Annotated in this window: 109 protein-coding genes and 1 tRNA gene (2 of these 110 cut by a window edge); 75 read left to right on the forward strand and 35 right to left on the reverse strand. The window is 48.0% G+C overall.

What is annotated here, in order from left to right:
* Positions 1 to 498: the 5' portion of a 2-thiouracil desulfurase family protein gene (locus EHS89_RS05840; protein ID WP_244937337.1), read on the reverse strand. The gene continues 15 nt to the left of window position 1, outside the view; 498 of the gene's 513 nt are visible here — the first part of the coding sequence; the start codon lies at positions 496 to 498; the stop codon falls past the left edge of the window.
* A gap of 318 nt (positions 499 to 816) precedes the next feature.
* Between EHS89_RS05840 and EHS89_RS05845 the strand changes: the two genes are divergently transcribed.
* From EHS89_RS05845 to EHS89_RS05865, 5 genes are all read left to right on the forward strand, one after another.
* On the forward strand, positions 817 to 1974 hold the full coding sequence (locus tag EHS89_RS05845) for an acyl-CoA dehydrogenase family protein (protein WP_124925188.1): 1158 nt from the start codon (positions 817 to 819) through the stop codon (positions 1972 to 1974).
* A gap of 10 nt (positions 1975 to 1984) precedes the next feature.
* Complete coding sequence (locus EHS89_RS05850; RefSeq protein WP_124925189.1) at positions 1985 to 3124, forward strand: CaiB/BaiF CoA transferase family protein; 1140 nt, start codon at positions 1985 to 1987, stop codon at positions 3122 to 3124.
* 117 nt (positions 3125 to 3241) lie between these two features.
* Positions 3242 to 4900, forward strand: a complete 1659-nt coding sequence (locus EHS89_RS05855; protein WP_124925190.1) for an AMP-binding protein — start codon at positions 3242 to 3244, stop codon at positions 4898 to 4900.
* Positions 4901 to 4905: 5 nt separating this feature from the next.
* Positions 4906 to 5364 carry a PaaI family thioesterase gene (locus EHS89_RS05860; protein WP_124925191.1) on the forward strand — a complete coding sequence of 153 codons (459 nt, stop codon included), beginning with the start codon at positions 4906 to 4908 and terminating at the stop codon, positions 5362 to 5364.
* Between the two features lie 35 nt (positions 5365 to 5399).
* Positions 5400 to 5825 (forward strand): PaaI family thioesterase, encoded by a 426-nt coding sequence (locus EHS89_RS05865; protein WP_124925192.1) that lies wholly within the window; start codon positions 5400 to 5402, stop codon positions 5823 to 5825.
* A 124-nt stretch (positions 5826 to 5949) separates the two neighbouring features.
* Here EHS89_RS05865 and EHS89_RS05870 read toward each other — a convergent pair whose 3' ends face one another.
* Entirely contained in the window at positions 5950 to 6561 is a 612-nt protein-coding gene (locus EHS89_RS05870) for a response regulator transcription factor (protein ID WP_124925193.1), read from the reverse strand.
* A gap of 3 nt (positions 6562 to 6564) precedes the next feature.
* A complete protein-coding gene (locus EHS89_RS05875; protein ID WP_124925194.1) occupies positions 6565 to 8079 on the reverse strand; it encodes a PAS domain-containing sensor histidine kinase in 1515 nt (504 codons plus the stop codon).
* A gap of 239 nt (positions 8080 to 8318) precedes the next feature.
* Between EHS89_RS05875 and EHS89_RS05880 the strand changes: the two genes are divergently transcribed.
* Together EHS89_RS05880 and EHS89_RS05885 are read left to right on the forward strand one after the other, a co-directional pair.
* Positions 8319 to 9947: an acyl-CoA synthetase gene (locus tag EHS89_RS05880; protein ID WP_124925195.1), complete on the forward strand. Its 1629-nt coding sequence runs from the start codon at positions 8319 to 8321 to the stop codon at positions 9945 to 9947.
* Between the two features lie 132 nt (positions 9948 to 10079).
* Positions 10080 to 10412: a PBPRA1643 family SWIM/SEC-C metal-binding motif protein gene (locus EHS89_RS05885; protein ID WP_124925196.1), complete on the forward strand. Its 333-nt coding sequence runs from the start codon at positions 10080 to 10082 to the stop codon at positions 10410 to 10412.
* A 25-nt stretch (positions 10413 to 10437) separates the two neighbouring features.
* On the opposite strand, the gene EHS89_RS05890 is transcribed toward EHS89_RS05885, so the two are convergent.
* Entirely contained in the window at positions 10438 to 11868 is a 1431-nt protein-coding gene (locus tag EHS89_RS05890; RefSeq protein ID WP_229753636.1) for a M48 family metalloprotease, read from the reverse strand.
* A 90-nt stretch (positions 11869 to 11958) separates the two neighbouring features.
* Here EHS89_RS05890 and EHS89_RS05895 point away from each other — a divergent pair, with 90 nt between their 5' ends.
* Positions 11959 to 12195 (forward strand): sulfurtransferase TusA family protein, encoded by a 237-nt coding sequence (locus EHS89_RS05895; protein ID WP_124925197.1) that lies wholly within the window; start codon positions 11959 to 11961, stop codon positions 12193 to 12195.
* A gap of 14 nt (positions 12196 to 12209) precedes the next feature.
* The gene (locus tag EHS89_RS05900; protein WP_188885257.1) at positions 12210 to 13289 is read left to right on the forward strand and encodes an AI-2E family transporter; all 1080 of its coding nucleotides are present in this window, start codon (positions 12210 to 12212) and stop codon (positions 13287 to 13289) included.
* A 93-nt stretch (positions 13290 to 13382) separates the two neighbouring features.
* On the opposite strand, the gene EHS89_RS05905 is transcribed toward EHS89_RS05900, so the two are convergent.
* Positions 13383 to 13850, reverse strand: coding sequence for a peroxiredoxin (locus EHS89_RS05905; RefSeq protein WP_124925198.1), 468 nt, complete (start codon positions 13848 to 13850; stop codon positions 13383 to 13385).
* A gap of 240 nt (positions 13851 to 14090) precedes the next feature.
* Between EHS89_RS05905 and dapA the strand changes: the two genes are divergently transcribed.
* The 3 genes from dapA to EHS89_RS05920 all read left to right on the forward strand — a co-directional run bounded on the left by dapA (position 14091) and on the right by EHS89_RS05920 (position 17411).
* Positions 14091 to 14966 (forward strand): 4-hydroxy-tetrahydrodipicolinate synthase, encoded by an 876-nt coding sequence (gene dapA / locus EHS89_RS05910; RefSeq protein ID WP_124925199.1) that lies wholly within the window; start codon positions 14091 to 14093, stop codon positions 14964 to 14966.
* A 21-nt stretch (positions 14967 to 14987) separates the two neighbouring features.
* Positions 14988 to 16370 carry an outer membrane protein assembly factor BamC gene (gene bamC, locus EHS89_RS05915; protein WP_124925200.1) on the forward strand — a complete coding sequence of 461 codons (1383 nt, stop codon included), beginning with the start codon at positions 14988 to 14990 and terminating at the stop codon, positions 16368 to 16370.
* Between the two features lie 87 nt (positions 16371 to 16457).
* Positions 16458 to 17411: a 2-hydroxyacid dehydrogenase gene (locus EHS89_RS05920; protein ID WP_124925201.1), complete on the forward strand. Its 954-nt coding sequence runs from the start codon at positions 16458 to 16460 to the stop codon at positions 17409 to 17411.
* Between the two features lie 173 nt (positions 17412 to 17584).
* Here EHS89_RS05920 and rlmD read toward each other — a convergent pair whose 3' ends face one another.
* Positions 17585 to 19069 (reverse strand): 23S rRNA (uracil(1939)-C(5))-methyltransferase RlmD, encoded by a 1485-nt coding sequence (gene rlmD / locus EHS89_RS05925; protein ID WP_124925202.1) that lies wholly within the window; start codon positions 19067 to 19069, stop codon positions 17585 to 17587.
* The gene (locus EHS89_RS05930) at positions 19023 to 19784 is read right to left on the reverse strand and encodes an adenosylcobinamide-GDP ribazoletransferase (protein WP_124925203.1); all 762 of its coding nucleotides are present in this window, start codon (positions 19782 to 19784) and stop codon (positions 19023 to 19025) included. The genes rlmD and EHS89_RS05930 overlap by 47 nt, the downstream gene beginning before the upstream one ends.
* 61 nt (positions 19785 to 19845) lie before the next feature.
* Between EHS89_RS05930 and EHS89_RS05935 the strand changes: the two genes are divergently transcribed.
* Entirely contained in the window at positions 19846 to 20829 is a 984-nt protein-coding gene (locus EHS89_RS05935) for a glycosyl transferase family protein (RefSeq protein WP_124925204.1), read from the forward strand.
* Between the two features lie 41 nt (positions 20830 to 20870).
* Here the strand turns inward: EHS89_RS05935 and EHS89_RS05940 are convergent, their stop codons facing one another.
* From EHS89_RS05940 to EHS89_RS05950, 3 genes are all read right to left on the reverse strand, one after another.
* Positions 20871 to 21320: a hypothetical protein gene (locus EHS89_RS05940; protein WP_244937339.1), complete on the reverse strand. Its 450-nt coding sequence runs from the start codon at positions 21318 to 21320 to the stop codon at positions 20871 to 20873.
* A gap of 76 nt (positions 21321 to 21396) precedes the next feature.
* A complete protein-coding gene (locus tag EHS89_RS05945) occupies positions 21397 to 22566 on the reverse strand; it encodes a cation:proton antiporter (RefSeq protein WP_124925205.1) in 1170 nt (389 codons plus the stop codon).
* Positions 22567 to 22682: 116 nt separating this feature from the next.
* Entirely contained in the window at positions 22683 to 24011 is a 1329-nt protein-coding gene (locus tag EHS89_RS05950) for an MATE family efflux transporter (protein ID WP_124925206.1), read from the reverse strand.
* Positions 24012 to 24164: 153 nt separating this feature from the next.
* On the opposite strand from EHS89_RS05950, the gene nfuA reads away from it, so the two are divergent.
* From nfuA to EHS89_RS05985, 7 genes are all read left to right on the forward strand, one after another.
* Positions 24165 to 24758, forward strand: coding sequence for a Fe-S biogenesis protein NfuA (gene nfuA / locus EHS89_RS05955; protein ID WP_124925207.1), 594 nt, complete (start codon positions 24165 to 24167; stop codon positions 24756 to 24758).
* Between the two features lie 302 nt (positions 24759 to 25060).
* A complete protein-coding gene (lon, locus tag EHS89_RS05960; protein WP_124925208.1) occupies positions 25061 to 27490 on the forward strand; it encodes an endopeptidase La in 2430 nt (809 codons plus the stop codon).
* Between the two features lie 99 nt (positions 27491 to 27589).
* Positions 27590 to 27895: an HU family DNA-binding protein gene (locus tag EHS89_RS05965; RefSeq protein ID WP_338080736.1), complete on the forward strand. Its 306-nt coding sequence runs from the start codon at positions 27590 to 27592 to the stop codon at positions 27893 to 27895.
* A 39-nt stretch (positions 27896 to 27934) separates the two neighbouring features.
* Positions 27935 to 28011 (forward strand) — tRNA-Asp (locus EHS89_RS05970).
* Between the two features lie 80 nt (positions 28012 to 28091).
* Positions 28092 to 29972, forward strand: a complete 1881-nt coding sequence (locus EHS89_RS05975) for a SurA N-terminal domain-containing protein (RefSeq protein WP_124925210.1) — start codon at positions 28092 to 28094, stop codon at positions 29970 to 29972.
* 119 nt (positions 29973 to 30091) lie between these two features.
* Positions 30092 to 32803, forward strand: a complete 2712-nt coding sequence (locus EHS89_RS05980; protein ID WP_124925211.1) for a YfiR/HmsC family protein — start codon at positions 30092 to 30094, stop codon at positions 32801 to 32803.
* Positions 32796 to 33215, forward strand: coding sequence for a response regulator (locus tag EHS89_RS05985; protein ID WP_124925212.1), 420 nt, complete (start codon positions 32796 to 32798; stop codon positions 33213 to 33215). The genes EHS89_RS05980 and EHS89_RS05985 overlap by 8 nt, the downstream gene beginning before the upstream one ends.
* Here the strand turns inward: EHS89_RS05985 and EHS89_RS05990 are convergent.
* From EHS89_RS05990 to gloB, 8 genes are all read right to left on the reverse strand, one after another.
* Positions 33212 to 35731, reverse strand: coding sequence for a two-component system response regulator (locus EHS89_RS05990; protein WP_124925213.1), 2520 nt, complete (start codon positions 35729 to 35731; stop codon positions 33212 to 33214). The two genes, EHS89_RS05985 and EHS89_RS05990, sit on opposite strands and share 4 nt — an antisense overlap.
* Positions 35732 to 35888: 157 nt before the next feature.
* Positions 35889 to 37484, reverse strand: coding sequence for an ABC transporter ATP-binding protein (locus EHS89_RS05995; RefSeq protein WP_124925214.1), 1596 nt, complete (start codon positions 37482 to 37484; stop codon positions 35889 to 35891).
* Positions 37477 to 38517 carry an ABC transporter permease gene (locus EHS89_RS06000; RefSeq protein WP_124925215.1) on the reverse strand — a complete coding sequence of 347 codons (1041 nt, stop codon included), beginning with the start codon at positions 38515 to 38517 and terminating at the stop codon, positions 37477 to 37479. Before EHS89_RS06000 ends, EHS89_RS05995 begins: the two co-directional genes overlap by 8 nt.
* 2 nt (positions 38518 to 38519) lie before the next feature.
* A complete protein-coding gene (locus tag EHS89_RS06005; RefSeq protein ID WP_124925216.1) occupies positions 38520 to 39620 on the reverse strand; it encodes a microcin C ABC transporter permease YejB in 1101 nt (366 codons plus the stop codon).
* Complete coding sequence (locus tag EHS89_RS06010) at positions 39620 to 41440, reverse strand: extracellular solute-binding protein (protein WP_124925217.1); 1821 nt, start codon at positions 41438 to 41440, stop codon at positions 39620 to 39622. Before EHS89_RS06010 ends, EHS89_RS06005 begins: the two co-directional genes overlap by 1 nt.
* 76 nt (positions 41441 to 41516) lie before the next feature.
* Positions 41517 to 41765, reverse strand: coding sequence for a hypothetical protein (locus tag EHS89_RS06015; RefSeq protein WP_124925218.1), 249 nt, complete (start codon positions 41763 to 41765; stop codon positions 41517 to 41519).
* A gap of 39 nt (positions 41766 to 41804) precedes the next feature.
* Positions 41805 to 43394, reverse strand: a complete 1590-nt coding sequence (locus EHS89_RS06020) for a lytic transglycosylase (RefSeq protein ID WP_124925219.1) — start codon at positions 43392 to 43394, stop codon at positions 41805 to 41807.
* 118 nt (positions 43395 to 43512) lie between these two features.
* Positions 43513 to 44286, reverse strand: coding sequence for a hydroxyacylglutathione hydrolase (gloB, locus tag EHS89_RS06025; protein ID WP_124925220.1), 774 nt, complete (start codon positions 44284 to 44286; stop codon positions 43513 to 43515).
* A 108-nt stretch (positions 44287 to 44394) separates the two neighbouring features.
* On the opposite strand from gloB, the gene EHS89_RS06030 reads away from it, so the two are divergent.
* Genes EHS89_RS06030 through dnaQ form a run of 3 tightly spaced genes read left to right on the forward strand, consistent with a single transcriptional unit; the run spans position 44395 to position 46348 of the window.
* Positions 44395 to 45180 carry a class I SAM-dependent methyltransferase gene (locus EHS89_RS06030; RefSeq protein ID WP_124925221.1) on the forward strand — a complete coding sequence of 262 codons (786 nt, stop codon included), beginning with the start codon at positions 44395 to 44397 and terminating at the stop codon, positions 45178 to 45180.
* Positions 45164 to 45610: a ribonuclease HI gene (rnhA, locus tag EHS89_RS06035; RefSeq protein ID WP_124925222.1), complete on the forward strand. Its 447-nt coding sequence runs from the start codon at positions 45164 to 45166 to the stop codon at positions 45608 to 45610. Before EHS89_RS06030 ends, rnhA begins: the two co-directional genes overlap by 17 nt.
* 15 nt (positions 45611 to 45625) lie before the next feature.
* Positions 45626 to 46348 carry a DNA polymerase III subunit epsilon gene (gene dnaQ, locus EHS89_RS06040; RefSeq protein WP_124925223.1) on the forward strand — a complete coding sequence of 241 codons (723 nt, stop codon included), beginning with the start codon at positions 45626 to 45628 and terminating at the stop codon, positions 46346 to 46348.
* Between the two features lie 117 nt (positions 46349 to 46465).
* On the opposite strand, the gene nhaB is transcribed toward dnaQ, so the two are convergent.
* On the reverse strand, positions 46466 to 47965 hold the full coding sequence (gene nhaB / locus EHS89_RS06045) for a sodium/proton antiporter NhaB (protein ID WP_124925224.1): 1500 nt from the start codon (positions 47963 to 47965) through the stop codon (positions 46466 to 46468).
* Positions 47966 to 48165: 200 nt separating this feature from the next.
* On the opposite strand from nhaB, the gene nudC reads away from it, so the two are divergent.
* Positions 48166 to 48951 (forward strand): NAD(+) diphosphatase, encoded by a 786-nt coding sequence (gene nudC, locus EHS89_RS06050; protein ID WP_124925225.1) that lies wholly within the window; start codon positions 48166 to 48168, stop codon positions 48949 to 48951.
* Between the two features lie 45 nt (positions 48952 to 48996).
* On the opposite strand, the gene EHS89_RS06055 is transcribed toward nudC, so the two are convergent.
* Complete coding sequence (locus EHS89_RS06055) at positions 48997 to 49332, reverse strand: SCP2 sterol-binding domain-containing protein (protein ID WP_124925226.1); 336 nt, start codon at positions 49330 to 49332, stop codon at positions 48997 to 48999.
* Between the two features lie 130 nt (positions 49333 to 49462).
* On the opposite strand from EHS89_RS06055, the gene sohB reads away from it, so the two are divergent.
* The 6 genes from sohB (at position 49463) to EHS89_RS06085 (ending at position 54472) form a co-directional block, all read left to right on the forward strand.
* Positions 49463 to 50533 carry a protease SohB gene (gene sohB, locus EHS89_RS06060; RefSeq protein ID WP_124925227.1) on the forward strand — a complete coding sequence of 357 codons (1071 nt, stop codon included), beginning with the start codon at positions 49463 to 49465 and terminating at the stop codon, positions 50531 to 50533.
* A 120-nt stretch (positions 50534 to 50653) separates the two neighbouring features.
* A complete protein-coding gene (locus EHS89_RS06065) occupies positions 50654 to 51313 on the forward strand; it encodes a TetR/AcrR family transcriptional regulator (protein ID WP_124925228.1) in 660 nt (219 codons plus the stop codon).
* A 9-nt stretch (positions 51314 to 51322) separates the two neighbouring features.
* Positions 51323 to 51799, forward strand: a complete 477-nt coding sequence (locus tag EHS89_RS06070) for a L,D-transpeptidase (RefSeq protein ID WP_124925229.1) — start codon at positions 51323 to 51325, stop codon at positions 51797 to 51799.
* An 8-nt stretch (positions 51800 to 51807) separates the two neighbouring features.
* Entirely contained in the window at positions 51808 to 52833 is a 1026-nt protein-coding gene (gene nagZ, locus EHS89_RS06075) for a beta-N-acetylhexosaminidase (RefSeq protein ID WP_229753635.1), read from the forward strand.
* Positions 52834 to 52844: 11 nt separating this feature from the next.
* Positions 52845 to 53978, forward strand: a complete 1134-nt coding sequence (locus tag EHS89_RS06080; RefSeq protein ID WP_124925230.1) for a mechanosensitive ion channel family protein — start codon at positions 52845 to 52847, stop codon at positions 53976 to 53978.
* An 89-nt stretch (positions 53979 to 54067) separates the two neighbouring features.
* Positions 54068 to 54472, forward strand: coding sequence for a DUF2750 domain-containing protein (locus tag EHS89_RS06085; protein WP_124925231.1), 405 nt, complete (start codon positions 54068 to 54070; stop codon positions 54470 to 54472).
* Between the two features lie 85 nt (positions 54473 to 54557).
* Here the strand turns inward: EHS89_RS06085 and EHS89_RS06090 are convergent, their stop codons facing one another.
* Positions 54558 to 55304 carry a CsiV family protein gene (locus EHS89_RS06090; RefSeq protein WP_124925232.1) on the reverse strand — a complete coding sequence of 249 codons (747 nt, stop codon included), beginning with the start codon at positions 55302 to 55304 and terminating at the stop codon, positions 54558 to 54560.
* Positions 55305 to 55306: 2 nt separating this feature from the next.
* A complete protein-coding gene (gene mfd / locus EHS89_RS06095; protein WP_124925233.1) occupies positions 55307 to 58744 on the reverse strand; it encodes a transcription-repair coupling factor in 3438 nt (1145 codons plus the stop codon).
* Positions 58745 to 58977: 233 nt separating this feature from the next.
* Here mfd and EHS89_RS06100 point away from each other — a divergent pair, with 233 nt between their 5' ends.
* The 10 genes from EHS89_RS06100 (at position 58978) to sthA (ending at position 69468) form a co-directional block, all read left to right on the forward strand.
* Positions 58978 to 60414, forward strand: coding sequence for a glyceraldehyde-3-phosphate dehydrogenase (locus tag EHS89_RS06100; RefSeq protein ID WP_124925234.1), 1437 nt, complete (start codon positions 58978 to 58980; stop codon positions 60412 to 60414).
* A 330-nt stretch (positions 60415 to 60744) separates the two neighbouring features.
* Positions 60745 to 62082, forward strand: coding sequence for a Na(+)-translocating NADH-quinone reductase subunit A (locus EHS89_RS06105; protein WP_124925235.1), 1338 nt, complete (start codon positions 60745 to 60747; stop codon positions 62080 to 62082).
* Positions 62083 to 62084: 2 nt separating this feature from the next.
* On the forward strand, positions 62085 to 63296 hold the full coding sequence (locus EHS89_RS06110; protein WP_124925236.1) for an NADH:ubiquinone reductase (Na(+)-transporting) subunit B: 1212 nt from the start codon (positions 62085 to 62087) through the stop codon (positions 63294 to 63296).
* A complete protein-coding gene (locus EHS89_RS06115) occupies positions 63283 to 64071 on the forward strand; it encodes a Na(+)-translocating NADH-quinone reductase subunit C (protein ID WP_124925237.1) in 789 nt (262 codons plus the stop codon). Before EHS89_RS06110 ends, EHS89_RS06115 begins: the two co-directional genes overlap by 14 nt.
* A gap of 3 nt (positions 64072 to 64074) precedes the next feature.
* A complete protein-coding gene (locus tag EHS89_RS06120; RefSeq protein WP_124925238.1) occupies positions 64075 to 64734 on the forward strand; it encodes an NADH:ubiquinone reductase (Na(+)-transporting) subunit D in 660 nt (219 codons plus the stop codon).
* Positions 64734 to 65342, forward strand: a complete 609-nt coding sequence (gene nqrE / locus EHS89_RS06125; protein WP_124925239.1) for an NADH:ubiquinone reductase (Na(+)-transporting) subunit E — start codon at positions 64734 to 64736, stop codon at positions 65340 to 65342. The genes EHS89_RS06120 and nqrE overlap by 1 nt, the downstream gene beginning before the upstream one ends.
* Positions 65343 to 65378: 36 nt before the next feature.
* Positions 65379 to 66605, forward strand: a complete 1227-nt coding sequence (gene nqrF / locus EHS89_RS06130; protein ID WP_124925240.1) for an NADH:ubiquinone reductase (Na(+)-transporting) subunit F — start codon at positions 65379 to 65381, stop codon at positions 66603 to 66605.
* Between the two features lie 7 nt (positions 66606 to 66612).
* Positions 66613 to 67656, forward strand: a complete 1044-nt coding sequence (locus EHS89_RS06135) for an FAD:protein FMN transferase (protein ID WP_170167423.1) — start codon at positions 66613 to 66615, stop codon at positions 67654 to 67656.
* Between the two features lie 8 nt (positions 67657 to 67664).
* On the forward strand, positions 67665 to 67895 hold the full coding sequence (nqrM, locus tag EHS89_RS06140) for a (Na+)-NQR maturation NqrM (protein WP_124925242.1): 231 nt from the start codon (positions 67665 to 67667) through the stop codon (positions 67893 to 67895).
* 172 nt (positions 67896 to 68067) lie between these two features.
* On the forward strand, positions 68068 to 69468 hold the full coding sequence (sthA, locus tag EHS89_RS06145) for a Si-specific NAD(P)(+) transhydrogenase (RefSeq protein ID WP_124925243.1): 1401 nt from the start codon (positions 68068 to 68070) through the stop codon (positions 69466 to 69468).
* Positions 69469 to 69547: 79 nt separating this feature from the next.
* Here sthA and EHS89_RS06150 read toward each other — a convergent pair whose 3' ends face one another.
* Genes EHS89_RS06150 through EHS89_RS06160 form a run of 3 tightly spaced genes read right to left on the reverse strand, consistent with a single transcriptional unit; the run spans position 69548 to position 71248 of the window.
* Positions 69548 to 69835 carry a hypothetical protein gene (locus EHS89_RS06150; RefSeq protein WP_124925244.1) on the reverse strand — a complete coding sequence of 96 codons (288 nt, stop codon included), beginning with the start codon at positions 69833 to 69835 and terminating at the stop codon, positions 69548 to 69550.
* 8 nt (positions 69836 to 69843) lie between these two features.
* Complete coding sequence (locus EHS89_RS06155) at positions 69844 to 70689, reverse strand: hypothetical protein (protein WP_124925245.1); 846 nt, start codon at positions 70687 to 70689, stop codon at positions 69844 to 69846.
* Positions 70679 to 71248 carry a PilZ domain-containing protein gene (locus EHS89_RS06160; RefSeq protein ID WP_124925246.1) on the reverse strand — a complete coding sequence of 190 codons (570 nt, stop codon included), beginning with the start codon at positions 71246 to 71248 and terminating at the stop codon, positions 70679 to 70681. The genes EHS89_RS06155 and EHS89_RS06160 overlap by 11 nt, the downstream gene beginning before the upstream one ends.
* Before the next feature lie 98 nt (positions 71249 to 71346).
* Here EHS89_RS06160 and EHS89_RS06165 point away from each other — a divergent pair, with 98 nt between their 5' ends.
* Positions 71347 to 72591 carry a lipoprotein-releasing ABC transporter permease subunit gene (locus EHS89_RS06165; RefSeq protein WP_124925247.1) on the forward strand — a complete coding sequence of 415 codons (1245 nt, stop codon included), beginning with the start codon at positions 71347 to 71349 and terminating at the stop codon, positions 72589 to 72591.
* Positions 72584 to 73300: a lipoprotein-releasing ABC transporter ATP-binding protein LolD gene (gene lolD, locus EHS89_RS06170; protein WP_124925248.1), complete on the forward strand. Its 717-nt coding sequence runs from the start codon at positions 72584 to 72586 to the stop codon at positions 73298 to 73300. Before EHS89_RS06165 ends, lolD begins: the two co-directional genes overlap by 8 nt.
* A gap of 38 nt (positions 73301 to 73338) precedes the next feature.
* Here lolD and EHS89_RS06175 read toward each other — a convergent pair whose 3' ends face one another.
* Positions 73339 to 73920, reverse strand: coding sequence for a DUF2062 domain-containing protein (locus tag EHS89_RS06175; RefSeq protein WP_124925249.1), 582 nt, complete (start codon positions 73918 to 73920; stop codon positions 73339 to 73341).
* Between the two features lie 77 nt (positions 73921 to 73997).
* Here EHS89_RS06175 and EHS89_RS06180 point away from each other — a divergent pair, with 77 nt between their 5' ends.
* From EHS89_RS06180 to murB, 8 genes are all read left to right on the forward strand, one after another.
* Complete coding sequence (locus EHS89_RS06180; RefSeq protein ID WP_124925250.1) at positions 73998 to 76271, forward strand: DNA internalization-related competence protein ComEC/Rec2; 2274 nt, start codon at positions 73998 to 74000, stop codon at positions 76269 to 76271.
* A gap of 60 nt (positions 76272 to 76331) precedes the next feature.
* On the forward strand, positions 76332 to 76952 hold the full coding sequence (locus EHS89_RS06185; protein ID WP_170167424.1) for a MotA/TolQ/ExbB proton channel family protein: 621 nt from the start codon (positions 76332 to 76334) through the stop codon (positions 76950 to 76952).
* 12 nt (positions 76953 to 76964) lie between these two features.
* Positions 76965 to 77384 (forward strand): ExbD/TolR family protein, encoded by a 420-nt coding sequence (locus EHS89_RS06190; protein WP_124925252.1) that lies wholly within the window; start codon positions 76965 to 76967, stop codon positions 77382 to 77384.
* 2 nt (positions 77385 to 77386) lie between these two features.
* Positions 77387 to 78412 (forward strand): tetraacyldisaccharide 4'-kinase, encoded by a 1026-nt coding sequence (lpxK, locus tag EHS89_RS06195; RefSeq protein WP_124925253.1) that lies wholly within the window; start codon positions 77387 to 77389, stop codon positions 78410 to 78412.
* A 30-nt stretch (positions 78413 to 78442) separates the two neighbouring features.
* The gene (locus EHS89_RS06200; protein WP_124925254.1) at positions 78443 to 78628 is read left to right on the forward strand and encodes a Trm112 family protein; all 186 of its coding nucleotides are present in this window, start codon (positions 78443 to 78445) and stop codon (positions 78626 to 78628) included.
* 66 nt (positions 78629 to 78694) lie between these two features.
* Entirely contained in the window at positions 78695 to 79459 is a 765-nt protein-coding gene (gene kdsB, locus EHS89_RS06205; protein WP_188885256.1) for a 3-deoxy-manno-octulosonate cytidylyltransferase, read from the forward strand.
* Between the two features lie 18 nt (positions 79460 to 79477).
* Positions 79478 to 79948, forward strand: a complete 471-nt coding sequence (locus tag EHS89_RS06210) for a low molecular weight protein-tyrosine-phosphatase (RefSeq protein ID WP_124925256.1) — start codon at positions 79478 to 79480, stop codon at positions 79946 to 79948.
* Positions 79948 to 80973: a UDP-N-acetylmuramate dehydrogenase gene (gene murB, locus EHS89_RS06215; protein WP_124925257.1), complete on the forward strand. Its 1026-nt coding sequence runs from the start codon at positions 79948 to 79950 to the stop codon at positions 80971 to 80973. Before EHS89_RS06210 ends, murB begins: the two co-directional genes overlap by 1 nt.
* 323 nt (positions 80974 to 81296) lie before the next feature.
* Here murB and rne read toward each other — a convergent pair whose 3' ends face one another.
* Positions 81297 to 84305 (reverse strand): ribonuclease E, encoded by a 3009-nt coding sequence (rne, locus tag EHS89_RS06220; protein WP_244937359.1) that lies wholly within the window; start codon positions 84303 to 84305, stop codon positions 81297 to 81299.
* 504 nt (positions 84306 to 84809) lie between these two features.
* On the opposite strand from rne, the gene rluC reads away from it, so the two are divergent.
* The 4 genes from rluC to EHS89_RS06240 all read left to right on the forward strand — a co-directional run bounded on the left by rluC (position 84810) and on the right by EHS89_RS06240 (position 89010).
* Entirely contained in the window at positions 84810 to 85790 is a 981-nt protein-coding gene (gene rluC / locus EHS89_RS06225) for a 23S rRNA pseudouridine(955/2504/2580) synthase RluC (protein WP_124925258.1), read from the forward strand.
* A 10-nt stretch (positions 85791 to 85800) separates the two neighbouring features.
* Entirely contained in the window at positions 85801 to 86907 is a 1107-nt protein-coding gene (locus EHS89_RS06230; protein ID WP_124925259.1) for a DNA-binding protein, read from the forward strand.
* Between the two features lie 110 nt (positions 86908 to 87017).
* A complete protein-coding gene (gene cysB / locus EHS89_RS06235) occupies positions 87018 to 87992 on the forward strand; it encodes an HTH-type transcriptional regulator CysB (protein WP_124925260.1) in 975 nt (324 codons plus the stop codon).
* A gap of 100 nt (positions 87993 to 88092) precedes the next feature.
* Entirely contained in the window at positions 88093 to 89010 is a 918-nt protein-coding gene (locus tag EHS89_RS06240; RefSeq protein ID WP_124925261.1) for a pseudouridine synthase, read from the forward strand.
* Between the two features lie 96 nt (positions 89011 to 89106).
* Here the strand turns inward: EHS89_RS06240 and EHS89_RS06245 are convergent, their stop codons facing one another.
* From EHS89_RS06245 to EHS89_RS06255, 3 genes are read right to left on the reverse strand one after another with little or no spacing between them, the layout of a single operon-like run.
* Positions 89107 to 90123 carry an LLM class flavin-dependent oxidoreductase gene (locus tag EHS89_RS06245; RefSeq protein WP_124925262.1) on the reverse strand — a complete coding sequence of 339 codons (1017 nt, stop codon included), beginning with the start codon at positions 90121 to 90123 and terminating at the stop codon, positions 89107 to 89109.
* Positions 90120 to 90533 (reverse strand): GlcG/HbpS family heme-binding protein, encoded by a 414-nt coding sequence (locus EHS89_RS06250; protein ID WP_124925263.1) that lies wholly within the window; start codon positions 90531 to 90533, stop codon positions 90120 to 90122. Before EHS89_RS06250 ends, EHS89_RS06245 begins: the two co-directional genes overlap by 4 nt.
* Before the next feature lie 3 nt (positions 90534 to 90536).
* Positions 90537 to 92246 (reverse strand): sigma-54-dependent Fis family transcriptional regulator, encoded by a 1710-nt coding sequence (locus EHS89_RS06255; protein WP_124925264.1) that lies wholly within the window; start codon positions 92244 to 92246, stop codon positions 90537 to 90539.
* A 117-nt stretch (positions 92247 to 92363) separates the two neighbouring features.
* Between EHS89_RS06255 and EHS89_RS06260 the strand changes: the two genes are divergently transcribed.
* The gene (locus EHS89_RS06260) at positions 92364 to 93260 is read left to right on the forward strand and encodes a LysR family transcriptional regulator (protein WP_124925265.1); all 897 of its coding nucleotides are present in this window, start codon (positions 92364 to 92366) and stop codon (positions 93258 to 93260) included.
* On the opposite strand, the gene EHS89_RS06265 is transcribed toward EHS89_RS06260, so the two are convergent.
* The 3 genes from EHS89_RS06265 to paaX all read right to left on the reverse strand — a co-directional run bounded on the left by EHS89_RS06265 (position 93253) and on the right by paaX (position 96283).
* On the reverse strand, positions 93253 to 93834 hold the full coding sequence (locus tag EHS89_RS06265) for a DUF2889 domain-containing protein (protein WP_124925266.1): 582 nt from the start codon (positions 93832 to 93834) through the stop codon (positions 93253 to 93255). The genes EHS89_RS06260 and EHS89_RS06265 overlap by 8 nt on opposite strands.
* A 95-nt stretch (positions 93835 to 93929) precedes the next feature.
* The gene (locus tag EHS89_RS06270; RefSeq protein WP_124925267.1) at positions 93930 to 95243 is read right to left on the reverse strand and encodes an FAD-dependent oxidoreductase; all 1314 of its coding nucleotides are present in this window, start codon (positions 95241 to 95243) and stop codon (positions 93930 to 93932) included.
* Positions 95244 to 95362: 119 nt separating this feature from the next.
* Positions 95363 to 96283 carry a phenylacetic acid degradation operon negative regulatory protein PaaX gene (gene paaX, locus EHS89_RS06275; protein WP_124925268.1) on the reverse strand — a complete coding sequence of 307 codons (921 nt, stop codon included), beginning with the start codon at positions 96281 to 96283 and terminating at the stop codon, positions 95363 to 95365.
* A gap of 276 nt (positions 96284 to 96559) precedes the next feature.
* On the opposite strand from paaX, the gene EHS89_RS06280 reads away from it, so the two are divergent.
* The 10 genes from EHS89_RS06280 to maiA all read left to right on the forward strand — a co-directional run bounded on the left by EHS89_RS06280 (position 96560) and on the right by maiA (position 105552).
* Complete coding sequence (locus EHS89_RS06280) at positions 96560 to 97342, forward strand: Phenylacetic acid catabolic protein (protein WP_124925269.1); 783 nt, start codon at positions 96560 to 96562, stop codon at positions 97340 to 97342.
* Positions 97343 to 97358: 16 nt separating this feature from the next.
* Positions 97359 to 97754 carry a hypothetical protein gene (locus EHS89_RS06285; protein WP_124925270.1) on the forward strand — a complete coding sequence of 132 codons (396 nt, stop codon included), beginning with the start codon at positions 97359 to 97361 and terminating at the stop codon, positions 97752 to 97754.
* A gap of 399 nt (positions 97755 to 98153) precedes the next feature.
* On the forward strand, positions 98154 to 99176 hold the full coding sequence (locus EHS89_RS06290) for a TRAP transporter substrate-binding protein (protein WP_229753632.1): 1023 nt from the start codon (positions 98154 to 98156) through the stop codon (positions 99174 to 99176).
* 36 nt (positions 99177 to 99212) lie between these two features.
* Positions 99213 to 99728, forward strand: coding sequence for a TRAP transporter small permease (locus EHS89_RS06295; protein WP_124925271.1), 516 nt, complete (start codon positions 99213 to 99215; stop codon positions 99726 to 99728).
* Between the two features lie 64 nt (positions 99729 to 99792).
* Positions 99793 to 101121 carry a TRAP transporter large permease gene (locus EHS89_RS06300; protein ID WP_124925272.1) on the forward strand — a complete coding sequence of 443 codons (1329 nt, stop codon included), beginning with the start codon at positions 99793 to 99795 and terminating at the stop codon, positions 101119 to 101121.
* 70 nt (positions 101122 to 101191) lie between these two features.
* A complete protein-coding gene (locus EHS89_RS06305) occupies positions 101192 to 101677 on the forward strand; it encodes a universal stress protein (RefSeq protein ID WP_124925273.1) in 486 nt (161 codons plus the stop codon).
* A gap of 151 nt (positions 101678 to 101828) precedes the next feature.
* Positions 101829 to 102743: a LysR family transcriptional regulator gene (locus EHS89_RS06310; RefSeq protein ID WP_124925274.1), complete on the forward strand. Its 915-nt coding sequence runs from the start codon at positions 101829 to 101831 to the stop codon at positions 102741 to 102743.
* A 181-nt stretch (positions 102744 to 102924) separates the two neighbouring features.
* Entirely contained in the window at positions 102925 to 104637 is a 1713-nt protein-coding gene (locus EHS89_RS06315) for an FAD-dependent oxidoreductase (protein ID WP_124925275.1), read from the forward strand.
* The gene (locus EHS89_RS06320; RefSeq protein ID WP_124925276.1) at positions 104630 to 104830 is read left to right on the forward strand and encodes a DUF2783 domain-containing protein; all 201 of its coding nucleotides are present in this window, start codon (positions 104630 to 104632) and stop codon (positions 104828 to 104830) included. The genes EHS89_RS06315 and EHS89_RS06320 overlap by 8 nt, the downstream gene beginning before the upstream one ends.
* Before the next feature lie 86 nt (positions 104831 to 104916).
* Positions 104917 to 105552 carry a maleylacetoacetate isomerase gene (gene maiA, locus EHS89_RS06325; protein WP_124925277.1) on the forward strand — a complete coding sequence of 212 codons (636 nt, stop codon included), beginning with the start codon at positions 104917 to 104919 and terminating at the stop codon, positions 105550 to 105552.
* Between the two features lie 104 nt (positions 105553 to 105656).
* Here the strand turns inward: maiA and EHS89_RS06330 are convergent, their stop codons facing one another.
* Positions 105657 to 106880: an EAL and HDOD domain-containing protein gene (locus EHS89_RS06330; RefSeq protein ID WP_124925278.1), complete on the reverse strand. Its 1224-nt coding sequence runs from the start codon at positions 106878 to 106880 to the stop codon at positions 105657 to 105659.
* 173 nt (positions 106881 to 107053) lie between these two features.
* On the opposite strand from EHS89_RS06330, the gene ylqF reads away from it, so the two are divergent.
* The 4 genes from ylqF to EHS89_RS06350 all read left to right on the forward strand — a co-directional run bounded on the left by ylqF (position 107054) and on the right by EHS89_RS06350 (position 109839).
* A complete protein-coding gene (gene ylqF / locus EHS89_RS06335) occupies positions 107054 to 107977 on the forward strand; it encodes a ribosome biogenesis GTPase YlqF (RefSeq protein WP_170167425.1) in 924 nt (307 codons plus the stop codon).
* Between the two features lie 5 nt (positions 107978 to 107982).
* Complete coding sequence (locus tag EHS89_RS06340) at positions 107983 to 108261, forward strand: hypothetical protein (protein WP_124925280.1); 279 nt, start codon at positions 107983 to 107985, stop codon at positions 108259 to 108261.
* Between the two features lie 88 nt (positions 108262 to 108349).
* Positions 108350 to 108598, forward strand: coding sequence for a CDGSH iron-sulfur domain-containing protein (locus EHS89_RS06345; protein ID WP_124925281.1), 249 nt, complete (start codon positions 108350 to 108352; stop codon positions 108596 to 108598).
* A gap of 110 nt (positions 108599 to 108708) precedes the next feature.
* The gene (locus EHS89_RS06350; protein WP_229753630.1) at positions 108709 to 109839 is read left to right on the forward strand and encodes a BaiN/RdsA family NAD(P)/FAD-dependent oxidoreductase; all 1131 of its coding nucleotides are present in this window, start codon (positions 108709 to 108711) and stop codon (positions 109837 to 109839) included.
* Between the two features lie 203 nt (positions 109840 to 110042).
* Here the strand turns inward: EHS89_RS06350 and EHS89_RS06355 are convergent, their stop codons facing one another.
* Positions 110043 to 110975 (reverse strand): hydrogen peroxide-inducible genes activator, encoded by a 933-nt coding sequence (locus EHS89_RS06355; RefSeq protein ID WP_124925283.1) that lies wholly within the window; start codon positions 110973 to 110975, stop codon positions 110043 to 110045.
* Positions 110976 to 111296: 321 nt separating this feature from the next.
* On the opposite strand from EHS89_RS06355, the gene EHS89_RS06360 reads away from it, so the two are divergent.
* The 6 genes in view from EHS89_RS06360 to EHS89_RS06385 are tightly spaced (at most 50 nt apart) and all read left to right on the forward strand, a layout consistent with a single transcriptional unit that may run on beyond the window.
* Complete coding sequence (locus tag EHS89_RS06360; protein ID WP_124925284.1) at positions 111297 to 111773, forward strand: Na+/H+ antiporter subunit E; 477 nt, start codon at positions 111297 to 111299, stop codon at positions 111771 to 111773.
* On the forward strand, positions 111770 to 112036 hold the full coding sequence (locus EHS89_RS06365) for an MrpF/PhaF family protein (protein WP_124925285.1): 267 nt from the start codon (positions 111770 to 111772) through the stop codon (positions 112034 to 112036). The genes EHS89_RS06360 and EHS89_RS06365 overlap by 4 nt, the downstream gene beginning before the upstream one ends.
* 50 nt (positions 112037 to 112086) lie before the next feature.
* Complete coding sequence (gene mnhG / locus EHS89_RS06370; protein ID WP_244937366.1) at positions 112087 to 112392, forward strand: monovalent cation/H(+) antiporter subunit G; 306 nt, start codon at positions 112087 to 112089, stop codon at positions 112390 to 112392.
* Complete coding sequence (locus tag EHS89_RS06375; protein WP_124925287.1) at positions 112392 to 113369, forward strand: DUF4040 domain-containing protein; 978 nt, start codon at positions 112392 to 112394, stop codon at positions 113367 to 113369. The genes mnhG and EHS89_RS06375 overlap by 1 nt, the downstream gene beginning before the upstream one ends.
* Positions 113366 to 113722, forward strand: coding sequence for a cation:proton antiporter subunit C (locus EHS89_RS06380; RefSeq protein WP_124925288.1), 357 nt, complete (start codon positions 113366 to 113368; stop codon positions 113720 to 113722). Before EHS89_RS06375 ends, EHS89_RS06380 begins: the two co-directional genes overlap by 4 nt.
* Positions 113722 to 115050, forward strand: partial view of a monovalent cation/H+ antiporter subunit D family protein gene (locus EHS89_RS06385; protein WP_124925289.1) — the 5' portion only. Its footprint extends 222 nt past the window's final position; only the first 1329 of its 1551 coding nucleotides appear in the window; it begins with the start codon at positions 113722 to 113724; the stop codon falls past the right edge of the window. Before EHS89_RS06380 ends, EHS89_RS06385 begins: the two co-directional genes overlap by 1 nt.

A 115050-nucleotide genomic window follows, 5' to 3' on the forward strand; every position in this document is an offset into this window, starting at 1 on the left:
CTGTGCTTCAGGTTCGCAATCATCTAATAGTTCGACGAATTCGATAAACTGATCGAGTTGTCGCTCATTGTATACCGGAATACCACTGCGCATAAGTTCATCGGCTGTTGCGCCTGAGCCCGGTTTGATAGTGCCGTTAAAGTTGCCGTCGTAGACTTCAAGGTTGCCACAGGATGGGCTGCGTGATTTTAGAAGCGCGCAACAGCAGCCTTCACGCTTAGCTATCTCTACCGCTTTTTCTGCACCTTCGAGAAACTGAGGGGTAACGTCTTCACCAATACAGCTGGTGATTCGAAGTGGAAACTTATCCTGTATCTCAGCCGGTGGCCGTGGTGTGGGTAGTCCGCCTTCAATTTCGGGGCATACGGGTATGAGTCGTCCTTGGGTGTGCAAGCGATTAATGAAATCGCTATCTATTAGGTTATCCCTGCCGTCGTAACGGACTTTATTTCCTAACAGACACGCACTGATCAGTATTTTATTTTTTTTATTCATCATTCAGTTTGTGTTGATTTGTGTCGGCGCGGATTCTAACAGTTAATTTGTTAAGCGCAATTAAACTATTTGTGAAAATTAAAATTTCACTGATCTGCTGCACCTCGTTATCTGAAAGTTCTGGTAAATGTCGGGTATCTGACGGTCAAGTTTGTTGAAAATCGGTGTTATTGGTTAGTTTATAAAATAATGATTTAGTTCTTTATAAAACTGTTTTATCGACTGTTCTAAGAAAAAAAACGAATTGTCTATTTACGAAAGGTGGCTATCGGGGTATATACTTAGGGGAATACCCTAACAAAAAGAATTCAGGAATTACTAATGGATCTGAATCTCAACGAAGAACAACAGATGATTCAGGATGCAGCCCGTCGCTTTGCGGAAAGTGAGCTTGCACCTGCAGCAGAAAAACTAGATCAGACCAAAGATCGTGAGATACTTCTGGGGCATTGCCGTCAGCTATCAGAACTTGGTTTTATGGGATTGAACATTGATGCTGAGTATGGCGGCACTGAAGCGGGTGCGGTGGCATTTAGTCTGGCTATTACTGAAGTCGCTAAAGCTTGTGCATCTACGGCGGTGACAATGTCGGTAACTAATATGGTTGCTGAGGTTATTCAGGTCGTCGGTAATGAAGAGCAGAAGCAGATGTATCTGCCAAAGATCTGTAGTGGCGAATACCAGGCTGGTAGCTTTTGTCTTACTGAAGCCGGTGCTGGATCTGATCCTGCTTCGATGCGAACTAAAGCGGTAAAAATTGATAACGGCTGGTCAATCAGCGGGACTAAACAGTGGATCACCAGTGCTGAGTTTGCCGGTGTGTTCGTTGTTTGGGCTGTTACTGATCCGGATGCGAAAAAAGGCCGCGGCATTACCTGCTTCCTGGTACCTGCTGATGCAGAAGGTATTACCGTAGGGCCTGCTGAGAAAAAGATGGGGCAGCACGGTTCAGCGACTAATGAAGTTCATTTTGATAACTGCGAAGTGCCAGACTCAGCCATTCTGGGCAAACTGAATGACGGCTTCCGTATCGCTGTTGCTGAGTTGGCGGGAGGGCGTATCGGTATTGGTTCTCTGGCACTGGGTATTGGTTTGGCGGCTATGGACTTTGCCGTTGCTTATACCAAAGAGCGTAAGCAGTTTGGCAAGCCGATAGCTGACTTCCAGGGCTTACAGTGGATTATGGCTGACCGGGTAACCGAGCTGGAAGCAGCGCGATTGTTGTTGATGAGTGCGGCGGACCGGAAAGAGAAAGGTCTGAGCTTTGCTAAAGAAGCATCGATGGCAAAACTGTTTGCCAGTGAAAAGGCCAATCAGGCGTGTTATTCAGCACTGCAGTTGTTGGGTGGCTATGGCTATATGCAAGAATATCCCCTGGAGCGTATGACCCGTGATGCCCGGATTACCTCTATCTACGAGGGAACCAGTGAAGTTCAGCGTCTGATTATTGCCCGTGAAATACTCCAGGCAGCCGGCTGAGGATTAAACTGTGAAATCACCTTTGAAGGGCCTTAAAGTACTTGATCTGTCAACCTTGTTGCCAGGTCCCTATGCCACCATGATGTTGGCTGATCTGGGGGCTGAAGTGCTGCGGGTTGAATCGGCTTCAAGGCCTGATCTGGTGCGTAATATGATGCCGCAGATTGACGGACAGTCTGCCGCATTCAGTTACCTTAACCGGGGTAAGAAATCCCTGGCGCTGAATCTTAAACATCCTCATGCCGGTCAGATTATTCGCCAGCTAATTTCAGAGTACGACATTCTGGTAGAGCAGTTCCGTCCGGGCGTAATGGCCCGGCTTGGGTTGGATTACGAAAGTCTTAAAGAGGTCAATCCTAAGTTAATCTATTGCTCGGTAACGGGTTACGGTCAGGATGGGCCTTACCGGGATAAAGCGGGCCATGATCTTAACTATCTGGCGCTATCGGGTGCTGCGAGTCATATGGGGCGCAAAGCATCAGGGCCTGCGCCTATGGGGTTGCAGGTTGCTGATGTGGCGGCCGGATCGCACCCTGCGGTGATCTCTGTACTGGCGGCTGTGATCGGTCGACAGGTTAGCGGTGAAGGTTGTTACTTAGATATTTCGATGGCCGACAATACCCTGGCTATGCAGGCATTAATGGCGCCGGGGGCGCTTAATGGTGGTCGTGATCCTGAGCCGGAAAGTAATTTCCTGAATGGCGGTGGGCTGTACGATTACTATCGCACCGCAGATAACCGTTACCTCTCAGTGGGCAGCCTTGAACCACAGTTTCGTCAACGGCTGGCGCAGGCGTTGAACATTCAGGATAACCCGCCCTTGGAAGAGTTGCAGTTTAAAACTTTGCTGCAGCAAAAATTTAGTCGCCAGGACCTTGATACCTGGTGTGAAGAACTTGCAGATCTGGATGCCTGTGTTGAACCGGTACTGACGGTATCTGAGGCGGCAACGCACCCTCAGTTCCAGGCAAGAAATATGATTATTGAGACCCCCGCAGGTGAACGTCAGGTGGCTCCGGCGCTGGGCTTTGATCAAGAGCCTTTGCAGCCTGCACCCTTTTGCGGTGAGCAGGGTGAGCAGGTGCTAGATCAGTTGGGTTATAGCGCATCTGAAATTGAACATTTACGTACCGCAGGTCTGTTTGATTAACGGCTTAGTAAACATTTTTTAGAAAAGATAAAGGACCAGTCTTATATCTGTGTCAGAAAAGCCAGGGGCTTTTGCATCGATATAAGGGCCTGAATAAAGATAACAACGAGGCAAATAATGACTATTGCAAATTATCAGGAATATTATGACAGCTTCACACCGGCTCAGATTGAAGATCAGCTGATCGGCAACCTGAAGGATGGCTTTAATGTATGTGAAGAGATCTGTGACCGTTGGGCTGAGGACAGCAATAAAATTGCACTGAATTATGAAGGTGTTTCTCGTCCGGCTTCCAGTCATACCTTTGCCGAACTACAAAAACGTGCAGCGAAATTTGCTAATCTATTGAAAGCGAGAGGCATAGGCAAAGGGGATCGGGTTGCTTGTTTGATGCCCCGCACACCCGAACTGATGGTTGTAGTGTTAGGCACCTTGCGTGCGGGTGCTGTCTATCAGCCATTGTTTACTGCATTTGGTGCCGGCGCAATTGAATATCGGGTAACGCAGGCACAAACAAAGCTGTTGATCACTGACCCTGACAATGTATCTAAACTTGATGATGTTAAGGGCTGCCCACCGGTTGTTCTGTTTAATCGACAGGATGCCGATGCAAAGTATGCAGAACTGGCTGATTTTGAAACTGAGATGGCTCAGCAATCAGATGTCTTTGCTCCGGTTACTATTGGCGCGGATGATCCTTTCCTGCAAATGTTTACTTCGGGTACTGTCGGCAAAGCTAAAGGTGTTGCTGTTCCTGCACGGGCGCTGTTAGCGTTCTATAACTATATGCGTTTTGCTATTGGTCTGCGGCCGGAAGATACTTACTGGAACGTGGCTGATCCGGGCTGGGCGTATGGTTTGTACTATGCGGTAGTAGGTCCACTGTTGTTGGGTAATACCACCCACTTCAACGAGCAGGCGTTTACCCCAGAAACGACTTACGACATGTTGCGTAAGTATAAAATTACTAACCTGGCAGCGGCGCCTACGGCGTACCGCTTGCTGATGGCACATGATGATATTCTGACTGACGATGACACATTTGATCTGCGCGTTGCCAGTAGTGCCGGCGAGCCGCTAAACCCTGAAGTTATTGGCTGGGTAGACCGTCGTTTAGGTTGTCCTGTGATGGATCATTACGGTCAGACTGAAACCGGTATGACAGCCTGTAACCATCATGACCTGGAGCAGCGTATTGTTCGGGTTGGCTCTATGGGCTTCTCTATGCCTGGTGTCCGGGTTGTTGCGCTTAATAATGATCTGCAGGAAGTCGCTGAAGGTGAGACCGGTGAGTTAGCCGTTGATATGGAAAATTCGCCACTGTTCTTCTTCCCGGGTTATACCTGGGGTGAAAAGAATCCGTTCCGTGGCAAGTACTACCTGACCGGTGATGTAGTTATCAGTCATGGTGATGGTAGCTACTCATTCAATGGTCGTGATGACGATATTATTACCACAGCCGGTTACCGTGTTGGGCCGTCAGATGTTGAAAGTACGTTGCTAGAGCATGAGGCGGTTGCTGAAAGCGGTGTTATTGGTAAACCTGATCTGGAGCGTGGCGCCATTATCAAGGCTTATGTGGTTGTTATGCAGCAGTTTGATGCTTCAGATGAGTTAGCTGCTGAGCTGAAAACCCATGTTCGTAACCGCTTGTCTACCCATGCTTTCCCGCGGGAAATTGAGTTTGTTGAAGAGCTGCCGAAAACACCAAGTGGCAAAATTCAGCGCTTTATCCTGCGTAACCGGGCTAAAGATGAAGCGGATACGATGGCCTGACTGTTATGGTTGAGCTTCAATCTGCTCCGGCGGAGTTCAGGGTGTATAACCCTGACTTTGCCGATGAAGTTGAAAGGGTGTTCTATAGCGCGCCCTTTGTCCGGGATCTGGGTTTTGAACTGCTGAGTTTTGAACCCGGTCATTGTAGTACGTCGCTTGAACTGAATGATAAGCACCTGCAGCAGGATGGTTATGTTCATGCCGGTGTGCAGGCGACACTGGCTGACCATACCGCTGGTACGGCGGGGGCTACACTGTTAGCTAAAAATCAGATTGTGTTAACCGCTGAGTTCAAGATAAATTTACTCCGGGCCGCTAAGGGAGATCGTCTGGAGTGTCGATCCCGGGTGCTGAAACCCGGTAAGCAGCTGATTATCGCTGAATCGGAAGTGTTCTGTGTCAGTGGTGATAAGGCTGAACTGGTATCCAAAGCGACCGTCACTCTGGCGGTTGTTTCTCAATAAATAATAACTAAATCAACAGACAGCGGAGCCTTGTTATGCCGGTAATGTCTATTCAAGAGATGAACAGCTTTCTGGCTGAACATTTTCCTCAGGGTGAGAAATTTGGCGTGTTGACGGGTCTGGGCGATGCCTGGGCTGAAATGAAGTTGCCAGTTGATGATGAACATCTGCGTCCGGGGGGGACTGTTTCTGGTCCGTCTATGATGGCGCTGGCGGATGTCTGTATGTATGCCGCCTTATTAGGCCAGATCGGGCCTGTTGCTCTGGCAGTAACCACCAATCTCAATATTAATTTTATGAGCAAACCATTGCCTGGTAGTGATCTGTTGGCTAAGTGCAGTCTGATGAAGGTCGGTAAGCGGTTGGCGGTGGGTGAGGTGTGGATCCGCTCCGAAGGCAGTGATGAGCTGGTCGCTCACACGACGCTTACCTACTCGATACCGGCTGAGCGCATGGGGTGATCGAGATTAACTGGCAGCAACGTCTGTTGCTGTTATCTGATGAGACAGAAATATTTGCTCTGTATTCTTAATCTTGATACGCCGCAGCCAGCGCTGGATGCGATGGCTGGGTTTATTGTGTCAGTTACAGAATTACCTGAGCAGCCTGCTTAACCAGTTCTGGCAGGCTTTCTGCGCGCATTTTGCTCATAACCCGGGAGCGGTGAACTTCCACTGTTTTCGGGCTGATACCGAGCTCTTCGGCCACTTCACGATTGGCCTTACCGGTAACAACCAGCGCCATCACCTCTTTTTCCCTGCGGCTCAGGCTCTCGTAAAGGGTGCGTACCTGTTCCTGTTGCTGCTGATCTGCGAACATTTCAGTAGCCTTACCCAGCGCTGTTTGTACCAGCGGAATCAGAACTTCGTCATCAAAGGGTTTCTCCAGAAAATCGATCGCGCCGTTTTTCATGGCGGTCACTGCCATGGGAATGTCGCCGTGACCACTGAGCACCACAATTGGTAAGCGAATGTCTCGTTCTAGCATGATCTGCTGTAGCGCCAAACCATTTATTTCCGGCATACGAACATCCAGCAGCATGCAGCCTTTTTCGCCTTTGTAATTACTCAGGAAGTCCCGCGCTGAGGAAAAGCTTTGCACCGACAGGTCATCGCTCTCGAGCAGCCACTGCATCGAGTCGCGAAAGTCATCGTCATCATCGACAATAAAAACGGTACCGCTGTGTCTGGTTGTCATGGTCTAGCCCTTTGCCGGAATCTTAATATAAAACTGGGTGCCTGTTTTGCCGTCACTTTCTGCCCATAACTGGCCACCGTGGGCCTCGATAATGGTACGGGATATAGAAAGTCCCATGCCCAGTCCCGTGGACTTAGAGGTGTAGAACGGCTCAAACAGTTTCTCTAACACCTCGGCACTGATGCCATTGGCATGGTCAGCTACCGATATGTAGATGTAATCTTTTGCTTTGCGGGTGCTGATAATAACGGGTCGAGAACTTTTTTCACAGTCGTTATACGCTTCAATTGCATTACGAATCAGGTTTAGCAGTACCTGTTCGATCTGAATTTTGTCAGCTACCAGAGGCAAGTCACCATTTTCCAGTTCATATTCGAAGCTGGTATTGTGATCCAGGGATTCCTGTTTCAGGAATGCAGCAATTTCGTGGCAACTCTCATTGAGAGAAAACTCCATGCGCTGATATTCTGTTTTCTTAACAAAGCTGCGCATCCGTTTAACTATTTCGGCGGCCCGCTTAGCTTGTTTTGTAATCAGCTCCATTGATTTGGCTATCTCGTCGACCTTACTGATTCGGCCTTCATCGATACGACGCAACGAGCCTCGGCAGTAATTCAGAATGGCGGCCAGTGGCTGATTAATCTCATGGGCCAGACCCGATGCCATCTCACCGACAGAGAGGAGGCGAGCAATATGTGCCATCTCCAGTTGGTTGCGTTTCATCTCATCTTCCGCTTTGCGTCGCAGGGTGATATCCCGACCAATAATTGAGTAATACTCAACCTGCATATCGTCGTTCAGGTTACGGTGGGCTATAACTTCGCGTATCTCTGCTGTGCGGTCCCGGCCTGAGGGGAGCTGCATCTGAATGCTGCCGTACCAGGTGCCATGTGTAGCTGCATGGCTTAGCGCATCCTGTACCAGAGAAGCAAAGGTTTTGGGGTCAAACATCTGTTCAAGGTAGAACACTACCGGGTTTTCTTTCTCTGTTCCCAGAGTGATGTAGGTCGCCTCATTCATATAGGTCAGCTGCATCGTTTTATGGTTGCAGAACATGATCATATCGGACGATGCTTCAACCACCCGGGCCAGACGTCGGGTTGCTTGCTGAGCCAGTGTTTGTTCAGTTACATCACGAGAAACGCAGATCACTTCTATCGGTTTGCCGCTGTCATCCCGCAATGTCCGGCTAGTGGTTTCCAGCCAGATATAGTGCCCGTTTTTATGTTTATAACGGTACACATTGGTGTACATCCCTTTGCGATAGCGAACCGAGTCCGAGCGCTTGATCAGGTTGTCAGCATCTTCAGGGTGGAACAGATCATAACCGGCGGTGCCGATCATCTCATTGACGGTATAGCCCAACATACGTTCAACAGCGGGGCTGACATCCAGGAAGGTCCACTCCAGCGTCGGGGTATGACGGGAGATCATATCGGTAGATTGTTCTACCAAAAAACGAAAACGTTCCGCCTCATCCAGATCACTGATAGTTTTAAGATCTTGTTCTGCGCTCATTGGGTCTCACAAATAAGGGATATTCCCTTAGGACATAGTCATACAGGCCACTTTTTTGCCTGTATTTGACTTTAGAATAACTTGTCTAATTAGGGTAATTACGTATTATAGTTGATGCAATCAGGGTAAACCCTGATTTTCATTAAAAGAAATATAACAAGGCTGCGCTTCTATTGTTGATGAATAGGGCTGATAAATAGAGCTGAAACACAGCGCAGCAACTATCAGGGCGAATAACTATGTCTACACACTCGAATCCGTATCAGTTCGGGCTGGATAAAAATGCTGCGAACTTCTCATCGTTGAGTCCATTAACCTTTATTGAACGTGCAGCTTCAGTGTTCCCTGAGCGAACTGCGGTAGTGCATCAGCAGACTCGCCGTAGCTGGTCAGAAACATATACACGTTGTCGCCGGTTGGCCAGTGCACTGAGTAGGCAGGGTATTGGAGAGGGGGATACAGTTGCCGTGATGGCGCCGAATCTGCCCGAGGTATTTGAGGCGCACTTTGGTGTGCCTATGTGTGGCGCCGTTTTGAATGCGCTGAATATCCGTCTTGATGCCGAGGCTATCGCCTTTATTCTGCAGCATGGTGAAGCGAAAGTTATTATTGTCGATCGTGAGTTTTCTGAGGTGATCAGTAAAGCCCTGAAAATGATCGCTCACCGTCCATTGGTTATTGATATTGATGATCCTTATTACGAAGGTGGTGAGTTAATAGGCACCACCAATTATGAAGACTTTATCGCCGAGGGTGATGCTGATTATCCACTACAGCTACCCAATGATGAGTGGGATTCGATTACCCTGAACTACACCTCAGGTACCACCGGAAATCCAAAAGGCGTGGTTTATCATCACCGTGGCGCGTATCTGAATGCGATGAGTAATATCGTATCCTGGAATATGGGCCAGCATCCGGTGTATCTGTGGACGCTGCCTATGTTCCATTGTAATGGCTGGTGTTTCCCCTGGAGTATTGCGGCGGCGGCGGGTGTTAGCGTTTGTCTGCGTCATGTTAAGGCGGATGATATCTATGCGGCGATTAAGAATGAAAAAGTTAACCATTTCTGTGGTGCGCCTATCGTTCTGAATATGCTGAATAATGCCCCTGAAGAGATGAAACAGGGTATTGAACACTCGGTGAAAGTAATGACCGCCGGTGCAGCGCCACCGGCGGCAGTTATTCAGGGTATGGAAGCGATGGGCTTCACTGTGACTCATGTTTATGGTCTGACCGAAACCTATGGGCCGTCAGTGGTTTGTGAATGGCATCAGGAGTGGAATGATCGCTCCGATGAAGAGATCGCCCGTCTGAAGTCCCGTCAGGGGGTGAGAGCGCCTATGTTGGATGGTTTAATGGTTGCCAACCCGGATACGCTGGAACCGGTGCCTCAGGACGGTGAAACCATGGGTGAGATCTTTATGCGCGGTAATCTGGTGATGAAGGGCTATCTGAAAAATCCTTCGACTACCGAAGATAGTTTTGCTGGCGGTTGGTTCCATTCCGGCGATCTGGCTGTCTGGCATGCTGATGGCTACATTGAGATTAAAGACCGCTCGAAAGATATTATCATCTCCGGTGGTGAGAACATCTCCTCGATTGAGGTGGAGGATGTGCTGTACCGCAATGGCAGTGTTATGGAGGCTGCAGTGGTGGCCAAAGAAGATGATAAGTGGGGTGAAGTTCCCTGTGCTTTCGTCAGTCTGAAAGAGGGCGCTGAAGTTACCGAGCAGGAAATTATCGATTTCTGTCGTGAAAATATGGCCAATTTTAAAGCGCCGAAGAAAGTCGTGTTCGGAGATTTGCCGAAGACCTCAACCGGTAAAATTCAGAAGTTTGTGTTGCGTGATAAAGCTAATTCATAGCAAGCACTATTGTTCAGCCTGATAGAAAAACGGAAAGAGACCTGCGGGTCTCTTTTTTCATGCGTCGCAATAATAATCGTAAGTTGTTAGTATTGCGCGCCAACTCATTATCGCACTATACAGGATCAGAATATGTCTAAGTTTTTCTTCAAAGGTACGATAGATGTGATGGGTAAATACGGTAAAAGTGGTTATAACCCTAAACCGAATGTGAAACCTGGCAGTGAAAATGATCCTTTATCACTGCTGGTTCCGAGTGAGGCGCGTAAAACTGAGATAGAAGCTGTTCTGCTGGAGCATGATTTATTCGCGTCTATTCAGGTGGATGCCGCTGCAGAGGAAAATATCTCGGAACTGGATGCGGTATTAAGTACACCAAAAACCCAGCGCTTTGAAAAAAAGCCAGAGCGGAACGATCCCTGTCCTTGTGGAAGCGGTAAGAAATTTAAAAAATGTTGCCGATAACAGTTTAAGATAAACATTAAGCTATCTAGAAAGCATTTTTAATATCGTCCCTGATTGCTTCTGCTTCAAGCTTGCGTTGTTTTAGTTGCTCGATATCACTGTCGCTGAGTTGTTTGTCCCGCATCGCAAAATCAAGTTGACGCAGCGCTTTATCCACCTGTCCGTTAAGTAAAAAGTATTCAGTACGTGCTTCATGAATACCCAGAGTGTTACCCGCTTTGCCTTCTACCTCCGCTAGCTCATACCACAGGTAGCTGTTGGTGGGTTGTTGTTTTGTCAGTCGAATTAATACTTCAGCGGCTGCTTTAAACTGATTGTTGGCCTGTAGAGAGTTGGCATAGAAGTGCGCGACCGGATAACTGTCCGGGTACAGGTCACGTAGTTTTTCCGTCATGCTAAGGGCTTTTGTGTACTGACCCGCTTCAAGGGCCAGTTCAGCATAGGTCAGTTTAATAGTCAGGTGTTGCTGTAATGCCGGAGCAAGAGCCTCTAAGGCTGTAGCGGCTTGTTTGTATTGCTTTGACCTCATCAGTGCCAGTGCCAGACCATAGTTGCTTAATTGGTTGTCAGCGGCGCTCTCTTTATAGCTTTTAATAGCTTGCTTCAGATCTTTTGCATAGTTGACTTCCAGCCGCTTACGAATTAGCTGGAAATCATAGTTCAGAGGGCGGAAATCCGGTTTATCAAGTTGCCGGGCTCTATTTTCTGCATCAGCAATCCGGGATTCTGTCACCGGATGAGTTAATAGAAATTCTGGCGGCTTTTCGCCAAGAAACCGGCTCGAGCGTTGAATGCGTGAAAACATACGTGGCATAGCGAATGGATCATAGCCGGCGCTGGTAAGATTCAGCATACCGATGCGATCTGCTTCCTGTTCATTACGGCGACTGAAATTCAGTCCGGCCTGTTGTCCGGCGGCTATCGTTGAAGAGATGCCCGCGATGCCAGCATCAGGGGATGCGCTGGATACCAGGATGCTCGCCAGAATACCGGCCAGAAGCAAGGGGGTGTTTCGGCGAGACTCTTCTAATTGTTGAGCATAGTGGCGCTGCGACAGGTGGGCTAACTCATGGGCGATAACGGAGGCCAGCTCCTCTTCATCCTGGGCACCTAGTAAGATTCCGGTATTAATGCCGACTATGCCTCCCGGCACTGCAAATGCATTGAGGGCCGGATTATCGAGCACAATAAGCTCCAGGCGGAGATCTTGTAGCTGGCTGTAAGGGGCGAGTTGCCAGATCAGCTGATCAATATAGTTAACGACTATTGGATCACCAAATTCGGGGGTGCTGCCCCGTAACATACGCGCCCAGGTTCTGCCTAGTTTATGCTCCTGTTCCAGGGATATAACCGAGGTACTATTACCTATTACAGGTAGCTCTGATGCGTTGCTGGTCAGAGTATAAGGCAGCAGTAACAGGCCTAAAATAAAGCTGTAAAAGTATTTATTAAACAAAGAGCTAATCCTTATATCGTAATTGCTAATTATATTAACTCACTTTTTGGTATATATTGCTTGCCTCTTGTTTGTTGCGGAAAAAAATCCATGAATCAGATCCATTATGATGAACTGCTTGATGCTTGCGGGCTAAGCTGTCCATTACCTTTGCTTAAAGCTAAACAAGCTTTGCATAAGCTGGAAACAGGCAAAGTGTTAAAAGTGTTGGCGACTGATGCAGGTTCCCAGAGAGACTTCAGGGTTTATGTTGACCAGTCAGACCACCAGTTGCTGGAATCGTTCATAGAAGCGGATCAGTATATTTACATTATTAAGCGTGGTTAGCCGAGGGTGAGCCAGTGAGAAAAATTTTCAGTAAATGGATCGACAGTTACTTCTCTAATGAAGAGGTGATGCTGTTACTGGTTCTTTTGGTGGGTGCCTTTGGTGTCATATTATACCTGGGGCAGGCGCTGACTCCTGTTTTCACCAGTATTATCCTGGCTTTCCTGATGCAGGGGCTGAGTGAGTGGTTAAGAAAGCGTAACGTGCCACATCTGGCGTCTGTGATTCTGGTATTTATCCTTTTCGTCAGTATTTTGTTATCGCTTTTACTGTTTATCATGCCGCTGGCTTGGAAGCAGTCAGTCAATCTGTTCAATGAGTTGCCGCGTATGGTAACTGAAGCTAAGGCGGTGTTGTTGTTATTGCCGCAACAGTATCCGGATGTGTTTTCAGAGCAGCAGATCAGTCAGATCATAGATCTTGCAACTGCTGAGTTGAGTCAGTTGGGGCAGTGGGTGGTGACTTATTCGCTGAATTCTATTACCGGCTTAGTTGCGCTGCTGATCTATCTGGTGCTGGTACCGATTCTGGTATTTTTCTTCCTTAAAGATGGTGGCTCTCTGGTGCGTTGGTGGGTCTCTTTTCTACCGCAGAAAAAAGAGATGTTGACTCAGGTCTGGAATGAGATGGATCTCCAGATCGCCAACTATGTTCGCGGCAAAGTGATTGAGATTGTCATTGTAGGTTCCGTGACCTACATAGCTTTTACCTTTTTAGGCATTAACTATGCGGCGCTGCTGGCGATTATGGTGGGTCTTTCTGTACTGATTCCCTACATTGGGGCTGCGCTGGTAACCTTGCCGGTTGCGCTTATCGGATTTGTGCAGTGGGGCTGGACTAATGAATTCTGGTACCTGATGCTGGCCTACGGCATTATTCAGGCGTTGGATGGTAATGTGTTAGTACCTTTGTTGTTTTCTGAAGCAGTTAACCTACATCCGGTTTCAATTATTATTGCAGTATTAGTGTTTGGTAGTATCTGGGGCTTCTGGGGTGTGTTCTTTGCTATCCCGTTAGCAACGTTGATTAAGGCTATTTTGAATGCCTGGCCGAAGACCCATGCGCTGGGTGCCGTTGAAAGTAGCACGGAGTAGCATAGTGCTGCTCAGATAATTAAAAAGCCGGCGATTGCCGGCTTTTTATTGTGCTGTATTCTCAGCGAAGAGTAGTTTATTGCGTGGCTTTATTTAAAGTGCTTTGACCGCCTCGAATACTTCTTCTACGTGGCCTTTTACTTTAACTTTTCGCCACTCTTTACGTAACATACCATCAGCATCGATCAGAAAGGTGCTGCGTTCTATACCCATATGCTCTTTACCATAAAGTTTCTTTAATTTTATTACATCAAACAGTTGGCAGAGTTCTTCGTCCGGATCGCTGATCAATTCAAAGGGAAAGGTTTGCTTGGCTTTGAAGTTTTCGTGACGACGCATGCTATCCCGTGAAACACCAAAGATCTGGGTGTTAGCTGCTTGAAACTGTTCGTAGAGATCACGAAAGTCCTGGCCTTCGGTGGTGCAGCCAGGGGTACTGTCTTTGGGGTAAAAATAGATGATTACGTTTGAGCCTTTCAGCTGTGACAAGGTTACTGTGGTTTCGCTGGTTGCCACTGCGGTGAAGTCGCTGACTGGCTGATCTATTGTTGCTTGACTCATAATGCTTCCTTAACAAAAAAACTGTCTGAAAAACTACGCTTCTCAGAGCGAGATCAGTTAGAATAATACGCTTTATATACGATAACAGATTACACAGATTTGGCAGCCTTTCTCAGCTGGCTTTTTAATTCTGACGCAAGAGTCGACTTAAGAGCTAACTTATTGAGGTGAAATGGGTTGAGCCGGCACAAACAGGCAAGTACCATAGGCCATTCTAACCACTCTTTGATGGAGACCGAGATGATTACTGGCAGCATTGTTGCTCTTGTTACCCCGATGATGTCTAACGGCGATGTTGATTGGGACGCGCTGGATAAAGTTGTAGATTTTCATCTGGAAAAGGGCACCGATTCAATAGTCGCTGTCGGTACTACCGGCGAATCTGCAACACTGAATTGCGATGAGCACTGTCAGGTTATCAAACGGGTTGTTGAGCGCGTCGCAGGTGCTATTCCGGTGATAGCCGGAACCGGTGCAAATTCCACCCAGGAAGCGATTGAGCTGACTCAGGCGGCTAAAACTGCAGGTGCAGATGCCTGCTTGCTAGTGACGCCTTATTACAACAAGCCTACTCAGGAAGGCTTGTATCAGCATTATAAAACTATCGCTGCGGCCGTAGATATTCCGCAAATTCTGTATAACGTACCGGGCCGTACTGCCTGCGATATGTTGCCAGAAACCGTTTTACGTCTGGCAGAGATTGATAATATTATCGGTATCAAAGAGGCAACGGGTGATCTTGATCGTGCTAAAGAGCTGATTGAGAAGGCGCCTAAAGAGTTTGCTATTTATTCCGGTGATGACGGTACTGCGGTTGAACTTATGTTGTTAGGTGGTGATGGAAATATTTCTGTGACTGCCAACGTTGCGCCTGCGCAGATGGGTGAGCTGTGTCGTCTGGCAATTGCTGGTGAAACAGAGGCGGCTCGTGCAATTCAGGCCTCGCTGATGGAACTCCATAACTCAATGTTTGTCGAAGCTAACCCTATCCCTGTGAAATGGGCGATGGTGGAAATGGGCATGATGGGGCAAGGTATTCGTTTGCCTCTGACAGTGCTGGATGAGCAATACCGCTCTCAGGTACGTGATGCTCTTAAAGCTTGCCAAATTATCTGATTTTATAACGGACAAACCAGAATGAGACTAATCTCTTTGCTGCCTTTGGCAGCAGCTGTGTTAAGTATTGCCGGTTGTGGCTCCTATTCGAACCCTATCTATGGTGAGAATGGGATCATAAATGATCGGAGTCAGAACTATGAAAATGCGCAATCTACCCAGCGTTTAGAGTTACCGCCATCGGTTCGTAATCGGGCTAAGCCGATGCAGGATAATCTGGATATCCCGAATGCGGGTTTAACAGCATCGCAGCGGACCGGAGACTTTGAAGTTCCCCGGCCTGAGTTTTTCTATGCTGATGCTGGCTCGGGCTCAGTTAATCTGAAGCGGGAAGGGTCTGACAAGATTCTGATCGTTGATGAGCCTGTGGGCGATGTGTGGGTTCAGTTACAGGACTTCTGGCGCTTCAATAATGTTGATCTGGCTAAAACCGCTCCCCGTGACGGGGTGATGGAAACCGTCTGGATCGATGCTGATGGTGACGAGTTAAGCTTTATCGATACGATGGTAAAGCGGATGACGTTTCAGGATATCGAAGGGCCGGTCAGTGATAAATTGCGGATTTCCGTTCTTCCACTGCAGGACGACTTCAATAGAACTTCTATTAGAATGCAGCACATTCGTGTGGCACAGGATGATAAAGATCGTGGTCTGGACTGGGGGGCAAAAGCAGAAGATGTTGATTATAAGTCAGATATGATGTTTGAGATGCTACGGTATCTGAGTAAATCTGGCTCGCAGGCGGAAAGTCATAGCCTGGTAAAATTGCGCCAGCAGCGGGATAGTGTGCCTCAAATTGGGCGTGATTCTAATGGTATGCCTGCGCTTAAGATTACTGTGCCGGCTGATCAGGCCTGGCAGCAACTTAATAATGCGATCGCGAAGACTAGTATTGACGTGGGTGACAGAGATCAGCAATTAGGTATCATCTATATGACCTTCACTACTTCAACGCCATTTGATGAAGTGGAAAAAATGGGCTTTTTTGAATGGCTTCATTCCGATCGTAAGCCAATTAAACTTAATGTTGGAGATTTTGGTTCTGCAATAGGTATTGGCGATGCAAATGCAAGTGCAGGTCCGTCATATGGCTCGAAGCAACTCGAGCAGAAGTCGCGTAGTTTTGATGAAGATATCGATTTTGACTACAGTGGCTCAGCAGAGTTGGCCGAAAAGGATGGTTTTAAGATTTGGTTCGCCGGGCGAGTGGTCTATGTCTTTGAGGATTATAAAGATGCGACTTTCAATGATGATAGTGGCAAGTACGAACATGTTGGTCAGTACCAGCTGAAGATGAAACGGACCGCTAATGGTGTATTCCTGACGGTGAAGACTTCCGATGGTTATGCGGCCCCTGAAGTAATTGCTGATGAGATCCTGTGGGAGATCAAAGAGCAGATCTGATAGTCTTAACTAAGATATCCTTAAGCAGGATAGAGATAAGTAAGGGGCCCTCTGTTACAGACCGGCCCCTTTTTAGTGGGAGAAATTATGAAGGCAGTATTTCTTGATCTGGGTAGTCTGGATTGCAATGATCTGGATCTCAGTGCGCTTGAGCGGCAGTGTGATTCGTTTACCTGCTTTGCTGAAACCTCAGCTGCCCAGGTCTCTGAGCGCATAGCGGGGGCAGAGCTGGTTATCGTCAATAAGGTGGTGCTGGATAAAGAGGTTTTAGCATCCAGTGCCTCCCTGAAGCATATCTGTATTGCTGCCACAGGTACCAATAATGTGGATCTGCAGGCTGCTGCAGCACAGGGTATCAGCGTCTCTAACTGTCAGGCTTATGGTACCGATTCGGTTGCTCAGCATGTAATGACTATGATGCTGGCGTTGCACACCAATCTGATCGCATACAACAATGCGGCTCGTAACGGGCAGTGGGCTCGAGCCAGCCAGTTCTGTTTGCTGGATTACCCGATACAGGAGCTGTCCGGTAAGACTCTGGGTATTGTGGGTTACGGCAACCTGGGAGCCGGTGTGGCTAGGTTAGCCGGTGCATTTGGTATGGAAGTACTGATAGCCCAGCGGGCAGGAGGTGATACCGTGGGTGGGCGTATAGCCATTGATGAGCTTTTGCCTCAGGTCGATGTGTTGAGTCTTCACTGTCCTTTAACGGATCTTACCCGTAATTTGATTAATGCTGAAACTATAGCGTTGATGAAGCCCGGCGCATTTATTATCAATGCAGCACGGGGCGGTATCGTGAATGAGGCTGATCTGGCGGATGCTTTACGACAAGGCCGGTTGGCGGGTGCGGCAACCGATGTTCTGATCGAAGAGCCGCCGGTCAATGGTAATCCTCTACTGGCTGAGGATATTCCAAATTTGATCATTACGCCGCACAGCGCCTGGGGCAGTGTTCAGGCGCGTCAGCGAATTGTAGAACAGATGGCGGAAACTATCGCAGGGCTTCGGCAGGGCGAGCGGATCAGAATTGTAAACTGATCCCTGGTATTGATATCAGGATTGTCTCGACGGCAGAGGCACTCCTCTTCTGTACTGATGTGCAGAGGAGGTGTCTGTTTCATAGGTGACTAAGGTGACTAAGGTGATAATAAGGCGATAAGTAGCTTATCGCCTATCTTGAGAGCGGTCCGGACTTAGAGTGCCTGATAGACTTAGCGGCTGATGCCTTTGCCGCTAAATAGCTTCTTTTTCTGCTTCTTTTTCTTGCCGCGGGTAAACAGCACCATGGATTCAATATGGTGAGTTTGTGGGAACATATCCATCACCATAAATTCCTGCATGATATAACCCTCTTCGGTGAGAATGCGGGAATCCCGGGCTAATGCACCTGGGTTGCAGGAGATGTAGAGGATCTTTTCTGGTTTCAGTGCCGTTACCTGAGGCAGGATTTCAGCTGCACCAGCACGGGGTGGGTCCAGAATAATCTTATTGTAAGGCTGCTTATACCACTGATGTCCGTTGAGTGGCTCTGCCAGATTAGCGCAGTAGAAATTACAGCTGGTTAGTTGGTTCAGCTCAGCATTATGTTCTGCCCGGTGCACCATCGACATGCTGCCTTCGATACCGGTAACAGAGACGCCACTTTTCGCGACGGGTAGCGAGAAATTACCCAGGCCGCAGAACAGATCGAGAATCTGGTCACCTTCAGCCGGTTGCAACAGTTCAATTGCTTTATTAACCATCTGTTGGTTAATTTCAGGGTTAACCTGGATAAAATCGCTGGGTTGAAATTCCAGCGTTAGCTCATTCAATACATAGCTGGCAGGCTGCGGTTTGTTTGCTGCGCTCTCTTCCCCGATTAGCTGTAGGTCGAGGGTCAGTAGGTAATCGTTGGCAGCGGCCTGGAAGATAGACAGGTGTTCCTCGTTCAGTGCTTTCTTCAGACGCAGAGCCAGATAGCCGTTGTTGTCACCCAGGTCTATTTCCATCTGCGTAATATGGCGGATATCGCCGGTATCGGTCAGGTCTTCCCGGATGCGGGAAAAAATGTCGCTGACCCGTTTGTCCAGTACTGCACAGCTATCGATCTGACTGAGTAGATTGCTGCCGCTACGACGAAAGCCAATAATAGGTTCACCATCCGACAGTTGGTTGATGCCTATGCGTGCGCTACGGCGGTAGTTCCAGTTAGTTGCAGTCAGTGCGGGCTGAATGTTTGCGGGTTTGCTGTTACCAATTCGGCTTATCTGATCCAATACCTGAGCTTGTTTCAGTTCAAGCTGATATGCATTATCAATGTGCTGCATATCGCAGCCGCCGCACTGATCGTAGTGCGGGCAGTTCGGGCTGATGCGATGGCTGTCAGGGGTTAAAACCTCGAGGGTTTGACCGGTATAGAATTTGGCTTTTTCTTCGGTCAGGCGAGCCAATACCTGTTCGCCAGGTAGAGCATCAGTAATAAAAACCGTTTTACCCTGATAACGTCCGATTCCCCGGGCATCGTGGCTCAGTGAGTCTATGGTTAGTTCTATCGCTTCGGCTGGCAGAGTTTCACTCTGACGCTTAAGGGGGCGTTGTTTTTGATTGCGGGAACGGTTTGGTTTCATGTGCTTCTCCTGACGAAGCGCGGATTCTACCAGTGCCGGGCCGTTAAAGCATCCATGGCAGGCAGAACCAGAGATAAATAACCAGTTCATTTAGCTGTTGGCAGCTCCCCAGGCAGTCGCCGGTATAGCCACCGATACGTTTGTTAAAGTAAAAGCTGCAGCCCAGGGTTGTTAGTGTCACCGGAATCAGGACTAAAAGTGCTGCTATGTCAGCCATTAATATAAATATCAGGATGGCAGGTAACGCTGCTACCAGCATTCCCTGTTTATCTATAGTGCGGGCGACAGGTTTTACTTTACTCTGAGCATCGTCCTGAACATAGCTGTCTTTATAAATCAGGCAGACTGCAGCCAGTCGGCTAAGGCTGTGGCCGAGTAACAGTGCCGTAATAATATGTGTAAGGCTGCTCAGTGCGCTGAATTTTAGGGCCAGCATCATTATCAGGGCTATAGCACCGTATGCACCGATACGGGAATCCTTCATGATCGTTAGTATTTGAGGTTTTTCCCAGCCACCGCCAAAGCCGTCGGCGCAATCTGCCAGTCCATCTTCATGGAATGCTCCTGTAGCGAGAAGAGTACTGAGCATCGATAATAAAATGGCAATAGGTTGTGGCAATAGCTGGCTGGTTACCCACCAGATCACCGCGGCAATGGCTCCTATCAGTAAGCCGATGATGGGTAGGTAGCGGCTAGCCTGGCTCAGGTTGGCAGAGGAAAAATCTACGCCTGCAGGGGCCGGAATTCGGGTAAAAAACACCAGTGCGTTAAAAAACAGGTTAACTTGAGGGTGAAAAGGCTTCATGCAGATCCCGCTCTGGGTGTAATATTGCCGTCTACTGTAATCTAATGGTCTATGCAGGTCTATGTCACAAGAACATCCTTTTGCACCCTTCGTTCGTATTCTAGGTAAAGGTAAACAAGGTTCGCGCTCGCTTACTCAGGAAGAGGCGCGTGAGGCGATGCAGATGATACTCGCTAAGCAGGTTGAGCCTGAACAGTTGGGTGCATTTCTTATGCTATTGCGGGTTAAAGAAGAATCGCCTGAAGAGTTGGCGGGCTTTGTAGAAGCGGTTCGTCAACAGTGTGATGCACCGGCTGATCTACCCGTTGATCTGGACTGGTCTACCTATGCGGGTAAAAAGCGTCAACTGCCCTGGTTTATTCTCAGTGCGCTGGCACTGGCCGGTTCAGGGGTACGGGTATTTATGCACGGAGCCAAAGGGCACACTCCGGATCGCTTTTATACTGAAGACTGTTTGAAACAGTTTGGTATCGGTGCTTGTTCTGATTGGCAGGGCGTCGCAACTGAACTGGATAATACGCATTTTGCGTTTATGTCGATCGACACGCTGAGTCCTGAAATGGCGCGAATTATTAATCTGCGTCCAGTGTTAGGACTGCGTTCTCCGGTACACACTTTATGTCGGCTGATAAATCCATTGCTGGCGCCTCATGCTGTTGATGGCGTATTCCATCCGGCCTATGCGCCGATGCATCAGAAGACTGCTCAGTTGTTAGGTACTGCAAATGGACTAACGATTAAAGGCGACGGTGGTGAAGCTGAAATTAAGCCGGACTCTGAATGTGAACTGCAATGGACCCGGGGAGATCAATACAGTGCTGAACAATGGCCGCGTTATTTCCCGCGCAGATTAGTTAAGCAGGATCTTAATACTGCGGATCTGTTATCACTCTGGCGCGGTGAAATAGAACATGAGTATGGCACTGGTGCTGTGATTTCGACTTTGGCGGTGGTGCTAAAACTATTGAATCGGGCGGATAATTCTGTCGACTGTTTTGCTTTGGCTGAGCAGATTTGGTTAGGGCGAGATAAGCAAAAATATTAAGGTTGCTCGCTATTTGCCTTGCAGCGTTAAAAAAGAGACCCTCAGGTCTCTTTTTTTATTTCGATATACCACTTAGGCTTCATGTTGTGAAAATCAGTTCTTCGGTTCTCTTCAAGATAGCTGGCTGAATCTATCACCTCTGCTATACCTTCGGATCTCTTAAAGACCACCCAGTGCCAGAAGCATTTACCGTTTTCCTGATGATGTTTGATTGATAGTAACGACAGATCAGGCAGTGATTGCCAGGTCACAAAAGGAGTTTCTTCGGTAGATGTTTCAATACCAAAGGCTCCTAACATGCGTCTTAAATACCGGGTGTCAGACCAGAGTGATTCATCTGAAGCCTGAATACCCATAGCATTAGCGATCTGTTTCATCTCTGGGTATGTCTTACCCAGTATGTTAGCGACTGAGGCAATACCGCATCCAGTTGCCTCTTCCTGTATCACCGGCTTCATGAAAGCCTGCTCCTGATCGGTAAGATGCTGCATTACTGTTAACTTTCTTTCTGTGGAGTGAGCGGGCATTGTCTTTGCTCTTTTTAACAAGCCGCGCAGCGGCGTCTTTCTAGTCTCGCCTGAGTTTGTCTGAAACCGCAATCGGATTGGGGTAGTTAAAGATCACCACATAGGTTGAGAACAGGAAGGTCAGAATCGCAGTGGCCTGAATAACGTGCGAAGCTTCCTGGCCAATCAGTGCAGCACTGGTAGCCATGTAGGCGATCAGTAGTGAAAACTCACTGATCTGGCCCAGACGGAAGCCGACTTCCCAGGCCAGTTTATTGTCTTCGCTGATACTCTGTAACAGGAAACGGAATACGACAGGTTTCAGTACCAGCACAAGTAGTGCCAGCAGCAGGGCCGGGATGATGATCTGGCCAAGCAGTCCAAGGTTGAAGCTGGCGCCGATAGAGAAGAAGAACAGGATCAGGAAGAAATCCCGCAGGGGCTTCAGGCTGGTGGCGATATACTGAGCAATTGGGCTGGTGGCCACGGTTACACCGGCAATAAAGGCTCCTATTTCAGCCGACAAACCAGCCAGTTGCGCCAGCTCAGCCAGGCCCAGACACCAGCCTATAGCGACCAGAAAAATATACTCATGGAACCGGTCAAACTTTTGAATCAGGGGAAGTAGAATAAAACGGACAAAAATAAAGGCGCCAACAATAATCACGGGCAGAGCGACCGCCGTTTTGAGGAAGCTGGCTAGCTGACTGCTACCGTTGTCGCCGCTATTCAAAAACAGCAGCACCAGAATGGCGATAACGTCTTGTAGCAATAACAAGCCGACGACCAGCTCACCGGTATGCTTATGGTGTAAGACAGTGGTAGGCAGGAGTTTGATGCCTATTATAGTGCTGGAGAACATCAGGGCGACGCCGATGATCACCGCTTCAGTAGTAGTGTAGCCAAATGAGATGCCGACCACGTAGCCCACTGCCATAAATATAATCGCGCTGAAAATGGCGACCAAAGTGGCTTTTTTTAGCATATGAACCAGATGGCTGGGTTGCATATCAAGGCCTAGCAGAAACAGTAGGAAGATGATGCCTATATGCGATATTTCGGATAACAGGGCGGTATCCTGAATGAAACTGTAGCCATAAGGGCCTAACAGTGCGCCTAGTACTATGTAGGCAACCAACAGGGGTTGCCGGGTGTAAAGGGCAATAGTAGCCAATACGGCTGCGCCGGTAAAAATCAGAAAAAACGAAAAAACCAGGCTGTGTTCCATCATAGGGGTTGTTCCATCATAAGAAAGCGAAGTTCCTGTTATTAATGACTTTATTGATAGTTGGAAGTATAGGCCTGTTAGGCGCTACCGGTGTGAGTTATCTGCCCAGTCTAACCAATCTATATGCGGATATGAACCCAGTTTTTGCGGTTCCATACATAGATGAACAATAGTGATGATCCGGCCCGGTGAATGATCTGTACCAGCCAGATGCCGGTCAGGCCAAAACCTAGCCAGGGTCCTGCCAGCCAGGCCAGTGGCAGATAGAAGCACCACTGGCCCAGGATTGAGATTGACATTACTGTCCTATTAGCTCCGGCGCCCAGCAATGCCTGAGTCAGAACGATAGCGGCTGCATCCAGACAGATGGCAACCCCAGTTAGCATTAAAGGTAGTCTGGCTTGTTCGATAGCTTCACTGGAGGCCAGAAAAATACCGAGCAGATTTTCAGGGAATAACCACATGGGCAGGCTGAGAAGTGACATAGTCAGTAGCGCCGCCAGAATTACATCCCAGCCCCAGCGGCAGGCCAGGTCCGGGCGGTTCTGACCTAAGGCGTGGCTGACCAGAGTGGTCGATGCGATGCCGAGGCCGACGCCCGGTAGTATCAGAAGTAACGCCAGATTGATAAGGACATGACCTATGGCCTGCTGCTCGGTGCCCAGTTGACCAATGATCCAGAACAGAGCGGCGACTGCTGCAGCAAAAAAGAACTGCTGTATTGAGTGGGGTACAGATAACTTCAGAAGCGAGTGCAATGTGCGGGTATTGCGCAGACTGATTTGAAACAGGCCCTGATTGCGGGCTTTGCGAAAGGTCAGCAAGCCAATGATAAAAGCACCAATATAGAGTGAAAGGGTGGTACCGAGTCCTGCTCCGGCTGCGCCCATAGCCGGAAGGCCAAAGTGTCCAAAGATAAGGGCATAACTGATGAGTACATTTAGCAGATGTGTAATCAACAGTACCCGCAAATAGACCATAGGTCGGTTTGTGCCATTCCAATAGCCACGAAAGGTCAGATTAAAGCCGACAGCCAGCATGGCCAGAATCCGGTATTCAAAATATTGATCGGCAATGGTAAGTGCCTTTAGATCGCTGCTCATCAGCGCAACCATGGGGTCGGAGATAGCGGTGAAAAATAGAATCAGAGGGAGGGTTGTCAGTAGTGCTAGCAGAAGCCCCCAGCTTAAAGGCTGGGCTATTTCTGATTGACGCTCCTGGCCTTTGCGGCGAGCAACCAGCGTTTGAACGCCTGAAGAAAGTCCCATAATAAGACTGATAGCCAAAAAGCTGCTGTAGCCACCAATCCCAACCCCTGCCAGTGCCGTTTCCCCCAGGCTGCCAACCATAGCGGCATCGACCAGATTTAACAGACTTTGTGACAGCATGCCGCCGATAATTGGCAGCCCCAGTGCGAGTATGGTTCTGATGCGCTGCCGGCGAGTCAAATTAGACTTTTCCTGTATCCAAATGGGAGAAGCGGGGCAGTCTAACAGATTCTTTTAAGTGATGTATTTGTTAATAGCTGATCAATTTACTCGGGTTTAGAAAGGGTGTATCCTGAGCCTCATAGCGTGTTTGTATAAGTAACAGGATACTGAATGAATATTACCGTAACAGAATCAGCTGAAGACTACCTTGCAGAGCTGCTGGAAAAGCAGGACGTGGAGGGTATCGCAGTACGGATGTTTGTCACCCAGCCAGGTACACCTTATGCAGAAACCTGCCTCGCTTACTGTCGCCCCGATGAAGTGGTCGAAGACGATGCGGTAATGCAGAAAACCAAGCTAAAGTTTTACTTTGAGAAAAACAGCCTGCCTTATCTGGAAGAGGCAACGGTTGACTTTGCGACCGACCGGATGGGGGGGCAGCTAACGATTAAAGCCCCTAATTCTAAAGTGCCTATGGTGTCAGCAGATAGTCCGATGGATGAGCAGATAAACTATATTCTTTATTCTGATGTTAACCCGGGGCTAGCTTCACACGGTGGCGAAGTTAAGTTGATGGAGCTGGTGGAAGAAGAGCAGGGGCATATCGCTATTCTTCAGTTTGGCGGCGGCTGTCAGGGTTGTAGTGCGGTAGATATGACGCTTAAGGATGGGGTTGAGAAAACCTTGGTTGAACGTATACCGGGTTTGATCGGCGTACGTGATGTAACCGATCATAGTGTGCGGGAAAACGCATACTACAAATAAACCTATAAATTATATAAAGCCCGGCATTGCCGGGCTTTTTAGTTTTTTGGTGATGTTATGAAGAAAGGGTAGCTGCTGAAGCCCCCATTTTGGTGGCAAGTTAGCAGAGTGCTTTGCTGTTTATAAGGTCAGACAGTGATACATTCTAACTGGCAGTACGCTTATTTTTTGTTTTTACAGATTTTTCTTTCGGTGTGGTTGTTTTTTTAAAGGCCAGCCCCATCTAAATGAAAAGCGTTATACCGTTCTATCTGTATCTGTGTGTAGCGCAGTTACTATCGTCTAGAGGAGTTAGGTCCGTTATGGCACCACTCGAGAATAATAAAGAGATCACTTCCACCACATTGCCGGTTTTGCCCCTGCGTGATGTTGTTGTTTATCCACATATGGTGATCCCGTTGTTTGTTGGCCGGGAAAAGTCGATTCAGGCCCTCGAAGCAGCGATGTTGCAGGATAAAGAGATCCTGTTGATTGCACAGAAAAATGCGTCCGATGATGAGCCGATCGGCAGTGATCTGTTTGATATTGGTACCGTTGCCAGTGTTTTGCAGATGCTAAAACTACCGGATGGTACAGTTAAGGTGCTGGTTGAGGGCGATTATCGTGCCCGTATCGATCAGCTGCACGAGACTGAGGAGCATTTCACAGCGGATATCTCTGTGCTGCCTATTGAAGAGGTCAGCACCGGTGAGGCTGAGATCTATAAGCGCACTGCGCTGGATCAGTTTGAGCGTTTTGTTCAGGTAAACAAAAAGATTCCATCTGAGGTGTTGACCTCGCTGGGTTCGATTGATGAGATCGGTCGTCTTGCCGATACCATCGCTGCACATATGTCGCTTAAATTGCCTGAAAAACAGGAAATTCTCGAGATGCTGAGTGATCAGCAGCGACTTGAGCATCTGATGGCTCTGATGGAGTCTGAGATCGACCTGGTTGAGGTTGAGAAGCGGATTCGTGGTCGTGTTAAGAAACAGATGGAGAAGAGTCAGCGCGAGTATTATCTGAATGAGCAGATGAAGGCTATTCAGAAAGAACTGGGCGATCTGGATGAAAATGGTACCACTGATATTGAAGAGCTGAAAAAGCGAATCGATGAAGCGGGTATGCCGCAGGAAGCGTTAGATAAAACGCTGAATGAATATAATAAGCTGAAGATGATGTCGCCGATGTCTGCTGAGGCGACGGTTGTTCGTGGTTACATCGATTGGATGTTACAGATTCCATGGGCGAAGCGATCTAAAGTTCGTCACGATATGAAGCGTGCCGAAGCGATTCTGAATGAAGACCATTACGGCCTGGAAGAGGTTAAAGACCGGATTCTGGAATATTTGGCGGTGCAGAAGCGGGTTCGTAAGCTTAAAGGGCCTATTTTGTGTTTGGTAGGACCTCCGGGCGTAGGTAAAACCTCACTGGGTCGTTCTATTGCGCGGGCAACGAATCGTCAGTATGTGCGGATGGCGTTGGGTGGTGTGCGTGATGAGGCGGAGATTCGTGGTCACCGTCGAACTTACATCGGTTCTATGCCGGGTAAGTTGATTCAAAAAATGTCTAAAGTTGGCGTAAGAAACCCGCTGTTCCTGCTCGATGAGATCGATAAAATGGGTATGGATCAGCGCGGCGATCCTGCCTCGGCACTGCTTGAAGTGCTGGATCCCGAGCAGAACAGTACATTCAATGATCACTACCTTGAAGTAGATTATGATCTGTCCGATGTGATGTTTGTCTGTACCTCTAACTCGATGAATATTCCGGGTCCGTTGCTGGATCGGATGGAGACTATCAGTATTCCGGGTTATACCGAGGATGAGAAGTTAAACATCGCGCGTAAGTATCTGATTCCTAAACAGCTTAAAACCAATGGTCTGAAGAAGAATGAGTTGATCATTGAGGATGAAGCGGTAACCGATCTGATTCGTTATTACACCCGCGAGGCAGGTGTGCGTGGATTGGAGCGTGAGATTGCTAAGATTTGCCGTAAAGTGATTAAAGAGATCGCTTTGGAAGGTGTTAAGGGTACTTCTGTAACCGCTAATAGCGAGAATCTTGAGCATTACTCCGGGGTCCGTAAATGCAACTTCGGTGTGGCAGAAGAGGAAGATCGTATCGGTCAGGTAACAGGTCTGGCCTGGACCTCTGTCGGTGGTGATATTCTGACGATAGAGTCAGCTGTTGTGCCAGGTAAGGGGCGTCAGGTGCGCACCGGATCGCTGGGTGATGTGATGCAGGAATCTATTCAGGCGGCGCTGACTGTGGTTAGAAGTCGGGCGGAATCTTTGGGTATAAATCCTGATTTTCATGAAGAAAATGATATCCATATTCACGTACCTGAAGGGGCTACGCCTAAAGATGGTCCGAGTGCTGGCATCGGAATGTGTACGGCTTTAGTGTCGGTGCTTGCCGATATACCGGTTCGCTCTGATGTTGCGATGACCGGCGAAATTACCCTGCGGGGGCAGGTTCTGCCTATCGGTGGTCTGAAAGAAAAGCTGCTGGCTGCGCATCGTGGTGGTATTAAAACGGTCATCATTCCTGATGAAAACACCCGTGATCTGAAAGAAATTCCAGATAATATCAAGGCAGACCTTGAAATTTGTCCGGTTAAGTGGATAGATGATGTCCTGCAAATTGCTTTGAAATATAGCCCAGAGCCCTTGACAGAAGAGCAAAAGGCAAACCTTTCTGAGAAGAAAAAGCAAGCAAAAAATGAGCAGGGACAAATAAAACCGCATTAACACAAAATAGTTACCAAACTGCCTGAAAGCCGCTTGACAGCTGAATTGTGCGCTTGGTATAAATTGTCCGACTACCTTGCTGGGCATGGACCACAGAATATAAAAAATGATTCATATAAGGGGAACAATGTGAATAAATCTGAACTGATCGACGCAATTGCAGCTTCTGCTGACATTCCAAAGGCCGCTGCTGGTCGTGCACTGGACGCTACACTAGAATCAGTATCTGGCGCGCTGCAAAAGGGTGACTCTGTTGCTCTGGTAGGCTTCGGTACTTTTGGTGTTAAAGAGCGTGCTGCACGTACTGGTCGTAACCCACAGACTGGTCAGCCGATCCAGATTGCAGCGGCAACGCTGCCAACTTTCAAGCCTGGTAAGGCTCTGAAAGACGCTGTAAACAAGTAAGAAAAGCTAGCGCCTGATCCGTAAGGATCGCTGGCACCCGGAGCGGTAGTTCAGTTGGTTAGAATACCTGCCTGTCACGCAGGGGGTCGCGGGTTCGAGTCCCGTCCGTTCCGCCAACTACAAAAGGCGCATCCTGTTTAAGGGTGCGCTTTTTTTTATTGGCAACCCAATAAACCTTTAGAGACCAAGAGGCATCATGCTTCAGAATATCCGAGATAATTCCAAGGGAATCGTAGCCAAGATTATTGTTGGCCTGATTGCAGTCACTTTCGCACTATTTGGTGTTGAATCTCTGGTCAGTCTGACTGGTGGATCGAATGCGCCAGCGACTGTTAACGGTGTTGAAATCAGTGAGCGGGATCTGCTGCAGGGGGCTGATCTGCAGCGTCGTCAACTACTGTCCCAAATGGGTGAGAATGCTGATCCAACGCTGCTGGATGATAATCTGATCCGTAAAGCAACCCTGGATAACCTGGTTAAGCAGGAAGTGCTGTTACAGTCTGCTCAGAATCAGGGGATGACTATTTCTGACCGGCAACTGGATCAGATGATAATCAATACTCAGGAATTCATGGTAGATGGTCGTTTCAACCGTGATCAGTATCAGGCGGTTCTGCGAAATGCGGGTATGTCTCCGCTAATGTACAAAGAGATGCTGCGCAAGGAAAGTCTGCTTGAGCAAGAGCGAATGGGTTATATGCTGTCAGCCTTTGCGCTTGAGTCTGAAGCTGAAAATATTATTAGTCTTGATCGTCAGACCCGCGATATTGCATATCTGCAAATCGGTCTTGATGACTATAAGGCGGGTGTTGTTCTGAGTGATGACGAAAAAGCTGAGTATTATAATGATAATCAGCAAAGCTTCATGACTGAAGAGCAGGTCGTTATTGAATACCTGATGTTGAATAAAGCGCAGCTGCTGAAAGAGGTTGAGGTAGATGATGCGGAGCTGCAAACTCAGTTTGATCAGTTATTGGCATCATTCCAGGCGGAAGATCAGCGCACTGTTTCGCATATCATGATTGAAGTGAATGATCAGGTTGATGATGCTGCTGCGTTGGCTAAAGTGCAGGCGCTGGCTGAACAGCTTAATCAGGGCGCAGACTTTGCTACGTTGGCGCAGGCTGAATCCAATGATCCGGGGTCTGCTGCCAGCGGCGGTGAGTTGGGGGTTTATCAGCAAGGTTTGTTGGACGGGCCATTTGAAGATGCTGTTTATGCTCTGACTGAAGGTCAGGTTTCTGAGCCGGTACGTACCGCGTTTGGTTATCATCTGATTAAGTTAACAGGGCTCAGCACTACTGAAGCGCCATCGTTCGATGAGGTTAAAGATCAGCTGGTAGCAGAGCAGATGGATAACAAGGTTGAGCAGCTTTATGTTGAGAAGGTTGGTCAGCTGACTGATCTGACGTTCTCAGCCGGTGATCTGTTGGAGCCTGCTGATGAGATGGGGCTGACTATCGTCGAGGCGCCTGCTTTTGGTCGCCAGGGTGGTGCAGATGAGTTGACCTCAAATGCCCGGGTTATCCGGACAGCTTTCAATGAAGAGCTGATCCGTGATGGAATCAATAGTGATCCGGTTGAACTGGATTCCGGGCGTACCCTGGTGCTGCGTATTAAAGAGCATATTCGTCCGCGTCAGCTGACGCAGGATGAAGTGGCAGAACAGATCACAGCGACGTTAATTGAACTGAAGGCCGGTGAGGCGTTGCAGGTATCTTTGGAGCAGCAGTTAGAAGCTCTGAAGCAAGGTGCTGAGCGTATCGCTATCAATGGTATCGAGTGGCAGAACGCAACTGCTGTTGGTCGTGCGGATCGCGAACAGCCAGCTGAGATAGTGCGTGCGGTATTTGGTATGGCTGAGCCTCAGGCTGCGGCAACTTATAAAGTGATTACCCTGATTGATGGCAGTAAAGCGCTGGTTGCAGTAACGGCAGTTAATCTGCCTGAGCTGGCTGAGTTGTCTGTCGAAGAGAAGCAGGGCATGAAAACGCTTCTGGGGCAGCGTGTAGGGCAGTTTGACTATCAGGCAATGCTAGACAGTAAGAGTGCTAAAGCAGAGGTTGAGCGCCTTTAAAGGGGCTTCTATCGCTGTTTTTAAAAAGCCTGCATTATGCAGGCTTTTTTTGTTATGTAACCTGCATTATGTCACTGCTTTTCTCCCCGTAATGAGTATAATCCGACTTGGAAACGCCCATGAAACTGACATTATTTATGTATGCAGTAATCATTCTGGATCGGCAGATGACATTTAAGTTTTGTAAACAGCTTTTGATATTGTTAATTGTGCTGCAAGTCAGTGCTTTTAATAGTGGTCAGGCTTTGGCTAAAGATAAGCTGAGTCAGGACCAGGTTACTGCAGCTTATCTGTATCGCCTCAGTGAAAAAATCCAATGGCCGGCAACGGGCAGGCAAACATTTTCTATTCACCTGGTAGGGGCTAGTTCGGAGCTGTCCGCTACGCTTAAATCTTTAACCCGATCTAAGCCTTTACATGGTATGGATGTGACCATTAGCCGTTCTGATAAGGCTGATACTCCAGCGGTTGTTGATGTGCTGTATCTGAGTAAGAAAAAAGTATCCCTGGCGTCGAAAATTTTGACCTCAGTGAGTGGAAAGCCGTCCTTAGTTATCACTCATGGGTATAAAAATGAGCGATCATTGATGATCGATCTTTATCAAAACAGTAAGAATCAGATTCGGTTTAATATCAATAAATCTAATATTATCAATCAAGGCTTGAGTATTGACCCGGATATCATCGTTTTAGGTGGTAATGAAATTGATGTTGCCAGAATATACCGGGCTACACAGAATAGTCTGAAAGGTATGGAGCAAAAGCTAGCACAGCTTGAGGGCCAGAATAGCTCACTTGAACAGCAGATTAAACAATCGCAGAAAGTGGTATCTGATCTGGAAACCATGATTACTCAGCAGAAGCGGGTCATTATTACCAGTGAGGCTGAGATTGATGCAACCAAAAAGAAAATTACTGAACAGAATAATATTCTGGCCCATCAGCTGACAACCATCGGTAATCAGCAGGCTCAAATTGATCTGGATTCTCAGTCTCTGCAAGTATTTAAGGGGCAGATAAAGCAACAGAAAGACCTGATACAAACCCAGCAACAACAGTACGAGTTACTGGTGGCTGAAGGTTTGGAGCAGGAGCAGTTATTGAAAAAACGCTTTGATGAACTGAACGTGCAGGCTGATGAGATTAGTCGGCGTGAACAGATACTCGACCAGTTAGAGCAGCAGATTGGATTGCTTGACACAAAAATACAGCGTCAGGAACAGCAGATTACCGCTCAACAACTCAGTTTGACTTCACAAAGCAAGCAGATTGAAAAACAGGTGCTGTCTTTATACCTTATGGCGGCGGTATTGTTGCTTATCATATTGCTGGCTTTGTTTATCTATATGAGCCGCCGCCGTTATCAGGATCTTAGTGAGCAGCTCAAGGTTGCGAAAGACGCTGCAGATTATGCCAGCAAGTCGAAATCGGCTTTTCTTGCGAATATGAGTCATGAACTCAGAACGCCTTTGAACTCTGTGCTGGGGTTCTCTGAGCTACTGCTTAAGCGAAGCAATGATAATGCTGAGGTTAAAGAGGTATTGAATATCATCAATCGTAGCGGCGATCATCTGTTGCACCTTATCAATGATGTTCTGGACCTGTCTAAGATTGAAGCCGGTAAGATCGCTGTCGAAATAGCGCCTTTTGATCTGGTAGGTTTGGTTGATGATCTGTTTGAGTTAATGGAAGAAAGGGCGCGAGCTAATGGTATCGTGATGCATTTGGAACTGGCTAAAGACCTGCCGCGATATGTTAAAAGTGATGCGTCTAAAATCCGCCAGATACTGATGAATTATATTAGTAATGCGATAAAGCATACCAAGCAGGGCTCTGTGACTATTGCCCTGTCATGCGATGATAAGTTTCTTACTTTGCGGGTTACAGATACGGGTATCGGCATAGCTGAAGACCGGCTCGATGATGTTTTTGAGCCCTTTGTTCAGTTAGGGGTTGTTGAGGATCAGCCGGGTACTGGTTTAGGCTTGGCAATCACCAGCCAGTTTGCCGCTCTGTTAGGTGGTCAGGTGCAGGTTGAGAGTGTGTTAGGGCAGGGCAGTAGTTTTAGTGCCACCGTTGAGTATTCTTTGTCGGGTTCTGATGAGTTAGTGGACTCCTCATCAGGTTCGGATGAGCTTGATGTAATAGGGCTGAGCCCGGCACAAAAAAGTATCAAAGTTCTGATTGTTGATGATCAGCCCGATAATATGCGTTTGCTGAAGAATGTTATCGATGTGTTGGGGTTAGAGGTTCAAAAAGCACGCAATGGCATGCAAGCGATAGAGGTGTTTCAGGCTTGGCAGCCTGATTTTATCTGGATGGACCGGCGAATGCCCGAAATGGGTGGTGAGCAGGCAACATCGGCGATAAGAAAGCTGCCCGGTGGCGATAAGGTTATCATTGCTGCGCTAACTGCCAGCGCATTTACCGAGGACAAGAAAGCGATAGTGGCTGCTGGGATGGATGACTTTGTTGCCAAGCCTTATCGGGCCAGTCAGATATATAGCTGTATGCAGAAACATCTTAATTTAGAGTATATATACGCGGATGAAGCGGTTGAAATTTCATCACAAAATGATCTGGTGTCTGCTGATGAGCTGTTAGAGCGCTTATCAGTCCTTGATATGGAACTTTTAAAGCAGATGCATAATGCGGTTTTGTTGTTGGATGCCGATGCAATGGAGCCGATATTAACAAAAATAGAGTCAATTGACCCTCAGTTAGTTGATCAGTTAAGCAGTCTGATCTCGAATTTCAATTACCATTATATTCTTAATGCCCTGGAGCATTTGTTAGAAGCTCAGGGAGTGGGAGAGAGAGACCTTGTTTAACTTACAAGACAAGCATGAAATTTTGATTATTGATGACTACCGGGATCACCTGCAGTTGCTTAGTGGTTTACTGCATGAGCAGGGCTACAGGGTGCGGGGGGCAAGTGATAGTGAGATGGCTCTTAAGAGTATTAAGGCTCAGCTGCCTGATCTTGTTCTGGTTGATATCAAAATGCCGGGTATGGATGGTATAGAGTTGTGCCATCGACTTAAGCTGCAGGAGAATACAGAATCAATTCCGGTAATTTTCATTAGTGTATTGAGTGGCTTTAAAGATAAGGCCAGAGCGTTCAGGGCGGGCGGGGCTGACTTTATTACTAAGCCTTTTCCAAAAGAAGAGTTGCTGGCAAAAGTGTCAACTCAGCTTCGACTGCTTGATTTCATCAGAGTAGAGCAGCAACAGCATCATTAAACCGTCTGTTTGTCTGTAAGATACTCAAGTAACTTTGTAAATGGCACCGGGCGACTGTAAAAATAACCCTGTGCCCTCTCACAATCTTCTTGCATCAGGAAGCTTCGTTGCTGCTGTGTTTCTACGCCTTCAGCAATGATTCCAAGCCGCAGGCTTCGGGCCATCGCTATTATCGCTTTTGCTATTGCTTCATCATCCTGATCGTGTGGGATATCCCTGACGAATGACTGATCTATTTTAAGTGTATCGATAGGAAAGCGCTTCAGATAACTCAGCGATGAATAGCCTGTACCAAAATCATCAACGGTCAGCGTTACTCCCAGAGCTTTGAGCTGATTGAGAGATTCCAGGACTTTGTCGGGCTCGTCCATCAATACTGTTTCAGTAATTTCAAGGTCGAGATGTTCGGGGCTTAGGCCTGTTTCCCGAAGTATTCTGCCAACCAGCACGGGTAGATCGCAACGCTGAACCTGCAGACTGGAAATGTTTACAGATACGCGCTTTAAAGGGTGGCCTTCATCGATAAGTTGACGCATGTCCTGACAGGCTTTTTTCAGCACCCATTCGCCGATAGGTAAAATGAGTGATGTTGCTTCAGCGAGCGGGATGAAACGATCGGGTGGAACCTGTCCAAGATAAGGATTGTGCCATCTCAACAGGGCTTCAATATGCTGTGCCTGGCCTGAGTCCGGATCTACTATGGGCTGGTAATTCAGGCTTAATTCGTTGTTGTCGATCGCTTTTCGTAATGCGGTTTCCATCTGTAGCCGGTCGGTGGCAGCAGCGGTAAGTTCACGAGTGTAAAAACGAAAAGTGAAGCGACCATCACCTTTTGCCAGATACATGGCGCTATCGGCGTTTCGTATCAGGTCAGCAGGGCTGTCACCATCATCGGGAAAACAGCTGATGCCAATGCTGCCGCCAACAAATATTTCATTCTGATCAGGAGCAAAGGGCTCGTTAAAGATGCTAAGTATTTTTTGAGATAGAATTTCGATCTCTCTGCGGTCGTTCATGTTCTCGGCTAATACTAAAAACTCATCGCCGCCGAGCCGGGCAACGGTGTCATTGGCCCTTAATTCATGTTTGAGTCGGGTGGCGACCTGCTTTAGTATTTTGTCGCCGAATGTATGGCCAAAACTATCATTGACGTCTTTAAACCGGTCGAGGTCGATAAACAGTACCGCCAGAGAGCGCTTTTCTCTGGCAGCTGTAGAGATGGCGTGTTGCAGACGATCATTAAGCAGCAAACGGTTTGCAAGCCCTGTGAGTGGATCATGATGGGCTAAATATTCAAGTTTCTGCTCTGACTTTTTCAGTGTCGAGATATCAGAAAACAAAAGTATGTAATTGGTCAGATTTTGTTCTTCATCAGTCACGGCGGTGATGGTAATCAGTTCCGGATTGATAGAACCGTCTTTGCACAGGTTGTTCATCTCTCCGCGCCAGTGACCTGCTTCATCAAGTGAGATAAATACATCATGATAATCGGATTTATTATGCAATTGACTGTATCTGAACTCCAATAACTGCCCTTTAGCGTCTTGCTCGGTGTAACCGGTTATGTCAGTAAAGGCAGGGTTAACGGAGATTATGCGTCGTTGCGCATCGGTGACCATAATGCCTTCAGCAGTATTTTCGAATACGCTGCTGGCTTGCTCTAATTGCTCCTGAACCAGTTTGTGTTCAGTTACATCCTGGGTGGTGCCCAGTATGCAAAACTGGGAGAGCTGAGGGCCACTTAAGGATTCGCCAATAGTTTTTAGGTATCTGACCTGATCATTTGGCAATATGATTCTGTGTTCAATGGTAAAGCCTGAGATATTAAGTTTGGCAGTAGTGAATGAGTCTTCAAACTGAAGTCGGTCCTGGGGGTGTACCGAATGGATAAATGAGTCCAGACTAGGCTGAACAATAGAATCCTCAAGGCCGAGAATATGGTACATTTCATCAGACCAGGACATCTCACCACTATCAATATGCCATTCCCAGCTTCCTAACCGGGCTATTCTCTGGGCACCTTTGAGTTTCTGGTTGGTCCCGGTCAGTTCCGCGGTGCGCTCTTTGACGCGGTCTTCAAGTTCAGATTTTTGTAACGTTAACTTGTGCTGAATCTGATACAGGCTGATATGGGTATTTACCCGGGAAAGTACTTCGCGATGCTGAAAGGGTTTGGAAATAAAATCTACCCCACCAACGTTGAAGCCCTTGAGGCGGTCTTCTGAGTTATCCAGCGCGCTGATAAAAATAATAGGTATATGGCTGGTCAGGGGCTGCTTTTTGAATTCAGCGCACAGCTCATAGCCGTTCATGACCGGCATTTTTACATCGAGTATAATCAGCTCGGGTTGACGCAGTTGTACAGTTTTCAGGCATTGCTCAGGGTCAGTTGTTGAGCGCACCTTATATCCGGCTTCGGATAAGATTTCACTTAACAGCTTTAGGTTGGCGGGTAAGTCATCGACTATGACTATTTCGCCTTTATGTGCAACTTGATTTGCGATTGAGTGATCCATTATCAAATCCGTGAACGTCTACAATCAGGATTACCATCATAGGTTTACCATATCGCTGTTGCTAATTACAGTCGGCGTTAACCATTATGATGATACTGGTCAGCAAATTCTGTAGTACGTATTTTTATCAGGCCTTGCAGCTTCATAAATCATCAGTTCAGTGTTGAAAAGCGGCGCGTAAAAGTTGTTGTGTATACGGCTGCTGCGGTTTAGCGAAAACGGAGCTGGCTTTGCCTTGTTCAATGATGTCGCCATGTTGCATGACCAGCAGATCGTGGCTTAGCGCTTTTACTACTGCCAGGTCATGACTGATAAATATGTAAGCGAGGTTATAGCGCAGCTGCAGATCTCGCAACAGATCTATGATTTGCGACTGTACCGTACGGTCTAACGCTGAGGTTGGCTCATCAAGAATAATCAGTTCAGGTTTCAGGATCACGGCCCGCGCGATCGCTATGCGTTGTCGTTGCCCGCCTGAAAACTCATGGGGGTAGCGGTGCCTGTCATCCGGGTTGAGTCCGACTTCATTGAGAGTATCGATAATCATCTGTTCCCGTTCTTCCACCGTGCCGATGTTATGGATCTCAAGTCCTTCACCAATCGACTCAGAGACCGACATACGGGGGCTCAGGCTGCCATAAGGATCCTGGAATACGATCTGCATTCGTCGCCGTAACGGTTTTACCTGCTGTTGATTAAACTGATCAATACGTTGTTCGTCGAAGCTGATAGCGCCTTCAGAGTTGATAAGCTTGAGGATAGCCAGCCCCAGTGTGGTTTTGCCTGAGCCGCTTTCACCGACGACACCCAGGGTGCGCCCTGGGTGAAGATTAATATTGCAGGGGTTAACTGCTTTGATATGGTCAACCGTCCTTTTCAACAGTCCTTTTTTGACTGGAAACCAGACTTTAAGCGCTTCTGTGGTCAGCAATGGTGAGCCATTCAACTCAGATATGGAAGGTGCGCCACCGGGCTCAGCATTGAGCAGTTTCTGAGTATAGTCATGCAGTGGTTGTTCAAACAGCAGAGCCGTTGTGTTTCGTTCAACGATGCGTCCGTTATACATGACGCAGACGTCATGGCTGTAGCGACGCACTATATTCAGGTCGTGGGTGATCAGTAGTATCGCCATGCCCAGTTTTTGTTGCAGTGATTGAAGTAATTCAAGAATCTGTTCCTGAATAGTTACATCCAGAGCGGTAGTGGGTTCATCGGCAATCAGCATTTCGGGATCATTGGCCAGAGCCATAGCGATCATGACACGCTGCCTTTGTCCTCCAGAGAGCTCATGAGGGTAGCTCTGGAGTCGCTTTTCAGGTTCCTTGATGCCTACAAGATGTAGTAGCTCGAGCGTGCGCTCTCGGGCTTGCTGTCCAGTGAGTCCCTTGTGCAGCAGTAGTGTCTCACCGATCTGTCGTGAGATATTATGCAACGGGTTCAGCGAGGTCATCGGTTCCTGAAAGATTACGCTGATACGATCGCCTCGCAAGCTGCGCATCTGTGCCTCGTTATTTTGTAGAAGATCAGTGCCGCTGTAGTAAATCTCACCATTAGGATGGCTGGCTTTCGGATAAGGCAATAGCTTAAGAATTGACATGGCGGTAACCGACTTACCGGAGCCTGATTCGCCGACAAGTGCCAGCGTCTTGCCTGCGTCTATATCAAAGCTGACATTGTTTACCGCGTTTACGGCATTCTCGTTTTCACCAAAGCGAACACTGAGATTACGGATCGATAACAGAGGCTTAGTCATTCATCACCTTGCGGGGATCAAATGCATCCCGTACAGCTTCGCCAATGAAAATCAGTAGCGTTAGCATAATAGAGAGGGAGAAAAAAGCGGTCAGGCCCAGCCATGGCGCATGCAAGTTGGCTTTGCCCTGAGCGACCAGTTCCCCGAGTGAGGCGGATCCGGGCGGTAAGCCGAAGCCAAGGAAGTCTAAGGCAGTGAGCGTGACCAGTGAACCATTAAATATGAAGGGCATAAATGTCAGGGTAGCGACCATCGCGTTAGGCAGGATATGGCGGAACATGATTAAGCGATTATCCAGGCCTAAGGCTCTGGAAGCGCGAACGTATTCCAGGTTTCGGCCACGGAGAAATTCGGCGCGAACGACATCGACCAGTTGCATCCATGAAAACAGCATCATAATACCCAGCAACCACCAAAAGTTGGGCTCCACAATGCTGGCCAGAATAATAAGCAAAAAGAGTACGGGCAGCCCCGACCATATTTCGATAAAGCGCTGAAAGAACAGATCGATCTTACCGCCGTAGAATCCTTGTACCGCCCCTGCGGCAACGCCGATGACCGAGCTGACTAATGTCAGTGTGATAGCAAACAGGACCGATATACGAAAGCCATAGATTACCCGTGCCAGAACGTCACGGCCCTGGTCATCAGTACCCAGCAGGTTTTCGCTGCTGGGGGGAGAGGGGGCCGGTACCGGCAGTTCCTGGTTGATGGTGCGGTAATCAAAGCGTATTGGGGGCCAGAAGATCCAGCCATTTTTTTCTTCGATCAGTTCCTGAATATAGGGGTCTTTGTAATCGGCAAAGGTATCAAACTCCCCGCCAAACTCGAGTTCAGAGTAATCGACCAGAACCGGATAGTAGAATTGTTGGTTGTAGCTGACCAGTATGGGTTTGTCATTGGCGATAAGTTCGGCAAACATGCTCAGCAGGAACAGTCCCAGAAACAGCCAGAGAGACCAGTAGCCCCGTTTATTGTTACGGAAGTTTTCGATGCGGCGTTGATTAATCGGGCTCATTTTCTTATTAAGCATGATTATTGCTCCCGACTCTCAAAATCGATGCGGGGATCAACAGCAACATAGGTCAGGTCGCTGATCAGTTTCAGTAACAAGCCTATCAGGGTAAAGATATAAAGGGTGCCGAAAATAACCGGATAATCTCTTTTAATAACGGCTTCGTAACCTAATAATCCCAGCCCGTCGAGGGAGAAAATAACTTCGATTAACATTGAACCGGTAAAGAAAATGCCAATGAGTGCTGCGGGCATGCCGGCAATTATCAGTAACATCGCATTGCGAAACACGTGACCATAGAGAACCTGGCCTTCTGTCAGGCCTTTGGCGCGGGCAGTGATGACGTATTGTTTGTTTATCTCGTCCAGAAAAGAGTTCTTAGTCAGCATCGACAGTGTGGCAAAGCTACCAATGACCGAGGCGATAACCGGCAAAGTAATATGCCAGAAGTAATCCTTGATCTGTCCCCAAAGGCTGAGCTGATCGAAATCCGGTGAGGTTAGTCCCCGTAGCGGAAACCAATCGTAATAGGTGCCGCCGGCGAAAATAACAATCAACAGTATTGCGAACAGAAAGTTTGGAATGGCGTAGCCGATGATAACGACCGTGCTGGTCCACACATCAAAGCTGCTACCATCCCTGACCGCTTTTTTAATTCCCAACGGAACAGCAATCAGATAAGTAATGAGGGTGGTCCAGAGGCCTAATGATATCGATACCGGTAACTTTTCAATGATCAGGTCGGTTACTTTTTTGCCGCTGAACAGGCTTTCACCAAAATCAAACACCAGATAATTCTTTAGCATTTGGAAAAAACGTTCGTGAGCTGGCTTGTCGAAGCCAAATTGAGCTTCGATCTGCTTAACCAGTTCGGGGTCAAGCCCGCGGGCGCCCCGATAGCCACTGCTGTTTTCTGTCGCTGTTTGTGAGCTATTGCTTAGATCCGACTGTGCGCTGCCATCAAAGCGTGCGGTAGCGCTGGCGTTGATGCCCTGCAGATTGGCTATCGTCTGCTCGACAGGACCGCCGGGGGCCGCCTGAATAATCAGGAAGTTGATGGTAAGAATACCCAGCAGTGTAGGAATAATCAGCAGCAGACGCCGCAGAATATAGGCGGCCATTAGTTAGATAGTCCTTGTTTCAGACTCTCAGGTTTTACCCACCAGGTATCAAAGCCAAGCGAGTATTTAGGCCGGATCTGAGGGAAGGCAAACTTATTCCAGTAGGCAACGCGGTAGCTGTTTATGTGATATTGAGGAATGACATAATGATTCCATTGCAGTACCCGGTCGAGCGCTCGGGTGCGTAGTACCAGCTGTTCTCGATCGGGGGCCTGGATAACCTGTTCGACAAGATAATCGATGGCCGGATTTTTAATGCCAATCATGTTTCTGCTGCCCGGCTGATCGGCGGTTGAGGAGTGCCAGTATTCGCGCTGCTCATTACCCGGTGAACTCGACTGACCAAAACCACTGACAATGATATCAAAATCAAAGCTGCGCACCCGATTGATATACTGAGATACATCGACAAGCCGGACCGAGGGAATGATACCCATACGTTCTAAATTACGGCTGAAGGGTGCGACTACCCGTTCAAATGCAGGCGAATACAGCAGAATCTCAAATGACATCTGCTCCCCCTGCGCATTTAACAATTTACCATCTTTAAGGTTCCAGCCTGCGCTTTTTAGCAATCGGAGTGCTGTACGTAGCTGGCTGCGGGTTTTACCGTCGCCTTTGGTTGTAGGGGCGCGATAGACAGTATTGAATACCTCTGGAGGGACCTGGTCCCGAATCGATTCCAGGATCGCAACCTCTTCGGTGGTGGGTAATTCGGTTGCAGCCATCTCTGAGTTAGAGAAATAGCTATGGGTGCGGGTGTAGGCACCGAAAAAGATATTTTTATTGGTCCACTCAAAATCAAATGCATAGGCGAGTGCTTGTCTCACCCTGCTATCGGAGAAATAAGATTTCCGGTTATTGAGAATAAAGCTCTGCATCCCGGTAGGGTTTTCGTGTTGCAGGGTTTGGGTAATGATCTTGCCATCATCAAACACCGCTCCGGTATAACCGGTGGCCCAGCGTTTTGAAGAGTTTTCTTCCCGGAAATCGTATTCACCGCCCTTAAATGCTTCCAGAGCGACGGTGCCATCTTTGTAGTAATCGTAACTGATGGTTTCAAAATTGAAGCGGCCGCGGTTAACGGACAGATCGTTGCCCCAGTAGTCCGGATTGCGGCGGTAGGTAATCTGTCGGCCTGAATCAAACTTCTCGACGGTATAAGGGCCTGAGCCCAGTGGTGCTTCTAATAATGGTTGTTGAAAATCCCTGTTTTCCCAGAAATGCTTCGGCAGGATACTCACTTCACCGACGATAAGTGCCAGTTCCTTATTCTCACCAGAAGAGAAACTGAATTTAACCCGTTGTGGCGTTAATGCTTCTATATTTTCAATGCCACGATAGTAGGCTTTGTAGAAAGGAGCGCCTTGCTCTCTAAGCAATTTAAAGCTGTATACAACATCATCTGCGGTGACCGGCTGACCATCGCTGAAGCGGGCTTCGGGTCTTAGATTGAAAATGATGGAGCTGCGGTCTTCTGCTACTTCAAGTGATTCTGCCAGCAGGCCATAAAGTGAAAATGCTTCGTCCTGTGCCCGCGCGAGCAGTGAATCGTAGACTAATCCAAGTCCATCAGCCGCAGTGCCCTTAATAATAAAGCCATTAAAGCTGTCAAACGTACCGATAGCGGCTTGAGTAACCCCGCCGCCTTGTGGGGCGTTGGCATTAACATAGTCAAATTGTTGGAAGTCTGTTGGGTATTTAAGGTCGCCGTGCATGGCGATCCCGTGTTCGGGCAGAGCAGCGTTGAGTGGGCTGGTCAGGCTGCTGATAAAAATAGCCGATGCCAGGCAGGATTTAGATAACTGTTTGAAATTCATCCGTAATATCCAGCAGATTGGTATCTGTTAATTTATAACAGGGGTTCTCTGTTATCGCCAGTTATATGAGTACGGATTAACGGTTTTGTTCAAATTTAGCTGCAAGATCAGTTAATTGCTGGTGTTGAAACTTGCGTTTTACTTTGTTTGTCTGCAGTTGCTTAAGTTGCTGTTGTAGGTAGGTCAGCTTATCGGGATTGCCTTCTGCCAGACCTTTTATCAAATCCTGATCCATCCAGTTACAGATTTTACGATAGAGCACGAACTTAAATAGCAGCGCCGTAACGGTTGCGAAGATGATAATGGCAATGCTCAGTGCATCCATGGATAAGCTTCCTGGTGAGATTTCTTTAATCTGTGCTTTTTAATGAGTATTAGTTACATCAACGTAAAGGGTTAATTTTTGGCCCGGTTGCAGGTATTGCTTGCCGGTGAGCTTGTTCCAGCGTTGGATATCTTTAACCGATACCCTGAATTTACCCGCTATGACCGACAGGGAGTCACCGCTGCGAACGGAGTAGCCGATGCGGCGGATCATCTGTTTCTCGGTTGGGCTCAGGTTAGCGCTACTGTTAGCTTTCCATATTACCAGCGACTGACCGCTACGCAGGGCGTCGCCGGGTGCCATCTGGTTCCATGAAGCCAGCTGCCGAACACTGACTTTGTGTTGTCGGGCGATTTTCCAGAAGCTATCACCAGGCTGAACCTGATAGCTGATCTTGTCTCTATTGCTTTGTGCCAGTTGATTCTGCTTACGGTTAAAACGCTGGGTTTTACTTAGTACATAATCACTGGATTGATTTTTTGCGGTCGGAATTAGCAGGTACTTACCGGCACGAATATTAGTATTACTCAGCTTGTTGGCGCTGCGAATAACCGCTGTTGTGGTATTGTGACGTCGTGCAATGGTGCTGATACTGTCACCGCTACGAATTTTGTAACGGGTCCAGTTAACCCGTTGCTCTGCTGGTAGCTGGGCCAGTTTTTGGTTAAAGCTATCGACTGTTTCTACTGGGATTAACAGGCGATGAGGGCCCTCAGGATCAGTGGCCCAACGGTTAAATCCGGGATTAAGCTGATATAGCTCCTGGGTTGATATATCTGCCAGTTCAGCGGCCTGTGCCAGGTCGATCTGACTGTCCAGTGTAACGATTTCAAATACTGGCTGATTGTCAATTTTAGCCAATGCTATGTTGTGCTGTTCAGCATCGCGAATTAACTTAGATACCGCCAGTAGTTTAGGCACATAAGCCCGGGTTTCTTTAGGCAAGGGAAGAGACCAGAAGTCGGTCGGAAGTCCTTTTTTCTTGTTTTTACGTATCGCTTTAGAAACGTTGCCACCGCCACAGTTGTATGCAGCTAAAGCCAGTTCCCAGTCACCAAAGCGTTTATGAAGCTGTTGAAGATAGGTTAGCGCTGCATCCGTTGATGCGACAATGTCGCGTCGTCCGTCATACCACCAGCTGGATTTGAGGCCAAAATGCTTTGCTGTGCCGGGAATGAACTGCCATGGGCCGGCTGCTCTGCCATGTGAGTAGGCAAAGGGATCATATGCACTTTCAATAATAGGCAGCAGCGCAATTTCTGCAGGCATATCCCGTTTCAGAACTTCACCAAGAATATAATGGTAGTAGCGTCCAGCTCGCGTAGTTACACGCTGCATATACTGAGGGTGTTTCAGATACCATTTAAACTGGGTTTCAAGGCGTTTCTGGTCCTGATCCAGGTCCAGTGCCATGTTGGTACGGGTTAACTGCCAAAGGTCTTTGGCGGTATCAGTTTTGCTCGGGACAGAGAAGGTTTTGTCTGCGCTGTCGGTAACTTTTACTTCCTGAACAAGGCTTAAACTACCGCTGTCAGTGACGCCTGTCTCGGAGATGTTTGGGTTTGTCTGACAACCAGCGAGCACCAGACTGGTAGTGGTAAGTACAACAAGTTTTCTGACCAACTGCATGCCTGATAGGCCCCGTAGAAAAAGAACAAAGGCAGCATTCTATGGGGCCGGTTAAGAGGGGTCAACTGTTATTGGCTGGTGTCCGTCTCAGGTTGGTTAATATCGTATTGGCGACAGATTAAAACTGATTTTTCCATTCACGAATGGCGGCAAATATATCTGATTCATTACCCAGAGGTTTGCCTGTGAAGTCTTCAGCGGCAGCTTTAACGCTGGCTGATGAATATCGCAGGAAGGGGTTGATCTGTTTTTCAGTGGCAATGCTGGTAGGTAATGTCGGCAGGTTACGTTCACGTAGTCCTGTGCATCTGTCCTGTGCATCTGATATGGCCAGGTTGTCAGGTTCTACTGCAGCAGCGAATTGTAGGTTTGCCAGTGAATATTCGTGGGTACAATATATTTCGGTGCTGTCTGGCAGGTGGTTAAAGTATTCCATCGCCTGGTGCATCTGTTCTGCGGTACCCTCGAATAAGCGCCCACAGCCTGCTAAAAACAGGGTGTCACCACAAAATACCTGAGGCTGCTGGCCAGACAGGTAATAGCTTATGTGATCCAGGGTATGTCCCGGGACTTCGCGTACTTCAAGCTGCTGGCCCAGCAACTCAATCTGATCGCCGTCTTGTAATCTGTTTTCTATCGCTTTAAAGGGGGAGTTGGCCGGGCCATAGACAGAGCAGTTGTGCTGTTTCTTTAGCTGCTCTACACCACCAGTGTGGTCATTATGGTGGTGGGTGATCAGTATTGCAGTTAAATCAAGCTGATTCTGTGTGAGGTATTGATTTACTTCATCCTCAGAACCGGGATCAATTACTACAATTTGTTGTTTTCCGGGTACGCTTAGGGCCCAGATATAGTTATCATTAAAAGCAGGAATCGGGGTTACTTTAAACATCAGGGGCCTCGGATAAGCTGAGATAGTAGTACACAAACATTAACGGGAAGATTAACCTATTAGGCAGTTGAGGTTAACAACGCTTAGTTAAACAGGCAATGATTCGATATGGTATTCAGACAACAGCCCCCACTGGCAAGTTTCCTGCCAGAATTAAGAGAGTGGTTTGACACTGAATTAGGTCAGCAGTTGCTGGCTGCAGAGCGCGACCTTCTGGATCGTTTATTGCCGACTATGTTTGGCTATCATCTGTTGCAGATAAGTATAGATAACCGATTGGATCTGGCACGTGAAAGTCCTGTCAGGCATCAGGTTCTGGTTAATCCAGTCAGTGAGTTGGGTTTGCCTGATACAGCTGTTATTGGCCGTAATGAAGAGTTACCATTTGCCCATAACAGTATTGATGTTGTGTTGTTGCATCATGCGCTTGATTTTGCTGAGAGCCCGCATCAGGTCTTGCGGGAAGCGTCACGGGTATTGCGTCCGGGAGGCTACCTGTTAAATGTTGGTTTTAATCCGATGAGTTGGTGGGGATTGTATCGTCAGTTCAGGTTTAATAAAGACGGAGTGCCCTGGAAAGGTCACTTTATCAGTTCCCACCGTATGCATGACTGGCTGGCTTTGTTAGAGCTGACAGAAGTTAAGGTGTTGTCCGGTTTTTACTCATTACCTTTTGAAAAGCCGTTGTGGCGTCAGAATAGTCGTCTGTTGGAGTCGGCTATCCGACGTTGTTCGCCTAACACCGGAGCCTTTATGTTACAGATAGCTCGTAAAGATGTGGGTGGGATGACGCCCACAACACCGGCCTGGAAAAGACGAAAGCTTATAAATATCCCATTAGTTGAACCCACCACCCGTGGTGCCCGAGGAAGAGTGAGTGAAAAAAAGAGTTAATATTTATACCGATGGTGCCTGTAAAGGGAATCCTGGTCCGGGCGGCTGGGGTGCAGTGCTGCAATATGGCGAGCACGCCAAGGAGCTGTTTGGTGGAGAGATGAATACCACCAATAACCGGATGGAATTGATGGCGGCTATTGAAGCACTGGCTGCGCTCAAGGAGTCCTGTGAAATTATTCTAACGACTGATTCGCAGTATGTACGCAAAGGTATTACTGAGTGGCTGGCTGGCTGGAAGCGTAATGGCTGGAAAACCTCGGCTAAGAAACCGGTCAAAAACGATGATCTGTGGAAGTTGCTCGATGAGCAGACTGCACGCCATCAGGTCGAGTGGAAGTGGGTTAAAGGCCATAGCGGTCATCCGGGAAATGAGCTGGCTGATGAGCTGGCAAACAAAGGGGTTGATAAGGCCCTGGCAAACGCATAAGTGAATTAATAGATTATGAGACAGATTGTACTTGATACCGAGACGACGGGTATCGACCCTAAAGAGGGGCATCGGATTATCGAGATCGGCTGCGTTGAGATGATCGGCCGAAAACTGACCGGACGTACCTATCATCAATATATTAATCCGGACCGAATAGTTGAGGACGAGGCGATCTCGGTGCACGGGATAACCAATGAATTCCTGGCAGATAAGCCTTTCTTTGCTGAAGTGCAGGATGAGTTTCTGGAATTTATAAGGGGGGCTGATCTGGTTATTCATAATGCCCCCTTTGACGTTGGGTTTATGAATCATGAGTTGATGCTCAATGGTTATCGTGAGCGGGTGGATGATTTTTGTCAGATCACCGATACCCTGGCGATGGCGCGAAAGAAACATCCGGGTCAGAAAAATAACCTTGATGCCTTATGTCGTCGTTACGGTATTGATAACTCGCACCGGGAGCTTCACGGGGCGTTGCTTGACTCTGAAATTCTTGCTGATGTGTATCTGCTGCTTACCGGTGGTCAGAAAACGTTATTACTGGCTGGAGAGGGCGAAGGTAATGATGACGGCGTTGACCAGATCAGGCGTTTGGATACTTCTGCATTCGATCTTAAAGTCATCGAAGCGAGTGCCGCGGATATGGAAGCTCATAAAGCCTATATTGCCAAACTGGATAAGAAGGCGGGCAGTATATGGAGTCAACTAGGTGCTGAAGCCGCTGAGGCGGAATAGCTAAACCTGTCGGTAAGTTTGTGTGGATGAAAGCAGATGTCGTGGTAAAGAGATAAATCAGACATAAAAAAAGCAGGCGTTAAGCCTGCTTTTTTGTGTCTGTAATACAGTGATGCGTTACAGGAAGTTTGTTACGCCGATGTAGCCAACAAGACTCATGACGATGGTGTAAGGCAGAGCCATCCAAACCATTTTGCCGTAAGACAGACGAATTAGCGGTGCCAGTGCAGAAGTCAGCAGGAACAGGAATGCAGCCTGACCGTTTGGAGTCGCAACACTTGGGATGTTAGTACCGGTATTGATGGCAATTGCCAGCAGGTCGAACTGTTCGCGGCTGATAGTGCCAGCGTCAAGGGCTGCAGCAACCTCATTGATGTATACCGTTGCTACGAACACGTTATCGCTGATGGCTGAAAGAAAGCCGTTTGCGATAAAGAAGATGCCGGGTTGTGCCGCTTCATCCATTTCAAGTACCGCCGCGATGATCGGCTGGAACAAGTGTTGCTCATGGATCACAGAGACGATTGCAAAGAATACAACCAGCAGTGCGGTGAAGGGCAGAGCCTCTTCAAATGCTTTACCGATCTGATGTTCTTCAACGATGCCGTTAAAGGCGGTTAGCAGGATGATAATAGTCAGACCGATCAGGCCTACGGCGGCCAGGTGGAGTGCCAGAGCGACAACCAGGAACAACGCTACAAGTACCTGAACCATCAGTACCATTTTGTCGCGCTTAGTCTGCTTCTTATCCTGAGCGGCCGAGTAATCTTCAAGTACGGTGCGAACAGAGTTTGGGATTTCTGCGCCATAATCGAACCACTTAAGCTTTTCCAGTAGTACGCAGGTAACCAATCCTGCTGCCAGTACCGGCATAGTGACGGGTGCCATCAGAACGAAGAACTGGACGAAGTCCCAGCCGGCTTTTTGTGCGATCAGCAGGTTCTGCGGTTCGCCTACCAGTGTACATACGCCACCCAGTGCGGTACCTACAGCACCGTGCATCAAAAGGCTACGCAGGAAAGCACGGAATTGAGCCAGTACTGCATGCTTATCTTCGTGTACTTCTTCGTCATCACCATGGTCATGGTCATCATGGTGAAAATGTTTGCCCGAGGCGACTTTGTGGTATACCGCATAGAAGCCGACACCAACACTGATCAGAACGGCTGTAACAGTCAGGGCATCTAGAAATGCTGATAATACTGCGGCAAACATGGAGAATAGCAGTGATAGCAGCATTTTTGAGCGAACATTAAGCAGTAGCTTAGTGAAGGTCCAAAGCAGCATGCTCTGCATGAAGTAGATACCGGCTACCATAAACATCAGTAGCAGTATTACTTCCAGGTTAGCCTGGACTTCGTGATATACGGTTTCTGGACTGGCTAAGCCGATAACGATGGCCTCAATCGCAAGTAAACCGCCAGGTTGTAGGGGGTAGCATTTAAGAGCCAGTGCCAGAGTAAAGATAAATTCAAAAATCAGAATCCAGCCAGTTATAACAGGACCTGCGGTGTATAAAAGAATAGGGTTGAGAATCAGAAATAATACAATTGCCTGTTTGTACCATACTGGTGAGTTGCCGAGGAAATTCTTGATAAGAGCCTGCGATGTGGTCATCGATACTAGTCCTGTGCCATGCGGGGCTTATATAAGCTAAAAGGTTGTTATTATGGCGCCGTAGCCTATCAGGACTGCTAGAAAATCAAAACCCCGTGGCTGGGCTTATATACCAGTTAAGAGTATCTTTTCTACTTTATAGTGGCTCAAATCAAGTAATGTGATTCATAAAACCGATCGTTAAGGGTGTAAGAAGTAATATGAATGTCGAGTATATCTATGCCAGCGATAGTCGAATCTGGTCTGATGAGGCGGGTCATTGGCTTTTTTCAGAGCCTTATCATGATCATTCTATGTCTCTGGCAGTATATGAATTAGAGCTATCGCCAGATCAGAGCCAGAAGCTGATAGTGATGCCAGACCTGTTATCTGATATAGATATTCCTCCTGTGGGATTACGCCAGTTATTAATGGGGACTGATGATTCTGGTTTTGCTTTGTTATCCCGAGCGGCTCAGGTTACTACCTGGCATCAGAACCACCAATACTGTCCCCGTTGCGGTAGCGGCCTCGAACAGCATAATCAGGATCTGGCGAAAGAGTGTGTTAAATGTGGTTTGCTGCAGTACCCCAGAATATCGCCCTGTATTATCACGCTGGTGACTGATGGCGATTACTGTCTGTTGGCACAAGGTATACGCTTTAATGGGCCTATGTTCAGTACGCTGGCGGGCTTTATCGAGGCGGGTGAGTCTGCAGAACAGGCGTTAGTGCGTGAAGTGAAAGAGGAGGTGGGTGTTGATGTAAAGAATATTAATTACTTCGGTAGTCAGCCCTGGCCTTTTCCTCATTCTCTGATGTTAGGGTATTTTGCTGAATATGACGGCGGAGAAATTGTACCTCAGCCGGGTGAAATTATTGAAGCGCGATGGTTTCACTATACCGAACTTGAAACCGCGCCAATCCCACCAAAGCTATCAATTTCAAGAGCGTTGATAGATAGCTTTATCGAAAACCGTAGTGGTCATTCTGAAGGTGAGCGTTAAATCGTGCTTCAAATAGAGCTTAACTTAAAGCGTCAGGGGTAGGGTTTAACGTTGTTTGTCTTTACTGAAGAATTTACTGAGTTTAGTCGCCAGCATTACATTGCCTTCAGCTCTCAACTGGCCTTTTAAAAAGGCGCTCATGCCATCCTGTTCCCCGGTAACTACCCTGATAAATGTTTCACTGTTCAGAATCAGGGTGATATCGGGGTCCGGGTGCTCACCTGTAGTGACTTCAAGGCTTTGATTCGCAATGGTAAAATGAAAGTCTTCAGCGTCATCGAGTAAGAACTGATATGTGGATGTAATATTGGCAGCGTTTTCCGGCAAAAAGCGACTGGCTAGTTTTTCAATGACTCGTTTTACAGTGATTGCTTCAGACATTATGTATAGAGCTCTTTATGATTTTCATACAGTGATATTGCGGTGATGTGTATGGTACATTACCCGGCAATAAATCAATATCTAGATTTTTTCTTTTAAAGCTTTCGTAGCTTGGCATCAGGAGTGTGCAGTGGTCGATTTTTTGGCGAATTATGGTTTGTTTCTGGCAAAAGCGTTAACGGTAGTCGGTGCGATAGTGTTGGTTATTGCAGTGGTAGGTACCGTCGCGTCCCGTAATAAAAAAGATAGTCATGAAGGTTTTTTGTCTGTCCATAGTATGAATGAAACACTTGAAGATATGGAAGACGCCCTAAAAGAAGCCATATTGGATAAAGAACTTTATAAACAACAGTTAAAAGCAGAAGAAAAGAAAGAGAAGGCGGAGGCAAAGGCGCGTAAGAAAGCGCTGAAAAAAGGTATTGAAGCGCCCGAAGAGGAGCAGAAGCGGGTGTTTGTGCTGGACTTTGATGGCGATATTAAAGCTTCTGAACTAGAGCCTTTGCGGGAAGAGATTACTGCTGTTCTAACCATGGCAACTGAAAAAGATGAAGTGGTTGTCCGTTTGGAAAGTCCGGGAGGTATGGTGCATAGCTATGGCCTTGCATCGTCTCAGCTGGAGCGGGTGAAGCGTCAGGGAGTACCTTTAACGGTATGTGTCGATAAGGTAGCGGCTAGCGGTGGTTATATGATGGCCTGTCTGGCGGATAAAATAGTGGCGGCACCGTTCTCTATCCTGGGATCTATCGGTGTGGTTGCCCAGCTACCGAATTTCCATAAACTGCTTAAAAAGCATGATATCGATTATGAAATACTGACGGCCGGAGAGTATAAGCGGACCATGACTGTCATGGGTGAAAATACCGAAAAGGGTCGGCAGAAGTTTATTGAAGAGTTAGAAGATACTCATACTCTGTTCAAAGAGTTTGTTGGTGAGTTCCGGCCACAGGTGGATCTGGAAAAGGTAGCAACGGGCGAAGTTTGGTTTGGTCGCCGTGCGTTGGATGTCAATCTTATCGACGAGATCTCTACCAGTGATGAATATCTGATGAAAGCCTGTGAAGAAGCCGATGTGTATTCAGTACGCTATGAATATAAGAAAACCCTGCAGGAGAAGATTTCTGAGATGTCGATTAAAACGACAGACTCACTTTTTACTAAGTGGGCAGGTCGGATTCTGAATTATCGATTATTAGCTAAGTAACCAAAATGGTAGACAAAAAACCGGTTTTTCTTGAATTGTCATTTATAATTTGATTACACGTGTTTCAAACGCATTACTGTGTTTTGAAATCAGGCATGAATCCGACAATCAGGAGTGTCGATGCGACAATCAGCTACCGCTAAAAAAATCATGGTCGCCGCTGAGGCTTTGTTTGCTGAGCAGGGCTTTGCTGAAACGACAATGAGGGAGATAACCGGTGCAGCCAAAGTTAATCTGGCTGCGGTAAATTATCACTTTGGCTCAAAAAAAGGGCTGATTAACGCTGTTGCAGAGAAGTATCTGAATCCACTGGCTGTCAGTGTTCAGGGGGCTGTGGAGGAACGTCAGCAAGCGGGTCCTGAAGGGACGATCAGTGCAGAGGAATTACTTGAGATCCTGATGCGTTCTCTATTGCAAATGGGTAAGTCCCGACAGTTTGCATTGCCTGTGTTTATGCGTTTGCTCGAGTTGATTTATATGAAAAATCAGCAAGAACTTCGGGATGCTATGGTGTCCCGGTATAGCGCTCAGTTCTCGCCTTTTATTGCGCTTCTTAAGCAGGACTCGGCCGTGATGGCAGATGAAGAGTTCTTCTGGAGGCTCCACTTTCTGTTAGGCTCGATTGTGTTTACGCTATCAAACTTCCAGACGCTGGTGGCGATCGAGATGCGTGAGTATGAACGCGCAGCTGAGATCGAGCGGACCCTGCATCGTATGATTCCGGTACTAGTCGCAGGCTTGCAGGCGCGTGCGGATCACACTCCATTCACCCGTATCTGAATTATTTGTATGTTGTTACGTGTATCCCTTGCCCGTCAGTCCCTTGAATTATGGCAAGGGGAGGATCGCTTAGTCAGTTACTCTGTCTCGACTGCCTTGAATGGGGTAGGCGAGAAAAAAAATAGTGGCCAGACCCCGCGGGGTTGGCATCTGATCAGGGCCAAAATTGGCGCTGATCAGCCTCTCAATGCGGTTTTTGTGGGTCGCCGGCCTACCGGTGAAATTTATAATGCCGCACTAAGTCAACAGTTTCCCGATCGGGATTGGATACTTACCCGTATATTATGGTTGTCTGGTTGTGAAACCGGCTTCAACCGGCTGGGTGATGTTGATACTATGCAACGATATATTTACATTCATGGTACGCCGGATACTGAACCTATGGGTAAGCCGTTGTCACATGGTTGTATTCGAATGCGAAATACTGACATTGCTGATCTGTTTGAGCGCGTCAGTGTAGGCACCCCAATTCATATAGAAGAGTAATTTATCTGATGTCTGGAGCATTAATGCTGGACGTCGCTGGCCTGAGTCTGACTGCAGAAGATCGTACGCTGCTTAAGAATCCGCAGGTTGGTGGTCTAATTCTGTTTAGTCGTAATTATCAATCACCGCAGCAATTGTCTGATCTGGTAACGGAAATTCGGACTTGTGCGCCTGATATCCTGATCGCCGTAGATCAGGAAGGTGGTCGGGTGCAGCGTTTCAGGGAGGGGTTTACCCGTTTGCCACCAATGGCGGTATTGGGGCGGGCCTTCGCTGAGGATGCGTCGGAAGCGGAGGCGTTAGCCGTTGAGTTGGGTTGGCTGATGGCGGCTGAGCTGGTTGCCTATGGTGTAGATATCAGCTTTGCGCCGGTGCTGGATCTTAATTTTGGAGTCAGTGAAGTGATCGGTGATCGCGCCTTTTCTGCTGATGCTGGGGTTGTGACGACCCTGGCGGGAGCGTTTATTGAAGGGATGCGTGGTGCGGGTATGGCTTCGACCGGCAAGCATTTTCCTGGACATGGCTGGGTGGTGGCTGATTCGCATCATGAGATTCCGGTTGATGAGCGCAGCTTGGCGGATGTCGAGGCGCAGGATCTGTTACCTTTTGCGGCATTAATGGAGCAAGGGCTGGATGCGGTTATGCCCGCGCATGTTATCTATCAGCAAATAGATAGTCGTCCTGCGGGTTTTTCACCATTCTGGATTGAGCAAAAGCTAAGGGCTGAGCTTGGTTTTGATGGTGTGGTGTTCAGTGATGATCTGACCATGGAGGGGGCTAGTGTTGCTGGTGGCTTTGTCGAGCGTGCTCAGCAGGCGCTTGAGGCGGGGTGTGATATGTTGTTGGTGTGTAATAACCGTCCGGCTGCGCTGCAGGTGTTGAGTTATCTTGAATCTGTTGAGCATTCAGGCTCTGAGCGTATTGAACGGATGCGGGCGACAGCGTTGTTTAGTCCTGATTCACTTAAAAAATCTGAGCGCTGGAAGTCAGCCGTTGAGGTGGCGCAGAGGTTGATTAACGAGCCGGTCAATTAAAGGAGTTTGATATGCAGGAGCAGCTTTCAGCGTTTTTTTCAGCGATAGGGCTGGATGGAATGGATGATGCCTGGATTATTCAGGTATTCATTATTATTTTTGTGACGATGCTGGTTAATTTTCTGTCTAATCGTTTGTTCAGGCGACTTGAAACCCAGTTGGCTAAGACTCGTAATGTCTGGGACGATATCTTGTTGCATGCAGCCCGTAAGCCGGTGGCAATGCTTATCTGGGTGTTTGGTGTCAGTTGGGCGTTAGAGCTGGTGGATCTGCAGACCGGAACGGTATTGCTGAATATAGTTGAGCCGCTACGAAAAGTGCTGGTTATTGTGATGATCGCCTGGTTCCTTACGCGCTTTATTCGTCAGGGTGAAAAGGCGCTGGTCTGTCCCGAAAAAATCAAGAAGCCGATGGATCAGACCACGGTCGGCGCGATCGGTAAGCTGCTGCGCTTATCAATTATTATTACTGCAGCTTTGGTTGTGTTGCAGAGTTTTGGTTACAGTATTTCAGGTGTGCTTGCATTCGGTGGTATAGGTGGTTTGGCGGTAGGTTTTGCTGCCAAGGATTTGTTGGCAAACTTCTTTGGTGGTCTGATGATCTATCTGGATCGTCCCTTTAAGGTGGGTGACTGGATACGATCCCCTGATCAGGAAATTGAGGGTACGGTGGAGGAGATCGGTTGGCGCCAGACCTGTATCCGAACCTTTAGCAAGCGCCCGCTCTATGTGCCTAATGCGACCTTTGCCAGTATATCGGTAGAGAATCCATCGCGTATGACTAATCGACGAATCTATGAAACGGTAGGTTTGCGCTATGATGATGCGGCCCGGGTTGCGCCTGTTGTGGATGCGGTGCGGGAGATGTTGCGCAGCCATCCTGAGATCGATACCGGGCAGACGCTAATCGTAAATTTGAATAGCTTCGGGCCCTCGTCGTTAGATTTCTTTATCTATACCTTTACCAAAACGACAGACTGGGTGCGCTATCATGAAATTAAGCAGGATGTGATGGGGCAGATTATCCGTATAGTGCATGAGCATGGTGCTGATTTTGCTTTCCCTACGCAGACGATTAATTTTCAGGGCGCTGAACTGGAAGGGATGGTTTCGAAGGCTGGTGTTGATACGCCCTTAACCAATTAAAACCTGGTGCGGGGCTTGTTATTTTATTTGAAGAAGCGCCTAATGCGCTTCTTTTTTACTGCAAAGCGATAACGCTTAGGAGAAGCTTGGTGGCATTAGAGCAGAATGAGATAGATGTACTGGCGGGTTCTGACGCTGAGCAGCGTTTTGATTATCTGGTTAGTCGTGCGGTTGAGACTGGAGAGCTGTGGATTCTCACCGATGAACAGGGCAGTGTGATGCTCAATACGGATGATGAAGACTGTGTGCCGGTCTGGCCTGATCTGGCGTTTGCTGAACAGTGGGCTACCGGAGAGTGGTCTGATTGTAAGCCGATGTCTATTACACTAAAACAGTGGAATTTCCGCTGGACCCCAGGACTGGAAGAAGACGGTTTTGCAGTTGTGGTGTTCCCTCTGCCAGGTGACGGCAGTGAGGAGAATGGTCTGGTTGTATGGCCGGAAGAGCTGGATATGATGCTAACCCGTGCGGTTAAAAAGGCTAACGCTAAGTAAGTTTAGTTGTTGAGTCACTATAAAAAAACGGAGCTTATGCTCCGTTTTTTTTGCTGAAATTATCTGCTAGGGCTTGTTGGATAAGCTATTCCGTTGGCGTCATCTGTACCAGTACGCCAAACAGTGGATGATCCAGGTAGTGCAATTCATTGCTGCGCATACGGCGACCGCTGGTTAGATTAGTGGTCAGGAAATCGGGGATGGCGGTCTGCGTCAGGTAGCGATTACCGTTGGCGCTTTCATCGTCTGTCATCGCTTCGTTATCACTGCTGGCAGCGGTGAGGTTGTCGCCTTCAGTCAGGTTCTGGCTGTCTGGCTTGGTCGTTGCTTGTAGTAGAAGTCGTGTTTCAGTGGCGCTGAGTTGGCGGCTATGAAAAAGGTTGGTACGGAAATGAAGGTAGCGGGCTTTATCAATTGATATGTAACCATCCAGTTCATAAAGACCGTTATCCAGAATGTCACCGCCGGTGATGCGTACCCGGTTTTGATCCTTTATCTCACCTATCGGCTGTACCCAGGCTTCATGAAACAGCACCCGGTAGTCCGGGCTGCGGCGTAAGCTGGCCTGCTTGCCGCCCATCTGAAGTGAGGATTTAGGCAGGCGGGTAAAATAGTTTATGGGTTGTCCCTGCTGATAATAAGTCAGCTTGCGGCTACGTAGTGCGGGAACAGCGTCAATGGTCGGCCAGATTTCGTCATCAAGCGTATCAGACGTAAGATTGCTGAAGATCAGTACTTCTACCTGATAATTTCTGGTTTCAGCCTGTGCGCTGCTATTGAAAAGCAGTAAAGAGGCTAAGGCGACGACTATCCCTGAGTAAAGCTTGGTCATTGTTATTTCTCGGTCAATTGCTGGAGCAGCTGCTCCACGGCTTTGAAACGTTGCTCTATTTTATCCATGTTCAGTGTGAACTTCAGCTGACTGGCGCCACCAAATTGATATTTTTGTGGTTGTTGCTGGATTAGTTGTACCAGTTTAAACGGATCGACGCAGGTATCTTCTTCGAAATCGATCCGTCCGCTACTATCGCCGGCGTCGATTTTGCTGATACCAAGCTTATCAGCCTGGAGTTTCAGCAGGGTTTGTCGAAACAGGTTTTTAGTTTGTTCTGGCAGGATACCAAACCGGTCAATCATCTCAACCTGTAGTTCTTTTAGTTCGATATTGCTGTTGGCACTGGCGATACGTTTGTACATGATCAGCCGGTTATGGACATCGGGCAGATAATCATCGGGAATCAACGCAGGTAAGCGTAGGTTAATCTCAGCGCCATGTTTTAGTGGTGCTTCCAGGTTAGGTGTTTTACCTTCCCGGATTGATTCAACCGCTTGTTCCAGCATCTCCATGTAAAGCGAGAATCCGATATTCTGAATCTGGCCGCTCTGATCTTCGCCTAACAATTCGCCTGCGCCACGGATCTCCATATCGTGGGTAGCCAGAGTGAAGCCTGCACCAAGATCATCAGCACTGGCGATAGCATCAAGACGTTTTACCGCATCCCCGGTCATGGCTTTGTGGTGGGGAGTCATTAAATAAGCGTAAGCCTGGTGATGGGAGCGGCCGACACGGCCTCGCAGTTGGTGTAGTTGCGCCAGGCCGAACTTGTCTGCCCGGTCGATGATAATGGTGTTGGCATTAGGGATATCGATGCCGGTTTCGATGATGGTGGTGCAGACCAGTACGTTATAGCGCTTATGGTAAAAATCACTCATTACCTGCTCAAGCTCACGCTCGCGCATCTGGCCGTGGCCAATGGCGACCCGGGCTTCGGGAATAAGTTCGCTGATCTCTCTGGCTGTTTGCTCAATGGTCTTAACTTCATTGTGCAGGTAGTAAACCTGGCCTCCGCGCAATAGTTCTCGCAGTACGGCTTCTTTCTTCAGTGCGTTATCTGATTGGCGAACAAAGGTTTTAACGGACAGGCGGCGGGCCGGTGGAGTGGCTATTATCGACAGATCGCGAATGCCGGACATCGCCATATTAAGTGTTCGTGGAATGGGTGTGGCTGTCAGAGTAAGGATATCAACTTCGGAGCGAAGTGATTTCAGGCGCTCTTTCTGTTGCACGCCGAAGCGGTGTTCTTCGTCGATAATCAGCAGGCCCAGATCGTTGAACTTGATATTGCCCTGAATCAGTTTGTGGGTGCCGATTACGATATCGGTTTTACCCTGTTGAAGTGACTCGATTACGCTATTGGTTTGTTTGCCGGAACGGAATCGGGAGATCAGCTCAACATTGACCGGCCAGTCGGCAAAACGGTCACGGAAGTTCTCAAAGTGTTGTTGAGCAAGCAGCGTGGTGGGTACCAGAATGGCAACCTGCTTGCCGCTCTGTGCCGCCATAAAGGCCGCTCGCATGGCGACTTCGGTTTTACCAAAGCCTACGTCACCGCAGACCAGTCGGTCCATCGGTTGTTTAGAGCTCATGTCTTTGACGACGGCTTGAATGGCGTTAGCCTGATCGATGGTTTCTTCAAACGGGAAGGCGGCGCTAAAGCTGGCGTAATGTTCATCGGGCGCGTCAAACTGATGGCCTTTGCGGGCTGCGCGGCGGGCGTAGATGTCCAGTAGCTCCACTGCGGTGTCGCGGACTTTCTCTGCGGCTTTTTTGCGTGCTTTACTCCACTGTTCAGTGCCGAGTCGATGTAGTGGTGCCAGTTCGTCGCCGGCGCCGCTGTAGCGGCTGATCAGATGTAGCGAAGCGACCGGGACGTAGAGCTTGGCTTCATTGGCGTATTCCAGCATCAGGAATTCTGATGTTTGTGAATCGAGTTGCAGTGTCACTAAGCCCTGATAACGACCAACGCCGTGATCTATGTGCACTACCGGTGCGCTAATGTTCAGTTCGGTCAGGTTTTTTATAACCTGGTCTGATTGCTCCTGCTCTTTAGAGCGGCGACGGCGTTGAAAAACCTGATGGCCGAACAGTTGAGATTCGGTGATCAGGTGGAATTTGCCCGGCGCGCTGAGACCTTTTTCAAGCGGATAGATACAGATGTTGATCGGATAGCCGTCGTTAAAAAACTGTTCCAGATCGTTAACCTGGTGCGGTTTAATATCGATTCGTGCCAATAGCTCGAGTAGTGCTTCTCTACGGCCTGCGGATTCTGCGCAAAACAGAATACTGTCTTTGGTCTGGTTTAAGAAGCTCTCAATGGCGGCCAGTGGTCGTGCATCCTGAGCGTTGATGGTGAGCTCAGGTGGTGCCTGAAACGGCAGGTTGTAACGGCCTGCTTTGGTTTGGGTTTTACCTTCCTGTAACTGTATCCGGTGTGCGGGCTTAAGGATTTTGAACAGTTCGTTGGCTGGGATAAACAGCTTTTCGGGCGAAAGAATAGGGCGCTCAATGTCATGGCGGCGCTCTTCATAGCGTTCTTGTACGTCGTGCCAGAACTGTTTGCTGTGCTCTTCCAGGTTGGTGTCTGTCAGGATGAGTGCGTTGTCTGGCAGGTAATCAAATAAGGTTGCGTTATGATCAAAAAAAAGTGGTTGATAATATTCGATGCCGGGCGGGCTGATGCCGCTGCTGATGTCCTGATAAACTGAGCAGCGTTTATAGTCCACATCAAAGGTCTCACGCCAGCGCTGTTTAAAGCTGCTGATCGCTTGTTCATCAAACGGAAACTCTTTGGCGGGCAGTAGTCTGATTTTGCTGACCTGTTCTAGTGAACGTTGGTTTTCAGGATCAAATGTCCGCAGTGTCTCAACTTCATCGTCAAACAGTTCAATACGATAAGGGCGGGTGCTGCCCATAGGGAATATATCAATGATCGAGCCGCGAATGGCAAATTCACCGTGTTCATAAACGGTCTCGGTCAGATGGTAGCCGGCATCGGTAAGCTTGCGGCGCATGGTTTCAAGGTTGAGTGTTTGTCCCTGATCCATAATGAGTGAGTTGCCATCCAAAAAACTGGTGGGGGCGACCCTGTGCATCAAGGTACTGGCCGGTACTATTAATATGCCTTGTTGCAGCTGGGGGAGTTTGAAAAGGGTGTTGAGGCGTTCGGAAACAATGTCCTGGTGTGGCGAAAAATTATCATAGGCCAGGGTTTCCCAATCTGAAAACAGGTAGCAGTCAGTTTCTTTGCTAAAAAAATTAATCTCTGATTTCAGCCGAATGGCGCTGTCCGAGTCATTGGTAATGCAAAGCATTAGCCCGGGGTGTTGCGCTGCGATTTCTGCTGTCAGTAGGCCTCTGGCGCTGCCTTGTAGGTTTCCAAGTCGGCGAATGTCGCCCTCTTTCTCGGGCAATTGATATTCAGTTTCAAACACTTACCGAAAACTCCACAGTGATTACTTGATAGAAAAACAGATCTGGGTGCCTATGTTACGGAGCGCGATACAAAAGTACACAACAAAAATACTGTAATATTTTTGCAAAATACCCCTAAAGTGTAGTGATTCTGATTTGCCCGCAGCTGCGGAAAAGAGGATAATGTGGACCAGCAAAAATTTGACTGATATTTTTGATTGCATTTTTGATTACTACCTTTATGGAGTGAGCCGTGAGCCAAGATAAAGTGTTAGCTGACTGGAAAGGTCGCGAAGCATTAGCTGAAGAGATGATTCCACTGGTTGGACGTCTGTATCGTGACAAGAACGTTGAGACATCCGTTTTCGGACGTCTGATTGTAAAACGTTCCGTAGTGGATGTGCTAAAAGCACACCGATTTGTGCGCCAGGTTGAAGAGCAGGAGTTGTCAGTTGCTGATACTCATCCTGTACTGAAAGCACTGGATAACATTGATGTTAAAAATGCACACGTGGATGTTGGTAAGCTGGCGGTTAAATTCCGTGATGAGGCCAATGGCGCATCACTGGAAGATTTTCTTGCTGAAGAGCTGGCTCCTGCAATAGGCGGTGATGCTGCTCAGCATACAGATGTGGTTCTGTATGGCTTTGGTCGTATTGGTCGTCTGTTAGCGCGTCTGCTAATTGAGCGTACCGGTGGTGGTCAGTCTCTGCGTTTGCGTGCCATTGTTGTGCGTAAAGGTAAGGCAGCTAAAGATCTGGAAAAGCGTGCCAGTCTGCTGCGTCGTGATTCTGTGCATGGTTCTTTCAAAGGTACCATCCAGGTTGACGAAGAGAATCAGGCGATCATCGCTAATGGTAACCTGATCAAGGTTATCTACTCCGATGGTCCGGATCAGGTTGATTACACCTCGTACGGTATCAACAATGCACTGATACTGGATAACACCGGTATCTGGCGTGATGAAGCTGGCCTGTCGCTGCACCTTAAGTCTAAGGGTGCATCTAAGGTTGCGCTGACAGCACCAGGTAAGGGCATTAAGAATATCGTTATGGGTGTTAACCATGCTGATATTTCTGATGACGACAATATTCTGTCTGCTGCATCTTGTACTACTAACGCAATCGCGCCGGTTCTAAAGGCGTTGGATGTTAAGTATGGTGTGACTAACGGTCACGTTGAGACTGTTCATGCTTACACCAATGACCAGAACCTGATCGATAACTACCATAAAGGTGATCGCCGCGGTCGTGCAGCGGGCCTTAACATGGTTATTACCGAGACCGGTGCTGCTAAAGCGGTATCTAAAGCTCTGCCTCAGTTAGAAGGTAAGCTGACCGGTAATGCGATCCGTGTTCCTACGCCAAACGTTTCAATGGCTATTCTGAATCTGAATCTGGACAGCCCTGCAGATAAAGAAACCCTGAATGCATACCTGCGTGATCAGGCGCTGCATTCTCCATTGCAGAAGCAGATCGATTACAGCAACTCACCTGAAGCTGTGTCTTCTGACTTTGTTGGTTCTCGTGCTGCTGGTGTTGTTGATGCGTTGGCAACTATTGCTGAAGATAACCGTTGTGTACTTTATGTTTGGTACGATAATGAGTTCGGTTACAGCTGTCAGGTGATTCGTCTGGCTCAGCGTATGGCTCAGTGCACACTGCCTGCATTCCCGAAAGCTAAGCGTTAATAGACTTTCGGATAATAGTGAAAACCGCTTTAAAGAGCGGTTTTTTATTGCTTTTTTTCTGTTATTTGTTTTAGGTATAAGCTTAGATCTTATTGTTCTATATAACCCTTGCTAATAGTGATCTAAAACCACCGTTTGGGTGACGGTTTTGTAGAAAATTTACCTCCCGATCTTTATACTTAACCGGTTTTTGGGTTGGGGTAATCCCGTCCGTTTGTAGGGTTATAGACTTTGAGTTGTGACATCAGGGGACAATGTCGCAGGGTTGAAGACGTAACGCTCTGCTGGATGGGTCCTTAAAAAAATTATAATAGTGATTGGGTGAGGCGGATGATCAAGATCAAACAGGGTCTGGATCTACCTATAACAGGCGCTCCTGAGCAAGCTGTATCTGCAGCTGTTGAGGTTAAGTCTGTCGCCGTGATCGGCTTCGATTATATGGGCATGAAGCCTACGATGCGGGTCAAGGTGGGAGATCGGGTAAAACTCGGTCAAGTGATCTTTTCCGATAAGAAAACGGAAGGTGTTGATTTTACAGCACCAGCTGCGGGTGTAATCCAAGCGATTAACCGCGGTGAACGACGTGTTCTGCAATCGGTTGTTATCGAAATTGATGGTGACGAAGCAGAGCAATTTACTAAGTACGAAGCATCTCAGTTGTCATCTCTGACAGCAGAGCAAGTGCAGGATAATCTGGTCAAATCCGGTGCCTGGACTGCGCTACGTACCCGTCCTTTCAGCACAGTTCCACAGCCGGGTACAACACCTGCTGCTGTGTTTGTGACTGCAATGGATACAAACCCTCTGGCAGCAAACCCTGAAGTGGTTATTGCTGAACAGAATGAAGCTTTTGTTAACGGTCTGACTGTCTTGACCCGTTTAACTGAAGGTTCTGTATACCTTTGTAAAGCTGAAGGCGCAAATGTACCAACTGCTAACGGTGTTACCGTAGAAGAGTTTGCGGGTAAACACCCTGCAGGCAACGCAGGTACACATATACATTTCCTTGAGCCGGTATCTCAGCAGAAAACTGTCTGGACGATTGGTTACCAGGATGTGATCGCATTTGGTCAACTGTTTACAACGGGTCAGCTTTATACTGATCGCGTTATTGCTGTTGCAGGCCCACAGGTTAAACAGCCTACGTTGGTACGTACCCGTCAGGGTGCTGATCTGAACGAAGTATTGGCTGGTCGTACTGAAGGCGATAACAATCGTGTGATCAGTGGTTCCGTATGGAATGGGCGTAATGCGGGTGGTCCTCTGGCTTACCTGGGTCGTTACGTTAATCAGGTTACTGTGCTGGAAGAAGGTAATCAGCGAGAGTTGATGGGCTGGTTAGTACCTGGTGCTAACAAGTTCTCTGTCCTGAACCTGTTCACCTCTTTCCTGACCCCGTCGAAGAAGTTTAACTTCACTACGACGACTAACGGTTCAGAACGAGCCATGGTACCTGTTGGTCAGTTCGAAGAACTGATGCCAATGGATATTCTTCCTACGCAGTTGCTGCGTGCTCTGGTAACCGGCGATATCGTGCATGCGATGGAACTGGGTTGTCTGGAGCTGGACGAAGAAGACCTCGCGCTGTGCACATTTGCCTGCCCTGGCAAGTATGAGTACGGCCCAATCCTTCGCGACAATCTGGCGCGTATCGAGAAAGAGGCCTGATCATGAGCTTGAGAAATATTCTTGATAAAATGGAGCCGCATTTCCATAAAGGCGGCAGGTATGAAAACTGGTATGCGCTGTATGAAGCAGCCGATACTATTTTCTACACTCCGGGTCACGTAACTAAGGCCGCTGCTCACGTACGTGATGCGGTAGACCTTAAGCGTATGATGATCCTGGTATGGGCTTGTACCTTCCCGGCAGTTTTCTTCGGTTTATACAACGTTGGTTTCCAGGCAAATACTGCTATGGCCGCGTTGGGTGTAACTGAACCTACTACCTGGCAGGGTAGTCTGGCATCGGTGTTTACCAGCTTTAGCCCGGACAGTCTGTGGGATAACATCATCCACGGCGCAATGTACTGGCTGCCAATCTACATCGTTACTTTCGTTGTAGGTGGTTTCTGGGAAGTGCTGTTTGCGATGAAGCGTGGTCATGAAGTTAACGAAGGTTTCTTCGTATCTTCTATCCTGTTTGCCCTTATTCTGCCGCCGACCATTCCTTTATGGCAGGTAGCGCTGGGTATCAGCTTCGGTATCGTAATTGGTAAGGAAGTATTCGGTGGTACCGGTAAAAACTTCCTGAACCCTGCACTGACCGGTCGTGCTTTCCTGTTCTTCGCATACCCTGCTCAGATGTCAGGTGATGCGATCTGGACTGCGGTTGACGGCTTCTCTGGTGCTACGCCACTGGGTCTGGCTGCAGCAGGCGGTGTTGATGCGATTCTGGCACAGAACATTACCTGGTTCGATGCATTCATTGGTACTATTCAGGGTTCTGTAGGTGAGGTGTCTACCTTCGCCATCTTGATCGGTGGTGCTGTACTGCTGATTGCTAAGATAGCTGCATGGCGTATTGTTGCCGGTGTTTTCCTGGGTATGACGCTTCTGTCGACCCTGTTTAACATGATCGGCTCTGATACTAATGCTATGTTTGCGCTGCCATTCTACTGGCATCTGGTGTTGGGCGGATTTGCATTCGGTATGTTCTTTATGGCAACCGATCCGGTATCTGCCTCTATGACCAATACCGGTAAATGGGTGTTTGGTGCTCTGATCGGTGTGATGGTTGTTCTTATCCGGGTAGTTAACCCAGCATTCCCTGAGGGTATGATGCTGGCGATTCTGTTCGCAAACCTGTTTGCGCCACTGATCGACAACTTTGTTGTTCAAGCGAATATCAAGCGGAGGGCTTTGCGCAATGTCAGCAAATAAAGATTCCATCGGTAGAACGATTACCGTTGCTGTTTTACTTTGTGTGGTTTGTTCCGTTGTTGTATCCGCGGCAGCAGTACTGCTCAAACCTCTACAGGTAGCTAATAAAAACCTCGACCGTCAGACCAATATCCTGGCCGCAGCTGGTGTTGCCACTGCAGGACAAGATATTCCGGCGCTGTTCAGTGAGGTAATTGAGAAGCGCTTCGTTGATCTGCGTACCGGTAAGTACACTGAAGTGTCTGATCCGGCGCGTTACGATGCCAAGAAAGCCGCTAAAGAGTCCGACACTGGTGTCGCTCTTGAGCGTGGTATCGATATCGCCTCAATCAAGTATCAGGCGAAAGTTATGCCGGTATACCTGGTTAAAGGCGAAAGTGAGACTGGCTACGATAAGGTGATTCTGCCAGTACACGGTTACGGCCTCTGGTCTACCTTGTACGGTTTCCTGGCGCTGGAAAGTGACCTCAACACTGTTGTTGGTCTGGGTTTCTACTCTCATGCAGAAACCCCTGGGTTGGGTGGCGAAGTCGATAATCCGAACTGGAAAGCGGTTTGGCCTGGTAAGGAAGTTTATCCGGCAGGTTCCATGGAACCTAAACTGGGCCTGATTAAAGGTACTGTTGATCCGGCTAACGCGAATGCCAAGCATCAGATCGATGGTCTGGCTGGCGCGACTCTGACAGCAAATGGTGTTACCAACCTGGTTCAGTTCTGGATGGGCGAGAATGGTTATGCACCATTCCTGGCAAACCTGAAAGCAGGGGGGGCGTAACTCATGTCTCAAGCTAAAGAAGTCCTGTTAGGACCTATTTTTACCAATAACCCGATCGGTTTGCAGATCCTGGGTATCTGTTCCGCACTGGCGGTAACATCTAACCTGGGTACTGCATTTGTAATGTCACTGGCGGTAATTGTTGTAACAGCGTTTTCTAACCTGTTTATCTCTATTATCCGTAATCAGATTCCGAGTAATATTCGGATCATCTGTCAGATGGCGATCATTGCATCATTGGTAATCGTGGTAGACCAGATCCTGAAAGCTTACGCTTACGATATTTCGAAGCAGCTTTCTGTATTTGTTGGTCTGATCATTACTAACTGTATCGTAATGGGTCGTGCCGAAGCGTTCGCGATGAAGAACCCTCCTGGAATCTCCTTCCTGGATGGTGTCGGTAACGGTCTGGGCTACGGTGTGGTACTGATCTTTGTTGGTTTCCTACGTGAGCTGTTCGGTGCCGGTAAGCTGTTCGGTATTGAAGTGCTGCCGCTGGTGACTGACGGTGGTTGGTATTATGCAAACGGTATGATGCTGCTGCCACCAAGTGCGTTCTTCATTATTGGTATCTTCATCTGGCTGGTTCGTTCCTTCAAGAAGGATCAGGTTGAAGCACCTGAGTTCGAGCTGGCGAAAAACTCTAAGAAGGAGGCGGTGTAATGGAACAGTACATCAGCCTGGTTGTTAAGGCGATTTTCGTTGAAAACATGGCGCTGGCCTTCTTCCTGGGGATGTGTACATTCCTGGCGATCTCTAAGAAGGTACAGACTTCTCTGGGTCTGGGTATCGCAGTAATTGTAGTATTGGCGATCACCACCCCGGTAAACAACTTGATCTATAACTTGCTGCTGCGCGAAGGTGCACTGGCATGGGCCGGTTATCCGGAAGTAGATCTGAGCTTCCTGGGTTACATCTCTTACATCGGCGTTATCGCGGCGATGGTTCAGATTCTTGAGATGTTCCTGGATAAGTACGTACCTGTACTTTACAACTCACTGGGTGTATTCCTGCCGCTGATTACCGTGAACTGTGCCATCATGGGTGCTGCTCTGTTCATGGTAGAGCGTGACTACACTTTCGGTGAGTCTGTTGTATATGGTACTGGTGCTGGTATCGGTTGGGCGCTGGCAATTACAGCCCTGGCAGGTATTCGTGAAAAACTGAAATACAGCGACGTACCGGATGGTTTGCGTGGTCTGGGTATCACCTTCATTACTGTTGGTCTGATGTCCCTGGGCTTCATGTCTTTCTCCGGCGTTCAGCTGTAAAGCTGTCACATGATTAACTAAAGGAAGGATTAGCTAATGAATGCAGAAATCGTTCTCGGCGTTGTCATGTTTACTGCGGTGGTGCTTGCACTGGTCGCGGTAATTCTGGCAGCCCGTTCAAAACTGGTTAGCTCCGGTGATGTGACTATTCGCATCAACGAAGATGATGCTAAAACAATTACAGTACCTGCTGGCGGTAAGCTGCTGCAGACACTGGCAGAAAAAGGGATCTTTATCCCGTCTGCCTGTGGTGGTGGCGGTACCTGTGCCCAGTGTAAGTGTCAGGTTCTTGAAGGTGGTGGTTCTATGCTGCCAACTGAGGAATCTCACTTCACTATGCGTGAAGCTAAAGAGGGCTGGCGCCTGTCTTGTCAGGTTGCGGTTAAACAGGACATGGAACTTGAACTTGAAGAGGAAATCTTCGGTGTTCAGAAGTGGGAGTGTACTGTTGAATCTAACCCTAACGTTGCGACCTTTATTAAGGAGCTGACTCTGCGTCTGCCTGAAGGTGAAAACGTTGACTTCCGTGCCGGTGGTTACGTTCAGCTTGAATGTCCGCCGCACGAAGTACACTACAAAGACTTCGATATTGAAGAAGAGTACCGTGGTGACTGGGATAAGTTCGATCAGTGGCGCTATGTTTCGAAGGTGAGTGAAAACACTATTCGTGCATACTCTATGGCCAACTATCCGGAAGAGCGTGGTGTTGTTAAGTTCAATATCCGTATCGCATCTCCACCTCCGGGTACAGATGTGCCTCCGGGCATCATGTCTTCATACGTATTCAACCTGAAGCCAGGTGATAAAATTACCGTTTACGGACCATTTGGTGAGTTCTTTGCCAAAGATACCGATAATGAGATGGTGTTTATCGGTGGTGGTGCAGGTATGGCGCCGATGCGTTCCCATATCTTCGATCAGCTGAAGCGTCTGAACTCTAAGCGTAAGATCTCTTTCTGGTATGGTGCGCGCTCACTGCGTGAGTGCTTCTATAACGAAGAGTACGATATGCTGGCCGCAGAAAATGATAACTTTAAGTGGCACCTGGCACTGTCTGATCCGCAAGCGGAAGACAACTGGGATGGCATGACAGGTTTCATTCATAACGTGTTGTACGAAAATTATCTGAAGGACCATGATGCGCCGGAAGATTGTGAGTACTACATGTGTGGACCGCCTATGATGAACTCCGCCGTAATCCAGATGCTGCTTGATCTGGGTGTTGAACGGGAAAATATCTTCCTCGACGACTTTGGTGGCTGATCAGCTAATGTCTGTAAATCTCAGACATATCACTAAGTGGCCTGCAGCTTTGCTGCTGGCCACTTTGTTTATGTTGCTGCTGATCCTGACGGGTTGCAGTAAACAATCCGAAATTGTCGGTCATCATGGACTGACGATGGGTACCAGCTTTACAGTAAAGTGGGTATCTTCTGACGCTGAAGCAGATAAAGCATTACCTGCGCAGATCAATCAGTTACTGGTTGATATTAATAACAGCATGTCTACTTACCAGCCAAATTCAGAATTGACCCGAATTAATCAGCTGGAAGCCGGCACTCCTGTGACCTTGTCGCCGGATCTGGCAAAGGTTTTATCCAGGGCTTTAGAGATTAGCCAGTCTTCATCAGGGGCGTTTGATGTCACTGTTGGACCGTTGGTTAATCTGTGGGGCTTCGGGCCTGACGGGCGTATAGTTAAAGCGCCATCAGCAGCTCAAATCACAGCACTTAAGCCTCGTATCGGCTTTGATAAAGTTAAATTATCCGAAGATGGCTCCGAGCTTATAAAGGATGGCGATATCTATATCGATCTGTCAGCCATAGCCAAAGGATATGGCGTTGATAAGCTGGCAGAACTACTTGAGAATGCTGGTATTAACAGCTATTTGGTAGAGATTGGCGGGGAGCTCAGGGCTAAAGGGTTGAAGCCAGATGGCAATAACTGGAAAATTGCTATCGAAGCGCCGATTGTGGGCGAGCGTGAAATTCAGCGTATTATTGCGGTAAAGGATGTCGGTATTGCCAGCTCCGGAGATTATCGTAATTATTTCGAAGAGAATGGGGTACGGTTCTCCCATACAATTAATCCGGCTACGGCAATGCCGATCAGCCATAAGCTGGCGTCGGTGACGGTGTTAGCGCCTGATTGTGCATCTGCTGATGCGTTAGCAACAGCGATGATGGTTCTTGGTCCGCAAGCTGCCGAACAGTATGCAATAGAGCAGGGCGTAGAAGCGTTATTGATTGTTAAAACAGCAACCGGCTTTAGAGAAATTATGACACCAGGCTTTTCTGATTTTCTGGTGCAGTGAGGTAAGAAATGACAACTTTGGTTCTTAGTTTTGTAGTGCTTGGTCTGGTCATCACTGGTATGGCTATCGGCGTTATCATGGGGCGTAAGCCGATCGCAGGTTCTTGTGGTGGTCTGGCAAATGTTGGTATTGAAGGTAAGTGTTCAATCTGCGGTGATGACCCACAAAAATGTGATGACGAGCAGGAAAAGCAGAAAAAGAAGGCTGAAATTGCAGACATGGCCTACGAAGTTAAATAATTGATCTGGTTCTCTATTAGGTTGATTCGGGTTAGCAGCACAGCGCTAACCTAAAGGCTAATTTGTCTGATCTATAGCAGGCTATATGCTTTCAGAATGCTTTATCCTGAAGAGCAGCAACTGCTTAGATGCATAAAACGATATAAAAAATAACAGGTAATAGGGGAAAGTGATGGCTGTATATGACTATGATGTCATTGTAATCGGTTCAGGTCCTGCCGGTGAAGGAGCGGCAATGAACGCGGCTAAGAAAGGCAGCCGTGTTGCTGTAATTGAAGTGCAGGATTCGGTGGGTGGTAACTGTACCCATAAAGGCACTATCCCTTCTAAGGCGTTGCGTCACTCGGTTAAACAGATCATCGAATTTAACACTAACCCTATGTTCCGTGATATTGGTGAGCCACGTTGGTTTTCCTTCCCTAAAGTGTTGAAACGTGCCGAAAAAGTTATCGCTAATCAGGTTATGATGCGCACTAACTTTTATGCCCGTAACCGTATTGATCTGTTCTTCGGTCAGGCAGAATTTCAGGACAAAAACACCGTATTAGTCAAAGGTACGATTAAAGGTGATGAAGTCCTGCGGGCCAAGAATGTTGTTGTTGCTACCGGCTCCCGTCCTTATACCCCGGAAGATATCGATTTTAGTCATCCGCGTATTTATAACAGCGATACTGTACTGACCCAGAGCCATACACCCCGTACACTTATCATTTATGGTGCGGGCGTTATCGGTTCAGAATATGCTTCTATCTTTAGTGGCCTGGGAGTTAAGGTCGATCTGATTGATTCAATGGATCGTTTGTTATCTTTCCTGGATGCCGAGATCTCTGACTCGCTGAGCTATCACCTGAGAAATAACGCCGTTAAGATTCGCCACAATGAAACTTACGACAAAGTCGTAGCGGATGAGCGTGGTGTTACCCTGACACTGAAGTCTGGCAAGATGATTCGCGCTGATGCTTTCCTTTGGTGTAATGGTCGTACCGGTAATACCGATAAGCTTAAGCTTGAAAATATTGGTCTTGAAGCCAATGGCCGTGGTCAGTTAGAAGTTGATGACCATTACCGGACTAATGTTGATGGTATCTATGCTTGTGGTGATGTGATCGGCTGGCCGGCATTGGCTTCAGCTGCGCTGGATCAGGGTCGTGCAGCTGCTTCTGATATGCTAAGTGCTGAAGACTTCCGTTATATCAACGATGTCCCAACCGGTATTTATACCATTCCGGAGATTAGCTCTATTGGTAAAACTGAAGAGCAGTTAACTCAGGAATGTGTGCCTTATGAAGTCGGTCAGGCGTTCTTTAAGGATACCGCCCGGGCACAAATTTCGGGTCAGCCGGTAGGTATGTTGAAGATTTTGTTTAATCGCGAAACCCTTGAAATACTGGGCATTCACTGCTTTGGTGATCATGCCGCTGAGATCGTGCATATCGGTCAGGCGATTATGAACCAGAAGGGCGAGGCTAATAGCATTAACTACTTTGTTAATACTACTTTTAACTACCCAACCATGGCTGAAGCCTACCGGGTAGCGGCAATTGCAGGTCTGAATCGTATTGCTAATCTATAATCGCTTTATTATGTCCGGAGTCTCTTGCTCCGGACTATTTTAAGTATAAAAAAACCGCCCTTGAGGCGGTTTTTTTATATCACTTGTCGTCCTTGTCTTTGTAAAACCCATCTTCATAATACTTGCCTTTCACGCCGAGCTTCTTTTCAACCCAGCGGTTGTAGTATTTCCAGACAAGAAAGCCGGGTGTCATGGCGATCATTATGCCAAGCATCAAGCCTGAACCTGCATACTCTTCGGGCAGCTGAGCGGTTATCCAGTCATAAAATCCAGTTTGGTCCATAAACAGATAATAGCCGATCAGGAACAGGAAGCCGGCGCCGGTGCCTATATGATGTAAAACCTTGTTATGCGAACTGTCTGACATGTAGCAGATTATCCTAAATAAAGATGGGCCCGCAGGCTGGGCAGGTAGGGCTGTGGATCGATCTTAAGATCGTTTCGCTCCAGCCTGCTGCGGGCTTCCGGGGGTGATAAAGGTGGCTCATTATACGCAGGTAAAACCGGATTTTCATTGCTTAGTGCGATTAGGATGGGAAGGGATGTGTTGCGTGCTTTACGGGTAACGCTGTCCTGTTGTTTCCAAACCATGTTGGCCCGGATTACCGGTACCTGTGTTTGAATCTGGGCCAGCATATCGCCAGGACGCAGTTTACCGACGGCACTGAGTTGCAGCTGTATGTGAGGCTGGCTGGTATCCATCTTCATTAACTTTTGCAGGGCTTCTTCGGGGCTAAGCTTGCGAATGCTCCGGCCACTGGTATACCAGCTGAAACCTACTTTCATGGGGGCTGTTTCCAAAACGGGAATCTGGCGATAGCACTGTTTCAAATGCAGTCGGCTGGCTCCCTGGCGATGAAGTAGTTCGGCCAGTTGCTGGGTTCGTTTATGTAACTGCTGCTGCAGCTCGCTATCCTGGCGTAATCGATATTGAGTGGCCAGGCTCTTAAACAGCGCTTTGGTATTATTTAACTGCTGGGCAGAATGTATCAGTTCAGGGCTGGCGCCGATAAGGCCGTGCTGGCTAAGGGTGGTTCGGCCGTCCTGGCCATCCCGGTACCAGATATCACCGTATAGTTGCGCCGCCTGGTCCAGATTAGTAGCCTGTTCGCCGGGTAGCCAGCAGGGTAGCTTGCTTTGGCTGAGTAGGGTTGTAAACGCTGCCAGGTGGCCGTTAAGCTGTTGCAGGGCTTCAACTAACTCGACAGCGCTAGTTGTCATTATCCTGCTTTTGCAGATCCCGGGCTTGGCAAGACAAAATATGCCGTGCAACTATCATGCGACTACTCTCCGGCATATCGGTAAATTCAACGCCGATTTTGTAGCCTTTTTCATCTGCCAGGCCACAGTAAAGTACTCTGCCGTAAAGTAATAAGCCAGTCAGGTTTTCTTCAAATACGATCTTCAGGGCCAGATAGCTACCTAGCTCAATTGCCACATCATTAGAAAAACTAAGTCCGCCTTCGCTGAGATTGATCTCGTGGGTTGAGAGGTTGTCAAACTCGACATCGCTTTTTGCAACGGCCTGGGCGACGGCGTTAATGCGAGCACCCAGATTTTCAAGGTAACTGGCTATGGCTGGTTCTTTTTGTGAAATTTTACGTAGTTGATAGCTGCTATCCTGACTCAGATCCTGAAGTTCAGTCAGCAACATAAAGAAAGGCGAGACTTCAAATTGCGAGGGTAGCCGGCTGTGCTTCATCTCCTGAATGGTGATGATCTTATAATCCAGCGCAACCTTTCCGTTTATGCGGAAATACTGTCGTCGTTCCTGATTCAAAATGCTGTCCTCGAAATAAACTCACTTTCAAGCAGTATAGCGAATATTATTCTGATTTTGTTAGAGAAATTCACCAGTGTGTGATTTAATCCTGAGCCATGTTTAGACCATTTTCTATCTACGTTGGCCTGCGTTATACCGCCGCCAAACGAAGCAATAATTTTATCTCTTTCATCTCCCTTGTATCGATGCTCGGACTGATGCTGGGTGTCGCTGCGCTGATCGTCGTATTATCGGTTATGAATGGCTTTGACAGGGAGTTGAAAGACCGTATTTTGGGTATGGTGCCCCACGGGACTATCTCTGATTATGGTCAGCCGTTGCAAAACTGGCAGGCGATTGCCGCACAAGTTGATAAGCAAGCCGGTGTTGTCGGTAGTGCGCCTTATATCCAGGCCCAGGGGATGCTGACGAACCGGGGTGTGGTGCGTGGGGTAATGATTAATGGTATCGATCCTGAATTAGAGAGAAAGATCTCAATACTGGATGATCATATGAAAGCTGGCTCTCTTGATCAGCTGCAGCCTAAAGAGTACGGCATCATTCTTGGGGCGCTACTGGCCCGGTCGATGGGGGTTGCTGTAGGCGACAAGATTACGCTGGTGTTGCCTGAGGCCTCGATCAGCGTTGCCGGTGTTATTCCACGTTTGAAACGATTTACGGTGGTGGGATTGTTTGAAGTAGGGGCGGAGCTGGATGCCAGCCTTGCTTACATTCATATCAGTGACGCGGCGCGAATTAAACGTATGCCGGACGGCGTAGATGGTTTGCGATTGCAGTTTGATAACCTGTTTGAGGCGCCTTATCGAATCCGTCAGATTATTACCGACACAGGTGAGCTATACCGAGCCAGTGACTGGACCCGTACCCACGGTAATCTGTTTCAGGCAATTCAGCTGGAAAAAAAGATGATCGGTCTGTTGTTGTTCCTGATCGTTTTTGTGGCAGCCTTCAACATAGTGTCGACGCTGGTGATGGTGGTCACGGATAAGAAGGCTGATATCGCAATATTGCGGACGTTAGGCGCTACACCTGGCTGTATTATGCGAATATTTATGGTGCAGGGCACGGTCATCGGTGTCATGGGGACTATGCTCGGTACCCTGCTGGGAGTGGTCTTAGCACTGACTGTTACAGATCTGATCGCCTGGGTTGAGAATACACTGGGCATTCAGTTTCTCAGTGCTGAAGTTTATTTCATCAGCTATCTTCCGTCTCAGTTGCGTGTTGAAGATGTGCTGGTGATTACGGGTGTTGCACTGTCGATTAGTTTCCTGGCAACCCTTTATCCTGCGTGGCGGGCCTCGAAGACTCAACCGGCGGAGGCTCTGCGTTATGAGTGAGTTGAATAAGGTGCAAAGTAGCGCTGATGATCGTCTGGTTTTGCAGTGCCTCAAACTAGAAAAAAGCTACGGTGAAGGCGATATCTGTGTAGAGGTTTTACGCGGTGTTGAACTTGATGTGCGTCGGGGTGAAACCCTGGCTATCATCGGTAGCTCAGGCTCAGGCAAAAGTACCCTGTTAAATATGCTGGGGGGGCTGGATTTGCCGAGTACGGGCGATGTTCAGATTGATGGCCATTCACTGGCTACTCTGAATGAAAAGCAGCGTGCGGATCTTCGTAACCGTTCGTTGGGTTTTGTTTATCAGTTTCACCACCTGTTGCCAGAATTCACGGCGTTAGAAAATGTGGCGATGCCGTTGCTGATTCGTGGCGATTCAATTGAATCGGCAAGGCTTAAGTCCCGTCAGTTGTTAGAGTCGGTCGGGCTGGGGCAGCGCGTAGAGCATAAGCCTTCAATGCTGAGTGGTGGTGAACGTCAGCGAGTCGCTATTGCCCGGGCATTGGTGACTAATCCAGCTTGTGTGTTGATGGATGAGCCAACCGGTAATCTTGATCGGCATACCGCAGAAGATGTGCAGGCGTTGATGACAAAGCTGAATAAAGAGTTTCAGATCTCTTTTATTCTGGTGACTCATGACTCTTTGCTGGCTCAGCAGCAGGGGCGGGTAATGGAATTAAAGGATGGTTTATTGCATCAGATCAGTTGAATTAAATGTTTGATTGAGTCAGATAAAAAAGCCGGATCTTAATCCGGCTTTTTTGATTCTGTTTCACTGTCTTCTGTATGCAACAGGCATACATCTGACGGATTGATCGACTTCCTGTTTTTACGTTTGCGCCAACTGCTATTTACATGCCAGACCCAGAAGCGCTGCATCAGGATATAACCTAAGGATCCGGAGACTATTCCACATACAGCAGAGCCGAGTATCAAAGGTAACCAGATTGCCGACAGTCCGTTAGTAAACCATTCCCAGGTAAGTTCAAACTGTACGTCCTGCAGCGGAGTGCCAAGAATCTGGGTGCCTACCCAGTAAGTAAAATAGAACATCGGCGGAATAGTGATTGGGTTTGTAATCCATACCAGGCTAACCGAGATCGGCAGGTTGCTACGCACTACCAAAGCTAAAACCGCAGCAATCAGCATCTGTGAAGGGAGGGGGATAAAGGCGCAGAAAAGACCAACAAGAAAGGCTTTACTAACCGACTTGCGGGTCAGATGCCACAAATTGGGGTCGTGTATATGTGAGCCGAGCCAGCTCAGATATCGGTTGGATTTGAGCTTATGCTCATCCGGCATGTACTTGCGTATCAGTTTGCGCGGCATCAGGGTCGCACTTATAGTTACTTCGTGGGAATAATATTATGCCCCCTATAAGTCGCTAAGCCAACCGGAAATCAGGGATGATTGGAATATCTGTTGGGGTAGTGCTGGTTGCCTGCATGTCATCACTGCTTCCTGGTGTGTGGTTAGTGGTTTTGATGCTGCTGGTGTTGCTGCTATTCCAGGCTATCTTCTTAATAAAAAATAACTTTTCAGGATTGCTCTGGCAGATTCTTGGGCTACTTGTTGGGCTTATTTATGCAAGTTGTTGGGGTTATTACCAGTTAGCACAGCAATTACCGACGAACCCGCAACGTCATGATGTAACGCTTACAGGTATTGTTACTGAAGTTAAGCTTGATTCTGATCTGTTAAGCCGATTTGTATTGCGGGTTGAGCGTGTTGAGGACGCTGGATCGTCAGTATCGATTACCAAAGCAGAGCTGGCCTGGTATCAACCGACAAGTGTTTTAGTTCCGGGTGATCGGTGGCGCTTTAGTGTGCGCTTAAAGCCAGTGCGTGGTTTCAGTAACCCCGGTGGCGATGATTATAAGGCGCGTCAGTTAAGCAGGGGTATCGGCGCTAAAGGCTATGTTCGCGGTGACGCTGTTTTAATATCTACGGCCACAGCAGAGCCCATTGCCCGACTCAGATATCAGTTTTCAGATTGGTTATCCCGGTTGCCCGTTTCGAGCCGAACCTTAGCCACTATCAAAGCGTTGTTGTTAGGTGATAAGTCTGGTCTGACAGATGATGACTGGGATTTGTTACGAAGTACCGGCACTGTTCATCTGGTCGTTATTAGTGGCATGCATATAGGCATTGTTTGTCTGTTAGGGTATTGCTTGGGCTTTGTTCTGCAGTGGCTGATCTCGAAGGTTTGCTGCGGGCTTACTGATATTCGGGCAATCAGAGTTGTTCTGGCGTTGTCCATGGCGCTGCTGTATGCCTTGTTGGCAGGCTTTACTATTCCTACGCAGCGGGCCTTGATTATGGCGGGAGCCTTATTGTTACCCGCTTTATTGCATATTCAACTGGCCCTTGGTCAGCGCTTTCTTCTGGCGCTTGCGCTGGTGCTGTTATTTCAGCCTTTGAGTATATATCAACCCGGCTTCTGGTTGTCCTTTGGTGCCGTGTTAGTGTTGTTAATTGCATTGCAGCCCGGTACAGGTGCTGTTAGAAATCTGATTAATGCTCAGTGGGTGGTATTTGTGGGGTTGATGCCGTTGCTCCTGTTCTGGGTCGGGGCGGCCTCTGTTATAGCTCCCCTGATCAACCTGCTGGCGATCCCCTATCTGACCTTCATTATGTTGCCCGGGACTTTAATCGGGGCGGCTGTCAGTGCTATTGAGCCAGGTAGTGGTGCGATTATGTTGAATTCGCTCTGTGATCTGTTCTGGTCATCGCTAGAGTACAGTCATTCGCTGGCCGGTGATTTGGAAATTGAACTTCTGCCGACCAGGTTACCAGTGATCATCGCTTTCTGCGGTGCGTTGTTATTGGTGCTGCCGATCTCTGTGGATTTCAGGGTGTTCGGTTTGTTTTTGTTCCTGCCGCTGTTATTTATGGCGTCAGAACGTCCGGATAAAGGGCAGTTTAATGTCACCGTTATCGATGTGGGGCAGGGGTTGTCTGTTTTGATTGAAACCGAGACTAAGGTGTTGCTGTACGACACCGGTGCGGGATATCGCACAGGAGGGAGTGTTGCGCCCTATACCGTATTACCACTGCTGCGTCATAAGAGCATCAATCATCTGGATAAACTGGTTATCAGTCATGCTGATAGCGATCATGCAGGGGGATATCCTGCTATCAGGCATAGGATTGCTATTGCTGATATTGATACCGGTAGCCTGGTATGGGGGAAGAAATATAAGGCGGATGCCTGTGCAAGTGGTGACTTTTGGCGATGGGATGGGGTTGAATTCAAATATATTCAACCGGCTACACCCTGGAAGGATGATGAGAATAATCGCTCCTGTGTGTTATTGGTTAAAAATGACCGTTGTAGCCTGATCATTCCAGGTGATAGCGATAGCGGTGTTGAGAGTCAGGTCCTGCTGCAGTATCCCCGCATAGAGGCAACCTGGTTGGTGGCAGGCCATCACGGTAGTCGCTTTTCAACTTCAGTTGAGTGGCTGCAGGCTTTAAAGCCAGAAAGTGTGATTTTTAGTGCCGGGGCAGGTAACCGTTATGGCCACCCTGCGCATCAGGTTAAGTCCCGGCTAACGGGGCTGAGTTTGTCCTGGTTGATCACGTTTGAGTCAGGTGCGTTGATTCTTGCCAGTACAAAAAATGGCTGTTTGACAAGGGAGTACAGGGCAATGAAAAAGCGTTACTGGACAGCAGGTTAATCTCTATTATGGTGTCTGACTCTATGCTAGAGTATGGGCCGGTTTGAAGGAGGAATACTGGTGTTTGAGCTGATTCAATCTGGTGGTTGGTTAATGATACCGATCATCGCCTGTTCTATTTTGTCTCTTGCTATCTGTCTTGAGCGTCTATGGGTGCTACAGACAAAACGTGTCGCCCCGTCGCAACTGTTATCTGAGGTCTGGGTGTTAGTGCGTAATGGCGAAATGACGCCTGACCGGATGCAGTTGATCCGTAATCAGAGTTTTCTTGGGCAGATTATGGTTGCTGGCCTCAATAACTCCAATCACGGTCGTGAGATTATGAAGGAGAGCATTCAGGAAGCCGCGCAACATGTTCTGCATCAGCTTGAGCGTTTCTTAAATGCATTGGGTACCATTGCGGCAATAGCGCCTTTATTAGGCTTGCTGGGTACTGTTATCGGTATGATTAAAGTATTCGCTGAAATTATGTTGCAGGGTACCGGTAATGCCAGTGTGCTTGCGGGTGGTATTTCTGAAGCGTTGATTACCACTGCTGCCGGATTATCCGTGGCTATCCCGACCCTTATCTTTCACCGCTTTTTTCAGCGCAAGGTTGAGACGCTCCTGATTGAAATGGAACAGGAATCTCAAAAGCTGGTAGAAGTAGTACACGGTGAGCGTGAAGTTGATTTTGAGTAACAGGTGGGATACGTGAAATTTCGTCGTAAAGAGCCCGAAGAGGTCACGGTAAATTTAACACCATTGATAGATGTGGTGTTTTTGCTGCTGATCTTTTTTATGGTATCGACAACCTTCACTAAGGAAACCCACTTGCAGATTGATCTGCCTGAAGCGGGTGGTGAGATCAGTGAAGCACAAGCTAAGATAATTGAGGTAGTCATCGGGATCGACGGTGATTACAGCGTGAACGGACAGAGCCTTATTAATAGTCAGCCTGATACGTTGCGGCGCGCTATTGTTGATCAGGCCAGTGATAATCGAAAGCTTCCGTTTATCATCTCTGCAGATGCTGAAACGCCGCATCAGGCGGTCGTAACCGCGATGGATGTCGCTGGAAAACTTGGTTTTGCCAGTCTGAGCATTACCACTCAGCAACCGGCTGAGCAGTAAGCGTGGGGCTGGAACAGGCCTGGTACCGGCGAAGCGGTTGGCTCAAGTTACTGCGGCCTGTAGAGTTGTTGTTTCGTTTTCTGTCTGCCAGGCGGCGACAAAGCTATGCTAGTGGTCAAAAGCAAAGCTGGACTGCCCCCGTACCGGTTATTGTGGTCGGTAATATTTCTGTTGGCGGGACAGGCAAGTCTCCGTTGGTTGTTTGGCTGGTCGAATACTTACGCGCTAAAGGGCTTAAGCCGGGTGTTATTAGCCGGGGCTATGGCGCAAATCCTCCTTGTACTCCCTATTTTGTTACCTCTGGTTCCTCCGCTTCAGAAGCGGGCGATGAGCCCCTGATGATTGTGCGTCGTACCGGTGTGCCGATGGTTATAGCGCCGGATCGGGTTGCTGCCGCAAAATTATTACTCGAGCAAACTAGCTGCGACTTGATTATCAGTGATGATGGGTTGCAGCATTACGCATTAAACCGCTCGATTGAAATTGTTGTTGTTGATGGCTCCCGGGGTTTTGCTAATGGCCGCTGCTTGCCTGAAGGCCCCTTACGTGAACCGGTTGAACGGTTAGATGAGGTTGATCTGATCGTTGTGAATGGTACAGCAGCCCCCGGATTGTTTTCAGAAAATCGGTCAAAAGAATGTGGGGCTAAACAGTTCTCTATGCAGTTGACGTCTGATTTCTTTGTGCATGTGAAGCGGGCTAGTCATTGTCCGGTTGATCAGTGGTCTCAACGACGACAAGTCGATGCTATCGCAGGCATTGGTAATCCTCAGCGTTTTGCCGATACGTTAACCGGCTTGGGTTTTACGCCTCAGCTTCATCGGTTTCCCGATCATTATCGTTATAAACAGGAAGATCTTGATTTCGGTGAAGACTCTGTTTTGATAATGACTGAAAAAGACGCCGTAAAGTGCGATCATATAACTCTAAACAATGCATGGTATCTGCAGGTGTCAGCCCGGTTGGATGAGTCATTTTCCAGTCGCTTAGATAGCTTGCTAAAGCAAACAGTTTCCTCCGGGAAATAATTTTTTTAATGTATATAAAGGCTTGTTCAGATGGATAAGAAACTTCTCGATATTCTGGTTTGTCCGGTATCTAAAGCACCGGTTGAATTGAACAAAGAAACAAATGAGCTAATCTGTCGTAGCTCCGGTCTGGCTTACCCGATCCGGGACGATATTCCGGTAATGATTGAATCTGAAGCCCGAACCCTGACGTCTGAAGAGCGCCTGGCGAAGTAAGGGCGTTTGTTTTAGAACGCATTTTTTAAAGGTGCTTTGTTAAGGCTTCTTTTTTAAGGAATTGTTATGGCATTTTCTGTTGTTATTCCGGCTCGTTTTGGTTCTTCTCGCTTTCCGGGTAAGCCGCTGGCGGATATCGCCGGTAAGCCTATGGTTCAGCATGTCTATGAACGGGCTATTCAGAGTGAAGCTCAGCGGGTAATTGTTGCGACAGATGATCAACGCATAGCTGATGCTGCCCGCGGCTTTGGTGCTGAAGTCTGTCTGACGTCTGATCAGCATCCTTCAGGCACTGATCGTCTGCAGGAAGTTGTTCACTCATTGGGCTTTTATGCTGATGATATTGTGGTGAATGTGCAGGGTGATGAGCCGCTAATACCGCCGCGAATTATTAATCAGGTGGCGCATAATCTGCGGGCCGTGCCTGAAGCCAGCATAGCAACGCTGAGTGAGCCTATTAATGATCTTGAAAGTGTTTTGAACCCCAATGTGGTTAAGGTCGTCGCTGATCAAAAGGGGCGGGCGCTCTATTTTAGTCGGGCACCTATTCCCTGGCCCCGTGATCAGTTTTCTGATCCGGCGGGTCGACAGGTAATGCCGCAAGGGATTAACTTTCAGCGCCACATCGGTATCTATGCCTATCGGGTAAAGTTGCTCAATGACTTTGTTGGTTGGGCACCTGCGCCGGTTGAAGAAACAGAATGCCTGGAGCAGCTGAGAGCGATGTGGAACGGTGCGCAGATTCATGTGGATGTTGCCGATGAGCAGCCGCCTGCCGGCGTTGATACGCCGGAAGATCTTGAGCGTATTCGTCATCTTTTTGAACAGTAAAAGTAAGAGTTCACTGGTATGAAACGGGTACTATTTGTCTGCTTAGGCAATATCTGTCGTTCACCGACAGCGCATGGTGTTTTTCGTCATCTGGTTGAGCAGCAAGGTCTGGCGCACTTAATTGAAATCGATTCGGCGGGCACCGCAGCTTATCATGTGGGTAATGCGCCGGATCACCGTTCTGCTGCTGCCGCTTTGCAGCGGGGTTACGATCTGAGTGATCTGCGAGCCCGTCAGGCGATACCTGCTGATTTCGACCATTATGATTATATTCTGGCGATGGATGGCCAGAATCTTGAGGATCTTCAGGGTATCTGCCCGGCAGATTATAAGGGTCACTTAGGTTTGTTTTTGTCGTTTGTGGATGACAGTACCCGGGATGTCCCTGATCCCTACTATGGTGGCGCTTCTGGCTTTGATCAGGTGCTCGATCTGGTGGAGCGTGCATCTGATGCATTACTGCAGCAAATACGTAAAGAGTTGTCCTGATGCCGTCACTGATCCAGGAAAACGTGTCACTCAAAGCCTTTAATAGTTTCGGATTTGATGTAACTGCGCGCTACTTTACCGAACTGACCTCTATGGATCAAATAGAGTCTGTTCTGGGCTTTGCCCGGAATAATAGGTTGGCTCTGTTGGTTATTGGTGGCGGTAGTAACCTTGTGCTGACTGATGATATCGATGCTTTGGTGTTGGTCAATCGGCTTTGTGAACGAGAGATTATCGCTGAGCAGGACGGGGTCGTCAGAGTGCAGGCGGGCGCAGGTGAAAACTGGCACGACTTTGTTCGCTGGACCCTTGAGCAGGGTTTGTCTGGTTTAGAGAACCTGTCACTTATACCGGGAACGGTAGGGGCGGCGCCGATGCAGAATATTGGCGCTTATGGTGTTGAGCTTAAGGATGTAATGCTGAGTCTTGAAGCTTACGATATTGAAACCGGCGAGATTAAAGTCTTCAGTTGTGATCAGTGTGGTTTTGGTTATCGGGATAGTGTCTTTAAGAATCGATATCCCGGACGATATCTGGTGTTGAGTGTGCTGTTTTCATTGCAGGCAGAGTATCAGCCGGTGCTGCATTATGGTGGTATCGCGGATGAGCTGGCTGCTGCAGGTATTGAAACACCAACAGCGCTGCAGGTAAGTGATCTTATTTGTGAGGTGCGTTGTCGAAAACTACCTCAGCCTGAGGCGATCGGCAATGCGGGTAGTTTCTTTAAAAACCCGGTTATTTCTAATGCTGAAGCTGAGCAGTTAAAACAGCGTTTTTCGGGGTTGGTTTCATTCAGTGATAAGCCCGGTTTTACTAAATTGGCGGCCGGTTGGCTGATTGATCAGTTAGGCTGGAAAGGGCGGCGTCAGGGTGATGCCGGGGTGTATGATAAGCAAGCCCTGGTGCTGGTTAATCATGGTACTGCAACAGGCTCTGATATTCTGGAGCTGGCGGGGGCTATTCAGGCAGACGTTTACTCCCATTATGGTGTGATGCTGGAAATTGAGCCGCGCAGCTATCCATAACAATCAACTGCTCTTGCGCTATCGCTATCGTATTGAACAGATACAAGAAAGACATAAAAAAGCCCGCACTATCTCTAAAAATAGTGCGGGCTTTTTTGTTTGGCCTGGTAATTAAACCATCTTGTATTCATTTTAGGTGCTTTGCTCGCCAGAAAAGGTCTGAGTGTTTTTCAGAGTTGTTGGATGGAGTTGAGTGAGTGGTATGCGGGCAAGCTTTAAAGGTTGTGGTTGATGGGGGATAGTGAGGTCTCGCTTAAAAGACAGGTATAAAAAAGCCCGCATTCTCTTTAAGAGTAGTGCGGGCTTTTATGATGGCTGGTTAATTAGCCAGCATTGTTTTCGTTTGAAGCGCTCTGTTGATCAGCAGAGCTGTCAGTATTTTGCTGAGCTGCTTGCTGGCGAGGATCGTTTGCGGCGCGACGTTGGCGGCGCTGACGAGGTGCAACACCTTCAGGAGCCTCCGTTGGCGCAGCCTCACGACGTGGGCGAGCGGTCATCAGCTGGTCAGCGGGTACAGAGGCTTCCTGAGATGGTTCAGGGCGCTTGCGTACTCGGCGGCCAGCAGGGCGAGCTTGCTCGGCTTTAGCTTCTTCTTTCGCAGGTTCTGCAGCCGGTTCTTCAGCGGCAGGAGCTGCTGCTTCAGGAGCGGCGGCTGGTGCTGGAGTAGTTTCAACTGCAGTCTCTGGTGCTGCTTCCTCTGAGGTAGGTTCCTCAACTTTAACCGGCGTTTCAGCTACGGATGTTTCAACTACCGGTTCTTCAGCTACAGGCGCTTCAGTCGTAGTCGCTTCAGCTGTAGGCGCTTCGGTTGCAACTGTGGTTTCAGTCTTCACTTCAGTCGGTTGTGCAGCTGCTTCAACGCTGGCTTCTTGAGCTGGAGTCTCTGGTGCAACAACGGTCTCTTCCTTAGCGCTTTCTGCTGATGGCTGCTCAGAAGTCTGGGCAGTATCCGCTGCGTTACCTTCAGCTTCGGACTTTCTCTTAGGGCCGCGGCGACGCTGACGTCGTTTACGAGGCTTTTCCTCAGCAGTATCGGTAACGCTGGTGTCGCTTTCATTAACTGGCTGAGTCGCTTTAACTTCAGTTTCGACTACTGCTTCTGTGTTTACAGATTCAGTGCTCGGCGCTTCAGTATTCAGTTGCTCTTCAGTTGTTGCTTCACCGGTGCGTTTGCCAGCGCGCTCACCACGGTTGCGACGGCCCCGACGGCGTTCGCCACGAGCCCGGCCATCTTCATTTTTATCTGATGGACGGTTTTGTTCTTCAGTAGCGCTGCTCTGATTTTCAGGCTGTTGCTCTTCCTGGCGACCTTTATCACGTTCACCGCGACGGCGGTTTCGAGAGCGGCTGCGACGAGTATCTGAGGAGCGGTTATCAGTGCTTTGCTCGCTAGATTCTTTGTTTTCTTTAGTGTCTTTGTCAGCATTGCTGTCTGACAGGTTGTCGCTGATTTTATCGCTGTCGCGACGTTGGTTGCGATCACGATCACGATCGCGTCCACGTCCACGATCCCGACGGTTGTTAGAGTTTGAACGTTTGCGGCCGCGCTGCTTACGATTGCGCTCCTCTTGCTCTGGCTCTTTCTCTTCTTGTTTCTTGGTTTCGGTCTGTTCTTCATTGCCACCGAACAGGCTGGTTAGTGCGCCCATAATCCGGCTGCCAAGGGATGGCTGTTGTACAACTTCTTGTGCTTTAACCGGTTCTTCCTGAGTCGCGCCAGTAGGAGCGGGTGTAGCAGGCGCTACAGTGCTAACGGCTGCACGTTCTCTTGCTGGTTGAGCTTTAGCTGTTTCAGCTTCAGGCTCGTCTTCAGGCTCAGGTTGTAGCGTATAGCTTGCGTCGTTGGTGTTGATAACCGTATGGTCATCGCGCAGACGAACAACTTCGTAGTGCGGCGTTTCCATGTTTGGATTAGGTACAACCACAACACGTACATCGTGGCGTAGTTCAACGTCATGCACTTCACGACGCTTCTCGTTAAGCAGGAAGGTCGCAACAGATACCGGCAGGATTGCCCGGATCTGAGCTGTGCGATCTTTCGCAGACTCTTCTTCAATCAGGCGCAGAATAGACAGTGCCAGTGATTCAGTATCACGAACGGTGCCCTGGCCGCTACAGCGTGGACATACAGCGCCACGGCTTTCGATCAATGAAGGGCGTAGGCGCTGACGGGACATTTCCATCAGGCCGAAGCGGGAGATGCGCCCCAGTTGTACCCGTGCGCGGTCGACCTTAAGCGCATCGCGCATACGGTTTTCAACTTCACGCTGGTTTTTGATTGGCGTCATATCGATAAAGTCGATAACAATCAGGCCACCAATATCACGCAGGCGTAGCTGTCGTCCGATCTCATCGGCAGCTTCCAGGTTGGTATTCAGGGCTGTTTCTTCAATATCGCTACCGCGGGTTGCGCGGGCAGAGTTGATATCGATCGATACCAGAGCTTCAGTCGGATCTATAACAATAGAGCCACCTGAAGGGAGCTGTACTTCGCGCTGGAAGGCGGTTTCAATCTGGCTCTCAATCTGGAAGCGGTTGAACAGAGGGATCTGCTCATCGTACAGTTTGATCTTGTTTTGATAGCTTGGCATTACCTGCTGTACAAAATTCAGAGCATCCTGATAAACATCAGGATTATCGATCAGTACTTCACCGATGTCCTGGCGCAGGTAGTCGCGGATCGCGCGGATAACAACGTTGCTTTCCTGATAGATCAGGAAGGGCGCTTTGCGTTCGCCGGATGCAGATTTGATCGCATCCCAAAGTGTCATCAGGTAATCAAGATCCCATTGCAGATCTTCAGAGGCGCGGCCAATACCAGCGGTACGTACAATAACGCCGGTTTTAGCGGGAATATTAACCCCGTCCATCGCTTCTTTAAGTTGCTTGCGATCATCGCCTTCGATGCGACGGGAGATACCGCCGGCACGCGGATTGTTAGGCATCAGGACTAAATAACGTCCAGCCAGACTGATGAAGGTTGTCAGGGCAGCGCCTTTGTTGCCGCGCTCCTCTTTATCAACCTGAACGATGACCTCGGTACCTTCGGCAACAACTTCTCTGATGTTAGGACGGCCGCCTTTCGGGGAGTCCTTTTTGAAGTACTCGCGGGAGATCTCTTTCAGGGGTAGAAAGCCATGGCGTTCGGCACCGTAGTCAACAAAAGCAGCTTCCAGGCTAGGTTCAACCCGGGTTATTTTGCCTTTGTAAATATTGGCTTTCTTCTGTTCGCGGGAGCTGGACTCGATATCCAGATCGTATAGTCGCTGGCCATCAACCAGGGCGACGCGCAACTCTTCTTGTTGAGTTGCATTTATTAGCATTCTTTTCATGATTCGTTAGCGTTCTCTGTAGTAACACTAACGTATTTCATCCGGCTTCAAGCCACATAGAGAGGTGCGCGTCATCTCGCGGATACCGCACGCTAAACCAAGTCTTCGTAACGACTTCTATGTTTTCTTTATGCCTGATCGCTTTCTTTAGAATAGTCGCTCAGGTCTTATCGGCGGTGAAGGAAACAGCTGCCTCATATCAACTCATAAATGAGTGATCAGGTTGTGACTGCTGGTGTTAAACTCAGCAGGTTCCGGGCGCCTGACATCGTCACCTCCAACTGGTTTTGCAATTCAGGGCATTGCCAGCTGGATGAAATACGTAGTTATTCTGTTCGTTGTAATGCTGTACGGGATTTCCAACCGGTAATATGCTTTATTTTCATTACTAATTGGCAAAAAAACCGGGAATTTCAAATTAGCTAAAGCCAACAGCCCGCAGCAGCGCTAGAATATAGCAGCTTACATCCCCAGCATCAATCGCAAGGTTTATATCTTATTAATATGGCAGAACAAAAAGCGTCAACCAGCCCTTCCGTACAGTGGTTTGAAATTGATTCAGAACTGCAGGGACAGCGAATCGATAATTTTCTGCGTACCCGTCTTAAGGGTGCGCCAAAAACACTGATTTATCGAATTTTGCGCAAAGGTGAAGTCCGGGTTAATAAAAAGAGAATTAAGCCTGATTATAAATTACAGGCCGGTGATCTGGTGCGTGTACCACCGATTCGTCTGAGTGAAGCAAAAACGCCGGCTAAGGTGAGTGATAACCTGCGTCAACTGGTCGATTCCTCAATACTCTATGAAGATGATGATCTGATGGTTATCAATAAGCCTTCAGGACTGGCGGTACACGGCGGCAGTGGCATTAGCCTGGGCCTGATCGAGACAGTACGGCAGATGCGCCCGGATGCCCGCTTTCTTGAATTAGTGCATCGCTTAGACCGGGATACATCAGGTTGTATCATGGTTGCTAAAAAGCGCAGCGCATTACGTTTTTTGCATGCCGCATTACAGGCTAAAAAAATTACCAAGATTTACCATGCGCTGGTTGATGGCAAATGGTCTTCACGGAAGACTAAAGTCGACGCGCCTTTACAAAAAAATGAACTTAAGTCCGGAGAGCGAATCGTAAAACCGCATCCGATGGGTAAAGCTTCGTTAACTGAATACAAAGTGCTGCAGAGGTTTGATAATGTTGCCACTCTGGTTGAGGCGCGTCCGATCACCGGGCGTACTCATCAGATTCGGGTACATTGTCTGTTTGCTGGTCATGCCATTATTGGTGATGATAAGTACGGTGCAGATGAAACGAACCGGGAGATGAAGGAATATGGAATTAAACGATTATTCCTTCATGCGGCAGAGTTACGTGTGCCTCTGCCCTCAGGTGGACGAAAAATCTTTCATGCCCCGCTTGGCAATGAGCTGGAAGCGGGCATTAAAAAGTTAAAGAAGAGTTGTGGTCAGAATAGTGTTCGGTAAGGCGTAATTGATGAACTCACAGATTAGTACAGAAGAATTTAATAAAGCAGCAGATACTATGTTGCTTGCGGGAACCGCTCCAACCGTTGATGCTCTGGCGGTTGAGATAGAGGGGGATCGTCAACAGCTTGAAACTATGCTGAATCGATGGTGGCAGTTGTTACCAGATCGTATGCGGCTGTTTAATGATGATGCTCCTCTGGTGCCTGACCTACCTTCATCTCTGGCTAAAAGTGTTCAGTCATTGTGGCATCAGGCGGTGCAGGAGGCTCAGTCAGCGCTATCCCATGATAAGCATTATCATAATTTAGCCACCGAAGAGGCACAGCGCCATGCTGAAACTGAGTTGAAAAAAGCTCACGGTGTTCAGGCCGAGCAGGATCAGCGTTATCGGGAACTGCAGCAGTTAATCGGTGAGGAAAAGCATCACACCCAGGCGCTTGAGGCTGAAATATCAGTATTAAAAATAAATCTGGCGACAGCAACAACAGAACAAAAGACCGAAGAGCAGCGGCGTGAAAATACCGATCAGGAGCTGACGTTACTGCAGAAAAAGCTGGATGATTCAAAGCATACTTTCGATCAGCGAGTGAAAGATGAGCAGCGTCACAGTCTCGAACAGGTTGCGAAGGCCGAAGCTGATACCCGCTATTATCGTAACTCTTTGGAGAAATTGCGCGATGAGTGTGGTCGTAAAGAATCGGCGCTGACCAAAGATATCCATAATTTGCAGGCCGTCATTGCTAAGAAAGATGTCAAACTGGATACTTTAACGAATCAGATAAAGTCACTTGAGTCAGAGCTGAAGCGTTTTAAAACAGAAGGAACTCATAGCGTCAGAGAGCGCAGTAAACTCAGTGGTTCTTTGTTATCTGAGCAGAACCGAAGCAAGCGCCTGGAAGATAAAGTTGCTGAACTTACTGAGGAAGTGAAGCGTAGCAATCAGAAACAGCTCAGTACTTCAAACGAGGCCGCCCGACGTGAAAATACCTTGCGCGGTCAGTTAAAAGATAAAAATGAAGAGGTCATGCGTACCAATGCCCGTATGGTTTCGATGGAAAAGAAAATTGCTGCGCACGAGGAAGAAGTACGTCGTCTGCGCAGTCGTTTGAGTTGAGAAAAACGGTCGTTTAAGCCGGTAAATATTCAGAGCTGCACCTGACTCAGTATCGGTGTATTATAATTAAAAGTTATTAGTGTCTTTGTTTTTTGGTCTTGGAGGTATAAATGAAGTTGCAGCAATTGCGTTACATATGGGAAGTTGCCAGGCATGACCTGAATGTGTCTGCTACAGCGCAAAGCCTGTATACCTCTCAGCCAGGCATTAGTAAGCAAATTCGTTTGCTTGAAGATGAGTTGGGTGTAGAGGTGTTTGCACGTAGCGGTAAGCATCTAACCCGGGTTACGCCGGCGGGAGAGGCAATACTCGACGTGGCCGGTGATATTCTACGTAAAGTAGAAAGCATCAAGCAGGTAGCCCAGGAGTTCAGTGATGAAAAAATGGGTACTCTGGATGTAGCGACAACTCATACCCAGGCGCGTTACGCCTTACCTGTGACTATTAATAGCTTCATGCAAAGTTATCCTGATGTTTCATTGCATATGCATCAGGGTACGCCGATGCAGATTGCTGAAATGGCTGCCGATGGCTCGGTAGATTTCGCTATTGCCACTGAGGCGATGTCGCACTTTAATGATTTAGTGATGATGCCTTGCTACCGCTGGAACCGTTCCGTGGTTGTACCAAAAGATCATCCGCTGGCGCAGGTTTCAAAGTTAACGCTGCAAGATGTAGCCAGTTATCCGATTGTAACTTATGTGTTTGGTTTTACCGGCCGCTCAAAGCTTGACGATGCCTTTAATCGTGAAGGATTAGATCCCAAGGTTGTATTTACCGCAGTAGATTCCGATGTCATCAAAACCTATGTTCGCCTTGGTTTGGGAGTAGGTATCATTGCCAGTATGGCGTTTGATGAAGAGATGGATCGTGATCTGGTGCGTTTGGATGCCAGCCATCTGTTTGAGTACAGCACCACTAAGATCGGCTTCCGTAAAGGAACCTTCCTGCGCGGTTATATGTATGACTTTATTCAGCAGTTTGCACCACACCTTACGCCGGATGTGGTTAAGCAGGTTCAGGCCTGTAGCAACCGGGCTGAGATTGAAGAGCTGTTTGTTAATCAGGAGCTACCCGATCATTGATCGGTAGTTTTGTAAAAAAGCCTCTCTTTGAGGCTTTTTTTGTTTCTGGAGGCTGATAAGTATTTTGGCGCAGCACGGGGTTGAGAAAACGGTTGAGCAAATGAAGCAGCAAGGTTTTAGTCTCCGCTTCAGTGTGAGGGCTGGCGAGGGTAGCGTTATTGGTGACTTTCTGTCTGCGCAGCTGGTTGAGGCTCATGTGCAGCAGTTGCCTCTGCTCTTTGATGCTGGCTGTATTTGTATTGATGGTGAAATTGTTGGCCCTGAAGCTCTGGCGGTGCAGGGTAGTGTTGTGGGGCTGCGTTTGCCAGAACACTGGGAGGAGTCCGTTGATACTCGATGGCGGTTGCTTTGGCAGAACGCCGAATTGTTGGCTGTTTACAAGCCGCACCTACTACCGGTAAGCCGAACTACACGTAATTTATACAATACCCTGATCTCTCTGGTGCGACGAGAAACCGCATTTTCTGATGCCCGATTACTACACCGCCTGGATACAGAAACCGCCGGTGTTGTGCTACTGGCTAAAAATAAACAGGCGGACCAAAAATGGAAGCCACGCTTAGATCAGTTGATGAAGAAAAAAATCTATCATGCATGGGTTAGCGGTACAGCTGCATGGCAGGATAAGGTTTACGAGTGCGAGTTGTCTGAGAAAACCGGTAGCCTCATCAGAAGTCAGATGTATGTTGTGAGCGCCAATGAGCCCGATCTTTACCCAAAGCCTCGTTACTGCAAAACAGCGTTCAGTGTTTTGAAGCTGGAGCCCGGAAGGTCATTAATACGTTGTGAACTGTTTACCGGCCGTAAGCACCAGATTCGTGCTCAACTGGCAAGCCTGGGTCTGCCGGTTATTGGTGATAAGCTTTATAGCCACGACGGCTACTATTATTTGAAACGTATCGAGCAGGGGCTGAATACTGATGATTATGTCCATCTGGGGGCTGAACATCATCTGTTGGAGGCGGTGCGTTGTGTTATTAGTCCTGAGGGTAAAGAGATTGTGATTAGCTCAGACTAATTTACTCGCTAATATATATTGTAGTTTTTTCACATTACCTGACATCTATCTTCACCGCCTCGCCCTTAAAGTGGGCGGGCGGAATTACCTGTTTAATTATCGGAATGCAGTCATTAGCTTTCGGTAGCTGTTGCAACGGTCTTCAAAATCATAGGTAACGTTTACCAGCATCAGCTCTTCGGCGCTATATTGCAGTGCCAGGTTTTCCAGTTTCTCGCGGCATTGTATGGCTGAACCGCTGATAACAGTATTGAGAGTCTCCTGATAATAAGCCTGATCGGACAGAGAGAGCTTGTTGTACAGATCCAGAGCTTGCTCGGGGCTGCGAATATGTTCGCGGATACCGTGCCGGAAGGCCATTACTTTCCAATACATGTTTGGGGCCGCTAGATAGGCGGCTTCTTCGGCGCTATCGGCGCAGAGGCAGGCTACTGACAGTATGGTCTGGGCCGTTTCTGGGCCTTTGCCATTAGGTCGGAAGCGCGCTTTATAGCGTTCAAATATCTCTGCCGGACGGTCATGGGTGCCAATAAACAGAGCCAGTACAAATCCGAGTCCTAGTTCAGCAGCCAGATCGATACTGCCGCTACTGGAGCCCAGCGTCCAGAGTTGGGGAGAAACGCTGCCTACCGGGGTTGCATTAATACCGTAGTAAGGGTGGTCTGGCGGCAGGTTGTCATACAAGAAGCCGCTCAGATCACTGAGCAGGTGAGGGTAGATATCGGCGTTATTAGGCTGATTTGGAAAAGACAGCGCCTGGCTGGTCGCGTCGGTACCGCCGGGTGCACGGCCGACGCCCAGATCAATTCGTCCCGGATTCAGTGCTTCCAGGGTTCGAAATACCTCGGCAACTTTGAGTGGACTGTAATGGGATAGCATCACGCCACCGCTACCAACCCTGATATTTTGTGTGTTTTGCGCAATATGTGAAATGAGAATTTCCGGGCAAGAGCTGGAGTAGCTGGCGGTATCATGATGCTCGGCGATCCAGAAGCGGTGATAGCCAAGTTGATCGCAGAGCTGGGCCAGTTGGGTTGAATACTGCAACCCTGCTACCTGTGATTGATTATTATGGGCAGGGGCCTGATCGACAACGCTTAGTTTTAAATTCATGATGCTTCCTGTACTGCCTTGATTGAAAGTTGCTCTATGGCGAACAGGGCTATCTCCTTATCCTGCTCAGCACTGCCACCGGATATGCCTATACCACCAATAACGGTGTTGTTGTGACGGATGGGTTCTCCACCGGCAAACAAAATCAGGCCGTTATTAGTCTGTTCGAACCCTGTTAGCTGTTGATTACGGGCTAGTTCTCCAAGCGCTTCGGTGGGGGCGCCAAATAGCACAGCACTGCGGGCTTTGTTCATCGCGATATCGATGGAGCCCAGAGGAGCGCCCTCCATTTTCTGAAAACTGAGCAGATTGGCTCCCGGGTCATAAACCGAGATATTCACGGAAATGCCTAGTTGAGTTGCATGCTGTATCGCTGCAGTTGTCAAAGTCTGGCAATGATTCTGATGCATCTGTTATACCTCTATGCCCATTTTTTTAAGTCGATACGCCAGTGTGGGGCGAGTCATACCCAGTAGCCTTGCCGCTTCAGCGACGTTATTTTCTGCTCGTTCAATTGTGTGGCGCAGCAGGGCTTCTTCAATTTTTTCCATCGAGCCATGTTGATCCAGTGCCTGATCAAGCCAGTTGTTATCTTCAGTGTCAGTACTGCTATTCAATTCAGGTGCATTGATCAGGGCTCCCGTACTGGAAATAATCTGGCTTCCCTGATCGATGTTGAGGCTGGGAAAGAGGTACTGGGCATCGATAGTTTCGCCGCTTTCGGCCAGAATAAGGCCTCGTTCGATAACATTTTCCAGCTCCCGAACGTTGCCTGGCCAGCGATAATTGAGAATAGCTTTCATTGCCAGGTCGGATAAGCCCAGGGTTTTTCGATTATAAAAAGCCTCGTACTTCTTCAGGAAGTGATCAGCCAGTAAAGGGATGTCCTCGCGACGTTCTCTTAAAGGGGGAATAATGATCGGATATACGTTCAATCGGTAATAAAGGTCGGCACGAAAACGACCTTCTTCAACAGCTTGCAGCAGTGATTCGTTGGTAGCGGCAACCAGGCGAACATCAACCGTACGGGTTTTGGTATCACCCACCCGTTCCAACTCGTTTTCCTGTAATACGCGTAGTAGGGCTGCCTGTGCCCTGGGGCTGAGTTCAATCACTTCATCAAGGAAGATGGTGCCTTTGTCAGCCCGCTCAAAGCGGCCGGGACGGGATTGGGTAGCCCCGGTGAACGCGCCTTTTTCTACGCCAAACAGCTCGGCTTCAATCAGGTCAGGGGGAATGGCCGCACAGTTGACCGCAATAAAAGGGTTTTCAGAGCGTTCTGAATTCTCATGCAGGCCCTTTGCAACCAACTCCTTACCAACGCCGGTTTCTCCCAGTAGCAGTACCGATACTTTGCCCGGTGATGCTTTGCTGGCAAGTTTACATACCTGCTTGAAACCCTCTGATTTACCGATGAAGTTACCCAGGCTGGAGCTGTTGTCGATCTTATGTCGTAATACCGAGATCTGGTCCTGAAGTTCATACAGCTCTTCAATGATCGGGGCGCTTTTAAAGTAGTTGCGATAAGTTTGATAGTCTTCCCACTCTTCAGCAGGGCGGCCTTCGAACAGGCATTTGCTATCGCCGCAGCCCCGGCACTGCATCTCTTTAAAGATTATTTCCTGTCCCAGAAGTTCTGAAGCAAAGCTGCTCGCGTGCCCCTGTAGTGCCCAGCAGGCAGGGCCATCTATTAGACCCAGCTCGGAGATGAACATCTCGGCTTCATATGCATCGTGCATGACAAGCTGGGCATAGAAATGCTGCGATGACTTATCTATTTCAAGTTTTTGCTCTTCTACCCGTACCGAGCCTTTAAGTGAGTGCAACTGAAAACCGGTGCGAAACAGTTCGTCATCCGGAATATTACCTGCAAGTCGTTTGATCAACTCAGCATCTTTCTGGCCCAGGCTGTAACCCAGCCGCATAAAGAAGCCCTTGGCCCGTTCCAGACCAACGGTCAGAATTTGTTCCTTGCGGAAGTTAGCCAGAGATGCCAGTTGCATCAACAGCATTCGTTGCTCGCCAAACCATACGGTGCCATCTTCGCGTTGAAAACGTACCTGCTGTGATAGCTGATGACTATCGGGGCGCTCGGTTACTTTCGGTTCTGAAGCAATATTCATGGGAAGCACTCGGGTCATTATTATTTTGATTGAGTCATCATAAATGATTGCTTATTTAAAATAAGGTCTTAGTAAAGTAATATTAAATCCCATATATGGGATTAGAGGTGTTTTATAGTGAACTATCAGGATCTGTTTATTTTTTTGAAGGTTGTAGAGCGGGGTAGCTTTCTTGCGGCATCGCAATCACTTTCGCTGCCGACGTCTACCGTCAGCCGTAAGGTTATGCAGTTAGAAAAAGATCTTGGTTATAAGCTGATGCACCGAAGTGCCAGGAAAATGGTACTGACTGAGGCGGGAGAGAAATTCTATAACCGTTGCCAGCCATTGTTCACTGAGCTTGAATATACCGCCCGCGAGCTGGATGATCAGCTGGCTGAACCTTCAGGTCTGTTAAGGGTAACAGCGCCGGTCAGCCTCACTAATGATCTGCTGGCTGAGTGGTTTTTCCAGTTTATGGAACGTTTTCCACGTATTAATCTTGAGTTAGTGGTAGTGAACCGTAATATCGATCTGGTTGAAGAGGGAATTGACGTTGCTTTTCGGGTTGGGGATGTGAGGCTGCAGAACTGGATAGCGAGACCTCTGATGGAATCCAGTTTCAGCGTGTGTGCCAGTAGTGATTATCTGCAACGCAGGGGAGTACCACGCCATCCGAATGACCTGTATGAGCATACGCTTATCGTGCCCCGACGCACGCCGGTGTGGAATTTTACCGGGCCGGGTGGAGAGAAGGTAAGAATAGATGGTCAGGCAAGGCTTAAAGTAGATGAGTTAAGCCTTGCCGCCAGGGCCGCTGAAAACGGACTGGGTGTTGTGAATCTGCCTGACTATGTAGTTAAAAACTCAATTGCAGCGGGGCGCTTAAAACGATTGATGCCAAGCTGGCAACCCCGCTCCAGAGATGTGCAGATGCTCTACCCGGAACGCAAATATGTTCCGGGTAAAGTCAGGCTGTTTATAGAGTTTATTATGGCTCGGGTCGCAGAGTTAGATGCGACCAGAATCAGCTGATGTTGGCGACTTTTATCTGCTTTTCAGGCTCATAAAAGTGTGGCCAGTATTTTTTGACAACTTCGCCAGCGCTGTCAAACGTGTGACAGGTATCCAGTGTGTGGGGGCGGTTTTCGCCCTCTGACCAGTTTTCGCGATTTTCCCGTTCCTGGTGGGTTGCCTGATAGGCGGTCGTTGCGATAGGGCCTAGCAGCTCTAATAAGTGAGTACAGCCGCTGATGCCGCTGAACAGGGCCTTGCACTTTTTAGTAAAGCCCGGCGCTATCTGTATACCGATCAGTTGCTGGTATGTGTCGGCAATGGTTGGGCAGATACGAAAAGGGGTGTAGTCCATGCTGGCAACGGCATCGATAATATTAAGGTCAAGATCGACGGTGATACGAATGGCCAGCTGGTGGATAGGTTCGCCCGGCTCAACAATGCCATTGTTGCGTTCACGAATAGCGATAGGCTGGGCTTTTATATCGGTCAGATGACCTTCAATATCCCACAGACCATCAGTGCGCTTAAAACCTTTGCAGGTGACAGTCCGGGTGTGCTGATCAGTTCGCTCAGCAGGTGTAGGTAACGGCATAGAATTGTTTCTTTAGAATAATAGTTATAGTTGCACTAACAGGTGGTCATAGTCGATTGCGTGTTAGTGCTGTGTTACATGGAGCAATTAAACCATCAGTTTAGCTGTGCCAGCATTTCATCAATGCGATTGAATTTTTCGCGGGGCTTGCCTTCCGGTGCCCGGGATATTTCAGCCTGATTGATGACCTGCCACTGATCAAAAGAGACCGTTTGTACATTGCGGGCGGTCAACAATTCATCTATGGCTGCTGATCCGGCTTTATTGCCTGCTGGTGGATTGGCTTCAAGGTTCGCTATGATCTGCTTACCAACAGCCATGGAGTCGGCCCGGTTGGCGGGAATAACGCCCTGAGGGCCACGTTTACACCAACCGGAGGTATAAACCCCTTGTTCTACCAGGCCTTCATTATTACTAACAATGCCACGGGTAGTATCAAATGGCATACCTTCGATTGGCTCGCTGCGATAGCCGATGGCCGAAATGATGGTTTGCACTGGCAGCTCAAAGAATTCTCCACTTGCCTGTGCGCGGCCATCAATGATGGTATTTTTTTCCAGAGTCAGTCCTGCTACTTTGCCATCAGCTTCGATAACGGCTGTCGGTGATGCACAGAACATCAAATGAAGTCGAACGGGCTTGTCCTGGCCGCTGTTTTCGGCATAGCCGCGCAGGGTTTCAAGATTTTTCTCAATCGCTTTAACGTCTTTCGGGTCAAGTGTGTCAGGTAGGCTAGTGACCAGATGTGCCGGATCAACCAGAGCCGCGCAACGTTCTAAGTCTGCAAACTCACTTAGTTCAGCGTTAGTAAAGCTGGCTTCTACGGGGCTGCGGCGACCAATCATGTAAATATCTGTGATTGGTGCGCTATCGATCGCGTTTGCTGCTTCACTGGTGATGTCAGAGGAGCCCATTTCAGCGGCCGTTTTAGCCAACAGGCGAGCGATATCCAATGCAACATTGCCGTTACCGATAATAGCGATGCCCTGGCTATTAAGGTCAGGGTTGAGCTCAGACTGATCGGGATGGCCATTATACCAGGCAACAAACTCACCTGAACCATAAACGCCTTGCAGATCTTCACCGGGAATGCCCAGGTTGCGATCGGTAAGGGCACCGATGGTGATAGCGACAACGTCGTAGCTATCTTTAAGTTCCTGATAGCTGATGTCTGAACCGATGTTTACATTACCAACAAAGCTGACGTTATCCCGGCTGAAGGTACGCTCGAACTGACGAATAATGTTTTTCGTACCTTGGTGGTCCGGGGCAACGCCGGCGCGAACCAGGCCAAAGGGGGTTGGTAGGCGGTCATATATATCAACCTGTGAACCTGCCACTTTTTTAGACAGTAGATCCGCGATATAGCAACCTGAAGGGCCGCTTCCTACGATAGCAATATTGATCATTGCGTTGTCTCCAATTTCGCTGACCAACAGCAGTTATCCGTTGATATCTGCTGTTGCCGGTAAATAATAGTATTAATGTAAAGGAGCTTGCCGGCAGCGGGGGAGACGCAGTCCGGGGCTTATAGCCCACCAAATCTTGTATAGAAACGTGGCGCTGGCTCGGGTAACGGGCCGTCGGCAGTTTCCTGGGTGTCAGACAGGTACTGTTCTGCACCTTTCTGTATCAGGCGATAGATATTGCGACACAATACCCGCGCTGATGTGCCAGCCCAGTCGGCTGGCAGTAATTTTTCTGGTAGTTGCGGGTCACGCAACAACACTCGGCGATAGTGATGAATCAGCAGGGTCCGGAGTTGAAAACACTGTTCGGGATCCAGCTCCTGTTCTGCTTCAACTGCCCGAAGTATTGGGCGAAAGCGTTGTAAGAACTCCTGATAATCCTGTGATAGCTTTTCCAGGTTCCAGCACTCGTGAACAAGTTCTTTAAGCGGTGCCGACGTTTGGCTACCTACCAGTTCGCTAGCCATGTGAATCACATCATTTTGGACACAAAGTTCTTGTAGTGTGCCGTTCAGCTCATTCATATCGGCCATGGGATGAGCCATAACACTAGGTGCAATGTTACCAAAACCAAGCCACTCGAGCTCTTTCTTGACAACCTTTCTCAGCTCGTTATCAAGCTGAGTGGTAAGTACCATATCCCATTTTCCATCCCATTCAGGATAGAGCTCAGCGTAGATACGGCGGAAGGCGCTCTCAAAGCGTCTTCTGCCGGTATCGGTCAGGCTGTAGAAGCTTCTGCGTCCTACCTGGGTAGACGTTAGCCAGCCGTCTTTAGTTAAACGAAAAATGGAGGTCCTTACCAGGCGCTGATTCAGGCCTAAAGGTTCCAGTAACTTTATCAGGCTACCCAGCCAGACGGTCCCGCCCCGGGGCGATATAGCATCTCCGTAGATAGTAATAATAAGTGAGCCGCCCCGTATAGGGCGCTGACTTTTAAATTCATCAACCAGTTCTTCGATGCAGTGAAGTTTGTTCATTCAGTTCGCACAATCAGGTATTTGTTGTGGTAACGCAGTGTAAATAGCTGAATTACCGGGGCTTAGACAAGATTCTATGTGCAAAACCTTATGTCATCAACCTTATCGCAGTCGGGCTTTTATCTGATTCAGGACAAAGTAAACGGTTGACATGAAGTGAATGATACACTAATTTTATAGAAGGCGTCGAATTCTGTGTCACATTACAGGGTTGGGAGAGCGGCGCTAAAAAATGATGTGAACGAGTGCAAAAACTCAATCGGAGACAACAGAATTATGAAAACATATGATAAGGGCGATAAGCTGCCAGATCATTATAAAGAGTGTCTGATCAACCTGATGACATTCCAGGCAGACTCTGAGTATGCCGGCGCACAGCGTGTTGCTGAAAACCATCGTTTTGCTCCGCGTCCTGAAGAAGCTTACCGTCTTTCTAAGAAAGTTATGGAAGAGATGGGTCACGGCTACTACATCTGGAACCTGTTGCGTGACCTGGGTGTTGATGTTGACTCCCGTCTGCACGAACTGGCTTCGAATTCAGAAAACCCTGATCCGAATAAAGTAAATATCATTAACGGTTTCCGTAAAGAGAACTGGTCAGCATTTTTTGAGTGCTGGGAAGATGTTGCGCTGTTCTCGACAGTAGTAACCCCTGCCGCTGTAGCTTTCCTGGGTCAGTACCGTGAGTGTTCATACCTGCCATGGGCACGTGTAAACGTACGTATCCATAAAGAAGAACATGGTCACCTTGCATTTGGTGTTTGGGCTTCTAAGCGTTGTATCGAATTTGGTGGTGAGAAAACCCGCGAATTCATGCAACAGCGCATTGAGAAGTTCATGAAAATGGGTCTGGGTTTCTACGGTCGTCCTTCTAAAGGTGAAGGGCAATCTGAAATGTTCGATATTTACCACGAGTATGGTCTTAAGATTAAGACCCCAGAGCAGCTTCAAGAAGAATATCTTGAGCTCCTAACGGATCGTCTGGGTGATATCGGTTTTGAAGTACCACAAGGCGTTGAAGCTGATTACGATATGCGTATCGGTTACGGCGTAGAGTGATCAGGGGGTAATTGCCATGATCATCCCATCACCAGATAAATTAGTCGAAAGCAATGTCAGCGTGTTAGCCAAGTTTGGCTATAAAGCGTTTGAGGGGGCTGAAGAAGACTGGTCTGGAATGTGGGCGCTACTGAAGGGGGACTTCGCTAGTGCGGAGTCTTCTGAGGTGCCCGATTTCTCAGCAATGTCTCCAAGCCAGCAAGAGGCGGCTAAGATTTATATGCGTCGTCGCTTGATTGCCGATCGCTTTTTTGAAGAGTGTCGTGCATGCCAGGCTGATCTTTATAAAGGTATTGATACCGAGCAGATGGAGCGTTATACGCTGGCTCGCGATGCCTATGAAGATAGCGTTAACCATTTTGGTGAGGCGCGCGAGAAACTTGAAGAGATCATGAAAGGTGTTTACTGGTAAGGTCTCTTAAGTTGATAGATAAAAAACTAGTTTATATATTAACTAGTTTTTTTTTGTTCAAAATACTGGCACAATGATTGAGTCGACTGTTTCTGTATAGGAAACAGATTTGTGCTTAATCGAAGGGTTATCCCCCTGATTTGCTAGGGTATTGTTTGATCAATATCAAGGATGCATGAATTATCGGGCAGTACCGTCAAAGAAGACTGATACAAATAAAGACTAAAGAATTAGTCGATATGTATCACATTGTCGGTTATGCTAGCGTTAAGCTTTAATTGTGTAAGTTAAAGTCTGACGACGTAAGAAACAGGGCTTAGCCCTAATTTAGTCTTTCATATAAAAATAAAATTGATGCACTCAAAAGTGCGTACATGAGAAAGCCAGGAGATAGAACGAATGACAAATATGAACTTCCTGAAAACTGCAGCAGCTGTAACTTTGGGTGTTTCCCTGTCCGCAGGTGCTATGGCCGAAACTACTATGCGTGTAGCTAGCTGGTTGCCACCAACTCATCCACAAAACGCTGTTGTATGGCCGACCTGGTCAAAGTGGGTTGAAGAAGCAACTGAAGGACGCGTTAAGATCGCTATCGAATACGGTCTGGGCCATCCTAAAACAATGTTTGAGCTGGTAGAAGATGGTGTTGTAGACGCTTCTTTCAGCTATCACGGTTATGTACCAGGTCGCTTTAAGCTGACTCAAGCAGTTGAACAGCCATTACTGGGTGTTGATGCTGAGGCTGCTTCTGTTGCGCACTGGCGTATATTTAACAAGTATTTTGCAAAAGCTGGCGAGCATGACGGTCTAGAAGTAATCGGTCTGTTTACTCACGGACCAGGTCAGATCCACATGGCTGATCCAGTTTCCTCTCTTGCTGATCTGAAAGGTAAGAAAATTCGTCTGGGTGGTGGTGTTCAGGGTGAGATCGGTCACCGTATGGGCGTAACTGCTGTAGGCGCACCAGCTCCTAAAGTATACGAAATGATGCAGCAGGGCGTAATTGATGGTGTATTCATCCCAATGGGTGAGCAGAAGTCACTGCGTCTGAAAGAAGTTGCTAAAAACGTAATTGCGTTGCCAGGTGGTATGTACCTGGGTAGCTTCGGTATCTTCATGAACCCTGACTTCCTGGCGGGTCTGGAAGCTAAAGATCGCGCTGCGATCATGGCTGTTTCCGGCGAGAAGCTGTCTGCAATGGCTGGCCGTGCATGGGATGCGGGTGATGCTGCAGGTCTGGTTGCTGCTCAAGAAGCGGGTGTAAACATCACTATGGTTAAGGATGGCGATGCGCTGTCTAAAGAATTTAAGGACCTGACTAACGGTATGGATCAGGCGTTCCTTGAGTCTGTTTCTGACCGTGGTGTTGATGCAAAAGCTGCGCTGGCAGAATTGCGTGATGTAGCACGTAGCTACAAGTAAGACACGCTAGCTGCACGTAATAAATAGGAGTCTTCTATGACTTTTAGTGCCTGGATTTCAGCGCACTACGAAGAGAAAGGGCCAGTCGCTTGGCTGGCCTTTTTTCTTGAGTTGATCGCTGCCATAACACTTTTCTTCCTGATGTTACTGACCTGTGCTGATGTATTTGGTCGTTACTTTTTGGATAACGCTGTTGACGGAACGACTGAACTGACCGAGATGGGTATTGCCATTCTGGTATTTGCTGAGATGCCTGTTATCACCTGGCGTGGTGGCCACGTGGTAGTAGATATTCTTGATAAGATGCTGGGCAATACGCTGATTAAAGCATTGGGTCTGTTTTCAGCACTGCTGATGTCAACATCGCTGTATTTCCTTGCGGTGCGGATCTTCGAGCTGGCAACTCGCTCATTAAAACGTGGCGAAGTAACCGAATACCTGCAGATGCCGGTTGGTTATATTGTTGAATATATTGCAATCATGAGCTGGGCAACTGCCGCTCTGATGATCAGTTACGGTATTTACCGGCTACTGTTCCTGTCCCGGGATTAATCCCGGAACTGTTTTCGTATATTTTTAATATCACTACGTTGATAACGCTACAGGTAATTCCAGAATGATTATCGCATTAACTGGCTTTGCAATTTTATTGATGATTATCGTGATTGTTCGCGTGCCTATCGCTTTTGCGATGGGTTTGGTGGGCTTTTTCGGTTTCGCATATATGCAGGGGCTGACCTTTGAAAACTTTATGGACTTCCGCTGGACCGGTGCGTTGTCGATGGCGTCTAAGCGCGTTATCGATACAGCACAGGAATATAGCCTGTCTGTAATCCCTCTGTTTATCCTCATGGGTAATCTGGTTACCAAATCAGGTTTGTCTCATGAGTTGTATCGTGCATCTTATGCTTTCCTGGGGCACAAGAAGGGCGGTCTTTCGATGGCCACTGTTGTTGCTTGTGGTGGTTTCTCCGCTATTTGTGGTTCAAGTCTGGCTACTTCAGCAACCATGGCTAAAGTGGCGATGCCGCCGATGCGTAAATACGGTTATGCTGATTCACTGGCAACCGCGTCTATCGCTGCGGGTGGTACCCTGGGTATCCTGATTCCACCAAGTGTGATTCTGGTTATCTATGGTCTGCTAACTGAAACCAGTATTCGTGAGCTGTTTGCTGCGGGCTTTATACCTGGCTTTATGGGTATTCTGTTGTACCTGATGGCGGTTCGTTATGTGGTATGGCGTGATCCTTCAGCGGGTCCTTGTGGTGAAAAGCTAGGCTGGCCTGAGCGGATTCAAGCACTGAACGGTGTCTGGGGTGTATTGATCCTGTTTACCGTGGTGATGGGTGGTATTTATGGCGGTATCTTTACGCCAACAGAAGCTGCAGGTATCGGTGCCGGTGGTGCGTTTGTTATTGCGCTTAGCCGTCGCTCTCTGACCTGGGGTGGTCTGTTTGATATCCTGACCGACACTGCACGTACCTCTGCGATGCTGTTTGCAGTACTGATCGGCGCACTGATCTTCTCTAACTTTATCAACCGTGCGGGTTTACCTGCAGATCTGCTGAATCTGGTTAATAATCTGGATGTCTCGCCGATGGTGGTTATCCTGGTGATTCTGGCGATCTACATTGTGCTGGGTATGGTGTTTGAGAGTCTGTCGATGCTGTTACTGACAGTGCCAATCTTCTTCCCATTAGTGCAGAGCCTTGGCTTTGATCTGGTGTGGTTTGGTATTGTGGTAGTCGTAGTTACTGAGATCAGTCTGATAACGCCGCCGGTAGGAATGAACGTGTTCGTGCTTGCTGCTGTACTGCGTGATGTTAAGGCCAGTACGATCTTTAAAGGTGTAACGCCTTTCTGGTGTGCGGATATCATCCGTCTTGCACTGGTTACTCTGTTTTCTTCGATCGCGCTGTTCCTGCCGGAACTGCTGTATCGCTAAATAACACTGATTGTTAAAGAGCCCATCTAGAGTAAATTTAGTGGGCTCTTTCTGTTTAAGGGGTTCGAATATGTTACCTGTCGTTAAAAAAATTCTGTACGCATCTGATATTGATAAAGGTTCCCGGCCGGCATTCAGAGCGGCGGTTAGTTTGTGTGGTCACTATAATTCTGAAATTACCTTTCTTCATGTGCTTGAGCCTCTGAGCTCTTCGGCACAGAGTGTAGTCGATACAATGATGAATGATGCCTCTTTAAATGAGTTGCATGATCAGAGTATTGCCAATGTTAGACAGAAGTTGAAAGAGCGCGTCGATCACTTTTGCCAGACTGAGCTGGAAGAGAATGAAATGCTGTCTGAGGGTTCTGTGCATGCTCAGGTAGCTGAAGGTGTCCCCTGGAAAACTATTCTGAATGTAGCGGATGAGATGGATGCTGATGTTATTGTCATGGGCACCCGAACGCATTCGGCGGTAGGGCAGTTTCTGTTAGGGTCAACGGCGAACAAAGTAATGCAGAACTCGAAACGTCCGGTTTTGATTGTGCCGCTTAAATAATTGATATCCTGCTTTTGTAATAAAGATTTTAAACGGCCGAAAGGCCGTTTTTTGGTTTAAATCATAAAGTTATATACTTTAGTACTTGTTGGTTGAGTATTTTTAGCCCGGCTGATAGGGTGAAATTATGTTTACTGGGAGAGTGTTTTAGATGGATGTCTTTTCGGCTATGGGCGTGTTCGTTCGCGTTGTTGATCTCAAAAGCTTTTCGCTGGCAGCTGCCGAACTGGAGATATCCAGTTCTTCCGTTAGTAAACAGATTGCTCACCTTGAACAGCATGTTGGTGCCCGCTTATTGCAGCGTACGACCCGACGCTTAAATGTTACTGAGATAGGCTCAGCTTACTATGAGCAATGCCAGAAGATTATTTCGCAGGTAGAAGAATCAGAGAACCTTGTTTCCCAGTTGCAAGGTAAGCCTCAGGGAGTATTGCGAATTAACTGTAATATGACTTTTGGCCAGTTGCTGTTATCAAAAGCAGTACCCGAGTTTATGGAGGCTTATCCGGATATCAAGTTTGATATTACGTTGGAAGATGGTGATGTCGATCTGGTACGGGATAGTTTTGATCTGGCGTTACGAATAACTCATCCTCAGCTACCGGATTCTAGCCATATCGCCCGTGAAGTGGCTTCAATTCCAATGTATATTTGTGGCAGTCCAAAGTACCTTGAGCTTAAGGGGTGCCCGAAAGTACCGCAGGACCTGAAGCAGCACAATTGTCTGATCTTTATGCTGGCTTCCAATACAAATAGCTGGGTCTTAAATGGTAAAGACGGCCGGGAAACCGTCCAGGTAACTGGCGACCTTAAGGCGAACAATGGGCTGTTAGTCCGTGAGGCAGTATTGGCGCACCGTGGTCTCGCTTGTCTGGCCTCCTTTGTTATAGAGCGCTTCGTTGAGGCCGGTCAGATTAAAGTATTGTTTCCAGAATATGAGCCTGAGCGGCTAAGTTTGTATGCCATCTATCCTGATCGTAAATACACATCGCCAAAGGTGAGTCTCTTTATCGATTTCTTTAAGGCGTGGTTGGCGGATAATCTACATCAGGAATTTCTATTGTAAAGTTCCGTGATAGTTCTTTTTTTACTCAGTGTCATGATGGATGACAAGGAAATAGCTTTAAATATCAGAAACCTTAGCCTGAAGCTTGAAGTTGTCTATCTTGAAAGTAAGGCGTGTGATTTTTACTTGCGGAGCCTCCGTTTGGGTTCTGCTAAATGCACTTTTATAACCTGTAGGGCTAATGTTTAAAACTTATACTCGTCCTGAATTTAGCTACAGCCGCGACACAGACCAGGATGCTGAGGATGTTGTTCATCATCAGGTTATCGTTGTGGGGGCCGGTCCTTCGGGTATGGCTACGGCTATCGGTCTAGCGCAGCAAGGTATAGCCGTAGTGCTACTGGATAGCAGTAACACGGTTAGTACCGGATCTCGCGCAGTTTGTTATAGTCAGCGCTCCCTGGATATCGCAGATCGCCTGGGTATAGGTCAGCGGTTAGTTGAAAAAGGTACCAGTTGGAGTTTTGGTCGTACTTTCTTTGGTGACACTGAGGTTGATAGCTTTAATCTGACTGATACGGATAGTCGCCACCCGGCATTTGTTAATTTACAACAGTACTATTTAGAAGAATACCTGATTGATCGTATCGGTGAGTTGTCGGCTATTAGCTTACGCTGGGAGAACCGGGTGGTACGGATCGATCACAGTAACGAACTGACACTGCTTAAAATTGATACTCCTGAGGGCTCGTATCAACTTAGTTGTGATTATTTGATTGCAGGGGATGGTGCTAACAGTTTCATCCGGTCAGAGAGTCATCAGGACTTTAAAGGGCAGATTTTTCACAATCGCTTCCTTATTGCAGATGTAGTGATGGAGACTGATAAGTTTCCTGTAGAACGATGGCTCTGGTTTAATCCTGCTTTTCATGATGGTCAAACGGCGTTGATACAGCCTCAGGCTGATAATGTCTGGCGTATAGATTTCGATATTGGCTGGCAGGCTGATCCTGCTGAAGAGCGTAAACCCGAAAATGTGATCGCCAGAGTCGAAGCGTTATTAGGTGGTGATGTCTCTTTTGAACTGGAGTGGGCATCCGTTTATACCTTTACTTGTAGGCGAATGGATCGCTTCAGAAAAGCAAATCTGTTCTTTGTTGGTGATGCAGCACACCAGGTCTCCCCATTTAGTGCCAGGGGTATTAATTCAGGATTTGAGGATGCTGATAATTTGGTATGGAAGCTCAGGCTGGTAATCGATGGCCTGGCATCAGATTCGTTGCTCGATAGTTACTCAGATGAACGCTGCTATGCTGCTGACCGGAATATGCAGCTATCGACTAATGCGACAGATTTTATTACACCTAAGGCGGGACAGTGCCGTGTGTTTCGAGATGCGGTGTTGGATCTGGCAAAGGACTATGACTTTGCTCGAACACTGGTCAATTCAGGACGCCTGTCTGAGGCGGTCTTTATTGAAGAGTCCCCTTTGAATACGTCTGATGCAGATCATTTTGATTGTGATGTTTTACCAGGTGCTCCCTGTGCTGATGGTCCTGTCCTTTATCAAGGGAAAGATACTTTTTTACGATCTGTTCTTGGCATAAGCTTTACCGGTCTGCTTTTTGTTGATCAGGAGGATGAGGCGAGTCGGGTCGTTGCTCAGTTAGACGCTCAGTTAGCTGAACTGGCTGAGCTGGCGGTACCGGTTAAGACGTATATTATTGCCCCCCACGGGATGGAACTGGCTTTGCCCGAGGGAGGCAAGGTGATTGTTGATCATCGGGCTGTTGTCAGGCAGCGTCTGGATGCAAAGGCTGGGACTTTTTATCTCTGCCGGCCGGACCAGCTGATCGCCGCACGTATGCGCCGGTTTGATATGCCTGCAGTATTGGCGGCCCATAGCAGAGCGTTGGGTAATTATCAGGAATATGAGGAAAACGACAATGGCTGAACTTATAACTGCCTCAAATATGCAGGCTCCTGATGAGTTTTACCAGCAGCTTAACAGCCTTTATCAGGCACTGGATGATGATCAGAGTCGCGATGTAAATGCACGGTTGATACTGTTACTCAGTAATCATATTGGTGATCAGCAGGTGTTGTCTCAGGCACTGAAAATTGCCGGTGAGCATGTAAAAGATTAGTGATATAACCGCACCAACGAAGCTGGTCAGTCCCGTTCAGTTCTACCCGACCAGTTAACACTAAGACTTAAAATTCAGAGATTCTAATTATGCTGTTGTTTGATTATTGCCGTTCATCTGCGGCTTATCGGGTGCGTATCGCTCTTAACTTAAAAAAAATGCCCTATGAGCAGGTGCCAGTTAGTCTGTTGGCGGGGGAGCATGTCGAAGATAAGCACCTTAATCGCAATCCGCAAGGTTTTGTACCGGCGCTGCAGGATGGTGATCTGATGCTGACTCAATCTCTGGCTATCTGTGAATATCTGGATGATGCCTATCCTGAATCAGTGTCTTTGTTACCCGGTTCTGCTGCGGATAAAGCCAGGGTAAGAGCGATGGCACAGTTAATCGCTTGTGATATTCATCCGGTTAATAATCTGCGTATATTGAAGTATATGGTGTCTGAGCTGGGCGCCGTCGATGAGCAAAAAACTACCTGGTATCAGCACTGGATCTATAAAGGCTTCGATGCGCTCGAGCAGATTCTTTCTGAATCATCTGGGCAGTACTGCTTTGGTGATCAGGTGACTTTGGCGGATCTGTGCCTTGTGCCTCAGGTCTTTAATGCGAATCGTTTCAAATGTGAGTTGAGCGCTTATCCGAATATTGTTCGGGTGAATGAAAACTGCCTTAAATTGGAGTGCTTTACTAATGCGCATCCTGACCTGCAGCCGGGTGCCTGATGAGTTGTGATATGTTTGTTGATATTGCGCGGGTTTAAACTCGAGTATTAGAAAAGGCCGCATCAGCGGCCTTTTTATGGTCTTGATGAAATAATATCAAACGATTAGTCGATATCGTTAAGTGCCTGCATCGCTTCTTTACTCCAGTCCAGCGCCAGTCGATAGCTATTCTCGTAAAGATTTGCATCAAAATCGGTAGGTAATAGATCCCAGTCGCCAGCTTCATAGTTGTCGACGTGCATCAGCACTTCACCCATATCTCCTTCATTAAGCAAGATCGCATCTTTGATCTCATCAGCCAGCGGGACTTCGTTCAGCATAGTCTCACGGTCAATATCCAGCAGCAGGTGCAGGTTCGACATCATACCGGTCATAAAATAGCTGGAATGATTCGACTGTTTGCCTGCAATCGCAATCTCTTCACACATACGTCCCCGTACTAACAAACTACGGCAGATCTCCTCTGGCTTACCACTTTGATTGCTTAGCGCGATCAGGGTTGCCCACTTACGAATCTGCGCCATGCCTAGCATAACAATGGCTTCAGTTAATGATTCAACTTTACGTACCAGAGCATAGGCGGCTGAATTGACGATGCGCAGCAGCTTATAGGTTAATACCGGGTCACGAATAATCAGCTGTTCCAGTCGTTCAGGCGTGGTATTTGGGTTTTGTAGTTCCTGAACCAGTTCGATTAGTGCGGCCTGGTTCGGATCGACCTTTTTACCTTTAACAATCTTTGGTTTACTAAGGAAATGCCCCTGAAATAGCTTAAAGCCAAGCTTATTGCACTCTTCTAGTACTTCGACGGTTTCAATTTTTTCAGCCAGTAGAGTTACTTTGAATTTTGATAGCAGCCTTACCTGTTCCTTTATTTCGTCAAAGGTCATATCTTTTACATCGACCTTAACGATATGAGCCATTTTAAGAAGGGGTTCAAACTCCGGCTTGTAGATGAAATCATCGAGAGCGATTCTGTAGCCATCTTTAACCAGGCGGTGTACTGCGATAATGACTTCCCGGTCGACTTTAATATCTTCCAGGATCTCCAGTACGATATTCTTGCGGGGTAGTTCTGGGAAATCATCAGAAACCAGGAGTTCCCGGGTTAAATTAATAAAGGCGGGAACCCGCTTCAGTGCGCCCTGGTCAGATATACTGGTATAGGTGTTTAAGATAACATCGCTGGTAGCGCTGGAACCGCAGAAAAGAGCATGATCGGAGCTATGTTCATCGCGATAGAGAAGCTCATAAGCAACGACCCGCTGACTACGATCGAAGATCGGTTGGCGGGCCATCAGGACTTGTGAAGCAGAAGATGATTCCATATAAGCTCTTTCCATAGAAACTTCAGTTCAATCCAGCATATAGGTAGCAGTGACTGTTGTCAGTATTGAGATTCCCCATAACAGGTAGTGTTATTGAGGCAATGTGGAAAATAAGTCGCTGTTTTGGTTGCTATAGGTATAATGTGCGTCCCCTGTAGAGTGCGAATAGAATTATGAGTATTAACTGGTTTCCGGGCCATATGCATAAAGCCCGTAAAGAGATCGCTAAAGTAATGGACGAGATCGACGTGGTAATCGAGGTACTTGATGCCCGGTTGCCTGTTTCCAGTGAAAATCCGATGATTTCGCAGCTCGGTAAAGGCACTCCGGTCATCAAGTTGCTGAATAAGAGCGATCTGGCGGACCCTGTACGCACTCAGGAGTGGGTCGACTACTATAATAGCCTGCCGGATACCCGGGCTATCATGATCGACTATAAGCAGAAAAAGTTGATTAGCAGTATTCCTAATCTCTGTAATGAGTTAGTACCTTCACGCAGCAATAATGGTCGACAGGTCAGGGCGATGATCATGGGGATTCCCAATGTGGGCAAATCCACCATGATAAATGCATTGCTGGGTAAGAAAATTGCTAAAGTGGGTAATGAGCCTGCGGTAACGAAAGGGCAAAAGCGCTTTCTTCTGAAGAACGGTATGGCGTTATCCGACACGCCGGGCATGTTATGGCCTAAAATTGAAGACCGCGATTCCGGCTATCGGTTGGCGGCCAGTGGTGCGATTAAAAATACTGCAATTGAATTTCAGCAAGTGGCTGAATATGCCGCTGAGTTTCTTTGTCAGGATTATCCCGAGCTCATGGTTGCCAGGTATAAGCTCAAGAAAATCCCTGAAAATGCTGATGAACTGCTAAAAGAGATTGGTCGTAAGCGTGGCGGTCTGCGTGCGGGTGGCAAGATTGATATGCACAAAGCATCAGAGATATTGCTAAACGAATTAAGAGGCGGTCAGATCGGTCTGGTAACCTATGAGACTGTTTCTGAGTGGCTTGAAAAATGGGAACAGCAGCGCATAGAAGCTGAGCGTCTGGCGGCTGAAGAATTGGCTGCAGAAGCAGCGAAAGAACAAGGTAAAGAGTAAGAGCGATGACACGTAAGAGAAAGAAACGTACTGGCGGCGGACTGACAGTTTATATTGATGGGCCCCGTCGTAGTGAGAAAATGGCCGATCCGGATAGCTATGAAAGTCGTAAGCGGAAAAACCTGGATCAGAAGAAAAAGACCAAGTCGGTGTATGAGAAAGCTCGGGCGGCTGAACAATCTGATAAGGCTGCTTCGCAAGCACGAAATACTCCATTAGCAGAAAAAATACGTCGTTTAAAGAAGGCAGAAGCGGCTAAAAACGAAGAATCCGATTCCGAATAATCACTTCATAGTTTGATCTCCGCTACAGCCTAATCTACGTTTATTGTTGCCTGCGGGCTAAATCGCAGGCGCAAGTGGAGATCAGACAATGTCACATTCTGATGTACATCGTGCCGGTGATTCCCCCGCAAAGGTAGAGCTGCAAGAAGGTGAAACTTATTGTTGGTGTGCCTGCGGTCGTTCTAACACACAACCTTTTTGTGATGGTTCTCACCAGGGGACCGGATTAGATCCGGTGGTTTTTGTCGCGCGAAAATCTGAAACTGTTTTTCTTTGTCGCTGTAAGCAAACCGCAACGCCACCCTTATGTGATGGTAGCCATAACCGAACGGAATAAAATTCGCTCCTGACCTTGCAACTGGGTACAATGCGCTTCTTTTTCAACGGGAAGTCAAAGCCTTGCAACAGGTCGATGTCGTAGTTATAGGGGCCGGAGCATCCGGTTTAATGTGTGCAGCAATAGCCGGTTACCGGGGCCGTTCTGTGCTGGTGCTTGAGCATACGAAAAAGATCGGTCGTAAGATCCTGATGTCCGGTGGTGGGCGGTGTAATTTCACTAATATTCATAACTCGCCGGCAAATTTTATCTCTGCCAATCCCCATTTCTGTAAATCAGCTCTGAGCCGTTATTCAGCACAAGACTTTATCGAGCTGGTGGAGCGCCATGGTATTGAGTTCCACGAGAAAACACTAGGTCAGCTTTTTTGTAATGAATCCAGTAAAGAAATTCTGGATATGTTGTTAACCGAATGTGACTGGGCCGGCGTAGAGCTTAAAACTGAGACCAGTGTTAACGCTATCAAAGCAACAGATGCCGGATACCAGCTTTCGACCGGTCATGGCGAGCTGGAAGCAGAGTCGGTAGTGATAGCGACCGGTGGTCTTTCAATACCGAACGGTGGTGCGACCAGCTTTGCCTATGATATTGCCCAGCAGTTTGACCTGAATATTCTATCGCGCAGTGCGGCTCTGGTGCCATTTACGCTACAACCTAAGGAAAAGGATGCTCTGAAGGAGCTGTCAGGGGTGTCTCACAAGGTTCGGGCTAGCATAGGTAATACCAGCTTTGTCGAGAGTATGTTGTTCACTCATCGTGGTCTGAGTGGCCCTGCCATTTTGCAGATATCCTCATACTGGCAACCGGGTGCTGAAGTTGAAATCGATCTGTTTCCGGATATGGATCTGTTGGCATGGCTAAAGGAGCAGCGCGAGGCTCGTCCTAAAGCAGAGATTAGTAGTGTCATGGCGCAGCAGATGAGTAAACGAATGGCACAGATTCTCTGTCAGCTGTTTGGTCTTAGCGGCACCATGGCGGATCAGTCGAACAAAGCTTTGGAAAATATCAGTGGCGCTTTTCATCACTGGAAAGTAAAACCCTCAGGAACGGAAGGCTATCGTACTGCTGAAGTGACTCTGGGTGGCATCGATACTAACGAGATTGACCAGAAAACGATGGCGGCAAAAAAAGCGCTGGGGCTCTATTTTATCGGTGAGTGTCTGGATGTTACCGGCCATTTGGGAGGGCATAACTTCCAGTGGGCCTGGGCCTCTGGTGTAGCGGCGGGTCAGGTCGTTTAAAAATGCAGGGGTATTTAAATTTAAGACAATCAGATGCTTGTCTTAAATTTAGTCTAGGGGAAGTATACACCCGTACCTCATTGCACACTTTTTAGGCTTTAGCCTTCAGCCTAACTCAAGATGCAACTTAATTGCAGGTTTCCTAAGGGCTGTGGATTCAAAGTAATAAACGGTTCGAGAGGTTTTTGACAAATTCAGTATGCTCAAAAACTTAATTTGGCATCAGAAAGATTGGTTTTCACTAATGAGCGTATCAGCTCTGCCAACTGCCTGTAAAAACCCCTGTTTGGGGAGTTCTGTCGCCATGCTAATACAAGTGTGCGGTGCAGATTCAGGTTTTCAACATCCCTGACGCTCAGACCCTGTGGCTGGTGTATTTCTGAGTAGATGTAAGTTGAGGGTACAAAAGTTAATCCCATTCCCATTATCACCATCTGGCGCAGGGCATCCAGGCTGGAGCCTTCGTAATCCCTGGCTATAGTAGCCCCCAGCTCTGAACATAGAAGCTCCATCTGGTGGTAGCTACTGTATTGTTCTTCCAGCGTAAGAATATTCTGTCCGCGCAGGTGATGGGTTTCGACTCTCTCTAACTTAGCCAGTGGATGATCTTCCGGGGTAATCAGTTTAAGGGGTTCTTCAAAGAGTACCTCGGTGGTTAAACGAGGGGTACCGAAGGGCTGGGATATCAGAACCAGATCCAGCCGACCTTCAAGCAGGTCAAGCTCTAATGCTTTAGGTGTGTTCTCCCGGACAAAGAGCTTAAGGGATGCGTAGGTCTGATGTAGCCCGGGTAATATATGCGGTAGCAGGTAGGGGCCGATCGTGGGTGATACTCCCATACGGAAGGTGCCTCCCGGCCCGTGATTCATCATCGCTGCCTGGTCCAGCAGGCCGTTCATTTCTTCAAGAACCTGGCGCGCGTTAGTTAGCAAATCCCTTCCTGCTGGCGTCAGGGTAGCTCCGCTACGACTGCGTTCGACTAAGGTCAGATTTAAGGTTTTTTCCAGATTGTAAATCTGAGCTGTGAGGGTTGGCTGACTGATTTTGAGCTGCTCCGCAGCACCCCGGAAAGTACTGGATTCTGCCAGACGAACAAAGTATTCCAATTGTTTTATGGTCGGTGTTTCCAGGGCCATAATTGTAACTCCTCGGGAATAAGGTCTTTATGATGATAGGGATATCCTATCAATAAAATTAAATAATCTCTATTGAGCTATCAGCTACAGCAACGCAATATTGGGCCCCATATTTGATCTGGGATTAAGAATAAACTTTAAGATATTAACTAGTTAAGGGGCTTCTGAAACTCCAGATGGCATTTTTATGCTGATATTCAAGGTCTTTTGGGTGGTTTTCATAGATGATGAAATGCCGTTACAAAGGGATAACTGAAGACTTAAAGGGTCAGATTTTCAGGCTGGCTGAAAACGATTTATATCAAAGTGGATAGATATTACATGCATATCGTTAAATGGACGGTGGTACTGTCAATATTCTGGTTGTTGCTTTCAGGCTACATCGAACCATTGCTGCTGAGTTTCGGTGCAATATCTGTCGTTGTTGTGCTGTTAGTCCTCAAACGTATGGATAAAGTCGAAAATGAGCCCGGGCATATCGGTACAAGTCTTCGACTGATCCGATATGCCCCTTGGCTGATCGGGCAAATATTCAGTTCAGGTCTTCATGTAACTAAACTGATCTGGGGTTCACCAGATAAGGTTTCTCCGGCTTTAGCAAAAATTAGCGCGAAAGATATTCCGCCAAGCAGTCGGGTCCTTTATGCCAACTCAATAACCCTGACTCCGGGAACATTGAGCGTGGACCTGGAGGAGGGGGAGGTGACTGTCCATGCGTTGCAAGAATCATCAATCGCTGAGCTGGAAGAAGGTCAGATGGAAAAGAAAATTACTGCTATCTGGGGTGAAAACAAATGACTGAAATTCTAGCGGCAGCCTGCATAGCTATTCTGGTGGTCATGGCAATTGCTCTAGCCAGGGCATTTAAGGCACCTACGGTTTACGACCGGATTCTTGGCGTAAATATGTTCGGTACCAAGACCGTTCTGTTTATTGCCGCGAGCGGATATCTGATGGGCCGTCCCGATTTTCTGGATATCGCCATTGTTTATGCGTTGATTAACTTCATAGGGATGGTCGCGGTACTTCGTTTCTTCGAATATACCTCACCTATTGAATAACAACTGAGTATAAGTGATAAACCATGGATTTCCTGGACATTGTCAGTAGCATGCTGCTTCTAGCAGGTGTTTTTTTCGGATTCAGCGGCGCTGTCGGGCTGTTCCGGTTCCCGGATTTTTTTACCCGGGTACACGCAGCCAGTGTTACCGATTCTATCGCCGCTATCCTGATTATCGGCGGTTTGCTGTTACAAACCTCATTCGATCTGAATACGGCTAAGCTCGTGTTTATTCTGCTGTTTCTGCTGGTTACCAGCCCGACGGCTTCTCATGCCCTGGCAAAATCTGCCCGTCATGGTGGACTACTGACGTTGGCAGAATCCAGCTCGCAAGATAAACAGGAGAGTGCTAAGTAATGGCTGAGTTTATTGACCTGGTGTTGCTGGCAATGTTGGCACTCACCGCCCTGCGGATTATTTTCTTAAAAGATCTGTTTGCTGTCGTGATGCTGTTCGGTATCTATAGCTTTCTATCCGCTTTGATATTTGTGAACCTGGATGCGGTTGACGTTGCCTTTACCGAAGCCTCTGTGGGGGCAGGTATTTCTACGGTTCTGATGCTTGTCACCCTGGCGATGACTGGCCGGAAAGAGAAGCAGAGTACGCACTCCACTCTATTGCCGCTATTTGTTGTTCTGGTTACGGGTGCTGCGTTAATTTATGGCACCCTCGATATGCCCCCTTTCGGGCATCCGGATAATCCAGTGCATCAACATGTTGCGCCTCGTTACATAGAAGAGTCACCTAAAGAAGTGGGCTTACCTAATATGGTCACTTCGGTGTTAGCCAGTTATCGTGGCTTCGATACGCTGGGGGAAACGGTTGTAGTATTCTCCGCGCTCATTGGTGTTCTCTCGCTCTTGGGAGTACGTCGTAAGAAGAAAAAAGACCTTGAATCGGGCCTGGAAACACACAGTGTTCTGCATGTGGTTTCTAAAATCATTATTCCTTTGGTGATTCTGTTTGCCTTATATGTCCAGTTTCATGGCGATTTCGGTCCCGGGGGAGGCTTCCAGGCCGGTGTGATCGCAGCAGCCGCCTTTATTTTGTACGCGCTCGTCCTTGGGCTGCCTAAAGCGTTTGCAGTGGTTGGGCCTAAGTTCTTACAGTGGATGGCTTCTTTTGGCGTGCTGCTCTATGCCAGTGTCGGTTTGTATAGCATGTACAAGGGCGGTCATTTTCTTGATTACAACAAACTCGCCGCAGACCCGATAGCTGGTCAGCACTATGGCATCATCATTATTGAGCTGGGTGTGGGTATTACAGTGTTTGCGGTCATGTTGAATATTTTCTATGCCTTTGGCAGTCAGGCTGAGAGGTCAAACGTCCAGTGAGCTTTATTTTCGATTATTACAACTACTGGATCGTCGTATTTCTGATGATGGCCGGTTTTTACATTGTTATTTCCGCTAACAACCTGGTTAAGAAGATTGTAGGTCTGAATATTTTTCAAACCTCTGTTTTCATGCTCTATATATCCATGGGTAAGGTTACCGGAGGTACAGCACCTATCGTGGTGGAAGGGGTTACTCAATACTCTAATCCACTGCCTCACGTGCTTATTCTTACAGCCATTGTTGTGGGCGTTGCCACAACAGCGGTGGGTCTTTCACTGATTGTCCGGATCAAACAAGCTTATGGCACTGTTGAAGAGAATGAATTTGAAAATAAGGATGATGCGATCTGATGCTTGAACAACATTTAGCAGCGCTTCCTATTATTCTGCCCCTGATTGCTGCACCAATAGCGCTTATCCTGGGGAGAACAGTGCTTTCCTGGGGCTTTGCCACGCTTGTCAGTGGCCTGGCATTTATACTGTCCTGGCAGCTCCTGTCAGCAGCACTGTCTGAAGGGGTAATCAGCTACGCTGTTGGCGGCTGGGCGCCTCCCTGGGGAATTGAACTAAGAGTCGATGCTGCCAACGCTTTTGTCCTGCTGGCGGTAACTGCGATCTCCACACTGGTGCTGGTTTACTCTAAAGAGAGTATTGAAAAAGAGGTAAAAGTCGCCAATCACGCACTTTTCTATACCGCGCACTTACTATGTCTGGCGGGTCTTTCAGGGATACTGATAACGGGTGATGCGTTTAACCTCTTTGTGTTCCTGGAAATTTCTTCTCTGGCTACCTACACCTTAGTGAGCCTGGCATCAGACAGACGTTGTCTGACGGCAGCTTTCCGCTATCTGGTGATGGGTACAATCGGTGCGACCTTTATCCTGATCGGTGTTGGCTTGCTTTATATGAAGACCGGTACCCTGAACATGATGGATCTGGCGGTCAGAATAGACGCATACGATAGCAGTCGTACGATTAACACCGGACTTGCGTTCATCATGGTGGGTGTCAGCATCAAGCTTGCGCTATTTCCGCTGCATATGTGGTTGCCACCGGCATATACCCATGCCCCTTCGGCAGTGACAGCATTCCTGGCCAGTACCGCAACAAAAGTCGCGGTCTACGTCATGATCCGCTTTATCTTCACGGTTTTCGGCATTGACCATGTATTTGTTGATATGGGGATGGGCCTTATCCTGATGGTGCTGGCGGTTGTAGCGATTTTCAAATGCTCCTACATGGCAACCGTACAAAGCAACGTTAAGACCATTCTTGCCTACAGTAGTGTTGCGCAGATTGGCTATATGATTCTTGGGCTTAGTCTGGTCAGTGTGGCCGGTCTCATGGCCAGTATGATCCATATCTTTAACCACGCGCTGATGAAAGGTGCCCTGTTTATGGCCGTAGGCGCAGTGTTCTACCGTGTTGGCTCTGTTGATATTAAAGCATTTGCCGGATTAGGCCGGAAAATGCCTCTGACAATGGCGGCGTTTACCATCGCAGGCCTGAGTATTATCGGCGTGCCGCTGACCGCAGGCTTTGTTAGTAAATGGTATCTGGTAACTGCGGCCTTAGAGCAGGGCAACTGGATTGTAGCGGCGTTGGTACTGATCGGTTCACTGTTTGCGATTATCTATATTGGGCGGGTTCTTGAGGCTGCTTATTTTCAGAAACTTCCA

The sequence above is a fragment of the Amphritea balenae genome (assembly GCF_003858655.1).
Lineage (GTDB): Bacteria > Pseudomonadota > Gammaproteobacteria > Pseudomonadales > Balneatricaceae > Amphritea > Amphritea balenae.

Coding starts and splice junctions, on each gene's coding strand:
- EHS89_RS05845 (WP_124925188.1), top strand. CDS start 817: ATGGATCTGAATCTCAACGAAGAACAACAGATGATTCAGGATGCAGCC.
- EHS89_RS05855 (WP_124925190.1), top strand. CDS start 3,242: ATGACTATTGCAAATTATCAGGAATATTATGACAGCTTCACACCGGCT.
- EHS89_RS05860 (WP_124925191.1), top strand. CDS start 4,906: ATGGTTGAGCTTCAATCTGCTCCGGCGGAGTTCAGGGTGTATAACCCT.
- EHS89_RS05865 (WP_124925192.1), top strand. CDS start 5,400: ATGCCGGTAATGTCTATTCAAGAGATGAACAGCTTTCTGGCTGAACAT.
- EHS89_RS05870 (WP_124925193.1), bottom strand. CDS start 6,561: ATGACAACCAGACACAGCGGTACCGTTTTTATTGTCGATGATGACGAT.
- EHS89_RS05875 (WP_124925194.1), bottom strand. CDS start 8,079: ATGAGCGCAGAACAAGATCTTAAAACTATCAGTGATCTGGATGAGGCG.
- EHS89_RS05880 (WP_124925195.1), top strand. CDS start 8,319: ATGTCTACACACTCGAATCCGTATCAGTTCGGGCTGGATAAAAATGCT.
- EHS89_RS05885 (WP_124925196.1), top strand. CDS start 10,080: ATGTCTAAGTTTTTCTTCAAAGGTACGATAGATGTGATGGGTAAATAC.
- EHS89_RS05895 (WP_124925197.1), top strand. CDS start 11,959: ATGAATCAGATCCATTATGATGAACTGCTTGATGCTTGCGGGCTAAGC.
- EHS89_RS05905 (WP_124925198.1), bottom strand. CDS start 13,850: ATGAGTCAAGCAACAATAGATCAGCCAGTCAGCGACTTCACCGCAGTG.
- dapA (WP_124925199.1), top strand. CDS start 14,091: ATGATTACTGGCAGCATTGTTGCTCTTGTTACCCCGATGATGTCTAAC.
- bamC (WP_124925200.1), top strand. CDS start 14,988: ATGAGACTAATCTCTTTGCTGCCTTTGGCAGCAGCTGTGTTAAGTATT.
- EHS89_RS05920 (WP_124925201.1), top strand. CDS start 16,458: ATGAAGGCAGTATTTCTTGATCTGGGTAGTCTGGATTGCAATGATCTG.
- rlmD (WP_124925202.1), bottom strand. CDS start 19,069: ATGAACTGGTTATTTATCTCTGGTTCTGCCTGCCATGGATGCTTTAAC.
- EHS89_RS05930 (WP_124925203.1), bottom strand. CDS start 19,784: ATGAAGCCTTTTCACCCTCAAGTTAACCTGTTTTTTAACGCACTGGTG.
- EHS89_RS05935 (WP_124925204.1), top strand. CDS start 19,846: ATGTCACAAGAACATCCTTTTGCACCCTTCGTTCGTATTCTAGGTAAA.
- EHS89_RS05940 (WP_244937339.1), bottom strand. CDS start 21,320: ATGCAGCATCTTACCGATCAGGAGCAGGCTTTCATGAAGCCGGTGATA.
- EHS89_RS05945 (WP_124925205.1), bottom strand. CDS start 22,566: ATGATGGAACACAGCCTGGTTTTTTCGTTTTTTCTGATTTTTACCGGC.
- nfuA (WP_124925207.1), top strand. CDS start 24,165: ATGAATATTACCGTAACAGAATCAGCTGAAGACTACCTTGCAGAGCTG.
- lon (WP_124925208.1), top strand. CDS start 25,061: ATGGCACCACTCGAGAATAATAAAGAGATCACTTCCACCACATTGCCG.
- EHS89_RS05975 (WP_124925210.1), top strand. CDS start 28,092: ATGCTTCAGAATATCCGAGATAATTCCAAGGGAATCGTAGCCAAGATT.
- EHS89_RS05980 (WP_124925211.1), top strand. CDS start 30,092: ATGAAACTGACATTATTTATGTATGCAGTAATCATTCTGGATCGGCAG.
- EHS89_RS05990 (WP_124925213.1), bottom strand. CDS start 35,731: ATGGATCACTCAATCGCAAATCAAGTTGCACATAAAGGCGAAATAGTC.
- EHS89_RS05995 (WP_124925214.1), bottom strand. CDS start 37,484: ATGACTAAGCCTCTGTTATCGATCCGTAATCTCAGTGTTCGCTTTGGT.
- EHS89_RS06000 (WP_124925215.1), bottom strand. CDS start 38,517: ATGCTTAATAAGAAAATGAGCCCGATTAATCAACGCCGCATCGAAAAC.
- EHS89_RS06005 (WP_124925216.1), bottom strand. CDS start 39,620: ATGGCCGCCTATATTCTGCGGCGTCTGCTGCTGATTATTCCTACACTG.
- EHS89_RS06010 (WP_124925217.1), bottom strand. CDS start 41,440: ATGAATTTCAAACAGTTATCTAAATCCTGCCTGGCATCGGCTATTTTT.
- EHS89_RS06015 (WP_124925218.1), bottom strand. CDS start 41,765: ATGGATGCACTGAGCATTGCCATTATCATCTTCGCAACCGTTACGGCG.
- EHS89_RS06020 (WP_124925219.1), bottom strand. CDS start 43,394: ATGCAGTTGGTCAGAAAACTTGTTGTACTTACCACTACCAGTCTGGTG.
- gloB (WP_124925220.1), bottom strand. CDS start 44,286: ATGTTTAAAGTAACCCCGATTCCTGCTTTTAATGATAACTATATCTGG.
- EHS89_RS06030 (WP_124925221.1), top strand. CDS start 44,395: ATGGTATTCAGACAACAGCCCCCACTGGCAAGTTTCCTGCCAGAATTA.
- dnaQ (WP_124925223.1), top strand. CDS start 45,626: ATGAGACAGATTGTACTTGATACCGAGACGACGGGTATCGACCCTAAA.
- nhaB (WP_124925224.1), bottom strand. CDS start 47,965: ATGACCACATCGCAGGCTCTTATCAAGAATTTCCTCGGCAACTCACCA.
- nudC (WP_124925225.1), top strand. CDS start 48,166: ATGAATGTCGAGTATATCTATGCCAGCGATAGTCGAATCTGGTCTGAT.
- EHS89_RS06055 (WP_124925226.1), bottom strand. CDS start 49,332: ATGTCTGAAGCAATCACTGTAAAACGAGTCATTGAAAAACTAGCCAGT.
- EHS89_RS06065 (WP_124925228.1), top strand. CDS start 50,654: ATGCGACAATCAGCTACCGCTAAAAAAATCATGGTCGCCGCTGAGGCT.
- EHS89_RS06070 (WP_124925229.1), top strand. CDS start 51,323: ATGTTGTTACGTGTATCCCTTGCCCGTCAGTCCCTTGAATTATGGCAA.
- nagZ (WP_229753635.1), top strand. CDS start 51,808: ATGTCTGGAGCATTAATGCTGGACGTCGCTGGCCTGAGTCTGACTGCA.
- EHS89_RS06080 (WP_124925230.1), top strand. CDS start 52,845: ATGCAGGAGCAGCTTTCAGCGTTTTTTTCAGCGATAGGGCTGGATGGA.
- EHS89_RS06090 (WP_124925232.1), bottom strand. CDS start 55,304: ATGACCAAGCTTTACTCAGGGATAGTCGTCGCCTTAGCCTCTTTACTG.
- EHS89_RS06105 (WP_124925235.1), top strand. CDS start 60,745: ATGATCAAGATCAAACAGGGTCTGGATCTACCTATAACAGGCGCTCCT.
- EHS89_RS06110 (WP_124925236.1), top strand. CDS start 62,085: ATGAGCTTGAGAAATATTCTTGATAAAATGGAGCCGCATTTCCATAAA.
- EHS89_RS06115 (WP_124925237.1), top strand. CDS start 63,283: ATGTCAGCAAATAAAGATTCCATCGGTAGAACGATTACCGTTGCTGTT.
- EHS89_RS06120 (WP_124925238.1), top strand. CDS start 64,075: ATGTCTCAAGCTAAAGAAGTCCTGTTAGGACCTATTTTTACCAATAAC.
- nqrE (WP_124925239.1), top strand. CDS start 64,734: ATGGAACAGTACATCAGCCTGGTTGTTAAGGCGATTTTCGTTGAAAAC.
- nqrF (WP_124925240.1), top strand. CDS start 65,379: ATGAATGCAGAAATCGTTCTCGGCGTTGTCATGTTTACTGCGGTGGTG.
- EHS89_RS06135 (WP_170167423.1), top strand. CDS start 66,613: ATGTCTGTAAATCTCAGACATATCACTAAGTGGCCTGCAGCTTTGCTG.
- nqrM (WP_124925242.1), top strand. CDS start 67,665: ATGACAACTTTGGTTCTTAGTTTTGTAGTGCTTGGTCTGGTCATCACT.
- sthA (WP_124925243.1), top strand. CDS start 68,068: ATGGCTGTATATGACTATGATGTCATTGTAATCGGTTCAGGTCCTGCC.
- EHS89_RS06150 (WP_124925244.1), bottom strand. CDS start 69,835: ATGTCAGACAGTTCGCATAACAAGGTTTTACATCATATAGGCACCGGC.
- EHS89_RS06155 (WP_124925245.1), bottom strand. CDS start 70,689: ATGACAACTAGCGCTGTCGAGTTAGTTGAAGCCCTGCAACAGCTTAAC.
- EHS89_RS06165 (WP_124925247.1), top strand. CDS start 71,347: ATGTTTAGACCATTTTCTATCTACGTTGGCCTGCGTTATACCGCCGCC.
- lolD (WP_124925248.1), top strand. CDS start 72,584: ATGAGTGAGTTGAATAAGGTGCAAAGTAGCGCTGATGATCGTCTGGTT.
- EHS89_RS06175 (WP_124925249.1), bottom strand. CDS start 73,920: ATGCCGCGCAAACTGATACGCAAGTACATGCCGGATGAGCATAAGCTC.
- EHS89_RS06180 (WP_124925250.1), top strand. CDS start 73,998: ATGATTGGAATATCTGTTGGGGTAGTGCTGGTTGCCTGCATGTCATCA.
- EHS89_RS06200 (WP_124925254.1), top strand. CDS start 78,443: ATGGATAAGAAACTTCTCGATATTCTGGTTTGTCCGGTATCTAAAGCA.
- kdsB (WP_188885256.1), top strand. CDS start 78,695: ATGGCATTTTCTGTTGTTATTCCGGCTCGTTTTGGTTCTTCTCGCTTT.
- EHS89_RS06210 (WP_124925256.1), top strand. CDS start 79,478: ATGAAACGGGTACTATTTGTCTGCTTAGGCAATATCTGTCGTTCACCG.
- murB (WP_124925257.1), top strand. CDS start 79,948: ATGCCGTCACTGATCCAGGAAAACGTGTCACTCAAAGCCTTTAATAGT.
- rne (WP_244937359.1), bottom strand. CDS start 84,305: ATGAAAAGAATGCTAATAAATGCAACTCAACAAGAAGAGTTGCGCGTC.
- rluC (WP_124925258.1), top strand. CDS start 84,810: ATGGCAGAACAAAAAGCGTCAACCAGCCCTTCCGTACAGTGGTTTGAA.
- EHS89_RS06230 (WP_124925259.1), top strand. CDS start 85,801: ATGAACTCACAGATTAGTACAGAAGAATTTAATAAAGCAGCAGATACT.
- cysB (WP_124925260.1), top strand. CDS start 87,018: ATGAAGTTGCAGCAATTGCGTTACATATGGGAAGTTGCCAGGCATGAC.
- EHS89_RS06240 (WP_124925261.1), top strand. CDS start 88,093: ATGAAGCAGCAAGGTTTTAGTCTCCGCTTCAGTGTGAGGGCTGGCGAG.
- EHS89_RS06245 (WP_124925262.1), bottom strand. CDS start 90,123: ATGAATTTAAAACTAAGCGTTGTCGATCAGGCCCCTGCCCATAATAAT.
- EHS89_RS06250 (WP_124925263.1), bottom strand. CDS start 90,533: ATGCATCAGAATCATTGCCAGACTTTGACAACTGCAGCGATACAGCAT.
- EHS89_RS06255 (WP_124925264.1), bottom strand. CDS start 92,246: ATGAATATTGCTTCAGAACCGAAAGTAACCGAGCGCCCCGATAGTCAT.
- EHS89_RS06265 (WP_124925266.1), bottom strand. CDS start 93,834: ATGCCGTTACCTACACCTGCTGAGCGAACTGATCAGCACACCCGGACT.
- EHS89_RS06270 (WP_124925267.1), bottom strand. CDS start 95,243: ATGATCAATATTGCTATCGTAGGAAGCGGCCCTTCAGGTTGCTATATC.
- paaX (WP_124925268.1), bottom strand. CDS start 96,283: ATGAACAAACTTCACTGCATCGAAGAACTGGTTGATGAATTTAAAAGT.
- EHS89_RS06280 (WP_124925269.1), top strand. CDS start 96,560: ATGAAAACATATGATAAGGGCGATAAGCTGCCAGATCATTATAAAGAG.
- EHS89_RS06285 (WP_124925270.1), top strand. CDS start 97,359: ATGATCATCCCATCACCAGATAAATTAGTCGAAAGCAATGTCAGCGTG.
- EHS89_RS06290 (WP_229753632.1), top strand. CDS start 98,154: ATGACAAATATGAACTTCCTGAAAACTGCAGCAGCTGTAACTTTGGGT.
- EHS89_RS06295 (WP_124925271.1), top strand. CDS start 99,213: ATGACTTTTAGTGCCTGGATTTCAGCGCACTACGAAGAGAAAGGGCCA.
- EHS89_RS06300 (WP_124925272.1), top strand. CDS start 99,793: ATGATTATCGCATTAACTGGCTTTGCAATTTTATTGATGATTATCGTG.
- EHS89_RS06305 (WP_124925273.1), top strand. CDS start 101,192: ATGTTACCTGTCGTTAAAAAAATTCTGTACGCATCTGATATTGATAAA.
- EHS89_RS06310 (WP_124925274.1), top strand. CDS start 101,829: ATGGATGTCTTTTCGGCTATGGGCGTGTTCGTTCGCGTTGTTGATCTC.
- EHS89_RS06315 (WP_124925275.1), top strand. CDS start 102,925: ATGTTTAAAACTTATACTCGTCCTGAATTTAGCTACAGCCGCGACACA.
- EHS89_RS06320 (WP_124925276.1), top strand. CDS start 104,630: ATGGCTGAACTTATAACTGCCTCAAATATGCAGGCTCCTGATGAGTTT.
- EHS89_RS06330 (WP_124925278.1), bottom strand. CDS start 106,880: ATGGAATCATCTTCTGCTTCACAAGTCCTGATGGCCCGCCAACCGATC.
- ylqF (WP_170167425.1), top strand. CDS start 107,054: ATGAGTATTAACTGGTTTCCGGGCCATATGCATAAAGCCCGTAAAGAG.
- EHS89_RS06340 (WP_124925280.1), top strand. CDS start 107,983: ATGACACGTAAGAGAAAGAAACGTACTGGCGGCGGACTGACAGTTTAT.
- EHS89_RS06345 (WP_124925281.1), top strand. CDS start 108,350: ATGTCACATTCTGATGTACATCGTGCCGGTGATTCCCCCGCAAAGGTA.
- EHS89_RS06350 (WP_229753630.1), top strand. CDS start 108,709: ATGTGTGCAGCAATAGCCGGTTACCGGGGCCGTTCTGTGCTGGTGCTT.
- EHS89_RS06355 (WP_124925283.1), bottom strand. CDS start 110,975: ATGGCCCTGGAAACACCGACCATAAAACAATTGGAATACTTTGTTCGT.
- EHS89_RS06360 (WP_124925284.1), top strand. CDS start 111,297: ATGCATATCGTTAAATGGACGGTGGTACTGTCAATATTCTGGTTGTTG.
- EHS89_RS06365 (WP_124925285.1), top strand. CDS start 111,770: ATGACTGAAATTCTAGCGGCAGCCTGCATAGCTATTCTGGTGGTCATG.
- mnhG (WP_244937366.1), top strand. CDS start 112,087: ATGCTGCTTCTAGCAGGTGTTTTTTTCGGATTCAGCGGCGCTGTCGGG.
- EHS89_RS06375 (WP_124925287.1), top strand. CDS start 112,392: ATGGCTGAGTTTATTGACCTGGTGTTGCTGGCAATGTTGGCACTCACC.